General features: G+C 73.4%; 84 protein-coding genes, 1 tRNA gene and 1 pseudogene (1 of these 86 only partly in view). 34 read left to right on the top strand and 52 right to left on the bottom strand.

The features are described from left to right. Positions 1–85: 85 nt before the first annotated feature. A pseudogene (locus ABZ385_RS18840) lies at positions 86–1,390 on the top strand (PQQ-binding-like beta-propeller repeat protein); the annotation flags it as partial. Between the two features lie 31 nt (positions 1,391–1,421). On the opposite strand, the gene ABZ385_RS18835 reads toward ABZ385_RS18840, so the two are convergent. From ABZ385_RS18835 to ABZ385_RS18820, 4 genes are all read right to left on the bottom strand, one after another. Next, positions 1,422–2,039: a hypothetical protein gene (locus tag ABZ385_RS18835; protein ID WP_358912254.1), complete on the bottom strand. Its 618-nt coding sequence runs from the start codon at positions 2,037–2,039 to the stop codon at positions 1,422–1,424. A gap of 104 nt (positions 2,040–2,143) precedes the next feature. Next, positions 2,144–2,932, bottom strand: a complete 789-nt coding sequence (locus tag ABZ385_RS18830) for an enoyl-CoA hydratase/isomerase family protein (protein ID WP_358580334.1) — start codon at positions 2,930–2,932, stop codon at positions 2,144–2,146. Continuing rightward, complete coding sequence (locus ABZ385_RS18825) at positions 2,929–3,390, bottom strand: OB-fold domain-containing protein (protein ID WP_358580332.1); 462 nt, start codon at positions 3,388–3,390, stop codon at positions 2,929–2,931. Before ABZ385_RS18825 ends, ABZ385_RS18830 begins: the two co-directional genes overlap by 4 nt. 60 nt (positions 3,391–3,450) lie before the next feature. Then, positions 3,451–4,602, bottom strand: a complete 1,152-nt coding sequence (locus ABZ385_RS18820; RefSeq protein WP_358580330.1) for a lipid-transfer protein — start codon at positions 4,600–4,602, stop codon at positions 3,451–3,453. Between the two features lie 115 nt (positions 4,603–4,717). On the opposite strand from ABZ385_RS18820, the gene ABZ385_RS18815 reads away from it, so the two are divergent. Next, positions 4,718–6,370 (top strand): FadD3 family acyl-CoA ligase, encoded by a 1,653-nt coding sequence (locus ABZ385_RS18815; RefSeq protein WP_358912252.1) that lies wholly within the window; start codon positions 4,718–4,720, stop codon positions 6,368–6,370. A gap of 98 nt (positions 6,371–6,468) precedes the next feature. On the opposite strand, the gene ABZ385_RS18810 is transcribed toward ABZ385_RS18815, so the two are convergent. Together ABZ385_RS18810 and ABZ385_RS18805 are read right to left on the bottom strand one after the other, a co-directional pair. After that, positions 6,469–6,819 (bottom strand): hypothetical protein, encoded by a 351-nt coding sequence (locus ABZ385_RS18810; protein WP_358580431.1) that lies wholly within the window; start codon positions 6,817–6,819, stop codon positions 6,469–6,471. Positions 6,820–6,957: 138 nt separating this feature from the next. After that, positions 6,958–8,313, bottom strand: coding sequence for a hypothetical protein (locus ABZ385_RS18805; RefSeq protein ID WP_358912250.1), 1,356 nt, complete (start codon positions 8,311–8,313; stop codon positions 6,958–6,960). A gap of 201 nt (positions 8,314–8,514) precedes the next feature. Here ABZ385_RS18805 and ABZ385_RS18800 point away from each other — a divergent pair, with 201 nt between their 5' ends. The 3 genes from ABZ385_RS18800 (at position 8,515) to ABZ385_RS18790 (ending at position 10,503) form a co-directional block, all read left to right on the top strand. Then, positions 8,515–9,033 carry an NUDIX hydrolase gene (locus ABZ385_RS18800; RefSeq protein WP_358698977.1) on the top strand — a complete coding sequence of 173 codons (519 nt, stop codon included), beginning with the start codon at positions 8,515–8,517 and terminating at the stop codon, positions 9,031–9,033. Between the two features lie 210 nt (positions 9,034–9,243). After that, complete coding sequence (locus ABZ385_RS18795) at positions 9,244–10,149, top strand: radical SAM protein (protein ID WP_358698976.1); 906 nt, start codon at positions 9,244–9,246, stop codon at positions 10,147–10,149. A gap of 18 nt (positions 10,150–10,167) precedes the next feature. Then, positions 10,168–10,503, top strand: coding sequence for a hypothetical protein (locus tag ABZ385_RS18790; RefSeq protein WP_358580325.1), 336 nt, complete (start codon positions 10,168–10,170; stop codon positions 10,501–10,503). Between the two features lie 70 nt (positions 10,504–10,573). Here ABZ385_RS18790 and ABZ385_RS18785 read toward each other — a convergent pair whose 3' ends face one another. Continuing rightward, complete coding sequence (locus tag ABZ385_RS18785; RefSeq protein WP_358912248.1) at positions 10,574–11,170, bottom strand: hypothetical protein; 597 nt, start codon at positions 11,168–11,170, stop codon at positions 10,574–10,576. A 75-nt stretch (positions 11,171–11,245) separates the two neighbouring features. Here ABZ385_RS18785 and ABZ385_RS18780 point away from each other — a divergent pair, with 75 nt between their 5' ends. After that, the gene (locus ABZ385_RS18780) at positions 11,246–12,118 is read left to right on the top strand and encodes a hypothetical protein (protein WP_358697987.1); all 873 of its coding nucleotides are present in this window, start codon (positions 11,246–11,248) and stop codon (positions 12,116–12,118) included. Between the two features lie 35 nt (positions 12,119–12,153). On the opposite strand, the gene ABZ385_RS18775 is transcribed toward ABZ385_RS18780, so the two are convergent. The 3 genes from ABZ385_RS18775 to ABZ385_RS18765 form a co-directional block, all read right to left on the bottom strand. Then, positions 12,154–12,327 carry a hypothetical protein gene (locus ABZ385_RS18775; RefSeq protein ID WP_358580318.1) on the bottom strand — a complete coding sequence of 58 codons (174 nt, stop codon included), beginning with the start codon at positions 12,325–12,327 and terminating at the stop codon, positions 12,154–12,156. A 217-nt stretch (positions 12,328–12,544) separates the two neighbouring features. Then, the gene (locus tag ABZ385_RS18770) at positions 12,545–12,721 is read right to left on the bottom strand and encodes a sigma-like protein (RefSeq protein WP_358580316.1); all 177 of its coding nucleotides are present in this window, start codon (positions 12,719–12,721) and stop codon (positions 12,545–12,547) included. Between the two features lie 205 nt (positions 12,722–12,926). After that, positions 12,927–15,902 carry a BTAD domain-containing putative transcriptional regulator gene (locus ABZ385_RS18765; protein WP_358912246.1) on the bottom strand — a complete coding sequence of 992 codons (2,976 nt, stop codon included), beginning with the start codon at positions 15,900–15,902 and terminating at the stop codon, positions 12,927–12,929. A 302-nt stretch (positions 15,903–16,204) separates the two neighbouring features. Between ABZ385_RS18765 and ABZ385_RS18760 the strand changes: the two genes are divergently transcribed. Further along, positions 16,205–17,452 (top strand): amidohydrolase family protein, encoded by a 1,248-nt coding sequence (locus ABZ385_RS18760; protein WP_358912244.1) that lies wholly within the window; start codon positions 16,205–16,207, stop codon positions 17,450–17,452. Positions 17,453–17,541: 89 nt separating this feature from the next. Here ABZ385_RS18760 and ABZ385_RS18755 read toward each other — a convergent pair whose 3' ends face one another. Continuing rightward, a complete protein-coding gene (locus ABZ385_RS18755; RefSeq protein WP_358912243.1) occupies positions 17,542–18,495 on the bottom strand; it encodes a hypothetical protein in 954 nt (317 codons plus the stop codon). Next, entirely contained in the window at positions 18,488–18,829 is a 342-nt protein-coding gene (locus ABZ385_RS18750) for a PadR family transcriptional regulator (RefSeq protein WP_358912241.1), read from the bottom strand. Before ABZ385_RS18750 ends, ABZ385_RS18755 begins: the two co-directional genes overlap by 8 nt. A 187-nt stretch (positions 18,830–19,016) precedes the next feature. On the opposite strand from ABZ385_RS18750, the gene ABZ385_RS18745 reads away from it, so the two are divergent. The 5 genes from ABZ385_RS18745 (at position 19,017) to ABZ385_RS18725 (ending at position 25,503) form a co-directional block, all read left to right on the top strand. Then, positions 19,017–19,925 carry a TIGR03619 family F420-dependent LLM class oxidoreductase gene (locus tag ABZ385_RS18745; protein ID WP_358912259.1) on the top strand — a complete coding sequence of 303 codons (909 nt, stop codon included), beginning with the start codon at positions 19,017–19,019 and terminating at the stop codon, positions 19,923–19,925. Between the two features lie 41 nt (positions 19,926–19,966). Further along, positions 19,967–20,776, top strand: coding sequence for a glucose 1-dehydrogenase (locus ABZ385_RS18740; protein ID WP_358588326.1), 810 nt, complete (start codon positions 19,967–19,969; stop codon positions 20,774–20,776). 148 nt (positions 20,777–20,924) lie between these two features. After that, on the top strand, positions 20,925–22,052 hold the full coding sequence (locus tag ABZ385_RS18735; protein WP_358699529.1) for an LLM class flavin-dependent oxidoreductase: 1,128 nt from the start codon (positions 20,925–20,927) through the stop codon (positions 22,050–22,052). A 230-nt stretch (positions 22,053–22,282) separates the two neighbouring features. Next, on the top strand, positions 22,283–24,022 hold the full coding sequence (locus tag ABZ385_RS18730; RefSeq protein WP_358699530.1) for a D-aminoacylase: 1,740 nt from the start codon (positions 22,283–22,285) through the stop codon (positions 24,020–24,022). Beyond that, on the top strand, positions 24,019–25,503 hold the full coding sequence (locus ABZ385_RS18725) for an aldehyde dehydrogenase family protein (protein WP_358588320.1): 1,485 nt from the start codon (positions 24,019–24,021) through the stop codon (positions 25,501–25,503). Before ABZ385_RS18730 ends, ABZ385_RS18725 begins: the two co-directional genes overlap by 4 nt. Positions 25,504–25,557: 54 nt before the next feature. Here ABZ385_RS18725 and ABZ385_RS18720 read toward each other — a convergent pair whose 3' ends face one another. Further along, positions 25,558–27,105 carry a CehA/McbA family metallohydrolase gene (locus ABZ385_RS18720; protein ID WP_358912239.1) on the bottom strand — a complete coding sequence of 516 codons (1,548 nt, stop codon included), beginning with the start codon at positions 27,103–27,105 and terminating at the stop codon, positions 25,558–25,560. A 183-nt stretch (positions 27,106–27,288) separates the two neighbouring features. Beyond that, a complete protein-coding gene (locus tag ABZ385_RS18715; RefSeq protein WP_358588316.1) occupies positions 27,289–27,705 on the bottom strand; it encodes an ankyrin repeat domain-containing protein in 417 nt (138 codons plus the stop codon). A 90-nt stretch (positions 27,706–27,795) separates the two neighbouring features. Here ABZ385_RS18715 and ABZ385_RS18710 point away from each other — a divergent pair, with 90 nt between their 5' ends. Together ABZ385_RS18710 and ABZ385_RS18705 are read left to right on the top strand one after the other, a co-directional pair. Next, positions 27,796–28,659, top strand: a complete 864-nt coding sequence (locus ABZ385_RS18710; protein WP_358588314.1) for a TIGR03619 family F420-dependent LLM class oxidoreductase — start codon at positions 27,796–27,798, stop codon at positions 28,657–28,659. Between the two features lie 63 nt (positions 28,660–28,722). Further along, a complete protein-coding gene (locus ABZ385_RS18705; protein ID WP_358698517.1) occupies positions 28,723–31,344 on the top strand; it encodes a bifunctional FO biosynthesis protein CofGH in 2,622 nt (873 codons plus the stop codon). Between the two features lie 69 nt (positions 31,345–31,413). On the opposite strand, the gene ABZ385_RS18700 is transcribed toward ABZ385_RS18705, so the two are convergent. Continuing rightward, complete coding sequence (locus ABZ385_RS18700) at positions 31,414–32,826, bottom strand: FG-GAP and VCBS repeat-containing protein (protein WP_358588310.1); 1,413 nt, start codon at positions 32,824–32,826, stop codon at positions 31,414–31,416. A gap of 92 nt (positions 32,827–32,918) precedes the next feature. After that, positions 32,919–34,346, bottom strand: a complete 1,428-nt coding sequence (locus ABZ385_RS18695; RefSeq protein ID WP_358912237.1) for an FG-GAP-like repeat-containing protein — start codon at positions 34,344–34,346, stop codon at positions 32,919–32,921. A 193-nt stretch (positions 34,347–34,539) separates the two neighbouring features. Here ABZ385_RS18695 and ABZ385_RS18690 point away from each other — a divergent pair, with 193 nt between their 5' ends. After that, the gene (locus tag ABZ385_RS18690; protein ID WP_358912236.1) at positions 34,540–36,957 is read left to right on the top strand and encodes a tetratricopeptide repeat protein; all 2,418 of its coding nucleotides are present in this window, start codon (positions 34,540–34,542) and stop codon (positions 36,955–36,957) included. Positions 36,958–37,123: 166 nt separating this feature from the next. Beyond that, positions 37,124–38,242: an ADP-ribosylglycohydrolase family protein gene (locus ABZ385_RS18685; RefSeq protein ID WP_358912234.1), complete on the top strand. Its 1,119-nt coding sequence runs from the start codon at positions 37,124–37,126 to the stop codon at positions 38,240–38,242. On the opposite strand, the gene ABZ385_RS18680 is transcribed toward ABZ385_RS18685, so the two are convergent. Together ABZ385_RS18680 and ABZ385_RS18675 are read right to left on the bottom strand one after the other, a co-directional pair. Then, positions 38,227–39,786: a sodium:solute symporter family protein gene (locus tag ABZ385_RS18680; protein WP_358699202.1), complete on the bottom strand. Its 1,560-nt coding sequence runs from the start codon at positions 39,784–39,786 to the stop codon at positions 38,227–38,229. The genes ABZ385_RS18685 and ABZ385_RS18680 overlap by 16 nt on opposite strands. Positions 39,787–39,993: 207 nt before the next feature. Further along, positions 39,994–40,791, bottom strand: coding sequence for an SDR family oxidoreductase (locus tag ABZ385_RS18675; RefSeq protein ID WP_358912232.1), 798 nt, complete (start codon positions 40,789–40,791; stop codon positions 39,994–39,996). A gap of 90 nt (positions 40,792–40,881) precedes the next feature. On the opposite strand from ABZ385_RS18675, the gene ABZ385_RS18670 reads away from it, so the two are divergent. Next, positions 40,882–41,721, top strand: a complete 840-nt coding sequence (locus tag ABZ385_RS18670; protein ID WP_358912230.1) for a hypothetical protein — start codon at positions 40,882–40,884, stop codon at positions 41,719–41,721. A gap of 157 nt (positions 41,722–41,878) precedes the next feature. On the opposite strand, the gene ABZ385_RS18665 is transcribed toward ABZ385_RS18670, so the two are convergent. The 3 genes from ABZ385_RS18665 to ABZ385_RS18655 all read right to left on the bottom strand — a co-directional run bounded on the left by ABZ385_RS18665 (position 41,879) and on the right by ABZ385_RS18655 (position 44,318). Next, the gene (locus tag ABZ385_RS18665) at positions 41,879–42,088 is read right to left on the bottom strand and encodes a DUF397 domain-containing protein (protein WP_358588453.1); all 210 of its coding nucleotides are present in this window, start codon (positions 42,086–42,088) and stop codon (positions 41,879–41,881) included. A 224-nt stretch (positions 42,089–42,312) separates the two neighbouring features. Next, positions 42,313–43,170, bottom strand: coding sequence for a helix-turn-helix transcriptional regulator (locus tag ABZ385_RS18660; protein WP_358588455.1), 858 nt, complete (start codon positions 43,168–43,170; stop codon positions 42,313–42,315). A 386-nt stretch (positions 43,171–43,556) separates the two neighbouring features. Next, complete coding sequence (locus tag ABZ385_RS18655; RefSeq protein WP_358588457.1) at positions 43,557–44,318, bottom strand: GPP34 family phosphoprotein; 762 nt, start codon at positions 44,316–44,318, stop codon at positions 43,557–43,559. A 199-nt stretch (positions 44,319–44,517) separates the two neighbouring features. On the opposite strand from ABZ385_RS18655, the gene ABZ385_RS18650 reads away from it, so the two are divergent. Both ABZ385_RS18650 and ABZ385_RS18645 read left to right on the top strand, forming a co-directional pair. Further along, on the top strand, positions 44,518–47,139 hold the full coding sequence (locus ABZ385_RS18650) for a D-alanyl-D-alanine carboxypeptidase (RefSeq protein ID WP_358912229.1): 2,622 nt from the start codon (positions 44,518–44,520) through the stop codon (positions 47,137–47,139). Between the two features lie 204 nt (positions 47,140–47,343). Next, a complete protein-coding gene (locus tag ABZ385_RS18645) occupies positions 47,344–49,203 on the top strand; it encodes an MFS transporter (protein WP_358700736.1) in 1,860 nt (619 codons plus the stop codon). A gap of 14 nt (positions 49,204–49,217) precedes the next feature. On the opposite strand, the gene ABZ385_RS18640 is transcribed toward ABZ385_RS18645, so the two are convergent. The 11 genes from ABZ385_RS18640 to ABZ385_RS18590 all read right to left on the bottom strand — a co-directional run bounded on the left by ABZ385_RS18640 (position 49,218) and on the right by ABZ385_RS18590 (position 62,821). Beyond that, positions 49,218–50,504 carry an extracellular solute-binding protein gene (locus ABZ385_RS18640; RefSeq protein ID WP_358588463.1) on the bottom strand — a complete coding sequence of 429 codons (1,287 nt, stop codon included), beginning with the start codon at positions 50,502–50,504 and terminating at the stop codon, positions 49,218–49,220. Then, positions 50,501–51,667: a hypothetical protein gene (locus tag ABZ385_RS18635; protein WP_358912227.1), complete on the bottom strand. Its 1,167-nt coding sequence runs from the start codon at positions 51,665–51,667 to the stop codon at positions 50,501–50,503. The genes ABZ385_RS18640 and ABZ385_RS18635 overlap by 4 nt, the downstream gene beginning before the upstream one ends. Beyond that, entirely contained in the window at positions 51,664–53,082 is a 1,419-nt protein-coding gene (locus ABZ385_RS18630; protein WP_358912226.1) for a vWA domain-containing protein, read from the bottom strand. The genes ABZ385_RS18635 and ABZ385_RS18630 overlap by 4 nt, the downstream gene beginning before the upstream one ends. Beyond that, positions 53,079–55,223, bottom strand: coding sequence for a tetratricopeptide repeat protein (locus tag ABZ385_RS18625; RefSeq protein WP_358912224.1), 2,145 nt, complete (start codon positions 55,221–55,223; stop codon positions 53,079–53,081). The genes ABZ385_RS18630 and ABZ385_RS18625 overlap by 4 nt, the downstream gene beginning before the upstream one ends. Before the next feature lie 254 nt (positions 55,224–55,477). Further along, positions 55,478–55,642, bottom strand: coding sequence for a hypothetical protein (locus ABZ385_RS18620; protein WP_358912222.1), 165 nt, complete (start codon positions 55,640–55,642; stop codon positions 55,478–55,480). Then, positions 55,639–55,803: a hypothetical protein gene (locus ABZ385_RS18615; RefSeq protein ID WP_358912220.1), complete on the bottom strand. Its 165-nt coding sequence runs from the start codon at positions 55,801–55,803 to the stop codon at positions 55,639–55,641. The genes ABZ385_RS18620 and ABZ385_RS18615 overlap by 4 nt, the downstream gene beginning before the upstream one ends. Then, a complete protein-coding gene (locus tag ABZ385_RS18610; RefSeq protein ID WP_358912218.1) occupies positions 55,800–57,605 on the bottom strand; it encodes a serine protease in 1,806 nt (601 codons plus the stop codon). Before ABZ385_RS18610 ends, ABZ385_RS18615 begins: the two co-directional genes overlap by 4 nt. A 105-nt stretch (positions 57,606–57,710) precedes the next feature. Then, positions 57,711–58,580: a MerR family transcriptional regulator gene (locus ABZ385_RS18605; RefSeq protein WP_358589565.1), complete on the bottom strand. Its 870-nt coding sequence runs from the start codon at positions 58,578–58,580 to the stop codon at positions 57,711–57,713. Positions 58,581–58,672: 92 nt separating this feature from the next. Further along, positions 58,673–60,616: a transglycosylase domain-containing protein gene (locus tag ABZ385_RS18600; protein WP_358589567.1), complete on the bottom strand. Its 1,944-nt coding sequence runs from the start codon at positions 60,614–60,616 to the stop codon at positions 58,673–58,675. Between the two features lie 151 nt (positions 60,617–60,767). Then, the gene (gene snpA, locus ABZ385_RS18595) at positions 60,768–61,448 is read right to left on the bottom strand and encodes a snapalysin (protein WP_358589569.1); all 681 of its coding nucleotides are present in this window, start codon (positions 61,446–61,448) and stop codon (positions 60,768–60,770) included. A 113-nt stretch (positions 61,449–61,561) separates the two neighbouring features. Further along, positions 61,562–62,821: an MFS transporter gene (locus ABZ385_RS18590; protein ID WP_358912216.1), complete on the bottom strand. Its 1,260-nt coding sequence runs from the start codon at positions 62,819–62,821 to the stop codon at positions 61,562–61,564. A 131-nt stretch (positions 62,822–62,952) separates the two neighbouring features. Between ABZ385_RS18590 and ABZ385_RS18585 the strand changes: the two genes are divergently transcribed. After that, positions 62,953–63,333, top strand: coding sequence for an ANTAR domain-containing protein (locus ABZ385_RS18585; protein WP_358700708.1), 381 nt, complete (start codon positions 62,953–62,955; stop codon positions 63,331–63,333). A 298-nt stretch (positions 63,334–63,631) separates the two neighbouring features. Here the strand turns inward: ABZ385_RS18585 and ABZ385_RS18580 are convergent, their stop codons facing one another. The 4 genes from ABZ385_RS18580 to ABZ385_RS18565 form a co-directional block, all read right to left on the bottom strand. Continuing rightward, entirely contained in the window at positions 63,632–63,847 is a 216-nt protein-coding gene (locus ABZ385_RS18580) for a DUF4287 domain-containing protein (protein ID WP_358584856.1), read from the bottom strand. A 332-nt stretch (positions 63,848–64,179) separates the two neighbouring features. Then, positions 64,180–65,523, bottom strand: a complete 1,344-nt coding sequence (locus ABZ385_RS18575; protein ID WP_358584858.1) for a HEAT repeat domain-containing protein — start codon at positions 65,521–65,523, stop codon at positions 64,180–64,182. A 536-nt stretch (positions 65,524–66,059) separates the two neighbouring features. Further along, positions 66,060–66,743: a HEAT repeat domain-containing protein gene (locus ABZ385_RS18570; RefSeq protein WP_358584860.1), complete on the bottom strand. Its 684-nt coding sequence runs from the start codon at positions 66,741–66,743 to the stop codon at positions 66,060–66,062. Positions 66,744–66,844: 101 nt separating this feature from the next. Next, a complete protein-coding gene (locus ABZ385_RS18565; RefSeq protein ID WP_358584862.1) occupies positions 66,845–67,609 on the bottom strand; it encodes an SDR family NAD(P)-dependent oxidoreductase in 765 nt (254 codons plus the stop codon). A gap of 100 nt (positions 67,610–67,709) precedes the next feature. Between ABZ385_RS18565 and ABZ385_RS18560 the strand changes: the two genes are divergently transcribed. Then, the gene (locus ABZ385_RS18560) at positions 67,710–68,558 is read left to right on the top strand and encodes a helix-turn-helix transcriptional regulator (RefSeq protein ID WP_358912214.1); all 849 of its coding nucleotides are present in this window, start codon (positions 67,710–67,712) and stop codon (positions 68,556–68,558) included. A 54-nt stretch (positions 68,559–68,612) separates the two neighbouring features. On the opposite strand, the gene ABZ385_RS18555 is transcribed toward ABZ385_RS18560, so the two are convergent. Then, on the bottom strand, positions 68,613–69,293 hold the full coding sequence (locus tag ABZ385_RS18555) for an HAD family hydrolase (RefSeq protein ID WP_358584866.1): 681 nt from the start codon (positions 69,291–69,293) through the stop codon (positions 68,613–68,615). A gap of 82 nt (positions 69,294–69,375) precedes the next feature. On the opposite strand from ABZ385_RS18555, the gene ABZ385_RS18550 reads away from it, so the two are divergent. Both ABZ385_RS18550 and ABZ385_RS18545 read left to right on the top strand, forming a co-directional pair. After that, positions 69,376–70,578 carry a helix-turn-helix domain-containing protein gene (locus tag ABZ385_RS18550; RefSeq protein WP_358697113.1) on the top strand — a complete coding sequence of 401 codons (1,203 nt, stop codon included), beginning with the start codon at positions 69,376–69,378 and terminating at the stop codon, positions 70,576–70,578. 102 nt (positions 70,579–70,680) lie between these two features. Next, on the top strand, positions 70,681–71,169 hold the full coding sequence (locus tag ABZ385_RS18545) for a hypothetical protein (protein ID WP_358584870.1): 489 nt from the start codon (positions 70,681–70,683) through the stop codon (positions 71,167–71,169). A 614-nt stretch (positions 71,170–71,783) separates the two neighbouring features. Here ABZ385_RS18545 and ABZ385_RS18540 read toward each other — a convergent pair. Both ABZ385_RS18540 and ABZ385_RS18535 read right to left on the bottom strand, forming a co-directional pair. Next, positions 71,784–71,859: transfer RNA gene (locus ABZ385_RS18540), tRNA-Arg, on the bottom strand. A gap of 93 nt (positions 71,860–71,952) precedes the next feature. Further along, positions 71,953–72,366 (bottom strand): organic hydroperoxide resistance protein, encoded by a 414-nt coding sequence (locus ABZ385_RS18535; RefSeq protein WP_358584872.1) that lies wholly within the window; start codon positions 72,364–72,366, stop codon positions 71,953–71,955. A gap of 148 nt (positions 72,367–72,514) precedes the next feature. On the opposite strand from ABZ385_RS18535, the gene ABZ385_RS18530 reads away from it, so the two are divergent. Further along, entirely contained in the window at positions 72,515–73,063 is a 549-nt protein-coding gene (locus tag ABZ385_RS18530; RefSeq protein WP_358697116.1) for a MarR family transcriptional regulator, read from the top strand. Then, positions 73,047–73,850: a maleylpyruvate isomerase family mycothiol-dependent enzyme gene (locus tag ABZ385_RS18525; RefSeq protein ID WP_358912212.1), complete on the top strand. Its 804-nt coding sequence runs from the start codon at positions 73,047–73,049 to the stop codon at positions 73,848–73,850. Before ABZ385_RS18530 ends, ABZ385_RS18525 begins: the two co-directional genes overlap by 17 nt. A gap of 34 nt (positions 73,851–73,884) precedes the next feature. Here ABZ385_RS18525 and ABZ385_RS18520 read toward each other — a convergent pair whose 3' ends face one another. From ABZ385_RS18520 to dhbA, 5 genes are all read right to left on the bottom strand, one after another. Then, complete coding sequence (locus ABZ385_RS18520; RefSeq protein WP_358697118.1) at positions 73,885–74,124, bottom strand: phosphopantetheine-binding protein; 240 nt, start codon at positions 74,122–74,124, stop codon at positions 73,885–73,887. A gap of 140 nt (positions 74,125–74,264) precedes the next feature. Then, entirely contained in the window at positions 74,265–74,912 is a 648-nt protein-coding gene (locus ABZ385_RS18515) for an isochorismatase family protein (protein ID WP_358584880.1), read from the bottom strand. Positions 74,913–74,995: 83 nt separating this feature from the next. After that, on the bottom strand, positions 74,996–76,747 hold the full coding sequence (locus ABZ385_RS18510; RefSeq protein WP_358584882.1) for a (2,3-dihydroxybenzoyl)adenylate synthase: 1,752 nt from the start codon (positions 76,745–76,747) through the stop codon (positions 74,996–74,998). Beyond that, positions 76,744–77,955, bottom strand: coding sequence for an isochorismate synthase DhbC (gene dhbC, locus ABZ385_RS18505; protein WP_358912210.1), 1,212 nt, complete (start codon positions 77,953–77,955; stop codon positions 76,744–76,746). Before dhbC ends, ABZ385_RS18510 begins: the two co-directional genes overlap by 4 nt. A gap of 157 nt (positions 77,956–78,112) precedes the next feature. Continuing rightward, positions 78,113–79,075: a 2,3-dihydro-2,3-dihydroxybenzoate dehydrogenase gene (gene dhbA, locus ABZ385_RS18500; RefSeq protein WP_358912209.1), complete on the bottom strand. Its 963-nt coding sequence runs from the start codon at positions 79,073–79,075 to the stop codon at positions 78,113–78,115. Between the two features lie 102 nt (positions 79,076–79,177). Here dhbA and fhuB point away from each other — a divergent pair, with 102 nt between their 5' ends. Together fhuB and fes are read left to right on the top strand one after the other, a co-directional pair. Then, positions 79,178–81,781 (top strand): Fe(3+)-hydroxamate ABC transporter permease FhuB, encoded by a 2,604-nt coding sequence (gene fhuB, locus ABZ385_RS18495; protein ID WP_358912207.1) that lies wholly within the window; start codon positions 79,178–79,180, stop codon positions 81,779–81,781. 140 nt (positions 81,782–81,921) lie between these two features. Beyond that, complete coding sequence (gene fes / locus ABZ385_RS18490; RefSeq protein ID WP_358912205.1) at positions 81,922–83,121, top strand: enterochelin esterase; 1,200 nt, start codon at positions 81,922–81,924, stop codon at positions 83,119–83,121. A gap of 23 nt (positions 83,122–83,144) precedes the next feature. Here the strand turns inward: fes and ABZ385_RS18485 are convergent, their stop codons facing one another. Together ABZ385_RS18485 and ABZ385_RS18480 are read right to left on the bottom strand one after the other, a co-directional pair. After that, positions 83,145–83,636, bottom strand: a complete 492-nt coding sequence (locus ABZ385_RS18485) for a hypothetical protein (protein WP_358912203.1) — start codon at positions 83,634–83,636, stop codon at positions 83,145–83,147. Next, positions 83,633–84,106 carry a hypothetical protein gene (locus tag ABZ385_RS18480; protein WP_358912201.1) on the bottom strand — a complete coding sequence of 158 codons (474 nt, stop codon included), beginning with the start codon at positions 84,104–84,106 and terminating at the stop codon, positions 83,633–83,635. Before ABZ385_RS18480 ends, ABZ385_RS18485 begins: the two co-directional genes overlap by 4 nt. A gap of 172 nt (positions 84,107–84,278) precedes the next feature. Between ABZ385_RS18480 and ABZ385_RS18475 the strand changes: the two genes are divergently transcribed. Continuing rightward, a complete protein-coding gene (locus ABZ385_RS18475) occupies positions 84,279–85,028 on the top strand; it encodes a DUF6879 family protein (protein WP_358912199.1) in 750 nt (249 codons plus the stop codon). A 13-nt stretch (positions 85,029–85,041) separates the two neighbouring features. Further along, on the top strand, positions 85,042–85,893 hold the full coding sequence (locus ABZ385_RS18470) for a helix-turn-helix transcriptional regulator (protein ID WP_358584897.1): 852 nt from the start codon (positions 85,042–85,044) through the stop codon (positions 85,891–85,893). Between the two features lie 298 nt (positions 85,894–86,191). Here the strand turns inward: ABZ385_RS18470 and ABZ385_RS18465 are convergent, their stop codons facing one another. From ABZ385_RS18465 to ABZ385_RS18455, 3 genes are read right to left on the bottom strand one after another with little or no spacing between them, the layout of a single operon-like run. Then, entirely contained in the window at positions 86,192–87,586 is a 1,395-nt protein-coding gene (locus tag ABZ385_RS18465) for a DHA2 family efflux MFS transporter permease subunit (RefSeq protein WP_358912197.1), read from the bottom strand. After that, positions 87,583–87,756: an MbtH family protein gene (locus ABZ385_RS18460; RefSeq protein ID WP_358584900.1), complete on the bottom strand. Its 174-nt coding sequence runs from the start codon at positions 87,754–87,756 to the stop codon at positions 87,583–87,585. Before ABZ385_RS18460 ends, ABZ385_RS18465 begins: the two co-directional genes overlap by 4 nt. Beyond that, a complete protein-coding gene (locus ABZ385_RS18455; RefSeq protein ID WP_358912195.1) occupies positions 87,749–95,410 on the bottom strand; it encodes an amino acid adenylation domain-containing protein in 7,662 nt (2,553 codons plus the stop codon). Before ABZ385_RS18455 ends, ABZ385_RS18460 begins: the two co-directional genes overlap by 8 nt. A 174-nt stretch (positions 95,411–95,584) precedes the next feature. On the opposite strand from ABZ385_RS18455, the gene ABZ385_RS18450 reads away from it, so the two are divergent. Next, positions 95,585–96,841 carry a M20 family metallopeptidase gene (locus ABZ385_RS18450; protein WP_358912193.1) on the top strand — a complete coding sequence of 419 codons (1,257 nt, stop codon included), beginning with the start codon at positions 95,585–95,587 and terminating at the stop codon, positions 96,839–96,841. Positions 96,842–96,865: 24 nt separating this feature from the next. Here ABZ385_RS18450 and ABZ385_RS18445 read toward each other — a convergent pair whose 3' ends face one another. After that, complete coding sequence (locus ABZ385_RS18445) at positions 96,866–97,864, bottom strand: ABC transporter substrate-binding protein (protein ID WP_358912192.1); 999 nt, start codon at positions 97,862–97,864, stop codon at positions 96,866–96,868. A 127-nt stretch (positions 97,865–97,991) separates the two neighbouring features. On the opposite strand from ABZ385_RS18445, the gene ABZ385_RS18440 reads away from it, so the two are divergent. Both ABZ385_RS18440 and rho read left to right on the top strand, forming a co-directional pair. Further along, on the top strand, positions 97,992–98,786 hold the full coding sequence (locus ABZ385_RS18440; protein WP_358699011.1) for an ABC transporter ATP-binding protein: 795 nt from the start codon (positions 97,992–97,994) through the stop codon (positions 98,784–98,786). Between the two features lie 309 nt (positions 98,787–99,095). After that, complete coding sequence (rho, locus tag ABZ385_RS18435) at positions 99,096–100,301, top strand: transcription termination factor Rho (RefSeq protein ID WP_358912190.1); 1,206 nt, start codon at positions 99,096–99,098, stop codon at positions 100,299–100,301. Here rho and ABZ385_RS18430 read toward each other — a convergent pair. Next, positions 100,288–101,571 (bottom strand): M6 family metalloprotease domain-containing protein, encoded by a 1,284-nt coding sequence (locus ABZ385_RS18430; protein WP_358583758.1) that lies wholly within the window; start codon positions 101,569–101,571, stop codon positions 100,288–100,290. The two genes, rho and ABZ385_RS18430, sit on opposite strands and share 14 nt — an antisense overlap. A 360-nt stretch (positions 101,572–101,931) precedes the next feature. Between ABZ385_RS18430 and ABZ385_RS18425 the strand changes: the two genes are divergently transcribed. Together ABZ385_RS18425 and ABZ385_RS18420 are read left to right on the top strand one after the other, a co-directional pair. Beyond that, positions 101,932–102,588, top strand: a complete 657-nt coding sequence (locus tag ABZ385_RS18425) for a TetR/AcrR family transcriptional regulator (protein ID WP_358698651.1) — start codon at positions 101,932–101,934, stop codon at positions 102,586–102,588. A gap of 91 nt (positions 102,589–102,679) precedes the next feature. Beyond that, positions 102,680–104,179, top strand: coding sequence for an MFS transporter (locus ABZ385_RS18420; protein WP_358583756.1), 1,500 nt, complete (start codon positions 102,680–102,682; stop codon positions 104,177–104,179). Between the two features lie 52 nt (positions 104,180–104,231). Here ABZ385_RS18420 and ABZ385_RS18415 read toward each other — a convergent pair whose 3' ends face one another. Next, positions 104,232–104,359, bottom strand: the 3' portion of a protein-coding gene (locus tag ABZ385_RS18415) for a MarR family transcriptional regulator (protein WP_358583754.1). 388 nt of this gene lie beyond the right edge of the window; only the last 128 of its 516 coding nucleotides appear in the window; its start codon lies beyond the right edge, outside the window; the stop codon is at positions 104,232–104,234.

Raw genomic sequence — 104,359 nt, 5'->3', positions numbered from 1 at the left:
ACCCCGTTTTTTATTGATACGTCGACCACCTAGTTCTACACAGCGCCTTGTACAATCTTTCCCTCCCCGACGCTCTTCCTATCAGGTGCCGATCGGCCCCGGGCCCCGGGTGGCCGACGCGCGCGCGGCCGCCGTGCCCGGTGACTTCGGGCTCGCCGCCTCCTGGTCGCGCTCCTCCTCGCCCCAGGGCGGGCCGGGCACCGGCGCACCCGCGGCACCGGCCGTGCCGCCGCCCGCGGTCGCGCCCGACACGGGTCCCAAGACGTGGCGGCCGTGGCGGTTCCGGATGTCCAACGACGTGTGGGGCACGCCCGCCGTGGCCGGCAACCTCGTCTACGTCACCTCCTTCGAGGTGCACGCCCTGGACGTCGGCACGGGCCGCCGCAGCTTCAAGACCCGGGACGTCGCCTGGTCCATGGCGGTCGCCGACGGCCGCGTCCACGCCTCCGACGGCCCCACCCTGTACGCCCTCGACGGCGCCGACGGCTCCGACCTGTGGCGGCTGCCGACCGACGCGTGGGTGTACTCCCTCCAGGCCGCCCGGGGCACGGTCGTCACCGGCACGCGGGGCGGCGGCGTCCAGGCCTGGGAGGCCGCCAACGGCGAGAAGCTATGGGAGATCACCGGCGCCCAGACCGACTTCGAGACGCCGGAGGCCGGGCCCGCCGTCTTCGACGGGACGGTGTACGTCTGGAAGGACGCGCGGCTGCGGGCCCTGGAGGCCCGTACCGGCGAGGAGCGCTGGTCCTACCCCGTGGGCGACGCGGCCTCCTGCGGCGGCGTGCCGGTCCGCGTCACCCAGGCCCCGGACGGCTATGTGTACGTCGCCGCCGGCACCCGCGTCCTGGCCGTCGACGTGGCCGCCGGGCACGTCCGCTGGCACTTCGAGGCGCCCGCCGCCTTCCTCAGCCCGCCCGCCTTCGCGCCCGGCCCCGCCGTCACGGGCGGCGGCGTGTACCTCGCCGACTACCTCGGCACGGTGTACGCCCTGGACGCCACGGACGGCCGCGACCGCTGGCGCATCGCCACGGAGTCCCGCTCCTCCATCGAACCCGTCCTCGTCGCCGACGGCCACGTCCACGTGGGCAGCGGCAAGGGGCTCTACACCCTGGACGCCGTCACCGGCACCCCGAAGTGGCGCTTCCAGGCGGGCGGCGAGGTCGTCGGGGCGCCCGTGGTCGCCGACCGGCGCATCCACTTCGGCTCCACGGACCACCTGCTCTACACCCTGAAGGCCGACGACGGCCGGCTCCGCTGGAAGCTGGCCACCGGCGGCGAGATCACGGGGACACCCGTGGTGCGGGACGGCGTGGTGTACGCGTGCAGCAAGGACCGCTGCGTGTACGCGCTGGACGCGGAGCGGGGGACGGGCACCTCACCCCGGACCTAGGGGCCGTCACCGGTCCCAGGGGCCCCGGCCGTCACCGGTCCGGGGGTTCCTCCGGTGGATGGCCCGGGGCGTCCTCCGGGGTGTCCTGCGGGCGCTTCTCCCAGAACGGGCGGTTGCGGTCGGGGTCGTCCCGGTGCCCGTGCGCGTGGCGGCCGGCGGGGCGCGCACGGCGGCCCGGGCGGCGGCGCGGCTCCGGTGCGCCGGTGTCGTCGTACGCCGGCCCCGCCACGCGCAAGCGCCCGGCCATGAGCGCCGCCGCGAGCAGGAGCAGGACCCCGCCGCCGAGCGCCGCGAGGACGCCGAGGCCGAGGCCCGAGCCGTCGCCGGAGACGGACAGGCTCCCCTCCTTCTGGCCTTGGCGGACCATCCACAGCACCGCGAAACCGAGCACGACGACGCCCGCGAGCGCCACGAGCAGCCGGGACCGCAGCAGCAGCCCGACCAGCGTCACCAGCGCCGCGCAGGCCATGGGCAGGAAGAGCGAGCCGAAGAGCTGCGCCCCGGAGTCGGTGACACCGCCCCCGGAGAACAGCTCGCCCAGGCGGTAGTCCCGCCCGTGACGGCCGTCGTACCAGGCTCGGAAGGGGCTCCATACGGCGGCCGTCGCTCCGATGAGAGCGAGGACCGTGCCGAGGACGTTGCGGACCATGCCGGCCTCCTCGTACGTCGTCCACGCACGGTGGCTCCGTACGCGGCTCTCAAGATCGACGCTACGCCGGGTAAGGCACCCCCGCCACGCGGCCGCCGCGCTTCCTAGCGGACCCGGAAGCCGCCGCCCCGGCGGCCCCCGAACAGCTCCGCCTGCCGGTCGGGCGGCAGGTTCCCGAGGGCGATCAGGTGCGGCGCGTGGGCCAGCGCCTGGGAGCGGGCGGCCTCCTTCGCCGTCCACAGGGCCCGGACCGTGCCCTGCACCGCCTCGGTGGGGTAGGAGGCGATGATCTCGGCCGCCCGCACGGCCGCCTCCCGCGCGCCGCCCGGCGCCGTCAGCTCCGAGACCAGGCCCGTCTCGTACGCCCTGCGCGCCGAGATCCGCTCGGCCGTGCCGAGCAGCGCCATCCGCGCCACCTCGCCGAACGGCATGCGCTGCGCCATGTGGATCGTCTCGTACGCGCTGACCATCCCGTAGGCGGTGTGCGGGTCGAAGAACGTGGCGCGCTCGTCGGCGACCAGGAACTCCGCCTCGCCCAGCAGGTAGAACGCGCCCCCGCACGCCATGCCGTTGACGGCGGCGATCACCGGTTTCCAGAGGTCGTTCGCCTTCGGGCCGATCGCGACGAGCGGGTCGTCGATCATGTACGGAGAGCCGGGCTGCGGCACCTCGGCGGCCCGGTCGATGCCGGTGCAGAAGGCCAGGTCGCCCGCGCCGGTCACCACGATGGCGCGCACCGAGTCGTCGTGGCGGAACCGCCGCCAGGCGGCGGTCAGCCCGGCGGCCGTCGCCAGGTCGATCGCGTTGTGCCGCTCCGGGCGGTCCAGGGTGAGGACCGCCACGCCGGTGTCCTCGTCGAGGGCGGTGCGCAGGGCGCCGCCGGGCCCGCTCACGGGCGCTCCAGGATCCAGCGCGGGAGCGTGACCCCGTCCACGTCCGCGAAGACCGCCTGCACGCGTGCGCCGATCCGCAGCCGCGCCGGGTCGACGGAGTTCGGCGGGTCCTCGGGGGAGGAGACGAGGTTGCCGACGAGGCGGATGCGGGGGGCGTCGGCCAGCTCGACCAGGACCACGTTGTACGGGGCCAGCGCGGCGTAGGCGGGCAGGAGCGGGGGATGCGGGACGACGTAGGACCAGACGCGGCCGTGGCCGCTCATCCTGTGCCACTCGCTGTCGAAGGAGTGGCAGTGGGGGCAGCAGGGGCGGGGCGGGAAGCGGAGTTCGCCGCACGCGGGGGCGGCGCACCGCTGTACGCGCAGTTCGCCCCGGGCGGCGTAGCCCCAGAAGGGGGCGCCGTCGTCGTCCATGACGGGGCGGAGCAGCCCGCTGGTCGTCGTGGTCGCGTCTGCCATGTGATCGTCCTTTGCGGGGAGGGGGGATCGTCGTGGCCGCTCGCGCTCTTCGTCGGCCCCTCAGGGGGCCCGCAGGAGCAGGGCCGAGGTGGGGACTCCCTCGCCGGCCGTCACCAGGCAGGTGGCCGCGTCCGGGACCTGGGCGGTGGAGGTGCCCCGCAGTTGCTTGACGCCCTCGGTGATGAGGTTGAAGCCGTGGACGTAGGCCTCGCTGAGGCCGCCGCCGCCCGTGTTCAGGGGCAGCCGGCCGCCGCTCTCCAGGGCGCCGCCCTCGGTGAACGCGCCGCCCTCGCCGCGCCCGCAGAAGCCGTAGCCCTCCAGGGAGAGCGGGATGAGCGGGGTGAACGCGTCGTAGATCTGCGCGACGTCCACGTCCTGCGGGCCGAAGTCGGCCTGCTTCCACAGGTGCCGGGCGGCCGTCCAGGCGGGCCCCGAGAGCGGGTCGTCGGTCCAGTAGTTGACCATGCCGTGGTGCTGCGCGGGCAGGCCCTGCGCGACGGAGTGGACGTACACGGGCCGGGCGCGGCAGTCGCGGGCCCGCTCGGCGGAGACCACCACGCACGCCAACGCCCCGTCCGTCTCCAGGCAGTTGTCGAAGAGGCAGAGCGGTTCGCTGATCCAGCGCGAGGTCATATACATGTCGCGGGTCAGCGGACGGTCGTACATCATCGCGGCGGGGTTCTGGTTGGCGCGGTTGCGGCAGGCGAGGGCGACGTTGAAGAGGTGGTCGCGGGTGGTGCCGTACTCGTGCATGTGGCGGCGCGCCAGCATCGCGATCTCGTCGGCCGGGCGGAGCAGGCCGAAGGGGCGCGTCCACTGGGCGGGCGTGGGCAGTTGGACGGCCGTGTTCTTCCAGGGGCGGGGGCCGCTGCCGCGCTTGCGGGACCGCCAGGCGACGCCGACGCCCGCCTGACCGGTCGCGATCGCGGCGGCGAGGTGGGCGACGGTGGCGCAGGAGCCGCCGCCGCCGTAGCCGACCTTGCTGAAGAAGGTGACGTCGCCCGCCCCGACGGCCTTGGCGACCTCGACCTCGTCGGTCTCCTCCATCGTGTACGAGGCGAAGGCGTCCACCTCGGACGGGGCGATGCCCGCGTCGTCGAGCGCGGCGAGGATCGCCCGGCACGCCAACGTCCGCTCGCTCTCCGGCAGTTGCCGGGCGAACGCGGTCTGGCCGATCCCGACGATCGCCGTGGCGTCCTTGAGGGAAGGCATGGGTGGCGGCACCTCCGCGAGAGGGGCGTCCCGGCGGGTGTCCGGGCCGCTGACAGGGCGTCAGGCTACCGCTAATCTGACGGTCAGTCAGCTGGTGCGGTGGGAGGGGCTTGCGATGCGCGGCGACCTGGGGCCTGCGATCCGTGGCGACCTGCGGTGGGGCACCGTCCCCGGCCTCGTCCGGTCGGCCGCCGAGCGGTACGGCGACCGGGAGGCGGTCGTGGAGGGCCGCACCCGTATCTCGTACGGGGAACTGGGCCGGCGCGTGGAGCGGGCGGCGGCGGCCTGCGCGGCGAGCGGTGTCGAGCCCGGCGACCGCGTCGCCGTCTGGGCCCCCAACACCCTCGACTGGATCGTCTGCGCGCTCGGCGCGGTCTCGGCGGGGGCCGTCCTCGTCCCGGTGAACACCCGCTTCAAGGGCGCGGAGGCCGCCTACGTCCTGGCCCGCAGCCGCGCGCGGCTCCTCTTCGTCACCGGCACCTTCCTCGGCACCTCCTACGTCGCCGCCCTGCGCCGCGCGGCGGCCGAGGGCCCGGGGAGCGGGCCACTGCCGGGCCTTCCGCACCTGGAACAGGTGGTCGTCCTCTCCGACGACGCCCCGCGGGACTTCCGGACCTGGGACGACTTCCTCGCGGGCGGTGACGGCGTGGACGCGGCGGCGGTCCGCGCGCGGGCGCGGGCGATCGACGGAGCGGCGCCCTCGGACATCGTCTTCACCTCGGGCACGACCGGGCGCCCCAAGGGCGTCGTGATCACCCACGCGCAGACGCTGCGCTGCTACGACGTGTGGAGCGAACTGGCGGGCCTGCGCGAGGGCGACCGCTACCTGATCGTGAACCCCTTCTTCCACACCTTCGGCTACAAGGCCGGGGTCATCGCCTGCCTGACGCGGGGCGCCACGATGATCCCCCAGCCGGTCTTCGACGTCGACGCCGTCCTCGCCAGCATCGCCGCCGAGCGCGTCTCCGTCCTGCCCGGCCCGCCCACCCTGCACCAGGCGATCCTCGACCACCCCTCCCGCGGCCGGCACGACCTGTCGGCGCTGCGGCTCGTGGTGACGGGCGCGGCACTCGTGCCGCTCCGGCTGGTCGAGCGACTGCGCGACGAGCTGCGGGTGGGCACGGTCCTCACCGCGTACGGGCTCTCGGAGGCGAGCGGCATCGTCACGATGTGCCGTGGGGACGACGCGCCGGAGGTCATCGCCTCGACGTCGGGCCGGGCGATACCGGACACGGAGGTACGGGTGGTGTCACCGGCGGGCCGGCCGCTCTCCCCCGGGCACCCCGGCGAGATCCAGGTGCGCGGCCACCACGTCATGCGGGGCTACTTCGAGGACCCGGAGCAGACGGCCCGCGCGGTGACCCCGGACGGCTGGCTGCGCACCGGGGACATCGGCGTCCTGGACGTGCGGGGCAACCTGCGCGTCACGGACCGCATGAAGGACATGTTCGTCGTCGGCGGCTTCAACGCCTACCCCGCCGAGATCGAGCGGCTGCTCACCGCCCACCCGGACGTGGCGGACGTCGCGGTGATCGGCGTACCGGACCCGAGACTCGGCGAGGTGGGCCGGGCGTACGTGGTGCGACGCCCGGGCTCGACGGTGACGGCGGACGACCTGATCGCCTTCTCCCGCCGGGAGATGGCGAACTACAAGGTGCCGCGGACGGTGGAGTTCGTCCACCACCTGCCGAGGAACGCGAGCGGGAAGGTGGTGAAGGGACAACTGCGGCAGAGCCCCCCCACCGGACCGCCCGAAGGCCGCCCCTGAACCCTGAGGCCCACCGCGACACTCCGGACGGCCCCGAACTCCCCTCGTCCGCGCGATCCGACCCACTCGCTGCCCGAGGGGCCTTTGCGGGCTGGGGCTCACAGCCACCGCATGGCGGCCTCGACGCTGTCGTCGATGCCCGCGTTGAACGCGATGGCTGCCCCCGGCGCGTGCTGCCGGACCAGGTTCACGACCTGCTCGAAGAACGTCAGCAGAGGTTCGGGCTTGCGTATCCCGCCCCCGATGACGACGACGTCCCAGTCGCGTTCGGCCAGCGCCGCGACCACCGTGGCCTCGGCTGACCCGTCCGGCGCGATCAGCGCCATCGACACCTCGACACCATGTTCGCCGAAACGGGCCAGTTCCTTGTCCAGGACCGCGCGCATGGCGTCCCCGTCCATACCGGGCACTGCGTGCGGGTCGAAACCGAGAATGAGAGCAGAAGGCATGCTCTGCATGACGATCAACTCCCTGTGCCGGTTCCCGTCACTGGGAGCAGCGACCCGGGTGGCGACGGCACCGGAGACGCCGGGCCTTGCCCCCGTCGGCGACGCCCGCACAAGGACCCCGGATGCCGGAGCGGCCTCCTACCCCTTCAACTGCGCTACGGCAGCGATTCGTGGGGAGATGGCCCGCACGGCACGTGTACGCGCGTAGGGCTTCAGACGGAGCCGCATGGTCTCGAAGTGCTCGTCCCCTCGGGCAGAGGAAATGTGTTCGTAGTCGTCCAGGAACCTTCTCCACGACTCGCACGCAGCATCGACATGTCCGTACTGCAGTTGGCGTTGGGCAAGCACAGCGTTGAAATGCACCCGGCCCTGCCGTTCGCTTCTCGGCTGCACCTTCAGTGCCTGTTGCAACGCGCTGATCGAGCCCGGGAGGTCCTTCCCTTCGTAGAGCACATGGGAGACGTGGAACGCATAGGCGGATTGGTCGTAACCTCCGACGGCTTCACGACGGTTGTCGGCTTTCATCAGCGATACCTCTGTCTCCGCCAGCAAGCGCCTTGCCCGTCTGTGGTCGCCGACCATGGACGTGGCATGTGCTTGCTGTCCCGTCAGAAAGGCGCTAAGCCGAGGACCGCCCTTCGGGGCGGCCTCTGCCGCCGAGTCCGCAAGCTGCAAGGCCCGTGCACCGTATCCAAGGTTGGATGCCTGGAGGCTCATGCCCCGCAATGTTCGGCAGTACGTCACGTGATCATCCGCGTAGCCGGCGAGTTCCAGCGCCCTTGTGTAGTACTCCTGGGCGGTACGGTGGTCCCGCTCGTACATGGCCATCCAGCCGGTCAGGTAGGTCAGGTCAGAGGCCGCCGCGTACATATCTTTTCTGACAGCCGCAGAAGCCTCGGCGCGGAGCCACGGGGCCACCGTGTGGACCAGAAAGGCGGCGGCCATGGGGCGGGCGTGGGCCCCTCCCAGCTCGTCCAGGATATCCGCGATCTTCTCCGTCATCCTGCGTACTGACTCGACTTGCCCTGACCCGATCCGAACCGTGGCCTTGCCGGGAGCCACTGGGACAGCTTCAGCGGCCCGCGCCGCGTCGGCGAACAAGGGCACGGTCAGTGCTGCTGAGAACAGACCGCCCGCGGCGATGACACCACGACGAGTGGGGTCCATGTCGGCCCTCCCTAGGTCGACTAGTTCTTCCACCGTGTCGATGCCCGGCGGGGCCTGGTCAGACGGTGCGACCGGTAGCCCTGCCTCGGCATGCGTCACGGTGCGATGCAGCTTTCGAGAGAACGCCTCAAGGATCACGCGCCTGACCGGAACCTTTGGGACCGTGCCGCTGATCCAGTGGGAGACCGCGGACTGGTCGTAGTGGAGCGCCAATCCGGCCTCGGCCCCCAACCGGTTGACGATGATCGCGAACTGGGACCGGCTCCATTTGGCCTGTTCAAGCAGTCGCGCCAGATCAGTGTTCGGCGTGCGTGTGCGTGGCGCCATGCCCTCAACTCCTGCCAGGCAGTCCGGCGTTCATGGCTTTCATACTTCGGCACTGCTTCCAAGGTACCCCTCAGCGTGTTCACACGGTTGCGTAGAGGCAGGAGCGATCACCAGTGAACGGAACCGGGCCGTGGACGTGGACGGTGCTCTCCGCGGTTGCCGTGCTCGGTACCGGGGCCCCCACCAAGAGAGGCAATCCAGATGGCACATGCCGGCATTGATCCCGCTTCCCCGCCCCGCAGGCGCATCGAGGCCGTGGTCCTGGTCCGCAACGGATACGGGGACGTACTGATGGTCAAGCCCCGGTACAAGCAGGCAGACGACGAGCGGGGGTGGCAGCTCCCCGGTGGCGGTGTGCTTTCTGGGGAGACCGTTGCCGCTGCCGCCGTGCGGGCGCTGCATGAGGGGACCGGTATCAAACGGCACGTCACGCACGCGCTGATGATCGACCAGGTGCCTGCGGGTGAGGACGGCACGAGTGCTGAGGAATACAACGTCGTCGTGGACGGCGGAACACTCACCGCGGAAGAAGCTGCCGCAGTAGCGCTGCCGGAATCGGCGCGTTCCGAGTTGTCGGACGTGCGATGGGTGGCCGCCGCCGACTTGGACAGCGTGGCGTGTCCCTACCAGGTGAAGCGGGTTCGGGCCGCGGCGCGCGCCTTCTCCTTCGGGATGCGGTTGCCGCTGTATCAGCTGGGCGAGCCGACGGTCGCGTCCTGACCGGTTGGGCGCGCAGCACTCCCGCCCTGGCCGGACGAGCCGCAGGCAGACCATCGCCCGGCGGGTCGGCTCATCCGCCTCGCCGCTCGGGGCATCCGGGCCGCTCGGCACATTGTGCAACCGGCCGACCCGTGAAACCGGCGGGGAAGTGGCCGCTTCCCCGCCGGACCGCGCACCAGAGGACCCACCGATACAGACAGGGGATCGCTCATGACAGCCACGACGCTGCTCAAGTTCGCATGGCTGGAGGTGACAGGGGTTTGCAACGAAGTCTGCACCCACTGTTACGCCGACTCGTCACCGCAGGGCAGCCACGGCACGATGACCGTGAAGGACTGGGTGAACGTGCTGGACCAGCTCGCCGACATGGAGGCGTTGGACGTTCAGTTCATCGGGGGCGAGCCGACGTTGTACCCCCACCTGCCCGAGTTGATCGAGCACGCACATGGACTCGGACTCGGCATCGAGGTGTTCTCGAACCTGACGCACGTCCGCGAGCCCTTGTGGGACACCTTCAAGCGCTGCGGGGTCACGCTCGCCACGTCGTACTACTCGGACAGCGCGCAGGAACACGATCAGGTGACGCAGCTCAAGGGATCGCACAAGAAGACACGCGCCAACGTCGTGAGAGCGCTGGAACTCGGCATCCCCCTGCGCGGCGGAGTCGTCGCCGTGCGTGCGGGGCAGCGCGCACAGGAAGCGGCTCGGGACCTCACGGTGCTCGGTGTCGAAACGGTGGGTGGAGACAGGGCCCGCGCGTTCGGACGGGCCAGTCTTGGCGCTGCCCCCACCGTCGGGGACCTGTGCGGGCACTGTGCGCATGAAAAGTGCGCCATCGGCCCTACGGGTGACGTCTGGCCCTGTGTGCTCGGACGCTTCCTCAGCCTTGGCAACGTCAAGGCGGCGCCGCTCGCCGAAGTGTGGGGCGGCTCGCAGATGGCCGCGGTGGCCGCCGATATCGCGGCGGTGCACGGTCCCGGAGCACGGGCGTGCACACCGCCGCAGTTCCTCCCGATGTGCGGTCCCTGCCAACCCTGCGTTCCCTCGGTGGGTTTCTGTGACCCGAGGGAGGCGGGAAGTGCGCCGGGCGTCGCTACCATCGGCGCATCTGCTTGACCCGCATCAAGGAGAACCATGGACGACCACGGCGACGAGTACGGCGCATGGGTCGGGGACACCGTTCCGGACCCGGCGGCAGACCGCACCGACGAAGAATGGGCCGCCATCGCGCGCTACCTGCGGCACGCGGCGAATCAGCTCGGTCCGTCGTTGCCGCTGTGTCTGCCCGGGGAGCCGCAGCAGTGTGGGCGCACCGCCCGACAGCACGTCCTCGCGTGGGGAGCGGCGGTCAAGGCAGCCGCTCAGCACGTGATCGAAGAGGCGGCGCCCTCATCCGCGCACGCGGCTTTCGCGGCGGGTCCGCTCTATCACCGGAGGCGGGCCGTACTGCGCGAGCACGACAAGCACTGAGAGGGCGCTGACGGGCTCCGGGACACCGCCGCTCGGCGGGGCTTCGCGTGCCATGACCGCGGGCTACGGGTCAGTGGCCGATGGGTGGTTCCAGGCAGCCTGTTTCCTTGAAGCGGCCGTTTGCTCTGGCGCCGTAGTTGGTTTTCTGGACGTAGGCGGTGACGCAGGCGTCGTCACCGATGTAGAGGCCGATCATCGCGCCCTCGGGGGTCACGTAGTCGTCGCCCTCGTAGCGCTGGTACATCTCCCTCACCTCCAGCTCGCCGCCGAGCAGCTTGCCCGCGTGGGTCGTCTCGCGCGGCTTGTACCCGAGGCTGTCGGTGAGCGTGGCGCGCACGCTGTCCAGGTCCCACTTCCGTTGCCGCCAGAGCCGCTTCAGGACGGGTGCCATGCGGGCGGCCTCGGCCCGCGCGGTCCGCTCGTCGGCGGCGGACATGTCGCCGGGGCGCCGTGGGGCGCTGTTCTCGCCGTAGTGCGGGGCGCCGTCCGCCGCTCCGGGTTCCACGTAGGGGGAGGCGCCCGGCGCCGAGGGGGCGGCGGTGTCGCGGGGCGCGGCCGGGGCGGCGTCCGTCCGCTTCTCGTCGCGGCAGGCGGTCAGAGGCAGCGCGGCCGCCAACAGAGCTGCGGCCAGGGCGAGATGGCGTCGGTGCGTCGATGTGGTCAGCATGTGCATGACTCTGCCATGACGCACATACGCCCCGACGCCCCCGCCGTGACACGAACCCTCTGCGACGATCATCGGATGCACTCAGAGCGCCCCGCCCGGTCCACCCGCCCCCGCCCCCGGCTCCTGTTCGTCACGGACCTCGCCTACCAGGCCAAGGGCCGCCGCTACTGCGACGAGGACATCCATCTCACCGCCCGGCTCCGCGAGGCCTTCGACGTGGCCCTGTGCCACCCCCTGGACGCGGCCGCCCTGATGGAGACGTCCGCCTTCGACGCGGTCATGGTCCGCAACAGCGGGCCCGTCCTGCACTACCAGGACCGGTGGGACGACTTCACCGCCCGCGCGGCGCGCGCCGGGGCACGCGTGTACAACCAGCTCACCGGCAAGGCCGACATGGTCGGCAAGCAGTACCTCCTCGACCTCACCGCCGCCGGCCTCCCCGTCATCCCCACCGTCGACGACCCCCGGGACCTCGACCGGCTCCCGGACGCGGACACCTACGCGGTCAAGCCGAAACAGGGCGCGGACTCGATAGGCCTGGAGTTCCTGCCGAAGCGGGCGCTCGCGGCGCTGCCCCCCGGCCGCCGCGACCTGCTGATCCAGCCCCGCGTCGACTTCACGTACGAGGTGTCGTTCTACTTCGTCGACCGCGCCTTCCAGTACGCGCTCCACGCCCCCGCCCCCGGCAAGCGCTGGCACCTGGAGCGCTACGCCCCCACCCCCGCCGACCTCGCCTTCGCGCAGCGCTTCGTCGACTGGAACGCGATCGACCACGGCATCCAGCGCGTGGATGCCTGCCGCACCCCGACCGGCGAGCTGCTCCTGGTCGAACTGGAGGACCTCAACCCGTACCTGTCCCTGGACCTGCTGGACGAGGCGACGCGGGAGTCCTTCGTGGCGGCCGTCAAGGACTCGCTGCGGCGCCTGGTGAACGGGGCCGAGCGGTGAGCCCGGCCCCGTCGGCCCCCTCGGGGGCGGGCGGATCAGGTCCGCGGGCCCGACGGCGTGTGGCCGTCACCGAGCGGCACGGACGGCGTGTGGCTGTCGCCGAGGGTGACGGACGGCGTATGGCTGTCGGCGAGCGCCGGCGAGGCCGCCACGCCGGTGGCGGCGGCCGCCAGGGCGAGAGCGACGAGGAACTTCTTGCTACGGGTCATTCCAACTCCTCGGGTGGGGCGGGGACTTCCAACAGCAGGGGACCCTACTGACGAGGCGGCCGAACGTTCGCTTCCGGCGGCGGGGCGGCGTGGCACGCCCGAAAGCGCGACGCGGGCCCGGAGGGGCCCGGCACCCCGGGCATGCGTCGGCCGCGGCGGCTTCCCCTCCGCGCCGCCGCGGCCGATCGTTCCCCCGTCGGGATGTGCAGCTGTGGGGTCAGCCCTGGGGCGGGACCGGCGTGTGGCCCTCGCCCTGGGTGGTGAAGACGCCGTCCTTGGGCGGCAGGGGCGTGTGGCCCTCGCCCTGGGTGGTGACGGCCCCGTCCTTGGGCGGGGCGGGTGTGTGGCCCTCCGCCATCGTGGTGACACCGATGTTCTTGTCGATCTCGCTCATGTACGACAACTCCTTCGTCCGAGCGGGGCTTTCGGGACAGCCACGCCCGCTCGGCAACTCCCCCGAGGATCGCCGAACGGGCGTAGTGGGCCGCTCACCTTAACCGCAGGGCCCGTGCGACCCGTCTGCCCCCCGACGCGACGGATCGACTCCTTGAGAGTGGCAGCTCCTCATAAACGTTCGATGAACGCCGCCGCGAGCGGGGTCAGGCGCAGGCGGACGGCTCCAGCAGGAACCGCACCCGGTCGGCCTCCGGGGCACCCGCCTCCTCGTGGATGGCCAGGGCCTCGCGCCAGCAGGCCTGGGCCCGGTCCGACTGCCCGAGGCTGACGAGGGACTCGCCCAGCAGGGTCAGCACGTTGGCCCGCATCCACTCACCGCCGACGCAGCCGATGGCGAGCGCCTGCTCGGCGTGCTGGGCCGCCTGTGTCGCGCGCCGGTCCGCCAGGTGCACCTGGGCGACGCGGTAGTGCGTCGTGCCCTGCCACAAGCGCTGGCGGTTGGTGGCGAAGATCTGCAGGGCGTCGGTCAGCTGGTCCAGGGCGTCCGCGCGGTGGCCGGCGTCGCTGAGGGCGAGGCCGAGGGCGTACTTGGCGTTGGCCAGCCGGTAGGTGACCCCGAGGTCGCTGTAGACGGCGATGCCCTGCCGGGCCAGCTCGATCGACCTGGTGGTGCGGCCCATCGCCAGGAGCGCCCGCGACAGGTTGCACAGGGCGCTCGCCTCGCTGTGGCGGTTGCCGTCCGCGCGGAAGACCTCGATGGCGCTCCGCAGATGGACCTCGCTCACGTCGGGCCGGTTGACGCAGTTGTTGACGATGCCCTGTTCGTTCAGGGCGTTGCCGGTGGTCCAGGGGTCCTTGGACCGCGCGGCGAGCGCGGCCGCCCGCTCCAGCTGGCCGGAGGCGTCGTCGAAGCGCCCGTACTTGTTGAGCACCTGGGCGAGCGTCACCCGGGCCCGGCCCTCGGCGAGCGCGTCCCCCGCCTCGGCGGCCGCCTCGCAGGCGGCGCGCGTCGCCATCTCGTACCGGTAGGAGATGGCCCCCGACTCCGCGAGGTCCTTCGAGGCGAGCAGCAGGTCCACCGCGCGCCGCAGGCTGCCCTGGCCCAGCGAGTGCTGGACGCACGCCAGGATGCAGGACGCCTCCGTGTGCAGCCAGTCGAAGGCGCGGCCGCTGTCGGTGAAGTCGAGGCCGGCCCGGGCGGTGACCTCCAGGTGGTCCACCGTGCGGTCGCCGGGGCGCTCGATGGCGTAGACCCGGGCCGCCGACCCCAGGTAGAAGTCCAGCAGCCGCGACATCGCCGCGTCCCGCTCGCTCGGCGGCTGTTCGTCGCGTTCGGCGCACGCGCGTGCGTAAAGACGTACGAGGTCGTGGTAGCGGTAGCGGCCGGGGGCGGCCGATTCGACCAGGGAGGTGTCGACCAGGGATTCGAGGAGGTCCTCCGTCTCCTCCGGGGGCAGGTCGAGGACGGCCGCGGCGGCGGCGAGGGAGAGGTCGGGGCCGTCGGCGAGGCCGAGCAGGCGGAAGGCGCGGGCCTGGGAGGGCTCCAGCTGGCCGTAGCCGAGCTCGAAGGTGGCCTTGACGGCGAGGTCGCCCGCCTGGAGCTCGTCCAGGCGGCGCCGCTCGTCCGCGAGCTTCGCCGCGAGGGTGGAGACGGTCCAGGTGCGGCGCGCCGCGAGGCGCGAGGCGGCGATGCGGATGGCGAGCGGCAAAAAGCCGCAGGCCGCGACGACGTCGAGGGCCGCTTCCCGCTCCGAGGTGACCCGCTCCTCGCCGACGATGCGGGTGAACAGGAGCAGCGCCTCCTCGGGGGACATCACGTCGAGGTCCACCAGGTGCGCGCCGGCCAGGTCGACCATGCGGACCCGGCTGGTGACCAGGGCCGCGCAGCCCTCCATGCCGGGCAGCAGGGGACGTACCTGCGCGGCGTCGCGCGCGTTGTCCAGGAGGACCAGGACGCGGCGGCCGTCGAGGACGGAGCGGTAGAGGGCGGCGCGCTCCTCCAGGGTGTCCGGGATCGCGGAGTCGGGGGTGCCGAGGGCCCGCAGGAACGCGCCGAGGACGGTCTCCGGCTCCGCCGCCCGCGCGCCGGCGCCCTGGAGGTCGATGTAGAGCTGGCCGTCGGGGAAGTGGGCGCGGGCCACGTGCGCGACGTGGACGGCGAGGGTCGTCTTGCCGACGCCGCCGATGCCCGCGAGCGCGGAGACCGCCATCACGCGGCCCTCGGCGGCGGAGAGGATGTCGCTCAGCTCGCTCACGAAGGAGGCGCGGCCCGTGAAGTCGGGGACGGTCGCGGGCAGCTGGGCCGGGCGGACCACGGCGGCCGCCGGTTCCGGGGCGGCGGCCGAGGGCTCGGTGAGGGCCGGGTCGGCCCGGAGGATGCGCTGCTGGAGGTCCTTGAGGCCGGGGCGCGGGTCCACGCCCAGCTCGTCGGCGAGCAGCCGCCGCGTGTCCGCGTAGACCGCGAGGGCCTCGGCCTGGCGGCCGCTGCGGTAGAGGGCCAGCATCAGCAGTTCGCGCAGCCGCTCGCGCAGCGGGTGGGCGGCCGTCAGGGCCGTCAGCTCGGAGACGGCCTCCGCGTGGCAGCCGACCTCCAGGTCCATGTCGAGGCGCGATTCGATCAGTTGCAGTCGCCACTCGTCGAGGCGGGTGCGCTGGGTGTCGGCGTACGGTCCGGGCACGCCGGCGAGCGGTTCGCCGTCCCACAGGGCGAGTGCCTTGTTCACCAGGGTGCGCGCCGTGCCCAGGTCACCGACGCCGCGCGCCTTCTCGGCCGCCGCCCAGAGGTCCTCCGCCACGGCCAGGTCCAGGGCGCCGTCGGCGACCTGGAGGGCGTACCCGCCGGATTCGCTGACGAGAACTCCGGGGGGCAGCACCTTGCGCAGCCGCGACGCGTACGTACGGACCGCCGCCAGTGCCTGGGAGGGTGACTCCTCGCCCCACAGGGCGTCGATCAGCTCCGAGGCCGTGGCCGTGCGGCCGTCCCGCAGCAGGAGGGCCGCGAGGAGGGCCCGCTGCTGTGGTGAGCCGGTCGGGAGCTGCTCCGTGCCGTGCCAGGCCCGCACCGGTCCGAGCACGGTGAAGTGTGGTGCCCGGACCTCGGGGTGCCCCTCGGTCCGCCCCTCGGGGATGTTCCCCGAGGCCGGACGCCACTGCTCCGGTACTCGCGGTACATCGACCATCGCTCCCCCTGCCGCCCTGCCGTTCCCAGATCCTGCCGGTCGCGGGCCTGCCCTGCCCGCGTCGTGCCTCGTTCGGTCATGCCCTCGGCCGTGCCCGTGCGGCGCCTGTGGCGGGTCCGGGCCGTGCCTCGGTCGTGCACCCCGCCAGTTTGCCTTGTCCACGGCGGATGCGTCAGCCGTGGGAGACGGCTCTCACAGGGTCCTCGCACGGCGTCCCGCGTGACGCGGGTACCCCAAGGAGGCGTGGGCGACCCGGAACCGGGCAGCTGACGGACCGTCAGTTCGGCGCTACCGTAAGCCGCATGGAGACGATGGAGAGCGCGGACAGCGCGGCGAGCTTCCCGAGGATCATCTCGGTGGACGACCACACCGTCGAACCCCCGCACGTCTGGCGGGACCGGCTGCCGGCCAGGTACCGGGACACCGGCCCACGGGTCGTCCGCGCCCCGCTGAGGGAGATGACCTTCCTGGGCGGCAGATTCGCCCCGGTCATGGGGGAGAAGGGGGACGAGGGGCCCGTCGGGGACTGGTGGGTGTACGAGGACCTGCACCGGCCGCTCACCCGCCTCGACACGGCCGTCGGGTACGACCGGGACGAGATCAAACTGGAGGTCATCACCTACGAGCAGATGCGCCCGGGGTCCTTCAGCGTGCCCGACCGCCTCGCCGACATGGACGTCAACCACGTCCAGTCCGCCCTGTGCTTCCCCACCTTCCCGCGCTTTTGCGGGCAGACGTTCACCGAGGCCGCCGACCGCGAACTGGGGCTCCTCGGGGTGCGCGCGTACAACGACTGGATGGTCGAGGAGTGGTGCGGCCCCGAGGCCCACGGCCGCCTCATACCGCTCACCCTGATCCCCCTGTGGGACGCCGGGCTGGCCGCCGCCGAGGTGCGGCGCAACGCCGCGCGCGGGGTGCGGGCGGTCGCCTTCTCCGAGATCCCGCCGCACCTGGGGCTGCCGTCGATCCACACCGACGCGTGGGACCCCTTCCTCGCGGCGTGCGACGAGACCGGGACCGTCGTCGCCATGCACATCGGCTCCTCCAGCAGGATGCCGTCGACCTCGGCGGACGCGCCGCCGGCGGTCGGCTCCACGATCACCTTCGCCAACTGCTGCTTCTCGATGGTCGACTGGCTGCTGAGCGGCAAGTTCGAGCGCTTCCCGAACCTGCGGGTGATGTACGCGGAAGGCCAGATCGGCTGGATCCCCTACGTCCTGGAGCGCGCGGACGTGGTGTGGGAGGAGAACCGGGGGTGGGGCGGGATCGCCGACAAGGTCCACCGGCCGCCGTCCGAACTGTTCGCCGAGCACGTGTACGGATGCTTCTTCGACGACGCCTTCGGCCTGCGGAACCTGGATTCGATCGGTGTCGGGAACGTGCTCTACGAGACGGACTACCCGCACTCCGACTCCACGTGGCCGAAGTCCCGGGAGGTGGGCCAGGCCCAGATGGGCCACCTGGCTCCGGACGTGGTGGACCGCATCGTCCGGGGCAACGCGATCGAGCTGCTCGGTCTGACGCCGGCGGGGTTGTGGGCGGGGGCGTGACGCCGCCCGCCCCGGTGCGGTGTTCTGTGAACTCCTCTCGCGTATCTCAACGTCCCGTGCGGAGGGGGATACCGGAAGCTGCCGCTCACTCAGTCCCGCGCCTCACGGAAACGTTTCACCACCTCACCCGCGCCCACCGCGAGGACTCCCACCGCCGCCGCGGTGGGGACGAACTGCGGGGTGTGCCACCCGCCGTTGACGTCCGACAGGAAGACCGGGTCGAAGAGTTCCTGCCGATGCAGGATCCACGCCAGCGGCAGCGTGAAGGCCGCCTGGGCGACGGTGCTCCAGGTCGCCAGTGAACGCGTCCACACCCGCACCGCCCGGATCGCGTCGAGCACGACGAGGCCGGCGAGCCCGGCGAGGATCGGCCAGATCCAGCCGGACCACAGGCCCGCGTCGAACACGTCGAGGCGGGTGCCGTCGTCGGTCCGGTAGGGCTGCGCGGTGTGCTGCCAGACGATCAGGGCGATCAGCAGCGCGTGCCACGCCACTCCGGCGTAGGCCGCCGCCCCGCGTTTCTTCGGCAGGCGCTGCTTGGGCAGGTCGTCGGGTGTCCAGGTTCCGTCGAGCGCACCGGCCCGCTTGTCGGACCGTTCGATCAGGGCGAACACCACGGTGAGCCAGGCGACCATCTGGGTGCCGACAGAGAGCACCGTCCCGACGGCCCCGCCGATCACCTCGCCGACTCCCCGGCCGTCCAGCACGTCAAGCACCGCGTTCATGGCGGTGACCGCAGGCAGCACGGTGGACAGCAGGACCGTGAGGAGTCGTATGTACGTCGGGTATAGGCCGGGCCCGATCAGTGCGAACGGCCGGTCCGCGTACCGGGCGGCCAGCCGGATCGGGTCGCCCATCTCCGTGAGCACCTCGCGCTCGGCGGTTTCCTGGTCGGCGGGGCCACGGGCCTCGACGGTGTCGAGGATGGTGGCGCGCAGCTCGTCGGCCACGTCACCGCGCCGGCCGGCCGGGATGCGCCGGACGACCTCCTCCACGTAACGGTCGGTCAACGTGCTGGTCCCGAGCGCGTGCGACTTACTCAACGATCCCCCTTGTCAGTCGTGATATCGAGGCGCCGAGGTCCTGCCACTCGCGGAGCAGTCCGGTACGGACCCGGACGCCCTCGGGGCTGATCCGGTAGAACTTGCGCGGTCTGGACTCATTGGTGTTCCACTCGCTCATGAGCAGTCCTTGCTTCTCCAGGCGGCGCAGCAGCGGATAGAGGGTGTTGCCATCGACGGCGATCCCGGCTCCGCCGAGCGTTTCCAGGAGTGCGTAGCCGTACCGCGGCTCCTCCAGGAGGGCCAGGCAGGCCAGGACGACCGTGCCGCGACGCAGCTCCTGGGCCTGGCTGAGAATCAGTTCATCGGTGCCCACGAGGACACAATACTGTGCGGCGCACACTAATGTCTCCCCCGGTGTGTGGGCCCGTGTGCCGAAAGGCGGGCAGGGGCTCCCCGGGGCCCTTGTCTGACGAGGCGTCAGCTACGACCATGGGTCCTCCCCGGCGCGTGCCGTGCCGCCGGGGCGAGGTGGGGGTGTGGGGCCAGTGGTCGCGTACGGAATGCAGCTGCCCGTCCAGTCGCAGAGTTCCCTCTACGCCGAGGCGTGGGAGGCCGGCGCCACCCCGGGTGACCTGATCGAGATCGCCCGGACGGCGGACCGCGCCGGCTTCGCCTATGTCGCCTGCTGCGATCACGTCGCCGTGCCCCGCCGGCTCGCCGACGGCATGGGCCTGATCTGGTACGACCCCGTCGCGACCCTCGCCCACCTCGCCGCCGTCACCGAGCACGTCCGCCTGCTGAGCCACGTGGCCGTCGTGGGCCTGCGCCACCCCCTCGTCACCGCCAAGCAGTACGCGACCCTGGACCACCTCGGCGGCGGCCGCCTGATCCTCGGGGTCGGGGCGGGGCACGTGCCGGAGGAGTTCGCCGCCCTCGGCGTCGACTTCGCGCGGCGCGGGCCGCTGCTGGACGAGACGATCGACGCCCTGAGGGCCGCGCTCGGCCCGGAGCCGTATCCGGAACACCACGGCCCCCGCTACGACTTCGGCGACCTCGGCCAGCTGCCCCGCCCCGCGCAGCGCCGCGTCCCCGTGTGGGTCGGCGGCTCCTCGCCCGCCGCCGTCCGCCGCGCGGCGATCCGGGGCGACGGCTGGCTGCCGCAGGGCGACCCGCGCCCCGAGCTGCCCGCGCGGATCGCCCGGCTCCGGCGGCTGCGGGAGGAGGCGGGCATCGAGGAGCCGATCGTCGTCGGCGCGATCACCGAGCCCCTGTACGTCGGGGCACCGAGCTGGTCCGTCGGCCGCCGGACGCTCCACGGCGGGCCGGACGCCCTCGCGGAGTCGCTGCGCGCGTACGCGGCGATGGGCGTCGACCAGATCCAGGTCCGCTTCCGCAGCCGCAGTCGCGCCGAACTCACCGACCAGATGCGGGCGTTCGCCGCCGACGTGGCCCCGCACCTCGACGCGTGAGCGCACCGCCCCACCCACTCCACCGACCGAGGAGCGTTCCCATGGGCAAGCTGGACGACCGCGTGATCATCGTGACCGGCGCGGCACGCGGGCAGGGCGAGCAGGAGGCGCGGCTGTTCGCCGCCGAGGGCGCCAAGGTCGTCGTCGCCGACGTGCTCGACTCGCAGGGCGAGGCCCTCGTCAAGGAGATCGGCGCGGACGCCGGGGTGCGGGACGGGAAGGGCGGCGCGCTCTACGTCCATCTCGACGTGGGCCGCGAAGAGGACTGGCAGGCCGCCGTGGCCACCGCCAAGAACGCCTTCGGCAAGGTCGACGGGCTCGTCAACAACGCGGGCATCCTCCGCTTCAACGAACTCCTCGCCACGCCCCTGGCGGAGTTCCAGCAGATCATCCAGGTCAACCAGATCGGCTGCTTCCTCGGCATCCGCACCGTCGCCCCCGAGATCGCGGACGCCGGCGGCGGCACCATCGTGAACACCGCGTCCTACGCGGCGCTCACCGGCATGGCGTACGTCGGCGCGTACGCCGCCACCAAGCACGCCGTCCTCGGGCTGACCCGGGTCGCCGCGCTGGAGCTGGCCTCGCGCAGGATCCGCGTCAACGCCGTCTGCCCGGGGGCGGTCGACACGGCCATGACCAACCCCGCCCAGCTCGATCCGGGCGCCGACCCCGAGGCAGCGAGGGGCGCGGTCGCCGAGCTGTACCGGAAGCTGGTGCCGATGGGGCGGATCGGCACGCCCCAGGAGATCGCGGCCCTCGCGCTCTTCCTCACCGGCGAGGACTCCTCGTACATCACCGGCCAGCCCTTCGTCGTCGACGGCGGCTGGCTGGCGGGCGTCAGCGTCCTCTGAGCCGCGAGGGTCCCGCCCAGTAGGTGACGGCCCGTCAGGTCTTGACGGTCCGAGGGGTGGGTGGAACAGTCGACGCATCCTGAACTGACGGGGCGTCAGAAAGCGTTGCCGCCGCGACCGCCAGACCTCACGAGGACGGTGAACCTCCTTGGAATTCGGTCTCTTTGTACAGGGATACGTGCCCGCCGCGCGGGCCAGGGTCGACCCCGAAGCGGAGCACAAGGCGCTCATCGAGGAGACCGAGTACGTCATCGAGGCCGACAAGGCCGGCTTCAAGTACGCCTGGGCCTCCGAACACCACTTCCTGGAGGAGTACTCCCACCTCTCCGCCAACGACGTCTACCTCGGCTACCTCGCCCACGCCACCGACCGCATCCACCTCGGATCGGGCATCTTCAACCCGCTCGCGCCCGTCAACCACCCCGTGAAGGTCGCCGAGAAGGTCGCCATGCTCGACCACCTCTCCGAGGGGCGCTTCGAGTTCGGCACCGGACGCGGCGCCGGCTCGCACGAGATCCTCGGGTTCATGCCGGGCATCACCGACATGAACCACACCAAGGAGATCTGGGAAGAGACCATCGCCGAGTTCCCCAAGATGTGGCTCCAGGACGAGTACGCCGGCTTCCGGGGCAAGCACTGGTCGCTGCCGCCCCGCAAGATCCTGCCCAAGCCGTACGGGAAGTCGCACCCCGCCATGTGGTACGCCGCCGGGTCCCCCTCCTCGTACGCGATGGCGGGGAGGAAGGGCCTCGGCGTGCTCGGCTTCAGTGTGCAGAAGGTCTCCGACATGGAGTGGGTCGTGGAGTCCTACAAGAACGCCGTCAAGGACGCCGAGGCGGTCGGGGACTTCGTCAACGACAACGTCATGGTGACCTCCACGGCCATCTGCGCCGAGACGCACGCCAAGGCCGTCGAGATCGCCGTCGGCGGCGGGCTCAACTACCTCCAGTCGCTGCTCTTCCGCTACCACGACACGTTCCCCCGGCCCGAGGGCATCCCCCGGTGGCCCGAGCTGCTGCCCGCCTACAGCGAGGAGATCATCGAGCTGCTCATCGCCGAGGAGCTGATGATCTGCGGCGACCCGGACGAGGTCTTCCGGCAGTGCAAGCGGTGGGAGCAGGCCGGGGCCGATCAGCTCAGCTTCGGGCTTCCCATCGGGGTCTCGCCCGAGGACACGAAGAGCACGATCCGGCTGATCGGGGAGCATGTCATTCCCAAGATCGACACGGATCCCGTGCATCGGACCTCCCGGTTCCGGGCGGCGGCTTCTTCCTGAGGACGCCCTTCAGCCGCCCCGGCCTCCTCTCCCGGACGGAGGCCGGGGCCCTGCCGGGCCTGGGCGGGGGCTCTTGTCGCCGACGCGGGGCTGCGCCCCGGACCCCCCCATCGCCCTTCGGGCTCGTCCTCAAACGCCGGACGGGCTGGAATTCCGCCGGTCCGGGCTCTCGACCCGCTCGCGCCGGGTGTGCGTTGACCATTCCGCTCTCCGGAAGGGGACGTTCCGTCATGCTCGACCACCTCATCAAGGGGGCCACCGTCGTGGACGGGACCGGCGCCCCCGCCTTCGCCGGCGACGTCGGTATCCGGGACGGCCGCATCGCCGTCATCACCGCACCCGGCACCGGCACCGAGCCGGCCGTGACGAGCGAGGACGCCCGGGGGCGGGTGCTCGCGCCGGGGTTCGTCGATCCGCACACGCACTATGACGCCCAGCTGTTCTGGGACCCGTACGCGACGCCGTCCCTCAACCACGGCGTGACGACCGTCGCCGGCGGCAACTGCGGGTTCACGCTCGCGCCGCTGCATCCCGCGCGGCCCGAGGACGCCGACTACACGCGGCGGATGATGGCGAAGGTCGAGGGCATGTCGCTGGTCGCGCTGGAGGAGGGCGCGCCCTGGACGTGGAGTTCCTTCGGGGAGTACCTGGACGCCCTGGAGGGGCGGATCGCCGTCAACGCCGGATTCATGGTGGGGCACTGCGCCCTGCGGCGGTACGTGATGGGCGCGGACGCCGTCGGCGGGCAGCCGACCCCCGACCAGCTGCGGCAGATGCTCGACCTCCTCCACGACGCGATGGACGCCGGCGCCTGGGGCCTTTCCACCACGCAGTCCGCCACCCACTCCGACGGCGACGGGCGGCCCGTGGCGTCCCGGTACGCGCGGCCCGCCGAGCTGCTCGCCCTGTCCCGGGCCGTCGCCGAGCACGAGGGCACGCAGCTGGAGGCGATCGTCGCCGGGTGCCTGGACCAGTTCGGGGACGACGAGATCGACCTGCTGGTGGAGATGAGCGTCGCCGCCGGGCGGCCCCTGAACTGGAACGTCCTCACCATCGACGCCGCCGTCCCCGAACGCGTGCCCCGCCAGCTCGTGCCGAGCGAGCGCGCCCGCCGGGCCGGCGGCCGCGTCGTCGCCCTCACCATGCCGATCCTCACCCCGATGAACATGTCGCTCGGCACGTTCTGCGCCCTCAACCTCATCCCCGGCTGGGGCGACGTCCTCGCTCTGCCCGTGCCCGAGCGGATCGCGCGGCTCCGCGACCCCGGGGTGCGCGCCGGGATGCTGCGGCGCGCGGACAGCAAGGAGGCCGGCGTCTTCCGGCGCCTGGCCCGCTTCGACCGGTACGTCATCGGCGACACGTACTCCCCGGCGAACGACGGCCTCACCGGGCGGGTCGTCGCCGACATCGCCGCCGAACGCGGCCAGGAACCCTTCGAGTGCATCGTGGAGATCTGCGCCCACGACGACCTGCGTACGGTGCTGTGGCCGATGCCCGCCGACAACGACCCCGACTCCTGGGCCCTGCGCGCCCGGACCTGGGAGCACGAGGACGTCCTGCTGGGCGGCTCGGACGCCGGGGCGCACCTGGACCGCATGTGCGGGGCGCCGTACACGACCCGGTTCCTCGGGGACTGCCTGCGCGGGCGCGAGCTGGTCGGGCTCGAACAGGCCGTGAAGATGCTCACCGACGATCCCGCGCGGCTCCTCGGACTGCGCGAGCGCGGCCGGATCGCCGAGGGCCACCACGCCGACCTGGTCCTCTTCGACCCCGAGCGGATCGACGCGGGGAAGGCCACCCTCGTCCACGACCTGCCCGGCGAAAGCCCCCGCCTGGACTCCCGGGCGATCGGCGTCGACGCGGTGTGGGTCAACGGCGTCGAGGTCATCCGCGAGGACGCCGTCACCGGCGCCGTGCCCGGCAGGGTGCTGCGCTCCGGGCGGGACACCAGGACGGTGAGCACCAAGTGAGCGACGCGCAGCGTTTGTTCGTCGGCGGTGAGTGGGTGGAGCCCGACGGCGGGCACTACGAGGTGATCGACCCGGCGACCGGGGAGGTCGTCGGCCTCGCGCCCGAGGCGAGCCGCGCGCAGGCCGAGGACGCCGCCTCGGCGGCCCGTGCCACCTTCGCGGGCTGGTCCCGCACGCCGCCGCGGGAGCGGGCCGCCGTCCTGTCCCGCGCGGCCGCCATCATCCGGCGCGACCTCGTCCCGTACGCGGATCTCGCCCGGGCCGAGACCGGCGCGACGACCGCCACCGCCCGGGGCATGCAGGTCGCGGTGGCGGCGGCCCGCTTCGAGCGGTACGCGAAAGGCGCCCTGGAGCCGGTGGAGAGCGGACTTCCGCCACAGCTCAGCGAGGCGGGGCCGATGGGGAGGGCCGGGGTGACGGGCGCGGTCGCGGTGCGGCGGCCCGTCGGGGTCGTCACCTGCGTCACGTCGTACAACAACCCCTGGGCGAACCCGGCGGGCAAGGTCGCGCCCGCGCTCGCCATGGGCAACACCGTCGTGGTCAAGCCGGCCCCGCAGGACCCCCTGTCCGTCTTCCGGATGGCGGCCGCGCTGGCGGAGGCAGGGGTCCCGCCGGGGGTCGTCAACGTCGTCTGCGGCACGGACGCGGCCGTCGGCGAGGCCGCCGTCGGCTCCCCCCACGTCGACATGGTCAGCTTCACCGGGTCGACGGCCGTCGGGCAGCGCATCGGGGAGGTGTGCGGGCGGCACATGAAACGGCAGCTGATGGAGCTGGGCGGCAAGGGCGCGGCGATCGTCTTCGCCGACGCCGACCTGACGGCGGCGGTCGCCGGGATCGGCACCACCTTCTCCTTCTACAGCGGCCAGATCTGCACCGCGCCCACCCGCGTCCTGGCCGAGCGCGGGGTGTACGAGCGGCTGGTGGAGATGCTGGCCGGATACGCCGGCCGCCTGAAGGTCGGGGACCCGCGCGCGCCGGACACGGTCGTCGGGCCCGTCATCTCCGCCGCGCACCGCGACCGGATCGAGTCGTACGTGCGGATCGGCCGCGAGGAGGGCGCCCGGGTCGTCACGGGCGGCGAACGCCCCGCCGGGCCCGGCCTCGGCAAGGGCTTCTACGTGGCGCCCACGCTGCTCGCCGACTGCACGCCGGACATGCGGGTCGTCCGGGAGGAGATCTTCGGCCCGGTCGTCGTGGTCGTCCCCTTCGAGGGGGCCACCCCGCAGGCCGCCGAGGAGGCGGCCCTCGCCCTCGCCGACGACAGCGACTACGGGCTCATCGACTACGTCTGGTCCGGCGACGTGGCCCGCGCCTTCCGTGTCGCGGGCCGCCTGCGGGCGGGCGGCGTCGGGGTCAACACGGTCGCCCGCAACATGGAGGCACCGTTCGGCGGCTTCAAGAAGAGCGGCGTGGGCCGCGACGTCGGCTCGTACGCGCTGCACGCCTACAGCGAGCTCCAGTCGATCGTCTGGCCCGGCTGAGCACCGCCCCGACAGAGCCCCCGGCCGGCGGCCCTGTCAGGGTCCCGGGGCCGGTCAGGAGCGGCCCAGGAAGATCGGGTTCGTGAAGGCCGTCAGCGGGCCCGGCAGGTTCGGGGCCGTCGCCGGATGGCGGACCTCCGCCCGGACGTACGCCGCGTACGACGGGGTCGTGCGCCACTCCACCGTGCCCGTACCGGACTCCGGCAGCGGGGCGCTGGTGTGCAGGACGCCCTGGTCGGTGACGATGCGGACCGTGCCGCCCGGGGCGCCCTTGACGTCCAGGCGGACCGTGACGGGGGTGTCGCGGTCGACGGCGAGGCGGCCGCCGATGCCCGCGTGCGCGCCCCGGCCGCCCGCCGCCGAGAACGCCAGCTCCACCGCCTTCGACTCGGCCACGTAGGAACGGCCCCTGCGCAGGCCCTCCTGGATGGCCGCGCGGGTCAGGTCGTCGGCCAGGACGACCGTCTGCGGGCCGCCGATCCGGTCCGGGTCGCGGTGCGCGTCGCTGTTGCCCATCGCCGGGATCCACGGCCGGCCACCGCGCACGGAGGCGACGAGCATGCTGTCCCAGTCGGCCAGGGACACCTCGTCGTCCGGGGTGTACGCGCCGTTCCACACCTCCACGGCGTCCGCCTCGCCGAAGCCGAACTTCCAGTTGCAGCCGACGCAGGTGGCGTGCGGGTGGGCGGGCACGACGAGGCCGCCCGCGTCCCGTACCTTCCGCGCGTACCTGCCGAAGCGGTTGTCGCGGGCGCGGTAGCGCCAGTCGATGAACGTGCCCGGGTCCGTGCCGAGGGCGACCACGTGGCCGTTGCGGGTGGTGACCTCCTCGCCGAGCATGATCAGCAGGTCGTCCCCGGCGTGCTCGGCCCAGTGGGCGTGCGCGGAGTGGGTGTTGTGCTCCGAGCTGTTGATGAAGTCGAGACCGGCGGCGCGGGCGAGCGCGGCGATCTCGGCGGGGGTGCGGCGGCCGTCGGAGTGCACGGAGTGCAGATGGCAGTCGCCCCGGTACCAGGCGCGGCCACGCCCCTTGGCGCGCTCGGGCGGATAGCCGGGCCTCGGGGTCCTGCCGGGCGCCCCGTAGGTGAGGGTGATCGTCACCTCGTAGGGGAGGCCCTCGGGGGCGACCGTGTACGGGCCGAGGGCGATGTGCCAGGTGCCGGGGCGGATGCGGCCCGGGATGTAGCCGGGCGTCGCGTCGTCGGCGCGCAGGAAGAACTCGGTGCGGGCGCCGCCGGACCAGCCCCGGAAGCCCTCGCCGCCGAGGCCGGTGCCGCGCTCGTCGAAGACGCCGATGTCCAGGGCGTTGCCCTGCGTCCCGGCGGGGACGGGCGGCTTCTGGTAGCTGTAGGCGACGCGCAGCTCGGCGACCCCGGCGGGGATCTCGACCGGCAGGTACACGAAGTCCGGCGCCCCGACGGGCAGTGTGCCGCGCACCGTGCGCGTCTCCGTGCTCCCCGGCGCCCGGCCCGCCACCCCGCCGGCGGCCCCGCGCTCGGCGCCGCTCGCGAAACCCACGCCGTTCAGCGTGAGAGCGGCGGCGGCTCCCGTCACGAACAGTGCGCGCCTGTTCGGTCCCTCGTGCACGACGTCCTCGCACATGCGGCGGCTCCCCGGGGTGTCGATGGTGACGTGAGTGGTGCGGGCAACCCTGGTATTGAGCCGTGAACTGCGCGGCAAGGGAAGGAGATTGACGTATTTCCACCCGGTGGCCACGAAAGGTTCCGCCCACCGGCACCCTCTCCGGGACAGCGGCCCCGTCCCTCCCTGGGCCCCCGGCGGCCTTCACCCGGTGGCGCCCGCTGCCAACAGCAGTGCCTCCGTCTCCGGGTGCGGGCCGAGCCGGGCCCAGTGCAGCGGGGTGTGGCCCGTGCCGTGGTCCTCGCGGAGGGCGGGGTCGGCGCCGTGGGCGAGGAGTTCGCGTACGGCGTCGGCGTGGCCCCAGCAGGCGGCGCCGCACAGCGGGGTGCCCTCGCCGCCGTGGCCGCTCTCGGCGTCGGGTTCCGCGCCCGCCCGCAGCAGCAGCCGCACGGCTTCCGCCTCGCCGTGCACCGAGGCCGCGTACAGGGGCAGCGTGCCCTCGGCGTTCGGCAGGCGCGGGTCGACCCCGGTGCGCAGGAGGGCGGCCACGGCTCCGGTGTCGCCGAGCAGCGCGGCGTACACCAGGCGGTGGGTCAGCTTCTTCTGGCGGCGTCGGTTCACCGGCGCCACGGTAATGAGGGCGCGGCCATGGACCAACCGACTTTCCGGGGATAGGAAGTGCCGAGGAAGCACCGACCCCCGGAGGCACCCGTGCGCATCTCCGCGACGCTGTACATGACCGACGCCACCATCGGCCCGGTGCGCCTGGCCCGGGAACTGGAGGGCCGCGGATTCCACGGCCTGTACCTCCCCGAGCACACCCACCTCCCCGTCCCCCGCGAAACCCCCTGTCCGGGCGGCGAGCTGCCGCCCGAGTGCGCCCGCATGCTCAGCCCCTTCCTCGCCCTCGCCCAGGCCGCCGCCGTCACCCGGCGGCTCACGCTCGGCACGAACATCGCCCTGGTCGCCCAGCACGACCCCATCGACCTCGCCAAGCAGGTGGCGACCCTCGACCACCTCTGCGCGGGCCGCCTCACCCTCGGCATCGGCTACGGCTGGAACCGCGAGGAGGCCGAGGACCACGGGGTCCAGTGGCCGAGGCGGCGGGCCGTCGTACGCGACCGCATGGCGCTCATGCGGGCGCTCTGGGCGGACCAGCCGACCCCGTACGAGGGGGAGTTCGGCTCCGTGCGGCCCAGCGAGGCCCACCCCAAGCCCCGCCGGGCGCCCCGCAAACGGCCGGGGAAGGGGCCGCTGTACGGGCCGCGCACCCTCATCGGCGGCGCCGCGGGCCCCGGGCTCTTCGCGCACATCGCGGAGTACGCCGACGGCTGGATGCCCGTCGGCGGCTCCGGGCTGGGCCGGGCGCTGCCCGTCCTGCGCGCGGTGTGGGCGGACGCGGGACGCGAGCCGGACGACCTGTACGTGGCGCTGACCGGCGTCGCCCCCGACGCGGGCAAGCTCGCGCACTGGGCCGAGCTGGGGGTGGACGAGGTGATCGTGCAGCTGCCCGCGGCCGGCGAGGCGGAGGTGTGCGCGGCGCTCGACGCGGCGCGGCGCCACGTGCGTCCGTGACGGCGCTGGGGTGATCGGAAGTATCTGCACAGGTCAGGTGTTCTCGCTCGTATGCTCGGAGACATGACCAACAGCGCGCAGCCCGACGAGGCCGACCGACCCACCGCGAACGCCATGCGCCGCGCGCTCAGGCGGGCCAGGGACGGCGTCGCCCTGGACGTGGGGGAGGCCGCCGTCCTGCTCCAGGCGCGCGGCGCGGATCTGGACGACCTGACGGCGTCCGCGGCGCGGGTACGGGACGCGGGCCTCGCGGCGGCCGGCCGGCCCGGCGTCATCACGTACTCGAAGAGCGTGTTCATCCCGCTCACCCGGCTGTGCCGCGACAAGTGCCATTACTGCACCTTCGTGACGGTGCCCGGCAAGCTGCGGCGCGAGGGCCACGGCATGTTCATGTCCCCCGACGAGGTCCTCGACATCGCGCGGCGTGGCGCCGAACTGGGCTGCAAGGAGGCCCTGATCACCCTCGGCGACAAGCCGGAGGACCGCTGGCCCGAGGCCCGCGAGTGGCTGGAGGCCGAGGGGTACGACGACACCCTCGCCTACGTCCGCGCCATCTCCATCCGCATCCTGGAGGAGACGGGCCTGCTCCCGCACCTCAACCCGGGCGTCCTGACCTGGACGGACTTCCAGCGGCTCAAGCCGGTCGCGCCCAGCATGGGCATGATGCTGGAGACCACCTCCGAGCGGTTGTGGAGCGAGCCGGGGCAGCCGCACTTCGGCTCGCCCGACAAGGAGCCGGCCGTCCGGCTGCGCGTCCTGGAGGACGCCGGGCGCTCGTCGGTGCCGTTCACGAGCGGACTGCTCATCGGGATCGGCGAGACGTACGAGGAGCGTGCCGAGTCGCTGTTCGCGCTGCGCCGCGTGGCCCGCTCGTACCACGGCGTCCAGGAGCTGATCATCCAGAACTTCCGCGCCAAGCCGGACACGGCGATGCGCGGCATGCCCGACGCCGAGATCGACGACCTGGTCGCCACCATCGCCGTCGCCCGGCACATCATGGGCCCGGCCGGCAACATCCAGGCCCCGCCGAACCTCATCGCGGGCGAGTACGAGCGGCTGATCGCCGCCGGCATCGACGACTGGGGCGGTGTCTCGCCGGTCACCATCGACCACGTCAACCCCGAGAAGCCCTGGCCCCGCATCGAGGAGCTGACCGAGCGGTCCGCGGCGGCGGGCTTCACCCTCGCCGAACGGCTCTGCGTGTACCCGGAGTTCGTGCTGCGCGGCGAGCCCTGGCTGGACCCGCGCCTGCTGCCGCACCTGCGGGCCCTCGCCGACCCCGACACGGGCCTGGCCCGCCCGGACGCCACCGTCGAGGGCCGGCCCTGGCAGGAGCCCGACGAGGGGTACGTCGCCGCCTCCGGCCGCACCGACCTGCACCGCACCATCGACACCACCGGCCGCACCACCGACCGGCGCGACGACTTCGACGAGGTGTACGGCGACTGGGAGGCGCTGCGCGAGCAAGTAGCTGACGCCAGGCAGCGGGAAGGCGTCCCGTCCCGCATCGACGGCGACGTGCGCGCCGCCCTCGCCACGGCCGCCGACGACCCGACCCGGCTCACCGACGACGAGGCGCTGGCGCTGCTGCACGCCGACGGGCCCGCGCTGGACGCCCTGTGCGCCGTCGCGGACGACATCCGCAAGACGGTCAACGGCGACGACGTCACGTACATCGTCACCCGCAACATCAACTTCACCAACGTCTGCTACACCGGCTGCCGCTTCTGCGCCTTCGCCCAGCGCAGGACGGACGCCGACGCCTACACCCTCTCCCTGGACCAGGTCGCCGACCGGGCCGCCCAGGCCTGGGACGTCGGGGCCGTCGAGGTGTGCATGCAGGGCGGCATCCACCCCGACCTGCCGGGCACCGCCTACTTCGACATCGCGCGCGCCGTGAAGGAGCGCGTGCCGGGCATGCACGTGCACGCCTTCTCGCCGATGGAGGTCGTCAACGGCGCGACCCGCACCGGCCTGTCGATACGGGAGTGGCTCACCGCCGCCAAGGAGGCGGGCCTGGACTCCATCCCGGGCACGGCCGCCGAGATCCTGGACGACGAGGTGCGCTGGATCCTCACCAAGGGCAAGCTGCCGACGGCCACCTGGATCGAGGTCATCGAGACCGCGCACGAGCTGGGCATCCGCTCCTCGTCCACCATGATGTACGGCCACGTGGACCAGCCGCGCCACTGGCTCGGCCACTTCCGCACGCTGGCCGCCGTCCAGCAGCGGGCGCTGGCCAAGAACGTCGCCGGCTTCACGGAGTTCGTGACGCTGCCCTTCATCCACACGAACGCGCCCGTCTACCTGGCCGGCATCGCCCGGCCGGGCCCGACCACCCGCGACAACCGCGCCGTCACGGCCATGGCGCGGATCCTGCTGCACCCGCACATCCCCAACATCCAGACCAGCTGGGTGAAGCTCGGCCAGGAGGGCGCCGCCGAGATGCTCAGGTCCGGCGCGAACGACCTCGGCGGCACGCTGATGGAGGAGACCATTTCGCGGATGGCGGGCTCCAGCTACGGCTCGTACCGCTCCGTCGAGGACCTGACGGCCATCGCGGAGGCGGCCGGTCGGCCCGCGAAGCCGCGTACGACGCTCTACGGCGAGGTCCCCGAGGAGCGCCGGCGTGCCGCGCGGGCCTCCGACGGGCACCTGCCGGAGCTGCTGCCCCTGGTGGACTGACGTCCCGCCGGACGGCACGCGGAGGGCTTCCGCGCGCCGCCCGGCGGACGGGATCTCCCGCCCGGCCGACTAGCGGGTCAGGAAGCCGCCGAACTCCACGCGGTTCTCCGGCAGGCCCACCGTCTTCGGGCCGAACGACGTGATGCCGGTGACCGTCAGGCCGCTCGCCGCGCCGCGCAGGTGCCACACGGCGCCCGAGTCGGCGTAGGTGCCGTCCTCCAGCTGGGCGCTCACCGTCAGGTCGGCCTTGCCGTCCTTGTTGGTGTCGGACAGCAGGACCTGGCCGCCGAACCTGTCGTTCTTCTCCGAGGCGCCGGGGACCCCGGTGGTGGACTGCTGGAAGGCCTGGGCGCCCGTGCCGGTCAGACCGGTGCGGGAGCCCTTGAGCAGCACGGTGCTGCCGGCGTCCTTGACGGACTCGATGTCCTCGCCGGGGACGCCGACGGCCACGTCCGCGTAGCCGTCGCCGTTGACGTCGCCCGCGCTGATGGCGGCGCCGAACTCGTCGCCGTCCTCACCGACGCCGGGCACGCCCGCCGTGTCCTGCGTGATCTTCGCCGTGCGGGTCGACGAAGGGCCGTCCGCCGTGCCGTACTTGATGAGGATCGTGCCCTTCTGGTACGGCATGTCCTCGAAGTTACCGCCGATGTCGCGGACGATCAGGTCGCCGTAGCCGTCCTTGTCGACGTCCGCGATGGCGCCGCCGACGGAGGCCGCGAGCGGCTTCGGGGTGGTGTTCACGCCGTCCTTGCCGCCGGCCCAGAACTTGCTGCCGTACGCCATCTCCTCGAACCCGTGGTTGGTGACGATGTCGTCGGCGCCGTCGCCCGTGACGTCGCCCGTGACGAAGCCGCCGGGGCCGAAGGTCCGGCTCGTGGCGACCGCCTGGGTGCTCGCCGCCTTGCCGTCGCGCGTGAAGGGGCCGTAGGAGATGAGCATGCCCTGGTCGTCGTTGTCCGGGTCGTCGCTGCTCGGGAAGTCGACCGTGACCAGGTCGCGCTTGCCGTCGCCGTTGAAGTCGCCCGCGGTGACGTGCCCGCCGTTCCAGGGCAGCTCGGCGCTGCCCTGGCCGGACAGGCCCGAGGCCGAGCCCCACAGGACGACGGCCTTGCCGTCGTAGCCGTTGACGACGAGGTCGGTGTACTGGTCGCCGTCGAGGTCGGCTGCGGCCGTCTCCTGCCCGAACCGCCCGCCGTTCTGCGGCTCGCCGGGCACGCCGGGAGTGGCGCGGCCGAACGTCTTGGCGTGCGCGGTGTCGGGGCCGGACGCCGAGCCGAGGACGACCGTCACCTTGCCGGGCGTCGTGCCCTCGTAGCCGCCGACGGAGGAGATCGCGAGGTCGGCGTACCCGTCGTGGTTGAAGTCGACGAGCGGCGTGCGGGGCGCCGCCGGGGCGGCCGAGGCGGCGCCCGCGGAGGCGACGAGCACGAGGGGCGTGACGAGCGTGGTCACCGCGAGAGCGGCCGTGAGGGAGCGTCGCATGGGTTCTCCAAAAGGAAAGACAAGAGGACAGACAAAAAGACGTAAATGACGGGAGGGGTACGGGGAGAGGGAGGCGGGAGAGGGGCGGCGGGTCAGCCGGCGAGGGTGTGGCCCCACTTGGCGTCCTTCTCGGGCGCGCCGAGCTTGACCGGGCTGAGCGTGCCCGCGCCGGTCGTGGTCAGGCCGCTCGCGGAGCCGTAGAGGTTCCACAGGGCGCCCGAGTCGGTGTACGTGCCGTCCTCGCCGGGAGCCGTGGCGGTCAGATCGGCCTTGCCGTCCTTGTTCAGGTCGGTGAGGGACACCCGGCGGCCGAAGTCGTCGCCCGTCTCGGAGACCCCGGGGACCCCGGCGGTGCTCTGGTTGTAGGCGACCGCGCCCTTGCCCGTCATGCCGCCAGCGGCCTTGGACGCGCCCTTGAGCAGGACGACCGCGCCGGTGCCGGTGGCCGCGTCGAGGCTCTCGCCGGGGACGCCGACGGCGACCTCCGCCCTGCCGTCGCCGTTCACGTCACCGGCGCTGAGGGAGGCGCCGAAGGCGTCGTTCTCCTCGCTCGCCCCCGGGACGCCCGCCGTGTCCTGGGTGATGACCTTCTTGCGGGCGTCGGTGGGGCCGGTGGAGCCGCCGTACTGGATGGTGATGCTGCCCGGGTGGCTGTCGATGACCTCGGTGACGGAGCCGATGTCGCGGGTGATCAGGTCGCCGTAGCCGTCGCCGTCGACATCGCCGACGGTGCCGCTGTAGGCCGTGCCGAGCGCCTTGGAGGTGTGGCTGACGCCGCTCCTGGACCCCTTCCAGAAGCGGGCCTCGTGCTGCATCTCCTCAAAACCGTGCGTGGTGACGATGTCGTCCACGCCGTCGCCCGTCAGGTCGCCGGTGATGAAGGAGCGGATGCCCGTCGGGCCGTCGCTCGTGGTGAAGCTGTCCTGCGTGCGCGTCTTGCCGTCCCGGGTGAAGGGGCCGTACTGGATCGTCATCCCGGAGACGTCCGGGTCGTCGCTCGGTTCGGCGTTCACGACCAGGTCGCGCTTGCCGTCGCCGTTGAAGTCGCCCAGGGCGAACTCGGAGTACTGGTAGGGCAGGAGCGTGTTCTGGCCGGTCAGGCCGTCCTTGGAGCCCCACAGCACGGTGGCCTTGTTGCCGTTGTCGTCACCGCCGGCCACGAGCAGGTCGGTGTAGGAGTCGCCGTCCAGGTCGCCGGGGATCGACTGGTAGCCGAAGGCGTACGTGCCCGCGGGCTCGCCGGGCACGCCCGGCGTGGAGCGGTCGATGATCTGGTGGCGCGCCGGGCCGGGCCCCGAGGCGGTGCCGTACACGACGGAGACGTAGCCCGCCTTCTCGACGCCGTCGACCGTGCCGGAGGGCGCCGTGACCGCGAGGTCGGGGTACCCGTCGTGGTTGAAGTCGGTGACCGGCGTGCGGGGCGGCACGGGCGCGGCCGACGCCGGGCCGGCGGCGGCGACGGCGAGGGGGGTCGCGAGCGCGGCGACGGCGATCGCGGTGATGAGGGTGCGGCGGGGCACTGAGCCTCCTGTGGAAAACGTCTGTGACACAACGGGAGACGGGCCGTCCGGAGCGAAGGTTGTACACCACAGGAACTCCGTTACGAGATGCGGACGTTCCATCGAGTACGGCGGCCGTTCACCTCGCGGCCCGCCCATATGCGGGACACTGGCCGCCGGTCGGGGCGGCCGAAGCGGCCGGGGGAGGGGCACGATGGCGCGGGCGAGAGTGTCGATGCAGGAGCTGATCCGGCGCAGGCGCCGGGCCGCCTTCGTGGGCAGGGGCGAGGAACTGCGCCTGTTCCGGGAGAACTTCGACGTGCCGGTGGACGACGACCGCCACCGGTTCCTGTTCCACGTGCACGGCCCGGCGGGCGTCGGCAAGACCTCGCTCGTGCGGGAGCTGGCCCAGCTGGCGAGGGACCGGGGCGCCCTCGTCGCCCACGTCGACGAGGGCGCGGCCGGCATCCCCGAGGCCATCACCGGCATGGCGGACCAATTCGCCCAGCAGGGCCGGACGTTGAAGGCGCTGGAGCGGGCGCTGGCCGCCCATCGGCAGCGCAGCCACGAGGCCGTCGCGGCCGCCCTGCGCGAGCCCGGTCCCGACGGGCCCTCCACGGGCAGCGCGGTGGCGGCCCGCGCCGGCGTGGTGGGCCTCGGCATGGTGCCGGTGGTGGGCGGCTTCGCCGGGGTCCTCGACGCGGACCGCCTCGCGCGCGGCGCGGACCGGCTGCGCTCGCGCCTGCGCGGCCAGGAGGAGGCGCCGCCCGCCCTCGAACCGGAGCGCCTCCTGACCCCCGTGCTCATGGCCGAGCTGGCCGAGGCCGCCGGCGCCGTGCCCTGGGTGGTCCTCTTCTTCGACACGTACGAGCGCACGGCGCCGTTCCTCGACCGCTGGCTGCACGCCGTGATGACCAGCGAGCGCTACGGCGAACTGGCCGCCAACGTCGTCGTGGTGACCGCCGGTCAGCGCCCCCTCGACCCCGCCCGCTGGGAGGGCGCCGCCCACTTCGCGACCGAACTGCCGCTGCGGCCCTTCACCGAGGCGGAGGCGCGCGCCCTGCTCGCCGCCAAGGGCCTCACCGACGAACCGGTGGTCGCGGAGGTGCTGCGGCTGTCCGGCCGCCTGCCCGTGCTCGTCTCCACCCTCGCCGAGAGCGGCCCCGCCGGCCCCTCCGACGTGGGCGACCCCAGCGCCACCGCGGTGGAACGATTCCTCGAGGGCGAGCCGGACCCCGCCCGCCGCACGGCGGCCCTGGCCTGCGCGCTGCCCCGGCGCCTGGACGAGGAGGTCGTGGGCGCGGCCACCGGCGAGGGCGGCGAGGACCCGGCGGAGCTGTACGCCTGGCTGCGCGCCATGCCGTTCGTACGGACCGACCGCGGGGGCGAGAGCCGCTACCACGGTGTCGTGCGCGCCCCGATGCTGCGCCTGCGCCGGAGCCTGACCCCCGAGCAGTGGGCCGCGGGGCACACCCGCCTCGCCCAGCTGTACGGGCGGCGGCGCACCGCCCTGGAGGAGGCGGAGGGGAGCCCGCCGCGGCCGGACGACGCCTGGTCGCGGCCCGCCTGGCGGGCGGCGCGCGTCGAGGAGCAGTACCACCGGCTGTGCGCCCGCCCGCGCGAGGCGCTGCCCGCCGTCCTGCGCGACGGCGTCGGCGCGTGCCGCGTGGACACGGCCGTGGCCCGCGAGTGGGCGCGGGCCGTGCAGGACGCGGCCGAGGACACCGACGCGCGGCAGCTGCGGGCCTGGGCCGACGACTGCGGGGCGGCGCTCGCCGACGAGGCGCAGGGCGCGCTGCGGGTGCTGGAACTGCTCCTGGGCCGCGCCGGGCTCGACGACGCGGGCAGGGCGGCCGCGCACAACGCGCGCGGCCTGCGGCTCTTCCTCCTCGGCCGGCCGCGCGAGGCACTCGGCGACCACGAGCGCGCCATCGCCCTGGACCCCGCCGACCCCTGGGGCCACCACGACCTGGCGATCACCCGCCGGGCCCTCGGGGAGTACGAGCGGGCGCTGGAACACCTCGCGCACGCCGCGGAGCTGGCGCCCGACGCGGCGTGGGTGGCCCAGCAGCGCGGCGAGACCTACCGGCGCATGGGCCGCCCGGCCGAGGCCCTGCCCTGGCTGGAGCGCGCGCACGAGCTGGACCCGGCGGAGCCGGTGACGCTGGGCAGCCTCGGCCAGGCCAAGTGCGCGCTCGGCCGCTTCCGCGAGGCACTGGACGACCTGGACCGGGCGATCGCCCTGCGGCCGGAGTACGCCTGGGCGCTGGGCCGCCGGGCCCGGGTCCGCCACCACCTGGGCGATGTGCCGGGCGCCCTCGCCGACCTGGACCGGGCCGAGCGGCTCGCCCCGGACGTCGCGGGCACCCTGGGCGAGCGGGGCAATGTGCTGCGCTCGGCGGGCCGCCACGAGGAGGCCGTCGTCGAGTTCGACCGCGCCCTGTCCCTGGACCCCGGCTACGCGTGGGCGTGCGGCTCCAGGGCCCTGTCCCTGGAGGCCCTCGGCCGCGTCACCGAGGCCCTGGCCTCCCTGGACGAGGCGCTGCGGATCGACCCGGGGTACGCGTGGGCGCGGGAGCAGCGGGAGCGGATGCGCGCCGGTGACGCGGGCGCCTCCGTGTCCGGCGGATGAAGGCCCGGCACACGGTGTCCGCAGGCCCTGCGAAGCTCCCGTGAACGTCGTCCAAATGCGACCTCAGGGGCGTCTTGCCGCATACCCCTTGCGTGCTGAACCGATCGTTCCCGTTCGATTACAGTGCTGCGCAGACGCAACCGGTCGAGGCGTGTGGGGAGGTCCGGTGGGCACAGCGGCAGCCACCGGTGTCTGGGGCCGCGCCGAGCAGCAGGACTTCCGCAGCCGGGTGCGGGGCGCGCTCCTCGGGGCCGCCGTGGGCGACGCCTTCGGGGCGCCCGTCGACGCCCTCCCCCTGGCGGCGATACGGGCGGCGCACGGCGCCGACGGTCTGACCGAGCCCGTCCCGGCGTACGGCAGGCGCGGCGCGGTCACCGCCGCCACCCAGCTCACCCTCTTCACCGTGGACGGGCTCATCCGCGCCCAGGTCCGGCGCGACACCGGCGCCTGGCATCCGCCGACCGACCTGCACCGCGCCTACCGCCGCTGGCTCGCCACCCAGAGCGACTGGGGGCCCGACGAGCGGCGCGAGGAGGACGGCTGGCTGGCCCGCGAGGAGTGGCTGTACCAGCGGCGCGACCCTCCCCGGGCCTGCCTCCTCGGCCTCGGCAACGTGATCATGGGCACGCTGGAGACCCCCAAGAACCCCGACGCCCGGGGCCCCGAGGCCGCCGTCAGATCCGCGCCCCTCGGCCTCCTCGTCGGCTGGGAGCCGCAGCTCGTGCTGCAACTCGCCGTCGAGGGCGCCGTGCAGACCCACGGCCACCCCACCGCCTATCTGGCGGCCGGCGCGCACGCCCTCGTCGTGCACGGCCTCGCCCGCGGCGAGTCCCTGGACGGCGCGCTCCAGCGGGCCCTCGCCCTGCTCGCCGCCCGCCCCGGCCACCAGCCCGTCACGGACGCCCTGCGACATGCGCTGGGCGCCGTGCGCCAGGGCATGCCGACGGCCGCCCGGGTGGGCGAGCTGCTCGCGGACGGCACCGCCGAAGGGGTCCTCGCCGCCGCCGTGTACTGCGCGCTGGTCGGCGAGGACGTCCGGCACGGGGTGCGGCTCGCCGTCAACCACGACGGGGCGTCGGCCGCTGCGGGCGCGCTGTGCGGGGCGCTGCTGGGCGCGCTGCACGGGGAGACGGCGCTGCCGCCGGGCTGGCTCACCGAGCTGGAGGGCCGGCCCACCATCCTGGAGCTGGCCGACGACTTCGCGATGGAGATGACCCAGGGCCCGGCCCTGCACGGCCCCGCCGCCTCCGCCCCGGGCTGGCTCGCCCGCTATCCCCGCGCCTGAGGCGACTTCGCCGGGAGCGCCTCGGCCCCGGCGGCGCCCGTGGGGCCGTCGTCGTCGGTGTTGACGCGTTCGATGAGCGCGTCCCGCTCCGGGGTGTCCTCGGGCTTCAGCCGGCCGACGAGGACGTAGAGGACGAGGGAGACGGCCAGCGGGATCGACACCTGGAACTGGAGGGCGACACCGCCCTCGACGGCGTCGTTCACGGGGTAGTTGACCAGGTAGAAGGCGAACAGTCCGGCGCCCCAGCTGGTCAGCGCGGCCGTCGGCCCGCAGGTGCGGAAGGCGCGCAGCAGGCCCAGCATCATCGGGATCGCGATGGGCCCCATCAGACCGGCGACCCACTTGATGACGACGGTGATGATGTCCTTGAACGCCGGGGAGTTGACCTGCGTGGCGACCGCCATGGACAGGCCCAGGAAGGCCACCGTGGTCAGCCGGGCGGCGAGCAGCCCCGCCCGCTCCGACCAGCCCCTCGCCCGCGCGGAGAGGACCGGCGCCACGTCCCGGGTGAAGACGGCGGCGATCGCGTTGGCGTCGGAGGAGCACATGGCCATGGTGTGCGAGAAGAAGCCGACGATGACCAGGCCCAGCAGGCCGTGCGGCAGCAGCTGTTCGGTCATCAGGGCGTACGCGTCCGAACCGTCGGGCTTCTTGGCGTCGACCAGGAGCGGCGACATCCACATGGGGAAGAACAGGACGAGGGGCCAGACGAGCCAGAGAATCGCGGAGAGCCTCGCGGAGCGCGCGGCCTCCTTGGCGTTGGCGGTCGCCATGTAGCGCTGCGCCTGGTTGAGCATGCCGCCGTTGTACTCGAAGAGCTTGATGAAGAGGAACGCCAGCAGGAAGACCGTGCCGTACGGGCCGACCAGCGGTTTGCCGTGCCCGGCCAGCTCCGGTTCGTCCCAGACCCCGAGGAAGCCGCCGTGCGGGCCGAGTTCGGCGACGACGGCCACGAACATCGCGACCCCGGCGAACAGCTGGATGACGAACTGGCCCAGCTCGGTGAGCGCGTCCGCCCACAGGCCGCCGATGGTGCAGTAGATCGCCGTGATGACGCCGGTGACGAGGATGCCCTGGTTCAGCGACGCCCCGGTGAACACCGAGAGCAGCGTCGCGATGGCGGCCCACTTGGCGCCCACGTCCACGATCTTCAGCAGCATGCCCGACCAGGCGAGCGCCTGCTGGGTCCGCAGGTCGTAGCGGTTCTTCAGGTATTCGAGCGGCGAGGCGACGTGCAGGCGGGAGCGGAGCCGGTTGATGCGGGGGGCGAAGAGCCGGGCGCCGATGGCGATGCCGAGCGCGATGGGGAAGGACCAGGTGACGAAGGACGTGACGCCGTAGGTGTACGCGATGCCCGCGTACCCGGTGAACATCACCGCGCTGTAGCCGGACATGTGGTGCGAGATGCCGGAGAGCCACCAGGGCATCTTCCCGCCGGCCGTGAAGAAGTCGCTGACGTTGTCGACGCGCTTGTGGGACCACACGCCGATCGCGACCATCACGCCGAAGTAGCCGATGAGCACGGCCCAGTCGAGACTGTTCATGTGGCCCTCCAGGGGTCCGCCTGGTGAACTGCGCTGAATGGCTCGCACTTCGCCACACGAGGCCGTGGGGGCCGTGGACGGCCCGGAAGTGCGTGCTCATCGTGGGTTCGGGCACACGTCGGCGACAACGGGGGGTAAGGTCAAGAGCAGGCAAATTCGTTCGGAAAGCTGATCTGGGTTCACGTATCTGACTGGAGGTGAATCCGCCTACCGCATCAACTCCCCGGCGTTGACCAGCAGCGACTGCCCGGTGATGGCACGGGCCCGCTCGGACGCGAGAAAGACGACCGCGTCCGCCACGTCCGCGTCCGTGGCCAGTTCGGGCAGGGCCATCCGCGAGGTGAGCCGCCCGAGCACCTCCGCCTCCGGCACCCCCTCGGACCCCGCCGTGAATCGGACGTACGCCTCCACCGGCGGCCCCCACATCCAGCCCGGCAGCACGGTGTTGACCCGCACGCGGTGCGGCCCCAGCTCCCGCGCGAGGGAGTACATCGCGGAGATCAGCGCCCCCTTCGACGCCGCGTACGCCATCTGCCGCACCTCCGAGGGCGCCGCCACCGCCGACTGCGTGCCGATCAGGACCACCGCACCGCCCCGCCGCTGCTTGAGCGCGGGCAGGCACGCGCGCGTCATGCGCAGGGTGCCGAGCAGATTGACGTCCAGCACCCCGCGCCATGTCTCGAAGTCCGCGTCCTCCAGGCCCCCGAAGTGGCTGTCCCAGGCGGCGACATGGACGACCGCGTCGATCCCCCCGAACCGCTCGCACGCCAGCGCGGCGAGCGCCCGGCACCGGCCCTCGTCGGTGATGTCCGTCGCCAGGTGGGCGGTGCGCGCGCCACCGGGGTCGATCTCGGCGGCCGTCCTGACGAGGTTCGCCTCCGTGCGCGCGCCGAGCACGGCGTTGCCCCCCTCGCGCACGACGGCCGCCGCGACCTGGTGACCGAGTCCCGCGCCGACGCCCGAGACGACGACGGTCTTTCCCGCGAGGAGCGACGACGGCGCCATGGGATGCCTCCCGGCTCTGGCAGTTCGTCTGACGGGGCGTCAGAGTATGGGCGTCCACCGGAGGAAGGAAGAGAGAGGCAGGGCAGAGCCGTGGCGCGAGACACCCGCAGCGACCTATACGCCGAGCTGGCCGCCGTCGGCCCCTACGGCGTGCACCCCGGGCACGCCCTGATCACCATGGTCGAGCCGCATCCGGGGCACGAGCGCGCGTACAACCGCTGGTACGAGGACGACCACTACTACGCGGGCGCGATGGCCATGCCCTGGATGTACGCGGGGCGCCGCTGGGTGGCCACGCGCGACCTCCGGCTCCTGCGCTATCCGGCCCGCTCCGCCGTGGCCGAGCCGGTCACCGCCGGCTGCTACCTCTCCACGTACTGGATCACCGAGGGGCGCTACGCCGACCACATGAAGTGGACGGTCGGCATCAACAAGCGGCTGAACCGCGACGGCCGCGTCCACCAGGAGCGCACCCACGTCTTCACCGCCTTCCAGGACCACGAGGCGACCGTCTACCGCGACGGCGCGGTGGGCCCGCGCGACTTCCACGCGCTCGACCACCCCTACCAGGGCCTGGTCCTCGAGGTCATCGACGCCGAAGCCCCGGACCGCAGGGCCGCGTTGCTGGAGTGGCTGTGCTCCCGGCACCTGCCGGGCGCGCTCGCCGGATCGCCGGCCGCGATGGTGACGCTCTTCCGGCCGACCCCGCTGCCCGGGGACCGGATGACGTACGTGAAGAAGGTCGAGGCGGTGGACACCCGGCTGACGCTCCTGTGGTTCCTCCAGGACGACCCCCGGGCGTGCTGGGAGGCGCACTTCACCGGGCGGGACACCGCCGTCGCCGCGTCGGGCCTCGGCCGGGTGGAACTGGTCGCGCCCTTCATTCCGACGGTGCCGGGCACGGACCTGTACGTCGACCTGCTGCGCTGAGCGGCTGCGCTGAGCCGGGCGGCGGCGCGGGCGCATGGCCGAGCCCCCTCGGCCGGGACGGCGGGCCAGTCGAGAGGGCTCATACGGTGGTGCCTATGCGGTTGTGGTGCTGCGGTTGTTCTTCCGGGGGCCGGTCGGTCCGGCCGGTGCCGCAGTCTCACGCGAGCCCGGCAGCCCCCCGGCTCACCTCGGTGACGAACGCGTTCCACGAGTCGGCGGGGAAGGCGAGGACGGGGCCTTCGGTCACCTTGGAGTCACGCACCGCGATGCCGGTCGCCTGCGGCGACTTGACCTCGACGCACGCGCCGTTGCCGGTGGAGTACGAGGACTTGACCCACATGTGCGAAACGCCCTGCTGAATTGCCATGGTCTCTCCGTTTTGCCCAGTCGTTGAGTTGCTGTCGCCGCGTCGCCGCGGTGGATGCCAACGCTTGTGCTCGATGGCGTGATGGACGCTACTCGCCAACTTCGGCGCATGAAGGGAGCGTTCACTCGACCGGATGGCATATACCAGGGGGGTCTTCCGCCGCGGCGAGGCAAGGGTGTACCGTGCGCCGATTTACCCGGTGAGGCGGTGTCCGGGCTGCGCGGTCAGCGGCCGTAGCCCTGCGCGATCTCCTCGATGAGGCGGCGGGACTGGTCCACGTTCAGCGCCTGGGCGCGCAGGTGCTCGTACATCACGCTGTACTGCTGGACGTCGTTCGCCTTCTCCAGGTAGAGGTCGCTGGTGACGCCCTCGATGTAGACCACGCTGGAATCGGCGGCGTCGGGGAACTCCAGGATGGCGTACTGCCCGTTGAGCCCGGGGTGGGCGCCCAGCTCGAAGGGGATCACCTGGACCGTCACGTGCGGCAGCCGGGACTGCTCCAGGAGGTGCTCCAGCTGGTCGCGCATCAGCTGCGGCGAGCCGACCACGCGGCGCAGCGCCGACTCGTCGAGGACGGTCCACAGGCGCAGCGGGTTCTCCGGCGCCGCGATGCGCTCCTGGCGGCGCATGCGCACCTGGACCCGCTTCTCGATGTCGGTCGTCGTGGTCTCCGGGAGCGCGCCGGTGATGAGCGCCTCGGCGTAGGCGCGGGTCTGGAGCAGGCCGGGGACGACCTGCGGGTCGTACACGCGCAAGGAGGCGGCGTCCGTCTCGAGCCCGATGTACACGCTGTACGGGATGTCGCCGAAGGAGTGCCACCAGCCCTGCTGGCGCGAGTCCTTGGCCATCTGCATCAGGGAGTCGACGATGCGGTGGTCCTCGACCTCGTAGACACCGCAGAGGTCGCGCACGTCGCGCTGGCTGATCGAGCGGCGGCCGTTCTCCAGGCGGCTGATCTTCGACTGCGAGACGAGCAGGCGCTCGGCGACCTCCTCGGCCGTCATGCCCTTCAACTCGCGGAGCCGGCGCAGCTCCTGGCCCAGACGACGTCGTCTGACGGTGGGATTGACATTGGACGCCACGGGACGCGCACCTCCGGCTTGCCTGCCACGACTTTGCGTATCTACTGCTCAGCAGAGTGCCACCAACGTGCGGGGCACCGCTGGGAAACAGCGGATGTGCGAACGTGCGGGCGGACCAAGGCGGGTGCGGGCAGGCCCCTCGGCGCCGCGGGGTGCGGCGCAGGGTGTGCGGCCGCGCGGGGCGGTGGTCCCGGGGTGTCGTCGTCCGGACGGTCCGGTACCCCTCCCCGCGCGGCCCAGCGGCTCCCGAACCGGGCCCGGGGGACTGCGGCGCGGCGCTGGTACTGGTGCGGTGGTGCTGAGCGGTCACGTACTGCTGAGCGGTTGCCCGCCGGTGACGCGGTGCGTCGGCGGTGGTGCGGTGCGGTGCTGTGCGGTGCCGTGCCTCAGTGGGCCACGGCGCGTGCCATGGATCCGCGGCGCGGCTGCATCGGGATCCCGTCCGCGTCCGCCACCGCCCTGGCCGGCTGCCGCCCGCCGGGACCCGTGGGGCCCGCCGGTGCGGCGCTGCGGCGCGGCTGGGCCGCCACGCCGTTCTGGACGTCCATCACGGCGTGCGCCACGAGGCCGCCCATGGGGTCGTGCCTGATCAGGTCCCGGAGGCGGGAGCGCGATGAACGCCCCTCGTTCCCGGGGTACAGATGCTTGCCGAGACCGACCGCGTGGGCCAGCGCGGCGAGCGCCGCGGTCCGCGGGTCCGGCGGTACGCCGGTGCGGATCGCCGAGTCCAGCCGGGCCCTGATGTCCCGGCTGATCGCCGTGTCCGTCGCCTGGTAGCGAGTCGTCGGCAGTACTCCGCACATCTGGCCCGCCACGGCATGCACCATGCCGCACCGCTCCAGATGCGAGAGGTAAATCTGGCGCAGCCCCAGCCGGGGCCCGCCGATCCAGTGGACCGCCCGAACCGGACTGCCGCGTCTGCGCAGCAGCTCCAGTGCGGAGTCCAGAGTCGGATCTCCGGTCGGCCGTGGCATCACCACGGCGATACGATCCCCGTCTGGGGCTATCCGTCCGGCCAGCGCCAGCTCCACTAGCTGTGCTCCGGCCAGACCGAGGTCGAGCGACTGCGGCTGCGCCGTGGTACCCGTGGCCGGGTCCAAAGCGAGCAGCAGAAGCTCCTCCGGAATTGTTCTGCGGCTCCTGCCCATCCATGCCTCCCCGCGTGGATGAGTGACAGGGTGACCCCTCTCACATTGGTCTGTCGAGAGCGCGTGGGCGGGATGTACGGGAACCAGTAGGTATGTCGTTCTCGTCTACCACGGGGGTTTAAGCCCTCACACAGGACACTGGTACACGGTTCGGACAGTGGGTCCGGCCCGGATTTGGCGCAGGTACGAGGAGGCATCGGTGGCGGGCGAGACCCCCGACAGGTCGAAGCAGCGGAAGTCGTCGGGGAACCCGACTGCGGCGGACCCTTCAGCGCCGGCACCGGAGGAACGGGACCCGCGGCTCGCGATCACCCGTGAGATCCCCGCGGCGCGGGCGGATGCCGGGGAGACCTCCGAGGCCTCGGAGACGTCGGACGCTTCGGAGACCTCGCAGGCGGCCGCTTCCGGCGGCGGGGCGAACGGTGACGCGCGGCTGCGGAAGGCGGTGGCGGCGTGGGTCGCCACGTCGGACGAGGACGAGGACGCGGACGCCGCGGGCGCCGGGAGCGGTGACGGTCCCGCCGACCCCGGGGCGGAGTCCCCCTCCGCGCAGGGCGACTCCGACGAGGACACCGCCTCCGCCGAGAGCGACGCGGCGAAGGCCGCAGAGGCCGGCGGTGCCGCCGAGGTCGCCGCGTCGGCCAAGTCGGCCGCCGAGGACACCACTTCGGGCAAGGGCGACGCGGCCAGGTCCGGCACCGGTGAGGCCGCCGCCTCGGCCGAGTCGGGCGGCGAGGAGTCCGGCTCGGGCAAGGGTGACCACGCCCCGGTCAAGTCGGGCGGCGAGGGGACCAGCTCGGGCAAGGGTGACCGCGCCCCGGGCAAGTCCGGCGCTGCTGCTACGGCTGCCGCCTCGGCCGATTCAGGTCGCGAGGAGTCCGGCTCGGGCCAGGGGGACGCCGTCTCGGCCGCTTCCGGTGCCGCCAAGGCCCCCGCGTGGGCCAAGTCCGACCGCGCGGAGGGCGACGACGCCTCGGTCACGTCCGACGCCGACAAGGCCGCGGAAGCCGGCGACGCCGCCAAGGCCGCCGCCTCGGCCAAGGCGGCCGCTGAGGGCAGCACCTCGGGCAAGGGCGACACCGGGGACGAGGCCGGCGAGGCCGAGGGCGCCGGTTCCACCGGTGTGGATCAGGCCACCGCCGTCTTCCGGGCGCCGACCGTCAAGCCCGAGGTGGATCAGCCGACCACCATGCTCAAGCTGGGCGGCGACGCACCCGCCAAGGGCGCCGCGAAGAGCCCCGCGAAGAGCCCCGCGAAGGACAGCGCGAAGGCCAGTGCAAAGGGCGACGCAAAGGACATCGCAAAGGGCAGTGCAAAGGGCGGCGCGCAGGACTCCGCCGAGGTCGGCCCGACCGCCGAGCGGGACGCCGAGCGCACCAGCAAGTTCGTCGCGCTGAAGCCGCTCGACGAGCGGTCGGCCAAGCCCGCCGCCGCCGCGTCGAAGGCCGACGCCCCCGCCGCCGAGGCCGACGCCACCCAGGCGCCCCCGCCCGTGGAGCGTACGACCCAGCAGCCGGTGCCGCCCAAGCCGCCGCTCGACCTGCTCGCCGAGCTGACCAACACCCCGCCGCCGCCGGAGACCCCGACGCGCACCGCGGTGCGCCGGCTCAAGATCTGGACGCCGCTGGTCCTGCTCCTGGTGGTCGTCTTCGCGGTCGTACAGGCCGTGCGACCGCTGCCGGCGCCCACCCTGGACCTCACCGCCCAGCAGAGCGTGACCTTCGAGGGCGGCAAGCCGTCCGTGCCATGGCCGGCCGAGGGGCAGGCCGCGATGGACGTCAACGGCATCGGCACGTTCGGCACGTCCGGCGAGCAGAAGCCGGTGCCGATCGCGAGCATCGCCAAGGTCATGACGGTCTACCTCATCCTGCGCGACCACCCGCTGAAGAAGGGCGAGGACGGCCCGAAGATCCCCGTCGACGCCGCCGCGCAGAAGCACTACGAGACCGGCAAGGCGGAGCAGGAGTCCGTCGTCAAGGTCACCGAGGGCCAGAAGATCTCCGAGTACGAGGCGCTCCAGGCGGTCATGCTGCCGTCGGCGAACAACGTCGCCAAGCTGCTCGCCCGCTGGGACACCAAGAGCCACTCCGAGGACGAGTTCGTCGCGAAGATGAACAAGACCGCCAAGGAGCTGGGGATGAAGAACACCCGGTACACGGACCCCAGCGGCCTGGACAAGACGACCGTCTCCACCGCCGAGGACCTCGTGAAGCTCGGCCGCGCCGCGATGGAGAACCCGGTCTTCAACGAGATCTCCCGCCAGCCCAGCTACAAGGACCTCAACGGCGACAAGCAGAACAACTTCTTCGGCCTGGTCCCGACCGTCGCCATCGGCATCAAGACCGGCACCACCACCGCCGCCGGCGGCAACATCCTCTTCGCCGCGGAGAAGAAGGTCGGCGGCGAGACGCAGACGATCATCGGCGCGGCCCTCGGCCAGTTCGGCAAGGACGGTGTCGCCAACATCGACGCGGTCACCGGTGTGACGCGCAAGCTCATCGAGGCCGGGCAGGAGGCGCTCACCGCCAAGACCATCGTCAAGAAGGGCGACGTCGTCGGCCGGGTGGACGACGGCCTCGGCGGCACGACACCGGTCGTGGCCAGTGAGAACGTCTCCGCGGTGGGCTGGTCGGGCCTGACGGTGAAGCTGCGGCTCGAACAGCTGAAGGGCAAGGCGGTCCCGCACACGGCGAAGGCCGGCACCAAGGTCGGCGTGCTGAGCGTCGGCGACGGCAAGGGCGAGGCCGTCGAGGTGCCTGTCGCCCTCCAGAAGGACCTCGCCGAGCCGGGCCTCGGCGCCAAGCTGAAGCGCGTCGGCTGACGCGGGCGGCCGCGCCCGGCGAGGGCGCGGCCGAAACCCGCCGAGCACGCGCGGGGGAGCGGCCCACGGGGGGCTGCCCCCCGCGCGTGCGTGCTAGCGTCACAAGCTCGGGGGGCAGTACGCCGGGGCTGAGATCGGGGTGTTCCGGGACGGACGCCCGTCGGCCCGCCCCGGGGGGACAGGACGACACGGGGAGAGCCTTCAGTGGCCACAGCGGAGCCGACGCGCGCCGACGAAGACACCGAGCCGGACGGCGGCGAGGGCGTGAGCCCCGGCGCCGCTCCGCGAATACCGCTTTCCTCCTCGCCCGGCCGGCCCCAGGCGCCGACCGCCGCCTCCTCGTGGCACACGCGCCTGGCGCGCCACCCGGTCGCCGTCGTGACGGTACTCGCCGCGGTGCTGCACGTCGTGTGGGTTTTCGCGTTCGCGAACAGCGGCGGTGACCTCGCGGCGCAGGACGCCTGGGCCGAGTTCGTCGGGCGGCACCCCGACTCGGCGTACAACCTCGCCTGGTACGGCGGCATGCACCCGGTGTCGTACAGCGTCATCTCGCCGTACCTGATGTCCGTGCTCGGTGTGCGCACCACGATGATGATCGCGGGCACGCTCTCCGCCACGCTGCTCACGCTGATCCTGGTCCGCAGCCGGGCGGTGAAGCAGCCGCTGTGGCCCGCCCTCGCGGGGCTCTTCGCGCTGTTCTGCAACGCGGTCTCGGGCCGCGTGACCTACGGCCTCGGTCAGATGTTCGCCCTGATGGCGGTGGCCGCCGTGTTCTGCTGGCCGCACCGCTGGCGCTACAAGCGGTGGGCGAAGGCGCTGGTCGCGGCGCCGTTCGCCGCGCTCGCCACGATGGGCAGCCCGGTGGCCGGCCTGTTCGTCGGGCTCGTCGCCGTGGCGCTCTTCCTCAGCAAGCGCTACCCGGGCGCGTACGCCCTCGGGGTCGCGCCCGCCGTGGTCGTCGGGCTCTCCGCCTGGCTCTTCCCCTTCTCCGGCACGCAGCCGATGTCGTTCTGGTCAGCGTCGCTGCCGCTGCTGTTCGCGGGGCTCGTCTACTTCCTCGTACCGAAGCAGTGGAAGACCGTGCGGATCACGACGGCCGTGTACGCGGCCTTCGTGCTCGGGGTGTGGATCATCAGCTCGCAGATCGGCTCCAACATCACCCGGCTCGCGATGTCCTTCGCGGGCGTCGTGCTGATCGCCGCGCTGCCGTACACCGTGCCGAAGTCCCGCAAGTGGTACGCGGTCGTCCTGGCCTTCGTCGGCTTCACCGGCTGGGTCGGGTTCAAGGCCGGCGACGACGTGGTGCACACCCGGCCGGTGCTGTCCTGGACCCGTGACCTGGCGACCCCGCTGATCAAGGAGTTGCAGGAGCACGGCGCCGAGCGGGGCCGCGTCGAGGTCGTGCCCGCGCGCAGCCACCGCGAGGCGTCCGCGTTCGCCCCCTACTTCCAGCTCGCCCGTGGCTGGAACCGGCAGGCGGACATGGAGCGCAACCCCATCTTCTACGACGACACCCTGAACTCCGCGAACTACCACGACTGGCTCAAGCGCTGGGCCGTGCACTACGTCGTGCTCCCCAAGGGCGAGCCCGACGGGGACGGCGGCAAGCGCGAGACGCAGCTCATCTCGGACGGCCTGCCCTACCTGAAGCAGGTGTGGGGCAACTCCGACTGGCGGCTCTACAAGGTCACCGACCCCACGCCGCTCGCCGAGCCGAACGCCGTCGTGCAGCGCGCCGAGCAGGGCGAGATGACGCTGCGCGTGAAGAAGCCGGGGCGCGTGCTGATCCGCGTGCCGTACTCGCCGTGGGTGAGCGTGGTCGACACCCGGGGCAAGGGCCTGGAGCCGCCCCGGGAGACCGCTCAGTCGCAGCGGCGGCGCGCGGACGACGAGTCGGCCCCCAGGGAGTACGACAACGTCAACGGCTGCCTGCTGGAGGCCGAGGAGGACCACAACGGCGACAAGTGGATCGAGCTGTTCGCCCCGAAGGCCGGCACCTACCGGCTCGGCTCGCCCTACCAGCTGCCCCGCGGCACGCCCTGCCCGGAGGAGTTCCGGCGCTGACGCCCCCGCCCGCCTCAGCCGCCGGGCGGGGCGCAGACCCCCGAGACGGGCAGGGCGCCGGGCCCGGTGTCCGGCACGGCGTCCCGGCGGACGGTGTCCAGCTGGCCCAGCAGCTCGTCCAGGCGCCGCTCCGCGGGGTTCCTGAAGTACTGCAGGACGGCCCGGTGGAAGGCGTCGCGCAGGGCGGGCGGCATCACGTCCGAGGCGTCGAAGCAGAGCGTGCGGGCCTTCTCGGTGAGGATCCGCGCGATGCGCCGCCCCGTCGGGTCACTCGGCTGGGGGTCGGCGGCGTCGGGGAAGAGCGGCCGCAGCGCGTCCTGCGCCTCGGACCGCCACAGCGAGCGGGCCGTTCGGCCCGACAGGCGTTGGACGAGGGTGCGGGCCGCCGGATTGTCGCCGAAGACGGCCGCCATGTCGCCCGCCACCTCGTAGGCGCCGTCCTGGGCGGACCGGCCGCGCAGGAAGCCCGCGGACGGGTCGACGCGCACCGGGTCGTGGGCGTAGACGTACCGGATGAAGGCGCTCTGGTGCTCGTGCGTGCAGCGCGGGCTCATGGAGCCGAGCAGCCCGCGCGGGGCCGCCCCGTCCCCGGCCGCCGGGTCGGCGGTGCCCGCGTACGGCATGGTGAGCGACTGGTCGACGGACTCCTTGGAGCGCTCGCCGAGCAGGGCGGCCCAGGTCGTCCAGGCATCGCGGACCCGCCGGTCGCGCCAGCCGAGCCGTCCCGTCGCCCACCGGGCGTAGACCTCGGGGCCCGCCCGGTGGAGCAGGATGTCCTCGATCCAGTCGGTGCCCGGCCAGCCGGAGGTGGCCTGCGAGGCGAGGCCCACGCACCACCTCGGCGCCCTGGCCGACTCGCCCGTCCGGCTCCACACCAGGCTCTTCAGGTCGACCTTGAGCGGCACCCAGTAGGTGCGGCGGGTGCCGTCGACGGAGAGCGGCGGCGCCCACGGCGGATAGGCGCGGGCGGCGGCCGCGGCGGGCAGCGGCCTGAGCCGGCCGGCGCGGGCGTACTCGGTCAGCTCGCCGACGCTGTTGAGGATCGCCACGTCGGGCGGGGCGTCCGCCTCCAGCTGCGCGACGAGGGTCTCGCGCAGGGAGCGGGTGCCCTGGTAGGTGTACGTCTGCCCGGTGCCGTCGTCGAGCCTGTTCAGCATCGCCTCGAACGCCTCGCCCTCGTCGCCCGTCCAGGGGCCGAGGACGACGAGCGTCTCGTCGGGGCGTCCGGCGCAGGCCCCGGCGGTCACGGCGAGCAGGCAGGCCGCGAGGAAGACGCGCAGGGCGGCGTGGGCGCGGGTCATGCGGCGGCTCCGGAGCGGGAGATGAGGACGTACTCGCGGCGGTAGGCGTGCAGGGTGGCGTAAATCAGCCCCGCGTCGAGCAGTCCGGCGGGCCCCACCCAGGGCGCCACCCCGTCGAGCGCGGCCAGCCGGCCCCGGGCCAGCTCGTGGTCGGCCCGGGCGGCCAGGGAGGAGATGAGGCCGGGGTGCGGGGGGCCCAGGGGCCGCTCGTCGACGGTCGACTCGATCGCCGGTGACGTCGCGTCCGCAAGCCGGCCCGCCGTGGTCACCACCCGCTGCTGCGCGCGGTGGGCGAGCACCGCGTCGGCGGCCAGGAACGGCACGGCGAGCAGCGGCAGCCCGGCCGCGAGCAGCGGCACGCTGACCCGCAGGCGGAAGCGGTGGCGGAGGAAGACCTGGGTGCGCCACAGCCCGGCGGCGAGCAGGACGAGCGCGCAGCCCGCGACGGCGGACGCGGCGAGCACACTGCCGCCGAGGGCCGCCCGCTCGGCGAGCCGGCCGCGCAGGCTCGTCTCCAGCGCGGAGATGCGGTCCACCACGGCGGTCGCGTCGGACCCGGTGCCGGGTTCGCACGGCGGATAGCCGCCGGGGCCCGTGCGGCGGGGCGGCACGGGGGGTGTGCAGAGCATGCTGCGGGCGTACGAGAGGCCGGTGTCCCGCAGGACCGGGTCGCCGACGTTGTTCTGCGCGAAGACGATCCAGCTGCCGTAGTCGACGACGAGCCCGGAGACCACGTCCAGCTCCTGGCGCTCGGCGGTGGTCAGGGCGCCGCTGCGGGCCACCTGGTTGAGGCGCTGCGTGGCCCGCGTCGTGCGGGAGAGGTAGCGCCTGCCGATGCCGGACAGCCGTACCGACTCCCCGGCGCGCAGGCTCCTTCCGGCCTCGCGGTCGGCGATGCGCAGGGACATCTCCGCGTCGGCCAGGTCGGCGAGGGCCGGCAGTCGGCTCGCGCGCAGCGCCGCCGCGTCCGCGCGGACGTCCGCGTACGCCCAGCCGAGCGAAAGGGACGCGACGACGGCGAGCAGCGGCAGGGCGATCAGGCGCTCGCGCAGGTAGACGCGGTTGCGGGTGCGCGCGTCGAGCGGGGCGGGCCACAGGTGGCGGTGCAGGCGGCGCAGCGCGGCGGCGGCGACGAGCCGCGCCGCCCGCCAGGACGCGCTCACCGCGGGTCACCGGTGGCGCGGGTCCCGGGCAGGACCGTCATGCTCGACTGGATGCGGGCCGCCTCCACGTCGAAGCGGGCGACGCGGTCCAGGAGACGTACCGTGCCGCGTTCCGCGTCGCTCACGCGCACCAGGCGGCGCAGGTGTTCGCGCATCGCCGTGTCGCCCGTCTCGACCGCGAGCCGCCAGGCCGTGCCGAGCAGCGCCTCGGCCGCCTCCCGCGCGCCCCGCTTCAGCTCGGCGCAGGCCCGCTCGAAGGCGCGGTGCAGCTCCTCCTCGTGCCGGTAGTGGGCGACCTGGGGGTCCAGGCGGCTGTAGAGGTCGGCGTCGTCGGTCCAGCGCACCAGGACGGGCCGCGGGTCGGGCAGTTCGACGTCCTGCGGGGGGCCGGCGGTGTCGATCTCCACTTCCGTCAGGAGGAGTTCCCTGCCGAGCTGCGCCGGGTCGTAGGGCGCGCCGACGCACAGCAGGTAGGCGCGGGTCTCCTCGCCACACGGCCCGAGGGCGTACTCCACGACGGGGCCGCCCGCCCCGCTGCGCACGCCGCTCAGGTCGGTGTGGGCGGGGTCGAGGGCGGCGCGGGTCGGGTGGACCTGTTCGAAGGAGTGCGGGCGCACCCCGGCCCGGTGGCGCAGCCGCAGGCGCAGGCCGGTCACGTCGCGGGCGGCGGCGCGGCCGGTGAGGGCGGCCAGCTCGCCGGGCAGCCGGGTCAGGTCCGCCACGGCCCGGGTCCGCCCACTGAGCGCGCCCGCGATCAGCAGGAGTTCCTCGGTCTGCCAGGCGTCCCCGATGCCCACGACGTCGCAGTCGAAGGCGCCCGCGCACCGCTCGACGCGTTCGCGCAGCTCCGCGGGCGACTCGTAGCCCGGTTCGTTCCTGCCGTCGGTGAGCAGCAGGGCGTGGCGCAGGTGCGTGCCCGGTCCGGCGTCCGGCAGGTGGTCGCGGAAGAGGGTCCTGGCCCGCTCCAGCCAGGTGCCCATCGCGGTGCCGCCGCCCGGGGTGCAGTCGTGCAGGGCGGCCTCGGCGGCGGCCCGCGACTCGGTGTGCGCGACGGCGAACCCGGGCCGCCTCGGATAGATCATCGCGGTTCTGTCGCCCCCGGCGACCAGCGCGAACAGCGAGCCGTCGGGGAGCTTGGCGAGGGCGCTCACGGCGGCCGCGCGGGCGGCGGCCAGCCGGCTCGGCGGCAGCACCATGGACGAGGAGTGGTCGATCAGAAGCACCTGCGCGAGCCGGGGCCCGGCCGGCCGGGCCGCCGCGCGGGGCGCGGGGGCGCCGGGCCTGCGCACCGTCACCGTGAGGACCGCGTACATCCGCGCGGGCTCCTCGGCGGCGGACCCGCGCGGGCGCGCCAGCTCCACGACCTGGCTCACCTCCAGGGTGACGCGTGCGCGCGCCGCCCCGGTCCCTGTCATCCGCCCCGCTGCGCGGAGGTGCTGTTCCTGATCCAGGTCCTGATCTTCTTGCCCGGCCATGGGGTGTCCCTGTGGTGTCGTAAGGCGAAGGGGCGTACCGCGTAGGCGCGGTCCAGGAGGAGTTCGGCGAGCGGGATCTCGGCGTCCCGCGGTGGCGCGTCGCGGGCGGCCTGGAGGGCCAGGCCCCGGTAGAAGCGGGACAGGTCCTTGCACAGCCCGCGCTCGTCGCGGGGGAAGTCGAGCAGCGGGTCGGCCCGCTCGGCGATCGCGCGCAGCTCGGCGCCGGTCATCCGCGGGGCGCCCTCGGCGGGGGCGAGCAGGCGGTGGGCCACGCCCCACACCTCCGCCTTCATCCGCACCCGGGCCTGCTCGTCGGTCAGGCCGTGCGCGGTGAAGAGCGCGGCGAGGCCGCGCACCGCCGTGCCCAGGCCCGCGGCGTCGCGGGCGTGGTCGGCGCGGACGCGCACGGCGGCGGTGCGGGCCGCGGTGCGGTGCCGGGAGTGCTGGGGCACCGCGTCCAGCGCGGCGATGGCGTCGGCGAGGGCGTCGGGGCCGCCGAGGGCGAGCCGGGCGCGGGCGGCGCCGAAGGCCGCGCTGCCCAGCGAGGGGTTGCGCAGCCGGACGGCCTCGTAGAACGTCAGCGCCTCGTGGGGCCGCCGCAGGTGCTCGGCGCAGTGCCCGAGGGCCAGCTTGGGCGCGTACTCGCCGGGGATCGCGCCGTACACCCGGTCGAAGTGGTCGCGGGCCTCGGCGACCCGGCGGCGGGCGAGCGCGAGCAGCCCGCGGTGCCAGTCGAGCCGCCAGTCGTGCGGGGCCCGCGCGGGCCCGATGGCGTCCTCGGCCAGCGCCAGCGCGGTCTCGGCGGCGGACAGGGCCTCGGGGTCGGCCCCCTCCCGGGTGCGCAACCGCAGCCGGCAGCGCAGCAGATGCACCTCCGGGGAGTCCCGCCAGTCGCCGGTGTGCTGGAGCAGCGCCACGGGGTCGTCGTCGCTGAGCCTGCTCAGCTCGCCGTGGTGGTCGTCGTCGGGGTCGGGGCGCGGCACGGGCAGGCGCCGGGCCACCTCGGGCGGGGCGGGCGGCGGATGGCGGGGCGCGGACGGCGGGGCCGCCCAGCGCGACACCTCGGGGGCGGAGCCGAGGCCGGCGTCCAGGGCGTACGCGGACTGCAGGAAGAGCGGCGACGGCTCGAAGGTCTCCTCGCCCGTGCGCAGGGACCGCAACTCCCGGAACACGCCCCGCAGTTGCTCCTCCATCTCCTTGGCGGTGGCGAAACGGTCGGCGCGCCGGGTGCGGGTGGCGCGGCGCAGGGCGCGGGCGAGGGAGACCTGGCCGAGCCCGCGGTGTCCGGCCGCGGCGTCGTCCAGCGGGTCGAGCGCCGCGAGGTCCGCGAGGTCGTGGCGGCTCGCGCCGAGGCCGCACAGGGTGCGCAGCGTCTCGCCGAGGCTGAACAGGTCGTCCTGCGGCTCGGACTCGCCGTGGTCGCCGACGCTGGGCGCGCGGTACAGGGGCGTGGTGAGGCCGGGCGCGCCCGCGCGGCGCACGCTGCCGACGTCGACGAGCTTGGTGGTGGACCCGTCGTGCATCACGTTGGGCGGCTTCAGGTCGCCGTAGACCTTGCCGCGTCCGGGGGCATGCAGATACGCGAGCCCGGCCAGGATCCGCACCCCGTAGGCGAGCGCGAACTCCCTGAACCGCGCGTGGCCGAACTCCTCGGGGTGCTCGCGGGCGCGCGCCCGCACCTCTTCGAGGTTGAGGCCGTCGACGTACTGCAGGACCAGGAAGTCCCCGACCCCGGGATGGTGCCCGTAGTTGAACACCCGGATGAAACCGTCGTGGTTGAGCTCGACCAGCTCCCTGCGCTCGCCCTTGAGGAGGCTGTACGAGTCCGTGGCCAGCTCGGCGTGGAGCATCTTGATGGCGACGGCGCGGCCGTCGACCTTCGTGTCGTGGGCCAGGCACACCTCGCCCATCCCGCCGTAGCCGAGCGCCCGCACCAGGCGGTACTGGCCCGCGAGCAGGGTGCCGGGCGGCAGCGGCAGGTCACCCGGGGCGCCCGGTTCCGCGTCGGCGCTGTCGGCGCGGTCCCGCAGGGCGATCTCGGGCAGGACGGTCGGGTCGGGGTTCTCCGCAGGGAGCGTCACCCGCGCCGGGCGCGCGGAGGGGGCGGCGCCGGCTTTCCGTTGCCGGGACGAGGCGCGCTCGCGGGGGAGGCCCGGGGAGGGGTACGGGGGTGGGGCGGGGCTCGTCTCCGGGCGAGGCGCCGGGGCCGGGGGCCGGGCGGGCTCCGTGGAGTGCCGCCCCGTCGAGGGGTCCACACGCTCCCCGCTGGCCAGACAGAAACCGGTGGGCGTCACCGTGCCCGAACACCCGGGATGCGGACAGGCCTTGCCGGACATCACGCCCCACCGCCCACCGCGCCCAGACGCCGCGCCACGCGGGCGAAGGCCTCGACGGCCCGCTCGGCGTCGGCGAGCGGACACGGACCGGCCATCAGCAGCCGCTGCGCCTCGCGGTAGGGGCCGATCGTGTCGGGGTGCGGGCAGGTCTGGACGGGCGTCACGTGTCACCGCCCGTCTCGGCCAGGCGCCGTGCCACGCGGGCGAAGGCTTCGACGGCCCGCTCGGCGTCGGCGAGCGGGCAGGGGCCGGCCATCAGGAGCCGCTGTGCCTCGCGGTGGGGGCGGGTCGTGTCGGGGTGCGGGCAGGTCTGGACGGGCGTCACGTGTCACCGTCCGTCTCGGCCAGGCGCCGTGCCACGCGGGCGAAGGCTTCGACGGCCCGTTCCGCGTCGGCGAGCGGGCAGGGGCCGGCCATCAGGAGCCGTTGTGCCTCGCGGTAGGGGCCGACCGTGTCGGGGTGTTCGGTCAGGCCGCGCCGGGCCAGCCGTGCCAGGTGGTCGCGGAGCAGCGCGCGCAGCCGCAGATGCTCGTCGAGCATCTCCCGCAGCTCGCTCTCCACGGCCGCCGCCCGCAACAGATAGGTGTCCACGGCCTGTTCGGCCCGGCTCAGCTTCTCCAGGAGGCCCGGCCCGCCCCGCCCGGTCAGCGGCCGCAGCTCGTCGCTGAGCTGCACGGTCCACAGTGCGGCCCGCGCCGCGTACCCGGTGGCGGCCGGCGGGTCCACGACGTGCGGCTCCACCCGGTGGAAGAGGGACCGCGCGCGCCGCTCGGTGTCGGCCAGCTCGTCCACGCGGACGCCGATCCGCCCGAGCCAGCGCGCGGCCCGGTCGGCGGGCAGCAGCCGCTCGGCCATCGCGTAGGGGAACCCGTGGGTGCCGTCGCGCACGACGAGCAGCAGCCGCGCGCCTGCCTCGGCCAGCTCCCGCAGGACGCGGACCGCCGTGGCCGGTTCGGTCGGCGAGCGGTCGGCGTGCAGCACGGCGACGGCGGGCCCGCGGGCCGGGCCGGTGGGCCGCCGCGCCGCGTGCCGCAGCTCGTGCCGCAGCACGGCGAGGGCGTCGCGCACCTCCGGCCGGCCGGGGTCGTCGAGCGCCACGCCCTCCAGGTCCAGGACCAGGGCGATGCTGCCGGCCCGGGGCGCGATCCCGGCGCGGGACAGGAGCGGCGTACCGGTGCCCGGCGGACCGGCGCCCGGGGACTGCGGTCCGCAGCCGGGCGGCGGGCCCGCGGCCAGGTGCGGCGCCTGCTCCCGGTCGGCCATGTTCAGTACGACGTACAGCGCCTGCCGGGCCCGTTCGTCGTCCTCGGCGATGAAGAGGACCTCGGTGTCCCAGGCGTCCGCGGCGGCCTCCAGCCAGCGGGTGACGGTGCGCTGTAGGCCGTGCGGGCGGGCCGCGCGGGCCGCCTCGGGGGAGACGACGCGGTGGCCGGGCACGGCGTGCGGGCCGCTCACGTACCGCTCGGCGAACCGGCGGAAGTACTTGGCGACCGTGGCCGCCGGGATCATGTACCCGTGCTCGCCGCTCTCGTCGGCCTGCACGACGATCCCGAGCAGCCGGTCGCCGCCCTCCTCCAGCACCCCCGAGCCGCTGAACCCGCCGCGCAGCCCGCCCGCCCCGCCCAGGTCGATCTGCACCCGCTCGTCGCCCTCGCCGCCGGGGCCCCGGCAGACGCCCGTCAGCCACTGCCCGCCCGAGCGGTACTCCGGGAAGCCGTCGATGAGGACCGGCGCGCCCCGGTAGTCGAGCGTGCGGTGCAGCGTGACCGGCGAGGGCACGGGCGCGGGCTCGTCCAGGACCAGCACCGCCAGGTCGCCCTGCGCCTTGCCGAACGCGGGCACCCAGTGCCCGGCCGCCACGGTCGCGGTCCGCTGAGGGGTGCGGGTCAGACCTTGGAGCAGCGGGAACTCCACCCGCACCCGGTCGGGCCGCAGCCCGGTCGCCGGATCGCGCACGACATGGGCGCAGGTCAGCACGTGGTCGCCGCCGAACAGCACCCCCGCGCCGAGCACGTCACCGCTCCCCGAGGTGGCCCACCGCCGCAGCCGCACCCGCCAACTGCCGTGCTCGCGCGGGGTTTCGACCCCCGCGCCCACGGCTCCCCGCGTTCCGTCCCCGTCCCCCATGCTTCCTCAGAATAGGCGCGCGGGAGGGCGATGACGCCTGGGTTGCACGGGAGAGACGGTGCGCGGCACCGAAGGCCGCCTCCCCGGCTCCGGGCCGGGCGCCGCCTACCCGGCGGAGACCGGGAACGCCACGTCGCACACCTCGTCCTCGGGACCGCTGGCGTCCCAGTCGGCGAAGTACACCTCGCGGCACGGCCCGCTCAGGGTCAGGCCCTGCTCGGCGGCCCAGGCCTCCACCGCGTCGAAGGCGGCGATGATCTGCGGATAGGCGACCTGCGCCTTGGTGATCCTGGTGCGGGCGAGCCGGTGCGCGGGCTCGACCCGCACGGTGACGCCGGCCGCGCGCCCCTGTGCCGCCGCCCAGGCCCGGGCCGCCTCGGCGTCCCGGACCGGCACGCAGGACTCGGCGGGCCCGTCGCTCTCCTCGCTCACCTCCGCGTGGTAGACGACGTAGTGCGGGGCGGGCATGCCGCCGCACTCCTCCCTGGCCGCCCGCTCCAGCCGCTCCGCGGACGCGGCGATCCAGGCGGGCAGTTCCCCGGCGCTCACATGCCGGGTCTCGCTCAGGACGTGGGTCTCGGGCACGTCCACGGTCCTCACTTCGAATGTCGCGTACAACTCGGCGTTCCTTCCCGAAAGTCGTCCACGGAGGTACCGGGCGAGCGTGCGCTGCACGGCGAAGCGTTCCTCGACCGCGTCCCAGTAGGCGTCGAGCGCGTGCGCCGCCCGCTCCCCGTCCAGCCGCACCGTCTCCGCGATGCCGGCCAGCGGCATGTCGAGCCGGCGCAGCAGCGCGACGGTGCGGGCGTGCTCGATCTGGCCGGCCCGGTAGTAGCGGTAGCCGCTGGCGTCGTCGACGTGTGCCGGTGCCAGCAGTCCGAGCCGGTCGTACAGCCGCAGCGCCTTGGGCGAGAGCCGGGCGCGGGCGGCGAACACGCCGATGGAGAGCAGTTCGTCCTCTGGGTGCGCGGTCACGGTGCCATCCTCCGTCACCGGGCCGGTCGGCCCGATGCCGCAGACTCTGGAGTCTTCCCCTGGGGCAAGGTCAACGGCGGGCGCCCGGACGGTCAGCCGCCGCCCGCGTACGCCTGCCAGATCCGGGGCGGCAGCTGGTTGCCGCGCCGCTCCTTGGCCCCGCCCACGCCCGACATCGGCAGCAGCGCCGGCTCCCCGGGGCGGACGCGGAACACGGCCACCGCGGTCGAGAGGTCCTTCGTGTAGCCGGCGAACCACGCCGTCCGCAGCCGGTCCTGGTCGCCCGTACGGCCCGCCGCGACCCCCGGCCCGAGCCCCTCGGCACCCGCGCGCAGGGCGCCGGTGACCTGCGCGGCCACCCCCGCGTCCATCGCGCGGCCCGGCCCCGGCCGCTCCAGACCGGGCAGCGCCGCGCCGTCCTTGACGACCTTGGTCACCGAGTACGGGGCGTGCCGCAGCCCGCCGTTGGCGAAGGTGCCGTACGCGGTGGCCATCCGGATGGCGCTGGGCGTGGACGTGCCGACGGCGAAGGCCGGCTCCAGCGGGGCCATGCTCTGCCGCAGCAGCCCCGCGTCGAGCGCCGTCCGCCGCACCTGCGCCAGGCCGACGTCCTCGCCGAGGCGTACGTAGGTCGCGTTGCCGCCGAAGAGCAGGGCCCTGCCGAGGGTGGGGTGGTCGGGGTCGCGCCGGCCCCGGGAGGGACGCAGGGCGCCGTCGGGGCCGTACCGGCTGTCGGCCAGGTCACCGGCGGACTGCCCGGACCCGCCCACCCCGTGCTGGAGCGCGGCGGCCAGCACGAACGGCTTGAACGCCGAACCGGCCGGGACGCCTGAGGTGTCCGCGTTGTTGCTGAAGTGTTCGGTGGCGTCGGGGCCGCCGTACAGCGCCACCACCGCCCCGTCGGACGGCCGCACGGACGCGGCGCCGACCTGCACGTACCGGTCGGCGGCGCGGGTCTTCGGCGCCAGGTCGCGCTCCACGACCCGGCGCACGGCGCGTTCCAGGCGGCGCACCTTGTCCTTGTCGAAGGTGGTGTGGATGCGGTGGCCGCCGCGGGCCAGCTCCTCGTCGGTGAGTCCGGTGCGCTGCCGGACGTATTTGTTGGCGATGTCGACGAGGTAGCCGTTCTGGCCGCCGAGGCCGGTGGAGCGCGACTGCTTGCGCGGCTCGGGGAAGACGCGGTACTTCGCCCGTTCCTTCTTCGTGAGCAGCCCGGTGTCGACCTGCCGGTCCAGGATCCACGCCCAGCGCTCCTTGGCCCGCCGGTGGTTGGCCGCGCCGCCCGCCGGGTCGTACAGCTCGGCGCCCTTCAGCAGCGCGGCGAGCAGGGCCCCCTGGCTGGGGTTCAGCTGCTTGGCCGGGATGCCGTAGTAGGCGTGGGCGGCGGCCTCGATGCCGTAGGCGCCGCGCCCGAACCAGCTGGTGTTGAGGTACCCCTTGAGGATCTCGGCCTTGCTCTTCTTGCGGTCCACCTTCAGCGCGATCACGAACTCCTTGACCTTGCGCGTGACCGTCTGGTCCTGCGAAAGGTAGGTGTTCTTCACGTACTGCTGGGTGATGGTGGAGCCGCCCTGGGTCTCGCCACCGCCGACCACGCTGACGACGGCCCGGGCCAGGCCACTGGGGGAGACCCCGGAGTCCTCGTAGAACGTCTCGTTCTCGGCGGCGATCACGGCGTGCACGGCCGAGGGGGCGATCTGGTCCAGCTCCACCAGCTGCCGGTTGATCTCGCCGGTGGTCGCCAGCTGGGTGCCGTCGGCCCAGTAGTAGACGTTGGCCTCGCGGCGGGCCGCCGCGTTCTCGTCGGGGATGTCCACGCTGACGTACACGCACGCGAAGAGCACGGCGACGGCGAGCACGAACAGGGCGCTCGTGCCCAGCAGTTGACGCCAGGAGGGCAGCCAGCGGCGGGCGCCCGCGCGGCCGGAGCGCGGATAGTCCACCAGGCGCCGACGGGCCGGACCGGCGTCGGCGCGGGGGCCGGGGGTGTCCCGGCCGCGGCGGCGCGTCTTCTTCCCTTGAGCATGAGACCCCATGTCGAGGGAGAGTGCGCCACGCGCGGCCGGGTTGGCCCGGAATCCGCACTTCTCACGGATCGACGGGCCCGCCGGGGTCGCGAATCAGCCGATTCCCGGCGGGGCGGCGGCTCGGCGGATCAACGGCTCTGTGGGCCGGCGGGCCGGTGGTTCAGCGGATCTTCGTCAGCTCACCCTCGTCCTTCAGGGCGGCGACGCCCAGCGCCCAGATGCTGTCGACCCGCTGGCGTTCCTGGGCGTTGGGCCGCGGGTTGGTGCAGGACGTTCCGGGGCCGCCGCCCGACATCAGCTCGCTGCACGGGCCCGAGTAGTGGTCGGGCAGCCCGAGGACGTGACCCGTCTCGTGCGCGGTCACGCGCACGGAGTTGTACTGCTGGTTCTGCCGGTAGTCCAGGAAGATGTAGCCGTGCCCCCGCCCGTCGGTGGAGGCGTAGGAGCCCCGCGGGTCGTTGCCCTCGCGGTACTCGAAGTCCGTGCCGCTGCCGGCTTCCTGGAGCTTCACGTTGTTCACGGAGGAGTTCCAGATCTGGGTGCTCTGCGCTATCTGGCCGCGGAAGCTGGGCGCCCGGCGCGTGCTGTAGGTGACGGTGACGGCCTGGATGCCGGGCTTCGCCGCCTGCTTCTTCAGCGCCGACTTCATGACGGCTTCGAAGAACTGCCGGTTGGCGGCCTGGCTCTCGCCGCCGTGCGAGGAGGGGGTGTACGAGGAGGTCCGGAGCGCGGAGGGGGGCTGGTCGGCGGCCGGGGCCGGGGCCGCGAACGCCGTGGGGGCGGTCAGGCCGGCGACGAGGGCCGCGGTGCCGAGGGCCGCGAGGACTCTGGTTCTGTTCATGTGGGGTGTGTCCCTTCCGGGATGGAGGCCTGCGGGTGCGGCCTCCGGTCGGGACGAGTATCGGGAGCGCGGGACGCACTGCCCCGATGTCATTCGGGGATAGTGCGGAAGCATCAACTGCCTTCTGTGAGGGGCCCGTTGAGTCGCCGGACGCGGTGGATGTCGCGTACGCACAGGTTGAGGGCGGTGGCCGCCACGATGATCGCCGCGCACACCACGAGCACGGACCGGTCGCTGAACGCGTGCGAGAACAACGCGACGACAAGGTAGCCGACGGGGACGGCGAGCCGCTCGCCGACCTGGTTGAAGGCGCTCATCCGCCCCAACTCGTCATCGGGCACCTGCTGTTGGAAGGCCGTGACCCAGGTGACGCCCGCGACGTCCAGACACACGCCCGCGAGCGCGGCGCACAGCAGCAGCCAGGGCGGCGCCAGGCCGGCCGCCAGGGCCACGAGGGGCAGCGCGAGCCCCGAACTGGCCGTCACCGCCACGACGAGCAGCCGGCGCGGCTTCCACCGCAGGCACACGAGCGCGCCCGCGAGCAGCCCGAAGGAGAACGCGCCCTGGACCAGCCCCCAGGTGCGGGCGCCCGCGTAGTGCTCCTCGGCGACCACCGGGCCCAGCAGCTGGTAGCCCGCGAGGAAGGCGGCGACCAGGACGGTCCCGGCGGCCGTGTACGTCCACAGCCACGTCCGCGACCAGAACCCCGTCCAGCCCGCCCGCAGATCCGCGAGGGCGCCGCCGCGGACGGCGGGGGCGCCGAGCCGCAGCCCGAGCAGCAGCAGGGCGGCGGCGACGAAGGTGAGCGCGTCGAGACCGAGCGCCCATGCCGGGCCGCCGACGGCGACGAGCAGACCGCCGGCGACGGGCCCCACCACCTTGACGGCGTTGGTGGGCAGCCGCAGCAGGGCGTTGGCCCGCTGGAGCTGCCCGGGTGCGACGAGCCGCGTGAGGACGCCCTGCGCGGCGGGCGCGGTCAGGGCCACCGCGACACCGGAGACGAAGCCGCAGGCCGCGATCCGGGCCGTGTCCGCGTGCCCGGTGGCCACCAGCAGGGCCAGTACGCCCTGTGCGGCCGCCGCGAGGAGGTTGCCGCCGCACAGCAGCCGGCTGCGCGAGACCCGGTCGGCGAGGACACCGCCGGCGAGCAGGAAGACCACGGTGGGCACGGTGTTCGCGGCGAGCACGACACCGAGCGCCCCGGCCCCGCCGCCCGCGCCGATCACCGCGTACGCGAGGGCGAGCGGCGCCATCGCTGAACCCGTGGCGGAGACGAGCTGGGCGAGCAGGAAGCGGCGGAACGCGGGCACGCGCAGGGGCGAACGGGGGGCCGTGGGCGGAGTCGGTCCCGCCGTGGTGCCCGTGGCGCTCATGCCGTCCCCCGCTCTCCGTGGTCCCGGTGGTCCCGGTGGTGGGGCGGCCGGGACGCCCGCCCGGCGGGAAGCATAGGCTCCGATGAATACGCCGTGGCATTCTGGCGCTGGCTGCTACCCCCGGAGGCGATGTGACGTCATCAGACAGAGATCCGGAGCGACGACCACCGGTCGAGCCGCAGGACGCGGTGGCGCGGGACGCGGCGGCGCAGGGCGAGAAGGTCATCGCGCTGCAACGCAAGGTCAGCCAGCTGGAGCAGGCGGTGGAGTCCCACGCCACGATCGACCAGGCGATCGGCATCGTCGTCGCGATGGGCCGGCTGACCCCGGACCAGGGGTGGACGGTGCTGCGGGAGACCTCGCAGCACACCAACATCAAACTGAGCCGGGTGGCGGACCTGATCGTGGCCTGGGGCTGCGCCGGTGACCTGCCCGAAGAGGTCCGCAAGGCGCTGGACGAGAGTTTGGCCCGCGCCCGGTCGACGTCGGAGTGCGCGGGGCCTACGGCGTAGACGGGGCGGCGGGGCGTCCGCGCGGCGGCGCTTGTGCTTGGAGCGGCACTTGTGTGTGGGGCGGCGCTTGTGTGCGGGGCGGCGGTTGTGGACTTGTGGGGCCGGCGGCGCTTTGGGGGCCGACGGCATCAGCGCAACCGGCGGTCGCGGTGCGGCCGACGGCAGGAGAGGCAGCTCTCCACGCTGCTTTTCCAACGAGGAGAGCCTGGCGCAGGACACTCCCGGGCGCCCCCTGCGCGTGGCGGTGCGGGTACCCGTACCCGCACCGCCAAACCGCCCGTACCGGCCGATGCCCCCCTCACGCCTCCCGTGCCTCGGCGAGGGTGTGGGCGACGAGGGCGTTGGCGTGGCCGTGGCCGATGCCGTGCTCGGTCTTGAGCCAGGCCACCAGCTCCATGTGCCGGGTCAGCGGCGAGTCCCGCACCAGCTGCTTCCACTCCTCGACGGGCCGCCCGTACTTCTTCTCGATCGAGGGGAAGTAGCTGGCGGGGCCCTTCACTGCGGCGTCGCTCACGGCGGTTCCTTTCCGGCGGTGGGTGCGGTCATGGGTAAGACGCCGGACAGGACCGTTACTCATCGCCTGCGGGCAGCACATTGGCGTGATCTGCGTCACGGAATCGCTTCCGTAAGGGATCCTGGGCGGTTGCCCCGTGGGGTGACCGGCATCCGGATGTGGCCGTAGGCCGAGAGCGCGAAGCGCACCTGCCTTGGTCGGCCGCCCCTCAGGGCTGTGGGGCGCGAGCCCGAAGGGAGCGGAACGCAGGCGAATCCGGCCGCGCGGCGACCTCGCCCGGCTCCGACCGGCCGTACCGCCTCGCGGTCCCCACCCCGGCAGGGGGTGGGTGGTCACCCCGGGTCGCGCCTGCCGAGGAGGTAGGTCGCGGTGAGGGAAACCGCGCGGTCCTCGTCGTGCGCCAGCTGGGCGAGGGTGCGTGACGCGGTGGGTCCGGGGATGTCCGCGAGCGCCTGCGTCAGACGCCGCCGCGCGCCGGGGGAGTCGGCGGCGCGGTCGAGGCGATCGACGAACAGGACGGCGATCCGCTCCGCCCACTCGGCCCCCCGCCCCGCGAGCACGCCCAACACGTCGGCCGCGTCCACGTCGTTCACCTCCGCCACGACCATGTCGAGCAGAGTGCCGACGAGGGGAACGACGAGCGGGTCGGGGAGCGGGTCGGGATGCGGGTCGAGGGGAGGGGCGGTGCGTGGGTCGGGGCGGGGGCGTGAGTCGGCGTACGGGTCAGGGGTGGTGGGCGTGGCGGGGGGCGGGGTGGTGCGTGGGCCGGTGTCGGTGTCGGTGAGTGTGTCTGTACGGGGGTCGGAGTACGGGTCGGGGGCAGTGGGCGGGGTGGTGCGCGGGTCGGTGTCGGTGAGCGTGTGTGTACGGGGGTCGGCGTTCGGGGCAGGGGTGGTGGGCGTAGGGGGTGGCGGGTCGGCGCGAGGGTCCGTAGCCGTTCCGGGGTGGGGCCCGGTGGGCGGCGGGGGCGGGGCGGCCGCTTGCCGTGCGCCGAGGGCCAGGGCCGCGTACCTGCGGACCACGACGTCGGTGTGAGCGAGGGCGTCCCCCAGCAGCCTGGTCGCCCCGGCGTCCGGGATCTCGGCGAGGCTCTGGACGGCCCGCTTGCGCACGTCGGCGTCCGCCGAGCCGAGCCCCTCCGCCAGCAACTCCCACCCGCTGCCGCCCGCACGCGCCAAGGCCCACCGCAGGGTTCCGGCGACCACCGGGTCCGCCTCCCGCAGCGCGGCCTCCACCAGCGCTTCCACGGGGGCCTCCTGGCCCGCGGCCGGCTGCCCCGAGGACAGGGCCGCACGCTGGCGCCTCCCCGCGCTCTTGGACCCCAACGCCTGGAGCAGCGCGACGACGTGGAGCACGTCCTCCCAGTCGTGGGGCCCGGCGGCACCGACCCGGCTGAGCCGGGTGAGCAGCTCCGTCTCCCGCGCGATGCGCTCCCGCGTCTGTTGGACGAGGTCGTCGACGAGCGCCGAGGGCGTGAAGCCGGGGTCGTCGAGGGCCCGCCCGATCTCCCGCAGCGAGAGCCCCAACGACCGCAGGCTCTCGATGTGGAAGATCCGCCGGATGTCCTCCCCGGAGTACTCCCGGTAGCCGCCGACGGTACGCCCCGTGGGCCGCACGAGTCCGAGCGACTCGTAATGCCGGAGCATGCGGGCGCTGACGCCGGACCGCCGAGCCACCTCACCGATCAACACCGCACCCCACGCCCTCTCTCCCCGCACCCCGCACACCCCTCCGGCCCCCTCCGACGGTATCCCCCGTTACCCACAACCGGCCGCCCCCGCCAGCCCCCTCTCCCGACCCGCCTCCCCCTTCCGTCCTGACCGCCACCCCAGGCCACCCAACGGGGCAAGGACCCCGCCTCGTCAGCCACACCCGCCGGACCGATCCCCCCCCGCCAAGTCCGGCACCGCGCCGAGCCAGCCCCCCCCTGCGAGCCAGCCCCCCCCGGCGAGTCGGCCCCCCGTGAGTCGGCCACCACCCCTAGAGCTGGCCACCCCACCGGAGCAGCCGCCCCTACCGGAGCAGCCGCCCCTACCGGGTCAGCCGCCCCCACCAGGTCAGCCGCCCCCACCAGGTCAGCTGTTCTCGCCGAACGGCCGCCCCCCCGGCCGGGCCGAACTCCCGGGCCAAGTCGGGCACCCCCAGCGGGCCACCTCACCCCCGCCGAGCCGGCCCGCGGCCGAATGCCGCCCGCACGGAGTTGCCCGCCGAGTCAGCCACCCCCACCGAGCCGGCCATCGGCGGCGACCCGTTCCTCCCCGCCGAGGGCCACAACGCGCTTGGCCTCCTCCACGGCGTACTCGAATCCCATCTCCGGGTCCCGCAGCAACTGTTCCGTGGCGAGCGCGTGGGCCCGTACGTGCGGGTCGGCGCCCTTTGCCGCGACCCGCAGGGGCGTCGAGACCACCTCGCCGAGCGCCACGAGCGCCCGGCTGAGACTGCGCCGGGTCTCACCTCCGCCGCGCCCCAGCTGTGTCACCAGTACGGCGGCCAGCTCGGCCGCTTCCCCCTCCGGGGCCAGTGCGACGGCCGCCCGCCAGGCGGTCCGCGCCACCTCGTCGTCGGCGTCGCACAGAACCGCCCGCGTGATGGCCGGCCACGCGCGCCCGTCCCCGATCTTGGACAGCGTGTGCAGCGCCTGCGCACGCGCCTGCGCGCACTCCGAGCCGACCTCACCGATCAACGCCGGGACGGTCACGGCCGCCGGATGCCGGGTGAGCGCCCACGTGAGCATCTCGCGGACGGAGAAGTCGGGTTCGACGGCACACCGCTCGACGAGCCGGTCGACGAACCGGGCATCGGGCGTCGTCCCGATCGCCAGCGCGGCCCGCAGCCGCACGGACGAGCGGTCGTCCTCCAGCGCCCGGCCCAGGACAGCCGTGTCATTCGTGATCATGAGGACCACCTCCGCGCCCCAGCCAAGAGGTTGTCACGGTGTCAGGGTCAAGCCGCCCTACCCCTCCGCCCGGCCCTCACATGGCCGCCGGTCCGGACCCGTCACTTCCCGTGCGGGTCGGTGCTGTTCAGCGCGGCGACGACTTCGTCGTAGTCGCCGCGGGCCTCGCCGTAGCGCAGGAACTTCACGCGCTCGACCTGGATCTCCTTCGCGTCGGGCCGGGACTCCAAGAGGGCGACCGTCTCGGCGATGTACTCGTCGAGCGGCATGGCCGACTCGTTGTCCTCGTGGCCCGGCATGAGGGCGGTGCGGACGGCCGGCGGTTCGAGTTCCACGACCTTCACCGAGGTGTCGGCGAGCTGGAGCCGGATCGACTCGCTGAGCATGTGGATCGCGGCCTTGGAGGCGTTGTAGCTGGGCGTCGCCTTCAGCGGCGCGAAGGCGAGGCCCGAGGAGACGGTCATGATCGTGGCGTCCGGCCGCGTACGGAGGTGCTCGATGAACGCGGCGATGAGGCGGATCGGCCCGAGGACGTTCGTCGTGACGGTGGACTCGGCGGAGGCGAGGAAGGACGCGGGCTCGTGCCAGTCCTCGACCCGCATCACGCCGGCCATGGTGATGAGGACGTTGAGGTCGGGGTGGTCGGCGAGGACCTGCCGGGCGGCCGACGCGATGCTCGCGGGGTCCGTGGTGTCGATCCGCACGGTGTCGACGCCGGGGTGCTCGGCGGCGATCCGCTCCAGGGCCTCGGCGCGCCGGCCGCCGACGATCACGGTGTTGCCCCTGGCCTTCAGCTCCAGGGCGAGGGCGAGGCCGATGCCGCTGGTGGAGCCGGGGATGAAGACGGTGTTTCCGGAGATGTTCATGGGTCCACTGTGGCCAGCCGGCCGCGGCGGGGGCAGGGACCACTCATCGGGGGACCGGCGATCCCTGGCTCGCCCCGGGCCGGCGGGCGATACTCGGGCCATGGACCGTGCAGCCCTGGCCGACTTCCTGCGCCGCCGCCGCGAGGAGCTCCAGCCGCAGGACGTCGGGCTCCCCGCCGGTGCGCGCCGGCGGACCCGGGGCCTGCGACGGGAGGAGGTCGCGTCCCTCGCCCTGATGTCGACCGACTACTACACCCGCCTCGAACAGCGGCGCGGCCCGCAGCCGAGCGAGCAGATGCTGGGGTCGCTGGCCCGGGCGCTGCGGCTGACCGGCGACGAGTGCCGGTACCTGTACCGGGTCGCGGGGCACAACGCGCCGACGACGGCGTCGTCCGCGCCGCATGTCGCGCCGGCGCTGCTGCGGGTCCTCGACCGCCTCGACGACACCCCGGCGCTCATCCTGTCCGAGCTGGGCGAGACGCTCGTACAGAACAGGATGGCCGCTGCGCTGCTGGGCGACGCGTCGGGCTACACGGGAGCCGACCGCAGCATGATCCACCGCTGGTTCACCGACCCCGGGGAGCGGTCGCGCTACCCCGAGGCCGACCGGGACCGGCAGAGCCGGGCGCTGGTCGCGAGCCTGCGCGCCGCGTACGGGCTGCGCGGCCCGCGCTCCCGGGCCGGCGACCTCGCGCGGAGCCTGCGGAAGCTGAGCGCGGAGTTCGCGGAGCTGTGGGACCGGCACGAGGTCGCCCAGCGCTTCGAGGACCACAAGACACTGATCCACCCGGAACTGGGCCCCATCGAACTGGACTGCCAGGCCCTGTTCACCGAGGACCAGTCCCAGACCCTCCTGGTCCTCACGGCCCCACCCCGCACAGAGGCCCACGAAAAGCTGCAACTGCTGGCGGTCCTGGGCCTGGACCGGTTCACGGGGGCGGAGCAGTAGGCCTGACGGCCGCCCCGGGTCTTCCCTCCTTTTTGGCGGAAGGGAGCCCTTTCGTCAGGTACGAGCCATGGACCGGATGACCGTGATCACATGATCTGTGTCCGCTAGATCTTCCAGTACTGCATCAGCGCCAGCGCCGCGCAGCTCGGCCGCTGAAGTCTTCCCCGTGGCTACGGCGACCAGCCGCACACCCGCCTCCAGCCCCGCCGCGACGTCCGCAGGGGTATCACCGAGAAACACCGCGGCCTCGGCCCGAATCGAGGATCGTGCCAGCGCCGCACGCAGCAGCTCGGGGCGCTCCTCCCCATCCTCGCCGTAAGCCCCCTCGTCGAGTCGCATGTAGTCATCAAGGCCGAAGACCGCGAGCTTCACCTCGGCGGCCCCGCGCACATTGCCCGTCACCACGGTCTGCCGCATGCCCTGCTTCGCGAGGCGAGCGAGGACAGCGGCGGCCCCGGGCAACGCGTGCCCGCGCTCGCGCAACTCGGCGGCCCGCCGGACATGTACGCCGCCGAGAGCACTGGCGAAGGACTCGAACAGCTCATCGCTGTAGGGGAGGTCGTGCAGGCGCGCGGTCTCCCGCAGGATGACGCGCTCCGTCGACCCGGTGACGGACGCCTGTTCTCTCAGCTCGACCCCGGTCACCTCCTCGAAGGCCTGGGCCCACAGTTCACGCCCCAGGCCGCCCGTGGCCATCAGCGTATGGTCGATGTCCCACAGCACCAGCTCCGTCACGGCGCCCCCTCTCTCGCTGCATTCCTGTGTCCCCGCGTAGCGGGCACCCTACGCTCAGGCAGAGCGAGCAAGGAGCGGGCGCATGGTGGCGTCAGACCTTCCCATCGGGGACCGGATCAGGCATTACCGCGGAGGGAGACGGCAAGACGCGGTAGCCGGGCTAGTGGGCATTTCTCCCGATTACCTGTCCCAGATCGAGCGCGGTCTGAAGGTTCCGTCGGTGCCCATCTTGTACGCGCTGGCTCAGGAGTTGGGGGTTCCCACCGCTGCCCTGTTGTCGGAGCAGCCGCCGGAAGAGGAAGAGCTGACGGACACGGCGGAGGACGCGGTCGGCCGTGCGCTCCTCGGCTACGGTCCAGCCCTCAGCCGTACGCCCGCCACAGCGGCCGAGCTGAGGGGCCGGGTCGAGGCCGCCTGGCATTCCTGGCAAACCGCAGGGGACCGATTCACCCAAGCGGCCGAGACGCTGCCGGAACTGGTCGCCGATGTGGAGCACGCCGCGCGTGCCGCTCGAACCGGACCCGATCCGGTCGAGGGGCGCAGCACTCTTCGGGCAGCCGCAGACCTGTACTGCCTGCTCCGCTCCTACCTGCGCCGTACCGGCCGCGTCGACCTTGCAACCATCGCGGCAGATCGGGCGATGCGAGCTGCCGAGGACGCCGATGACCCACTGCGCATCGCAGCCGCCCAGTGGAACCTCGGACACGTCCTGCTCGCTGCTGGCCAACCGGCAGAGGCTGAGGAACTCGCGCTGCGGGCGGCAGAAGACGTAGTCGACGCGCGGATGCGAGAGGTCGAGCGAACAGCGATGCGAGGCGCTCTCCAGCTCGTGGCTGTCGTCGGCGCCTCTCGTCGGCGTCGCTGGTGGGAAGCGCGCGAGCGACTCGTCCAGCACGCAGGGCCCGCGGCACGCGCGGTGCCCGACGACAGCAACATCGGGTGGACGGTGTTCGGGCCGACGAACATCGCACTGCACGCTCTGTCCATCGAGATGGAAGCGGGCGAGACCGGCGAGGCGCTTCACACGGCGGATGCCATCGACGTCAGCGGACTACCTTCGCTGGAACGGGAGTTCACCTTCGGCCTGGAGGTGGCGGCCTGCCACAGCCAGCGTCGGGACGATGCGGCCGCGCTGCTGGCCCTCCTCGGGCTGGAGGCCATTGCCCCTGAGGATCTCGCTCGGACGCCGCTCGCTCGGCAGCTGGTGCTGACAGTGATCCGACGGGCACGGGCGATGCACGCCCGGCAGGCGGAGCAGCTGGCAGTGCGTATCGGACTCATGTAGCTGACGAGCTTGTGGTCCACCCGAACTATCAGCTCGGGTGAGCCCGGCAGAGGCCCCTACGGTCACCGGTGTGAGGCAAGCCACCAGACTGTGAGGGCTCCGATGATCGCGCGACAAGACGTGGACCAGATCGCGACATGGCTCGCCTGTGCTCAACAGGCACCCGAGCAGGCCCGGCGTGAATGGGCGGACACCGGCGTGGCCCTGCTCCCGCTCGGTCGGCGGTTCGAGGCCGCGCGCCTGCCCGCGCGGCTCGTCCTCGCGGCGGTGGGCACGTACGACCCGCCGGAGATCACCGAGCGGCTCACCCGGTTCCTCAACGGCCCCGCCTTCTTCGACGGCCGGGCGATGGTCGGCACCTTCGACATCCTGATGCGGACCCATCGGACCGGGCATGTCTGGAAGTACCAGGACGTCGCCCCGCGCCTGGGAGTGGGCAACTATCTCGGCGTCCCGAGGATGGGCCGCACGAAGCCGCCGGGCACTCATTGGGTGGTGCCACCGCGGTTCGAAGGTGACCTGTGTGAGCCCGCCACCGTCGAGGCCCTCATCGGCTTCGGACTCAGCATCACCCAGGAGGCCGATCTGTGAGCGCGCCACCGAGTGGTCGGGTCACCTGGATCTACGGTCCGGAAGCGGCCGCGTACCTGCTGGAGGGGCGTATTCGTGCCCACCAGGCCGACTGCCCCGGTTGCGGCCCCGGGAAGTGCGAGGAGCGGGCCCGCTTGTGTCGCGCCCTGCGCGGCGTGCCGTCGTTGTTGAAGCGCTACGAGCCCAGCGAAGAGGACTGCCGATGACCGAGGCCACACGGTTCTGCTGGCGTTGCGACGCGCCGATCACCAAGGAGTGCCCGGGCACGTCCATGCCGAAGGAGTCCCTTTCGGCAGGTGGGGCGGTCGTCTGGTGGCACATGAAATGCCCTCGGCTGCCCACCTTCGTGCGGCGCACGCCCCGGCAGACGCCCGCCGTGACCCGCCCATCGTCGACCCCTGGGCGGGGCCCGCCCGCTGAGGCTTCAGAAGCGCGTTTTCCGGCCGCCACCTGCGGAAACGCGACGACCGCTTGGACGATATTTGGACGGTGACCTTCGGTAGTGAGGTATAGCGAGGTATAGCGAGGCCGTCTGAGGGTGTAGCCAGAGTGCGCACAACAAAGGCCCAGGACCGGAGACTTGCTCCGTGACCTGGGCCTCAGCCCTGCTGACCTGGTGCCCCCGGCAGGATTCGAACCTGCGACACCCGCTTTAGGAGAGCGGTGCTCTATCCCCTGAGCTACGAAGGCGAGGCATGGTGGCGCGGGTCCCTGGGGAGCGCGTCACCGCCGTCAGTGTAGCGGGTGGTCGTTCGGGGGTGCCGAGGTGAAGGGCGGGGGTGGTTACTCGATGACAAGTTCCACGGGGATGTTGCCGCGCGTGGCCTTGGAGTAGGGGCAGAAGGCGTGGGTCTTCTTGAGGAGCTCCTCGCCGGCGGGGCCCTGGAGGTGGTCGGGGAGTTCCGCGCGCATGATCACGGAGAGGCCGAAGCCGCCGTCCGTGTCCTTGCCGATGCTGACCTCCGCCGTCACCGAGACGTCCGAGACGTCTATCTTCTCCTGGCGCGCGATGTTGCCCATGGCGCTGGCGAAGCAGGCCGCGTAGCCCGCCGCGAAGAGCTGCTCGGGGTTGGTGCCCTTGCCGTTGCCGCCGAGGGCGGTGGGGAAGCCGAGCGGGAGGTCGATCTGGCCGTCGGAGCTGACGGCGCGGCCCTCGCGGCCGTTGGCGGTGGCCACAGCGGTGTACAGCGCGTCCATGATTCTCCTTCTTCCTGCTGGTTTTCGCGGTTCCGTTCCCGGTCACCCGTGGGAACCGAGGTGTTTAGTAGAGCACGCTATTTAGTTGTGTGCAACCTAATTGTGCGTGACTTGGTTGTGTGTAGGTGGGTGGCGGTAGGGTGGGGGGATGGACAACGTCAAGGAGTCCCGCGCGCCGCGCGGTGGCGCGGACCGGGACGAGGACTTTCTACGGCTCGACCAGCAGGTCTGCTTCTCGCTGCACGCCGCCGCCCGCGCATTCAACGGCGTCTATCGGACCGCCCTGAAGGACCTCGGGCTCACCTACCCCCAGTACCTCGTCATGCTCGTCCTCTGGGAGCACGGCGAGCTGCCCGTCAAGAAGATCGGGGAGCGGCTGCGGCTGGACTCCGGGACGCTGTCCCCGCTGCTCAAGCGGCTGGAGGCCGCCGGGTACGTGGAGCGGCAGCGCAGCGTCGAGGACGAGCGGTCCGTCTCGGTGCGGCCCACGGGGCAGGGCGTCGCGCTGCGGGAGAAGGCCCTCGCCGTGCCGCGCACCATCGCCTCGTCCACCGGGCTCTCCCTGGACGAGGTACGCGACCTGCGCTCCCGGCTCAACGCGCTCACCCACGCCCTCGACACGGCCGGCACGGAAGTCGGTACGGAAGCCGGTATGGAAGCCGAAGGGGGAGGGGGTGCGCGTGACTGTGTCCGGTGACCTTGGTGGCGGCGGCGTTCCTCGAAGTGGGCTTGGCGCGGACGTGCACGCCGACGCCGTCGCCCGTGAGACCCGGCGGTTCGCCGCCCTCCTCGAACGGGGTGATCTCTCCGCTCCCGTGCCCGGCTGTCCGGGCTGGACGCTCCTCGATCTCGTCCGGCACACCGGGGGCGTGCAGCGGTGGTTCGCCGCCCTGCTGCGCGCCGGGGTCCAGGAAGCGCCCCGCACTCGGGAGGTCCAACTCGATCTGCCCGAGCGCGAGGACGCGTACGGTGCCTGGCTCGTCGCCGGCGCCGAGCTGGCCGCCCGCGCCTTCGCCGAGGTCGACACCGACGGGCCCATGTGGACCTGGGGCGCCGACCCGCACGCCCGCTTCTGGGTCCGGCGCATGCTGTACGAGACCCTGGTGCACCGCACCGACGCCGAGGCCGCCCTGGGGCTGCCGACCGTGATCGACCCGGTGCTCGCGGCCGACGGCGTGGACGAGTTCCTCGTCAATCTGCCCTACGCCACGCCCTTCGCCCCCGGCGTCGCCCGACTGCGCGGCCGGGACCAAGTCCTCCGGTTCCGCGCCGACGACACCGGTCAGGAGTGGCTCGTACAGCTGCGGAGCGACGGGTTCGGGCTCATCCGCGCCACCGGGCAGGACGCCGACGCCTCCGTGCGCGGGGCCGCCGCCGATCTGCTCCTGCTGCTCTATGGGCGGCTCGGGCGCGACGCGGAGGCCTTCCGGACCGCCGGCGACCCGGAGCTGCTCGACCGGTGGTTCGACAACTCCGCCTTCTGAACGGACTCCGCCTTCTGCGCGCGCCGGGCGGGACCTACGCCTCCCGCGTCAGCAGCGGCACCCACTTCTCCAGCGCCGGCTGCTCCGCCAGGTCCGCGAACGACGCCGTCACGCCGTGGTCGCGGCGCCAGCGGCCCAGCAGGCTCATCAGCCGTACGGAGTCGAGGCCGTAGTCGACGAGGTTCTCGTCCACGGGGATGTCCGCCGGGTCCTCGCCGAGGACGTCGGCCACGTCCGCGCGCAGCTGGTCGAGGGTCAGAGGGGTCGTGGTCACGGTGTCGCTCCTTGCCGTCAGGGCAGTCAGGGTCAGTCAGGGACAGGTAGGGCCACCAGGCCTGTCAGGCCCTCAGGGCCCTCAGAGCCTCAGGGGCCTCAGGGCCCTCAGAGCCTCAGGGGCCTCAGGGGCCTGAGTCTTCAGATCGCGTCGTGGCCGGCGTCGTCGAAGACCCTCGCCGTCGTCGTGACCACCGCGCACCTGCCCGCCGCCCAGCGCAGCGCCATCGCGTGGTCGTCCGCCGAGAAGTCGGCCACCGCGTCGGCCACCACGAACGCCTGGATGTCCTGCATCCACGCGTCGCACGCCGTCATCAGGACGCCGATGTGGGCGTAGACGCCGGTGATGACCAGCTGGTCGCGGCCCTGTTCGCGCAGCCGCTCCAGCAGGTCGGTGCGGACGAAACCGCTGTACTTCCACTTGGTGAGGACCGTCTCGGCGGGCGCCGGGCCGATCTCCGGGGCGAGCGCCGCCGCCTGCTCGTCGTCCGGCAGGCCCGGACCCCAGAAGTCCTGCTGGAGGCCCCGCTGTTCGGGTGTCTGGCCGCCCGGCTGCGCGGTGTGCAGGACCGGCACGCCGAGCCGGTCCGCCGTCCGCTTCAACTCGGCCACGTGCGCGAGCAGTTCCGGCACGGGGGAGGCGTCGCGGTCGTACGCCGACAGGAAGTAGTTCTGCAGGTCGTGCACGAGGAGCACGGCGCGGGCCGGGTCGACGTTCCAGTCGACCCGGTTGGCGGGCAGCTCGTCGGCGGACGGCATCGGGTACGGGGCGATGGCGGGCAGGGCCATGGTGGTGACGTGTTCCGTTCAGGTGTGCGTTGAGGGTGCGCGTTCAGACGTGCATGCAGGCTCGCGGGCCCAGGCGCGCCGGTTCAGGTTTGCGTGGGCTGGGACGCGTCCCCGGGCTGTGGGACGGGTGTCCGCGTGGCGGACGCCGCCGCCCGCAGGTCCTTCTTCGAGATCTTGCCGACGCCCGTCTGCGGGAACGCCTCCACGAACTCGACGCGGTCCGGCACCTTGTACGCCGCGAGGCCCCGTCCGCGTACGAACTTCTTGACCGCCACCGGCTTCAGCGGCTCCGCGCCGGCGCGCAGGATGACGTACGCGCAGGTGCGTTCGCCGAGGTAGGGGTCCGGTTCGGCGACGACGTTGGCGTCGTGCACGGACGGGTGGGCGAGGAGGTGGTTCTCGACCTCCTCGGCCGCTATCTTCTCGCCGCCGCGGTTGATCTGGTCCTTCGCCCGCCCCTCGACGACCAGGTGGCCCGTCCCGGTGAGGCGGACGATGTCGCCGGTGCGGTAGAAGCCGTCCGGGGTGAAGGAGCGGGCGTTGTGCTCGGGCGCCTTCCAGTAGCCGCGGATCGTGTACGGGCCGCGGGTCAGGAGGTGGCCCCTCGCGCCGACGGGCAGGTCGTTGTCCTCGTCGTCGACGATCCGGATCTCGTCGTCGGGGGAGATCGGCCGGCCCTGCGTGGTCACGATCGTCTCGTCCGGGTCGTCCAGACGCGTGTAGTTGACCAGGCCCTCCGCCATGCCGAAGACCTGCTGGAGCGTGCAGCCCAGCGCGGGCCGCACGCGCCGCGCCGCCTCCTCGCTGAACTTGGCGCCGCCCACCAGCAGCACCTCCAGGCTGGACAGGTCGTACGTCGATGAAGGCGCCGCCTCCGTCCAGACCAGGGCGAGCGGCGGGACCAGGCCCGTGATGGTGACGCCCTCGGACTCGATGAGCGGGAAGGCGACCTCGGGGGCGGGCCGCGGGCAGAGCACGACGCGGGCGCCCGCGTACAGCGCGCCGAGCGAACCGGGCGAGGAGAGCGGGAAGTTGTGCGCCGCGGGGAGGGCGACCAGGTACACGGACGACGCGTCGACGCCGCAGAGTTCGTTCGAGCCGCGCAGCGAGTAGATGTAGTCGTCGTGCGTGCGCGGGATCAGCTTCGGGACGCCCGTGGAACCGCCGGAGAGCTGGAGGAAGGCCAGGTCGGAGGGGCCGGGCGGGTCAGGGACGGTGATCGGGTCGCTCATCGGGTCGCTGACCGGGCCGGTGACCGGATCGGTGATCGGGTCGGTGTTCGGGTCGACGGGTACGTCGGACAGGGCCTCGAAGGCGCCCGGGTCGCCGGCGGCCACGAAGACGTGGCGCAGGGTGGGGACGGCGGCCAGGACCTGCGCCGCCAGGTCGCGGTAGTCGAAGCCGCCGTCCTCGGCGGCGATGACGTACGCGGCGGCCTCGGTGAACTCGCAGAAGTAGCGGATCTCCGTCTCGCGGTGCGCGGGCAGCGCGAAGACCGGCAGGGCGCCGATGCGGAACAGGGCGAAGACGGTCTCGAAGAACTCGGCGATGTTGGGGAGTTGGACGACCACCTTGTCGCCCTTGGTGATGCCGCGGGCGAGCAGGCCGGCCGCGAGGCGGTCGGCCCGGCGGTCCAGTTCGCCGTACGTCCAGCGGCGGGACCCGGCCGGGTCCCCGGCGGGGTCCCCCGCGGGGTCGACGATCGCGATCCGGTCGGGGTGCTCGGCCGCGCGCTCGCGCAGCATCCGGCCGAAGGTCTCGCCGCGCCACCAGCCGGCCTCGCGGTAGCGGGCGGCGAACTCCTCGGGCCACGTCGGCGCCTCGGGGGTGCTCACAGCTCGGCTCCCACCGCGTTCAGGAACGTGCGGAACTTCGCGCCCGTCTCCGCGGTCTCCGCCGCGGGGTCCGACGCGGCGACGACGCCCGCGCCCGCGTACAGCCGCAGGGAGCGCTCCTCGGCCTCGGCGCAGCGGATCGTGACGACCCACTCGCCGTCGCCGTTCGCGTCGCCCCAGCCGATCATGCCGGTGAAGAAGCCGCGGTCGAACGGCTCGGTCTCGCGGATCACCTCGCGGGCGGTGGCGGTCGGGGTGCCGCAGACCGCGGGGGTGGGGTGCAGGGCGCAGGCCAGTTCGAGGGCCGAGGCGTCGGGGGCGGCGAGGGTGCCGGTGACCGTGGTGGACAGGTGCCACATGGTGGCGGTGCGGATCAGGGTGGGGCGGGCCGGGACGGTCAGGTCCGTGCAGAACGAGGCGAGCGCCTGGTGCACGGCGTCGACCACGACCGCGTGCTCGTGCAGGTCCTTGGCGGACTCCAGGAGCGCGGCGGCGCGGCGCACGTCCTCGGCGAGGTCGTCGCTGCGGGGCGTCGAACCGGCGAGGGGGTTGGCGACGACCTGGTGGCCGCGGCGCGAGACGAGCAGTTCGGGGCTGGCGCCGATCAGGGTGCGGCCGGGGGCCGTCGGCAGCGCGAAGGTGTAGCCGGAGGGGTCGCGGCGGGCCAGGCGCTGGAGCATCAGGGGGATGTTCAGCGGGGCGGGCGCGGTCAGTTCGAGGGTGCGGGCGAGGACGACCTTGCTGAAGTCGCCGCGCCACATGCGCTCCACGGCGGCGGCCACGCCGGCGCCGTACTCCTCGGGGGCCGGTACCGGGCGGATGTCCCAGTCGGTGGCGTCCGGCGTCTCGGCGGGCAGCGCGATGAGCGGGTCCGCGGTGAGCGGCGGCGCGGTGCGCACGGCCGCGGGGACGGCGAGCGCGGCGGGCGCGGTGTGGTCGAAGGGGACGGCGCCGACGACGTACGGCCTGGCGAGCCCGGCGCGGCGGGCGCCGGCCAGGGTGGCGGCCACGCGGTGCGGCAGGGGTCTGTCGTCGTGCGGCACGTGGGCGTGGACGCCGCCCTCGGAGAGGAGGGTGCGGGTGGGTGTCGCGAGGAAGCGTTCGCCGGGGGTGTAGGCGTCGAGGAGGGCGGTGGCCGCACCCACGGCGGGGTGGGCCTGTTCGGCCGCCGTCGTGACGTGCGTGGCGACTTCGGGTGCCGTCGACACGGGGGCTCCGTTTCTGGGGGCGGGGTACGCCCCGCGGTGGGTCCGGGGAGGGGTGGTTCGTTCGGTACGGGGGGATGCGGGGCAAACGGGTGGGTGGGAGGGTGACATCCGCCGCGCAGCGGCGGTCAAGTCCCCCGCCCCCGCCCCGCCGGGGGACTCACCGCAACGTCGCGCCCCCGTCCACGTACAACTCCTGCAAGGTCACATGCCGGGCCCGCTCCGAGGCGAGGAACAGCACCGCCTCGGCGACGTCCTGGGGCGCGGCGATCCGGCCGAGGGGAATGCCGGTGCGGTACGTCGCGGGGTCGCCGTCGATGACGCTGCGCGGCACGTCCTGGTGCCCCTCGGGCCACAGCGCCCGCTGCATGGCGGTGTCCGTGGACCCGGGCGCGACGACGTTGCACCGCACCCCGCTGCGGGCGATCTCCAGCCCGAGGCACTTGGTGAACATCGTGGCCGCCGCCTTCGACGCGGCGTACGCGGCCATGCCCGTGCGGGGGATCCCGGCCGCGTTGGAGGCGACGGTGACGATGCAGCCGGAGCCGCGCGCCGTCATGTGGGCGGCGGCGGCACGCGAGGTGTGGAAGACGCCGGTGGTGTTGACGGCGAAGGTCTCGGCCCAGTCGGCGTCGGTCAGTTCGGCGACGGGCGCGGTCCGCAGGATGCCCGCGACGTTCACGAGGAGGTCGAGGGCGCCGTGCTCGCGTACGACGTCGTCGACGAGGGCGGTGACGGCGGCGGAGTCGGTGACGTCCATGACGCGCGGCGTGATGGCACCGGCCGTCCCCCGCGTGCCGCCGGCAGTCCCCCACGTGCCGCCGGCCGTCTCCGGTGCGGACGCGACCGTCCCCGGTGCGGAGGTGGCCGTACCCCGTGCGGAGGTGGCCGCCCCCCGTACAGAGGCGACCGTTCCCCGTGCGGAGACGCTCGTCCCCCGCGCGGCGGCGGCCAGTTCGTCGATGCCGTGCGCCGAGCGGTCGGTGGCGACGACGTGCGCGCCCCGGGCCGCGAGGGCGGTGGCGACGGCGGCGCCGATGCCCTGGCCCGCGCCGGTCACCAGAGCCGTGCGCCCGGCGAACTCGCCCTCGGCGGGCGCCCCGTTCGGTATGTGCTCAGGCATGAGTGAGCGACCTCCCCCTACTTTTTAGGTAAGCCTAACCTAACGTATAACCACTGCCCAGAGGTCGCCACCCTGTCGACATAGTTAGGCTAGCCTCACCTTATGCGCACGCCGACAGCGGGCACCACGCCCCGAGCACCCCAACAGCCCGAAAAGCCGGGCGAGTTGGCCGAAAGGGACCGGGAAGCCAACCCCGAAGCGGACACCGGGAGGAACGCCCACGGGTCGTCACCGGAGCGCCCCGCACCCGCCGCCACCCCCACCACGCCACCCCGATCCCGCACCGTCGCCCTCGCAGTCGCCGGATTCACCCTCGCCCTGCTGCTCCTGGTGGCCCTCTCGCTCTGCGTCGGCGCCGGCGAGATCGGACCGGGCGGAGTCCTCGACTACCTCCTGAACCGCGAGGGTGCGCGCGACGACGCCCGCCTCGCCCTCGTCGTCGGCGACCTGCGCATCCCCCGCACCCTGACCGCGCTGCTCGTCGGCGGGGCGCTCGGCGTCGCGGGGTGCCTGCTCCAAGCGGTCACCCGCAACCCGCTCGCCGAGACCGGCCTGCTCGGCGTCAACGCCGGTGCCTCACTGGGCGTCGTCGCGGGCATCGCACTGCTCGGAGTCGATTCCGGTTTCGCCTATCTCGGCTGCGCGTTCGCCGGTGCCGTGGTCGCCAGCGGCCTCGTGCTGCTCATCGCCGGACGCAAGGGCGGCGGCTCTCCCATGCGGCTCGTGCTCGCCGGATCGGCGCTCGGCGCCACCTTCGGCGGTCTCACCAGCGTGATCGTCGTCAACTCCGCGGAGACGTACGACAAGTTCCGCTTCTGGGTGCTCGGGTCCCTCGCGGGCGTCGAGGGCTACGGCGAACTGGGGCGGCTCGCGCCCGTCCTCGCCGCCGGCTTCCTGGTGGCCCTGCTGGTCGCCCGCCCGCTGTCCGCCCTCGCCCTCGGCGACGACCTCGCCCGCGGTCTCGGCCACCGGCCGCCCGTGATCCGTACCGTCGTCGCCGTCGGCGTCACCCTGCTCACGGCCGCCGCCGTCGCGCTCGCCGGACCCATCTCGTTCCTCGGCCTCCTCGCCGGTTTCCTCGCCCGCGCCCTCGCGGGCACCCGGCTGCCGGCCCGGCTGCTCCTCGCGGGCCTCATCGGCGCCTGCGTCCTGACCGTCTCGGACGTCGCCGCCCGCGTGGTCTCCCGCCCGTACGAGGCGCCGGTGTCCGTCATCGTGGCGCTGATCGGCGCGCCCGTACTGATCCTCATCGTCCGCTCCCGGCAGTTCGCCACGATGGGCATGACGGAACCCGCGACGGAGGAGAGCGCCCCTTCCGGGCGGCGCCACCTGACTGGCGCTTTGCGGTTCCTCGGACGGGGCGGGGTCCCGCGGCGCCCCGGGCGGGCCGGCGACCTCCGCCTCGCCGGACGGACCGGTGACTTCCGCCTCCCCGGGCAGGCCGGCGCCCTACGAACTCCCGAACGGACCGGCGACGTCCGCCTCCCCGATCGGCCCGGTGACCTCCGGCGCCCCGATCGGCCGGGCGACCTCCGCCTCCCCGAACGGCGCGGCACCCTGCGAACCCCTGGACAGCCCGGCGACCTGCGAATCCCCGGACGGACCGGCACCATACGGCCCCCAGAGCAACCCGACACCCGCCCGGTGAAGCAGCGCACCCCCCGCCCCCGCCCCGCCGGCACCTACGTCCTGCGGCGCGGCCCCCTCTCCTTCCTCGTCGCCCGCCGCGCCGCCCTCGCCGCGCTGCTGCTCGCCGCGCTCCTCCTGGTCGCCGTCGTGTTCTCCGCGTACGCCGGGCAGAGCGAGATGGGCGTCGGCCGCACCTTCCGGGCCGTCCTCGGCCAGGGGGACCACTTCGACGTACTGCTCGTACAGAAGTTCCGGCTCGGCCGCATCGTCGCCGGGCTCGCCGCGGGCGCCGCGCTCGGCCTCGCCGGGTGCCTCACGCAGACCCTCGCCCGCAACCGCCTCGCCACCCCCGAACTCCTCGGCGTCAACGACGGCGCCACCGCCGCCGTCCTCGTCTCCGTCACCTTCAGCGCCTCCGGGTCCTTCGGCGCCTGGTGGGCGGGCCCGATCGGCGCGCTCGTCGCCGTGGTCGTCGTCACGCTGGTCTCCGGCGGGCTCGGCCAGCGCGGCTACCGGGTGCTCGTCGTCGGCCTCGCCATGTCCGCGCTGGCCTCCGCCGCCACCCAGGTCGTCCTCTCCCGGCGCTCCCTCAACTCCGCCAGCTCGCTGTACGTGTGGACCTCCGGCAGCCTCAACGGCCGTGGCTACTCCGTCGCCGTGCCCGTCCTCATCGGCCTCGCCGTCCTCGTCCCGCTCGCCCTCGCCGTCGCCCGCCACCTCGGCGTCCTGCGCTTCGACGACGCCACCGCCGCCTCGCTCGGCTCCCGTGCCGGGCGCACCCGCCTGATCTGCCTGCTCCTCGCCGTCCCGCTCGCCGGCCTCGCGGTCGGCGTCTGCGGGCCCGTCGGCTTCGTCGCCCTCGCCTCACCCGTCATCGCCTCCCGCCTCGCGGGCCCGCTGCGGGTGCCGCTGGTCGGCTCGATGCTGACCGGCGCGGTGCTCGTGGTCGTCGCGGACACGCTCGGGCGGATCGCCTTCGACGGATCGGAACTGCCGGTCGGCGTCGTCACGACGGTCCTCGGCGGCCCGTTCCTCCTCTGGGTCCTGCTGGGCCGCTCGGCGGCGACGCGCGTATGACGGACGGCACCGGACGCGCGTACGCAGCCACGGACGCGCGTATGACACCCGCTGACGCGCATACGACAGCAGCACCGAACCCGCGTACGACATCCCCGGCCGCGCCCACGGCCACCCCCGACCCGAGAGAGGCCACCCCAGTGCGAAGCCCGCTGCTGCGGACACTCCTGCACGCCGTACGAGCCGAAGTGCCGGGCGCCGAACGGGACTTCTGGAACCGGATCGAGGCCGGCGGCACGCCCCTGGTCGAGGCCGACCCCGCGGGCGACCCGGCGTACCGCCTCGTCACCTTCCTGTGGCGGGACGATCCCGCGCGCCCCGCCACGGACGTCCTCACGCTGCTGCACACCGTCACGGACAAGGACCGGCACGCGGGCGACCTCACCCCGCACCTGATGGAGCGCCTGCCCGGCACGGCCGTCTGGGCGCTCAGCCACCGGCTGCGGTCCGACCACCGGGCGGCCTACCAGTTCTACGTCGGTCACGGCCCCCGGCGCGAGACCCTGCGCACCGACCGCGAGGCGTGGCTGCGGGTCCTCGCCGAGGCCGTCCCCGACCCGCTCGACGGCGCCCCGCGCCTGCCCGCCCGCGACGGCCGGCACCCCGCCTCCGTGATGTCCCTGCCCGACGCGCCGCCCCAGCCGTACGTGAGCCGTCGGGCGAGGGCGGCCGGGCGGTCCGCCGAGGCCGAGGTGGACGGCAGACGGGTCACCGTGCACCTGCCGCGGGAGCCGGTCCGGGCGGTGGCCGTACTCCTGGACGGCGAGATGTGGGGCCCGGTGCTCGGCATCGGCGACACGTTCGACGCCCTGCACGCCGACGGCGCCCTGCCCCCCACGGCCGCGCTGCTCGTCCACACGATGGGCCGCCGCATGGAGGACCTGAGCTGCAGCGGCGCCTTCGTGGACTGGCTGGCGGACGTCCTGCTGCCCTGGGCGGCGGACACGTACGGGGCCACGGCGCCCCCAGAGGGCACGGTCATCGCAGGTCAGAGCGCGGGCGGCCTCACGGCGGCGTACGCGGCGCACCGGCGCCCGGACCGCTTCGGCGCCGCGCTCTCCCAGTCGGGCTCGTTCTGGTGGCCCGACGAGAACGCTCCCGACGGCGACGGCCCGGAATGGCTCACCCGCGCCTACGCCCGCGCCCCGCACCGCCCGGTCCGCCTCCACCTGGAGGTCGGCGCCCAGGAGTGGATGCTCCTCCCGGAGAACCGCCGCCTGCGCAACGTCCTGCGGGCGCGGGGCTACGAGGTGACGTACGAGGAGTTCAACGGAGGCCACGACTACGCGTGCTGGCGCGGAGGCTTGGCGACGGGGCTGACCGCCCTGCTGTCCGGCTGACGCCCGCCGCGGAGCCGGAGCGATCACTGCGCCTGCTCCCCCTCGCCACCGGCGCTGACCGCGTGGGCGACGAGGGCCGCGACGGCGGCGGGCTCGCACAGGTCACCCTCGAAGCGCGGGGGCGTCACCCAGTAGGTGCCGGGCGGCTTCCTGCGCTCGACGCGCGGTACACCGAGGTAGGTGCCCGCGCCGAGGCACGGCGCGAAGGCCTCGTACTCCCAACGGCGCTCGGCGCGGGGCCGCATGAGGGGGTAGTAGGTGCCGTCCAGGGTCCGGCCGTCGAAGATGACCGGACCGCCGAGGAGCGGGCCGAGGCGCCCGGCGATCTCCCGCGGATGGGCGGTGCGCAATGCCGCGGCGACGAGCCGCCCAGGCAGGCGGACGGCCTCGAACCGCGGACCGAGCGGAAGCAGGGCGACACCGACGACCGCCCATTCGCGCCGGGCCCGAACGGGAGGGCGCTGGGCACGCGCGAGCCAGTCCGCAACCGCGGAGAACTCCTCCTGGACGCTCACCCGAACGCCTCCGCACGGAACCCGGGGCCGGTCGCGGCGGAGAGCGCGCCGGGATCGGTCAGACACCCGCTCCCGTCGGGAGAGACGAGCCAGCGCCGGCCGGCGGCCGGTCGGCTCGCCGGCGGACAGTGCAGCGGCCACCCGTGGGGCCGCAAGCTGACGCCCCGGCCACCCACCGCCCCCACATCGGCGCCGAGCGGGACAAGCCACCAGGCGCAGTCGAGGCCGACGTCCACCAGGAGCGGCCCGCACGCGTGCGCCGGCAGTCGCTCCCTCGCCCGGAGCGCGAGGACGAGCGGGACCTCGGCGGCGAGCCAGCGGGTGCAGTGAACCGGCGCGAGACCACCCATGGCCCACACTTCGTGAGCGAGTGAAGGGCGCCGGGCGCAGTCGGCGAGCCAGTTGTCCGCGCACGCGGCGGCGGACGGATCGACGCCGAGGGCATCGCTCATATCGGAGGTAGGGGCCATGACGAGGAAGGTATGAAGGCGCGGCACTCAGTACACAGGCCATGTTCGTGAATGTTCCCGATGCCCTGCCGAATGTTCTCAAGTGTTCTCGCAGCGAGGGCTGCGCCCCATGGCCCGGCGACCTACCACGTCGTGATGCTGGGACGGACGACCCTGAACTGCGGGAGTCGCTATGGCACGACGGCTGCGTTGTAACGGCACGGACAGCAAGAACGGTGGGTGTCCGGCGATTCACGAGGACATCGACTCCGGAGAGGTGATCGTGCAGGGTCCGCCCGTCAGTGACTGTGCCGACCTCGCCCAGTTGCGGCACCTCGGGCCCGATGAGGTCGCGGTGGTGGTGCCGCGCGAACTGCTCGTCAACCACGGCCCGAAGGAGATGGCCCGCGTGCCGAAGCTGATCGGCCTCGCAGAGTTCGGCCGGCTCTTCGAGACGTTCGAGAACTCGGCGTGGCACCTGGAGACGCGCCGCGGCTACGCCTCCGACCGCGAGGATCCCGGCTTCGCGGAGTTCCGGCGCACCGGTCGAGCCCCCATGGACCTGGGCAGTGACTGGTGCGTGAACATTCGTCGGCAGACGTCCCGTGGCAAGTACGTGGGGCGCGTGCGTGTCCTGGACGACCCGCCGACCGAGGGGCAGTTGTTCCTGCTGGACTACTCGCGATGCAACGCGGCCACAGGCGAGGATGTCCGCAGCATCTGGCGGCAGGACGCACGCCGGGCGCACCTGCCCGCAGAGGACTTCTGGATCTTCGACAGCCGTCTGGTGGCCGTACTGCGCTTCGACGAGCAGGACGCCTTCCATGATGTGGAGGTGATCACGGAGCCGGCTGAGGTCCTGCGATACTGCCAGGCCCGGGACGCGGCTGTGCGCCACGCGTTCCCCTACGACGAGTTCACGGCGCGGCTGCGCGCCGACTGATGGCGGGGAGCCGGTGAGCACAGACTTCCAGCAGGCCAGAGAGGCCCTCGGAGTACGCCTCCGTGAGCTGCGACTCTCGGCTCCTGGCGGTCGGCTCACCGGCCCCCAGCTCGCCCGGCGGCTCGGCTGGCCCCACTCCAAGATCTACAAGCTGGAGAACGGCCGACAGACCGCGACGGTCGACGACCTGCGCGCCTGGGCCGACGGTACCGGCCGGAGTGAGGCCCTCGACGAACTGCGCGCTCGCCTCCAGGGATTCGAGTCGCACATCCGGTCCTGGCGCCGCCAACTCGCGGCCGGGCACCGGCCCGTGCAGGACGGCTGGCACCTTGAGGTGAACCGGTCCAAGGTCATCCGCGCGTGGGAGGAGGCCGTGATCCCGGGCATGCTCCAGACCCCGGATTACGCCCGCGCCATGTTCCTGCACTACGCACGGCTTCACGACACGGCACGGGACACCGACGAAGCGGTCCGCTCGCGCATGCGGCGCCAGGAGTGGCTGTACGAGAGGGGGCACCAGTTCCACGCCCTTGTGTGGGAGGCAGCCCTCCACGCCCTGATCTGTTCACCGGCCGCGCTCATGAGCCAGCTCGACCGGCTCGCGGGAACGATCGGCATGGACACCGTGCGTCTCGGCGTCATCCCGCTCTCCGCCCCGCTCAAGATCCCGGCTGCCAACGGCTTCTGGGTACTGGACGAACGGCTCGTCATCGCCGAGGACTGGCACGCGGAGCTGTGGCTGGACGATGACGACAACGTGTCCACCTACCTCCGCATCTGGCACACGCTCAACGCATCCGCTGTGTACGGGGAAGAAGCACAGGCCGCCATCACCCGCGCCCAGCGGTCCATCCGCCCACGCTGACGCACGTTTCCGCAGGCCCGGGCCGTCACGGCCCTCCACGACCTCGGACAACCGCGCCGTGGTCCCCGGCAGGGGCCGCTTCGCGGCGCTGCGAGCGACACCCGCTCTCCTAAAGCGGTGCTCATTGGTCCGGGGTTTCCGTTGTGGCCTGCCTGGTGATGCCCTCGTGGGCGTGCCTTGAGCAGTGCTTCTGCAGTAGCTGCCGCTTTGCGTGCCGATGACAGTGCATTCGTACTTGGCTGCCCGTCCAGCGGCACCGGGCCCCCGACGCGCGGACGCTGGTTCCCGCTCGGGCGGTTCACCGTGGTGGCTCCGGCGCCCCCCGAGGCAGCCGCAGGGCCAGTCCCGCGCCCGTTGCCACGAAGGCTGCCGTTGCCAGTACTGCCAGACGGTAGGGGGCGGGGTCCGTGAAGGCCATGCCGTGGCCGCCGATCAAGGCCGCACAGGCCGCGATGCCCAGGGCGCCGCCCAGGGTGCGGGTGATCTGGAAGAGGCCCATCGCCTGGCCCATGTCGGCGGGGGCGACGGTCTCGAAGCCGACGATCTGGATCATCAGGACCGCCGTGCCGAGGACCAGGCCCACCGCGAACATCAGCCCCCGCACCGCCCACGCGTTCTCCGCCACCCCCGGCGCCGCGAGCGCCGCGAAGACGCCGGACGCCAGCAGGAGCGCCGGGGCCGCGAGGCGGCGCGGGCCGAGGCGGGGGAGGAGGCGGTCCACGGCCTGGGACGCCAGCATCAGGCCGAGCGCCTCGGGGAACACGCTCAGCCCGGCGTCCAGCGCCGACGCGCCCAGCGCCGCCTGGTAGAGCAGCGGGAAGACGAACAGCACGCCCATCAGGCCCGCCGCGCTGACCAGCGCCAGCGCCGACGCCGAGCCGTAGACGCGGTCACCGAGCAGGCGCAGGCGCAGGAGCGGTTCCCGTACCCGGAGTTGGTGGATGATCGCCGCGGCCAGCAGGAGCGCGCCCAGCACCGCGCTGACCGCCACCGGCGGCCGCGTCCAGCCCTGCGAGGGGCCAAAGCCCAGGGCGTAGGTGAGCAGGCCCAGCGCCGGGGTCGCCAGGAGGAAGCCGACGCGGTCGAAGGGGCCCGGCGTGCCCTCCACGTGTTCGCGCAGGCCCATCACGCCGAGCAGCACGGCCGCCGTCCCGACCGGCACGTTGACGAAGAACAGCCAGTGCCAGGAGAGGTGTTCGGTGAGGAAGCCGCCGAGGGGCGGGCCCAGCGCCGGCATCAGCGCGGTCGGCACGATCAGGACCTTGGACAGCTTCACGCGTTCCTCGGGCGGGAACGCCCGGAAGAGGAGCGTCATGCCGACCGGCGTCAGCAGCCCGCCCGCCAGGCCCTGCGCGGCCCTCGCCACCACGAGCGTGGTGAGGTTCGGCGCGAGGCCGCACACGGCGGAGGCCGCCGTGAAGGCGGCGAGCGCGCCGAGGAAGACGCGTTTCGTGCCGAGGCGGTCACCCAGCCAGCCCGCCACCGGCAGCGTGAGGGCCAGGGCGACGAGGAACGCCGTCTCGACCGTGTTCGCCGCCGACACCGGGCGGCCGAAGTCGCCCGCGATGGTGAACAGGGCCGGGTTGACGATCGTCGAGTCCAGGCCGTTCATGCACATCGCGGCCGTGTAGACGAGGACGACGGCGACCTTCGGGCGGATCCGGGGGGTGACCAGCAGGCCGCCGCCGTTCACCGGCTGTTGATCCAGTCCAGGGCGTCCTGGCGCGGGCCCGGCCCGTGGACCGGCGACCAGCCCTCGGGGACGGCGGCGAACAGCGGCCACAGCGAGTGTTCGCCGCGGGCGTTGGCCAGGACCAGGAACTCCCCCTCCGCGTCGAAGGGGTTGGCGGGTGCGTCACTCATGATCGCGGGTCTCCAGCTCGGTCAGATGGTCGGCGATCACGCGGGCGATGTGCGTGATCGGCTCGGGCAGGGTCATGTCCTTGTGCGAGCAGGCCACGTCCGTGTTCGCGATGCGTCCGCTCACGTACGGCGTCCACGTTTCGGGCGTGAGGGTCTCGTCGATGGTGTCGACGGTCGCCCGGAAGAACAGCACGTCGCCGTCAAAGCGGCGGTGGTCGTAGCCCCGTACGAGGTGATTCGTGTTGAGGTAGATGTCCCGCAGCGCCTCGAAGGTGGCGGGGGCCAGGGCCGCCAGAGGGCTGCCTTCGCGGCGCAGCACGTCGATGACGTTCCCGGTGGTCAGCGCCTTGCCCGCGAGGCTGTCCGGGCCGTGGCCGCCCATCGTGAGCAGCGACTCCAGGGCCTCGGCCTCGTCGGACTCGGGCAGCTCGCGGAAGCCCTCCGCCGGGTAGGCGTCGAGGATCGCGAGCAGCTCCACCTCGTGGCCCAGGTCCTGGAGGTGGGTGGCCATGGCGTGCGCGATGATGCCGCCGGTCGACCAGCCGAGGAGGCGGTAGGGGCCGGCCGGCTGCACCTCGCGCAAGCGGGCGACGTAGTGGGCGGCCAGCTCCTCCAGGGTGCGGGGCAGCGGGTCGGCGGCGGTGGCCGCTCCCACGCCCTGTGCCTGAAGGCCGTAGATCGGCACGTCGGCCGGCAGGTGGCGGATCAGGCCCGCGTAGCACCAGCTCAGGCCGCCCGCCGGGTGGACGCAGTGGACGGGGGCGCGGTCGCCCTCGCGGGCGGGGCGCAGGGGGACCAGGACGTCCAGGGGGTCGGCCTGCTCGCTGCCCGCGTCCAGGAACGTGTCGAGAGCGGCGGGTGTCGGCGACTGGAAGACCGTACTGATGGAGATCTCCGTGCCGAACGCGGCCTGTACGCGGCTCGCGAGCCGCACGGCGAGCAGCGAATGCCCGCCCAGCTCGAAGAAGTTGTCGTCGATCCCGACGGGCCCCGCCAGGGCCAGCACCTCGGCGAAGACCGCGCAGAGCTGCTCCTGGCGAGGGGTGCGCGGGGCGCGGCCCGTGCCGGTGGCGGCGGGGCGCTCCGGGGCCGGGAGGGCCTTGCGGTCCAGCTTGCCGTTGCTGGTGAGCGGCAGCCGGTCCAGCAGGACGACGGCGGACGGCACCATGTGGACGGGGAGCGCGCCGGTCGCGTGTTCGCGCAGTTCGGTGGGGGTGGCGCCGTCCGCGACCGCGTAGCCGACCAGCCGCTTGTCGCCGGGCACGTCCTCGCGCACGACGACGGCCGCGTCCCGGACGGCGGGGTGGGCGGCGAGGACGGCCTCGATCTCGCCGAGTTCGATGCGGAACCCGCGGATCTTCACCTGCTGGTCGGCGCGCCCGAAGTACTCCAGGGTGCCGTCGGCGCGGCGGCGCGCGAGGTCGCCCGAGCGGTACATGCGGGCGCCGCGCTCGCCGAACAGGTGCGCGTACGGGTCGGCGACGAAGCGGGTCGCGGTCAGGTCCGGGCGGCCCAGATAGCCGCGGGCCAGGCCCTCACCGGCGACGTACATCTCGCCGGTGACCCCGGGCGGGCACGGCTGGAGGCGGTCGTCGAGGACGTAGACGCGCAGGTCGGGGATGTTCACGCCGATGGTGCTCGAGGTGGCGGCGGCGGCCGTCTCCCGGTCGAGGGCGAAGTAGGAGACGTGCACGGTCGTCTCGGTGATGCCGTACATGTTGACGAGGGTGGGGCTGTCGTCAGCGTGCCGGTCGTACCACTCGTCCAGCCGCGCCAGTTCGAGCGCCTCGCCGCCGAACACCACGTACCGCAGGGCGAGTTCGCGGCCGTCGCGGGCCTCGCGGTCGGCGGCGGCGAGCTGGTAGAAGGCGGAGGGCGTCTGGTTGAGGACGGTGACCTGCTCCGCGGCGAGCAGCGCGCGGAAGGCGTGCGGGTCGCGGCTGGTCAGGTGCGGTACGACGACGACCTTGCCGCCGTACAGGAGCGCGCCCCACAGCTCCCACACCGAGAAGTCGAAGGCGTAGGAGTGGAAGAGCGTCCACACGTCGTTCTCGTCGAAGCGGAACCAGTGGTCGGTCGCGGTCAGCAGCCGCGTCACGTTGTGGTGCGTGACGACGACGCCCTTGGGGCGGCCCGTGGAGCCCGAGGTGTAGATGACGTACGCGGGGTCGTCGGGGGTGAGCGGGCGGGTGCGGTCGGCCTGGGCGAGTGGGCCCGCGTCGTACGCGTCCGGGGTGGCGCCGTCGACCGCGATCAGGGGCAGCGCGTGGGCCTCGGCGGGCAACCGGGGCGCGGTCGCGGTGTCGGTGAGCAGGGCGGCGGGCCGGGCGTCGCCGAGCATGTACGCGAGGCGGTCGGCGGGGTAGTCCGGGTCGAGGGGGAGGTAGGCGGCGCCCGAGAGCGCGACCGCGAGCAGGCCGGTGACGAGGTCGGCCGAGCGGGGCAGCGCAAGCGCCACGATGGCGCCGGGGCCGATGCCGCGGTCGGCGAGGAGGCGGGCCAGGCGGTGTGCGCGGGCGGACAGTTCGGCGTGGGTGAGGGTGTGGCCGGCGTGGGAGACGGCGGCGCGGTGCGGGTGCCGGGCGGCGGCCCGCTCGTAGACGTCGGCGAGCGTCACGGGCTCCTGGGGGCGCGGCTGTACGGCGGTCGGGTCGACGGTCACCGGGGTGTGGGGGTGCGGCTGTGCGGCGGTCGGGTCGATGGTCGTCGGGGTGTGGGGGTGCGGCTGTGCGGTGGTCGGGTCGATGGTCGCCAGGGTGTGGGGGTGCGGCTGTGCGGTGGTCGGGTCGATGGTCGTCGGGGTGTGGGGGTGCGGCTGTGCGGTGGTCGGGTCGATGGTCACCGGGGTGTGGGGGTGCGGCTGTGCGGTGGTCGGGTCGATGGTCACCGGGGTGTGGGGGTGCGGCTGTGCGGTGGTCGGGTCGATGGTCGTCGGGGTGTGGGGGTGCGGCTGTGGGGTGGGCCGGTCGACGCTCGCCAAGGCGTGGGGGCGCGGCTGTACGACCGGCCGGTTGACGGTCACCAGGGCGTGGTGGTGCTCCTCGGCGCTGAGCAGGGGGAGCAGGCCGAGGGGGGTGTCGGGGGTGCGGGCGGCCGCTGCGAGGAGGCGGGCCAGGCGGTCGGCGAGGGCCTCGGCGGTGGCGCGGTCGAACAGGTCGGTGCGGAATTCGAGGAAGCCGCCGATGCCGCCCTCGTCGGGCAGTTCACCGGCGTTCAGGGTCAGGTCGAACTTGGCGGTGCCGGAGGGGACGGCGGCCAGCCGGGCCGTCGTGCCGGGGCCGAGCGCGAACGGCCCGTCGGGGATCGACTGCCAGGCCAGCATCACCTGGAAGAGGGGGTGGCGGGCCAGGGAGCGGGGCGGGTTCAGCTCCTCGACGAGCTGGTCGAAGGGGAGCGCGTCGTGCTCGTACGCGGCGAGCGTCGTCCCGCGTACGCGCTCCAGGAGCACCCGGAAGGCGGGGTCGCCGGAGGTGTCCGCGCGCAGCACCACGGTGTTGGTGAAGAAGCCGACGAGGTCGGCGGTGGCGTCGTCGTCGCGCCCGGCGACGGGGGTGCCGAGCGGGATGTCGGTGCCGCAGCCGTGCCGGGTGAGCAGCGCGGCGAGCCCCGCCTGGACGGTCATGAAGACGGTGGTGCCGGTGGCCGCCGCGAGCTGCTTGAGCGCGCGGTGCGTCGCGGGGTCCAGCGCGAAGGGGACGGTGTCGCCCTCGGACGACGCGACGGGCGGGCGCGGCCGGTCGGTGGGCAGCTCCAGTTGGTCGGGCAGGCCCGCCAGAGCCCGCTTCCAGTACGCGAGTTGGGTCCGCGCCAGGCCGTCCGCGAGGAGCTTCTGCTGGTGGGCGGCGTGGTCGGCGTACTGGAAGGGGAGCGGGGCGAAGCGGGGGGCGTGGCCCGCCGCGCGTGCCGTGTAGGCGGTCGCGAGGTCGCGGGCGAGCGGGGTGGTGGAGGCGCCGTCGCCCGCTATGTGGTGCAGGAGCAGCAGAAGGGTGTGGCGGGCGGGGTGGTCCGGGTCGGTGAACAAGGTGGCGCGCAGCGGGGGTTCGGCGGCCAGGTCGAAGCAGTGCCGGACGGCCTCGGGCACGGCGCTCGGGGTGAGCGGCGCGCGGTGCAGGACCGGCCGGGCGAGGGGGTGTTCGGGGGCGAGGATCCGCTGGTGGGGACGGTCGCCGGGGGCGGCCTCGCCGCCACGGCCCGAGGCGTTGTCAGGGGTGGGATAGAGGGTCCTGAGTGTCTCGTGGCGGGCGCTCAGGTCGTGCAGGGCGTGCAGCAGCGCGCTGTCGTCGACGGGGCCGTCCAGGGTCAGGACGAGCGGGATGTTGTACGTGGGGCTGGGCCCTTCGAGGCGGTGCAGGAACCACAGGCGCTGCTGGGCCGGGGACAGCGGGAGGGCGTCGGTGCGGGGAACGGGGACGAGCGGGGCCGCCGCCCCGGGGGCGGGAGCGGACGCGGCGCGCACAAGTGCCGCCAGGGCGGCGGGAGTCGGCGCCTTGAAGACGTCGGCGATACCGACCGGGGCGGCGAACCGCTCACGGATACGGGCGGCCAGGCGCCCCGCGAGCAGTGAGTGGCCGCCGAGGTCGAAGAATCCGGCGTCGGGTGCGGGCCACCCGGAGTCCAGGCCGAGGACGTCCGCGAAGAGGTCGCAGAGCGCCCGGGTGAGCGGGTCGCCGGCGTCACCGGTGGGGCCGCCCGGAGTCGGGGCGGGCTCCGGGTCGGGCAGGGCGCGGTGGTCCAGCTTGTCGTTGGCGGTGCGCGGCAGCTCGGCGAGGAGCGTGACGGTGGCCGGGACCATGTGCGCGGGGAGGGTCGCGGCGAGGTGGGCGCGGAGTGCGTCCGGGGTGACGGCCGCTGTCGGGACGGCGTAGGCGAGGAGCCGCTTGCCGTGCGGGGTGTCGCGGGCGATGACGGCGGCCTGGGCGAGCGCCGGATGGGCGGCGAGCCGCGCCCGGATCTCGCCGAGTTCGATGCGGAACCCGCGGATCTTCACCTGGTCGTCGCCGCGCCCGAGGAACTCCAGGGTGCCGTCCGCGCGCCGCCGCACGAGGTCCCCGGTGCGGTACATGCGGCCGCCGGGGTCGCCGTGGGCCGCGCCGAACGGGTCGGCGACGAAGCGTTCGGCGGTCAGGTCGGGGCGCCCGAGATAGCCGCGGGCCAGACACGCCCCGGCGACGTACAGCTCACCGGTGACGCCGGGCGGCGTCGGGCGCAGGCAGGAGTCGAGGACGTACACGCGCGAGCCGCGCACGGGGTGCCCGGTGGTGGTGCCGTCGGGGCCCGGCAGCCAGTAGTAGGCGTCGACGGTCGTCTCGGTCGGCCCGTACAGGTTGATCGGGCGGCAGCCGGGCGTGGCCGCGAGGCGCTCCCACAGCGGGGCGGGGACGGTCTCGCCGCCCACGACCACCACGGCGGGACGGTGCCTGCCCTCGTCCAGGAGGCCCTCGGCGACGAGCGCCTCGGCGTAGGACGGGGTGACGTCGAGGTAGTCGACGCGGTGCGCGTCGACGTACGCGGCGAGCGCCGACGGGTCGCGGTAGGCGGCGTCGTCCAGGAGGTGGAGTTCGTGGCCGTGGACCATCCACAGCACCGGGTCCCACGACGCGTCGAAGGCGAACGAGGCGCTGTGCGCGACCCGCAGCCGCTCCCGGCCCGCGCGCCGCACGGCGGGCGCGATGTGGTCGGTGCCGTGCCCGGCGAGGAGGTTGGTGAGCGAGGCGTGGGTGACGACGACGCCCTTGGGCCGGCCCGTGGAACCGGAGGTGTGAATGATGTACGCGGGATCGTCCGGCCGCGGGGCGGCGGCCGGGGCGTCGGGGGGTAGCGCGGCGAGCGCGGCGGCCGTGTCCGGGGCGTCGAGCGCCAGCACGGGCAGGCCGTGGCCGGGAAGGGCGGCGAGGGTCGCCCGGGTGCCGATGACGTACGCGGGACGGGCGTCGGCCAGCACGTCCAGCGTCCGGGCGGGCGGATGGCCGAGGTCCAGCGGCTGGCAGACGCCGCGCGCCTTCAGGACGGCCAGCAGCGCCACGACCGTGTCGGTGCTGCGGGGCAGGGCGAGGGCGACGGGCGTGCCGGGGGCCAGGTCGGCGGCCAGGCGGTGGGCGAGACGGTTCGCGGCCGCGTCCAGCGCGCCGAAGGTCAGGGCGGCGCCGCCACTGCGGACGGCCACCGCGTCGGGGGTGCGGGCGGCCTGCGCGGCGAACACCTCGGGGAGCGTGTGTTCCGCGGGCGGCTCGGCGCGTCCGGCGGTGGCCGCGCGGACCTCGTCGGGGGTGAGGAGGTCGAGGGTGCCGATGGGGCGGTGCGGGTCGGCGAGGAGCAGACCGGCGAGGGCGTCCAGATACGTGGCCAACGTACGCCCGTGACCGTCCAGTTCGGCGTCGTCGTACCGTGCCGCGGCGGCGTCCAGGGTGAGGCGCAGGGTGCCGTCGGCGCGGGGGGCGGCGCCGATGGCGAGGTCCTCGACGGGGCCGGCGGCGAGGTTGTGGACGGTGCCGGGCAACCCCGCGAAGTCCAGGTCGGACTCGAACGGCTTGATGTTGACCATGGGCCCGGTCAGCGGCTCGCCCGCCGGGCCGCCTGCTGTGCCGCCTGCTGTGCCGTCCGCCGGGCCGCATGCCGTGCCGAGACCGAGGTCGCGGCGCAGGTCGGCCTGCGGGTAGCGCTGGTGGCGGCGGACCGCGCGGAGCTCCAGGACGACGCGGCGCAGCAGTTCGGCGCCCGTGTCGTGGGGGCGCACGGCGACGCGCAGCGGCAGGACGTTGACGGTCATCGCCGGGGTGCGCAGGGCGGCGGGGCCGCGGCGGTTGCTCAGCGGCAGGCCCAGCACGATGTCCTCGGCGCCGGTGACGCGGTGCAGATGCCCGGCGGTGGCGGCGATGACCAGCTCGGCCCAGGTGGCCTTCACGGCCTGCGCGGCACGGCTGATCCGCTCGAAGGACCCCTCGGGCAGGTCCAGGGCGCGGCGGCGCGGCGGGCCGGAGGTGCCGGCGGCGGAGGTGCCGGCGAGGGTGGCGGGGGCGGTGTGCCCGGCGGTCCGCCCGGCCCAGAAGGCGCGGTCGGCGGCGTACTGCTCGCCGTCCAGATAGCACCGCTCCTCCGCGACCAGCTCGGCCAGCGGGGCGAACCGGCGCTCGGGCAGCTCCCGTTGCCCGGCCGCGAGGGCCGTGTACAGCTCGGCCACGCGGTCGCCGATGAGCTGAAGGGCGTAGGCGTCGACGGCGAAGTGGTGGACGCGCTGGTACCACCAGTGGCGGTCGTCGGCGAGGCGGATCAGCGCCTGGGTGACGAGGCCGCCCTCGGCGGAAGCGCCCGTGAGGTCCACCGGTCTCGCGAGGTCGGCCCGCGTCCAGGCCTCGGCGGCGCCCTCCGGGTCGGCCTCGCCGCGCAGGTCCAGATGGTGCAGGCGGGGGGGTGCCGCTCGGGGCGCGACCTCCTGCCAGGGCGTGCCGTCCGCGTCCTCGCCCGCCCGCAGCGACAGCGTCTCGGCCTCGGCCATGGTGCGCGCCAGCGCGTCCTCGAACAGGGCGGTTTGCAGGGGGCCTTGGATCTCGACGCGGTCCGCGGTGTTGTACGCGGTGCTGCGCGGGTCCAGCTGCTGCGCGTAGAAGATGCCGGCCTGCGCGCTGAGCAGGGGAAGGCGGTCGGGGCGCTGATGCATGTGTGTGAGGACTCCCGTGAACCTGGACCTGGACCTGAACCCGAACCTGGCGGTGTCTGACTCGAACCTGGACGTGCGTGACCGAATGTGGACGTGCGTGACCGAACCTGGGCGCGGACCCACGACCGGGCCCACCCATGTCAACTTAGGTAAGCCTAAGCTATCTTGCTCGCCATGGAGAAGACGACCGCCCCCGCGGACCTCACGACCGCCCCACGCGACCGCGCGACGGCCGGCGCCGAAACGACCGCCACCGAGCCGACCGCCGTCCTCAAGGCAACCGACGCCGAACCGGTCGCCCTCAAGGCGGCCCTGCGTGAGGAGGTCGAGACCCACCGCGCCGCCCTCCTCGCCCTCAGCGCCCGCATCCACGCGCATCCCGAGACGGCCTTCGAGGAGCACCGCGCGGCCGCCTGGTGCGCCGAACTCCTCGGCGAACACGGCTTCGTGGTGACCGCGCCCGCCTTCGGCCTGGACACCGCGGTGAGCGCCACCATCGGTTCCGGACCCGTCACGGTCGCCCTGGCCTGCGAGTACGACGCCCTGCCCGGCCTCGGCCACGCCTGCGGCCACAACCTGATCGCCGCCGCGGGGCTCGGCGCGGCCCTCGCCCTGGCCCCGTACGCCGATGAACTCGGCCTGACCGTACGGGTGCTCGGGACGCCGGCCGAGGAGCGCGGCGCGGGCAAGGCGCTGCTCATCGACGCGGGCGCCTTCGACGGCGTGGACGCGGCGATGATGGTCCACCCCTGCCCGTTCGAAATGGCCGATTTCCGCTCGTTCGCGCTCGGCACGCTCTCGGTGACGTACACGGGCAGGTCCGCGCACCCGAGCCTCAACCCGCACGAGGGCCGCAACGCCGCCGACGCCCTGACCGTCGCACAGGTCGCGCTCGGCCTGCTGCGCCAGCAACTGCCGCCCCAGTGGCGGGTGCACGGCATCACGACCGCGGCGGGCACGGCGCCGAACGCGATACCGGACCGCGCCACCGCCTCGTACGAGATCCGCGCCCTGGCCGCCGAGGACCTGCGCGAACTGCGCGAACGCGTCGAGAACTGCTTCCGCGCCGGAGCGCTGGCCACCGGCTGCGAGGTCACCCTGGAGCGCCCCGAGCCCGACTACCTCGACTTCCGGGGGGACCCGGAGCTGATCGCCCTGTGGCAGGCGAACGCCCGGGCCCTCGGCCGCGCCGAACCCGTCGAGCGCGAGCCCTTCGCCTGCACGGACATGGGCAACGTCTCGCACCTCGTGCCGTCCATCCACCCCGTCCTGGACATCAGCGGCGGCGCCTGCGGGCCGCACGAACCGGAGTTCGCGGCGGCCGCCGTCTCCCCGGCCGCCGAGCGCGCCCTGCTGGACGGCGCGCTCGGCATGGCGTGGACGGCGGCCGACTTCGCGTACAGGCGACGTGCGCGGGCCGCTTCCTCGTAAGCGGGCACTCCTTCGTGACGCGGGCTACTTCTTCGTGAGCGCCTCGCTGATGTCGCGCATGACCTCGTCGGCGGCCAGCGGGCCGCCGCGGGTCGACCACACGGAGCCGTCCACGGTCACGACGTGCTTCTTCTCGACCGCGCCGAGGTCCTTGTAGGCGGGCTTCTTCTGGACGTCCTTCAGGGCCTTCTCGCCGTCCGAGGTCAGCGTGGAGAGGAAGAGCCAGTCGCCGTCGATCTCGTTGATCTTCTCCAGGCTCAGCGAGGGGGTGTGCGCGTTGCCGTCCTTGTTCTGGTTCTTGGGCCGCTTCAGGCCCATCTCCAGGGCGACACCGCTGGCGAACTGCTTGTTCTCCATCCAGCTCGGGCCGTCCGGGTTCCAGCGCACGATCGACACCTCGGCGCCCATGTTCGCGCCGAGCTTCTGCCCCGCGGCCTTGGCGGCGCTCTCGTGGGCGGCGATGACCTTGTTGGCCTTCGGGAGTGCGTTCACGGCGTTGCCGATGCCCCGCAGGGTCAGCTTCCAGTCGTCGGTGGGCGCCATGGTCACGACGGTCGCGGGCGTGATCTCGCGCAGCTGCTTCAGGACCTGCTCGTCCTGCATGTCACCGGCGAGGATCAGGTCGGGCTTGGCCGCGACGACCTTGTCCATGACGGGCTGGAGGAGGTTGCCGACCACGTCGATGCCCTCGACCTTGCCGGCGAGGTAGGCCGGCGGCTTGTCCAGGCCCTGGCCGTTGGTGATGCCGACCGGCTTCACGCCGAGCGCGAGCACCGCGTCCAGGTCCTCCTGCGTCAGCGTCACCACGCGCTCGGGGTGGGCGGGGACCTTCACCGTCTTGCCGGTCGCGTCCTTGATGGTGCGGGTGGCGGCGGAGCCGGAGCCGCCCTTGGCGGAGGAGTCCTTGTCGGAGCCGTCGTCCGAGCCGCAGCCCGTCAGGAGCAGCGCCGCCGCGCCGAGCACCGCGACCGACCGGGGCGCGCTTCGAAAGACGAGGGAGAAGGGGCGGCGGGGGACGGTCATCAACAGCTCCGGGATCAAGAGGACATGATGAAGTGGTCGTCAACGACCACCCTTTTGGCTAAGGTTAGCCTTACCTTAGGTCAAGCTGGCAAGGGGTGAGCCCCTCGCACTCGGAAAGGCACGCCCCGTGGAACTCCGCGTCGAGCAGCTCACCGCCGGCTACGGCGGCACGCACACCGCCGTCGACGGCGTGGACCTCACGGTCGAATCCGGCCGGGTGGTGGCGATCGTCGGCCCCAACGGCTGCGGCAAGTCGACACTCCTGCGCTGCATGGCGCGGCTCCACCAGCCCGTGTCCGGGCGGGTCTTCGCGGGCGACGCCGACATCTGGCGGCTCAAGCAGCGCGAGACGGCCCACCGCGTGGCCCTCCTGCCGCAGTCGCCGCAGGCGCCCGAGGCGGTCACGGTCGCGGGCCTCGTACGGTACGGACGCCACCCCCACCAGGGGCTGTTCCGCCAGTGGTCCGCCGAGGACGAGCGCGCCGTGACCCGGGCGCTGGAGGCCACCGGCACGGCGGAACTCGCCGAACGGCGCCTGGACCAGCTCTCCGGCGGGCAGCGCCAGCGGTGCTGGCTCGCCATGGCGCTGGCCCAGGAAACCCCCGTGGTCCTGCTCGACGAGCCGACCAGCGCGCTCGACATCGGCCACGCGGTGGAGGTCCTCGACCTGGTCAGGCAGGTCGCGGCGGAGGGCAGGACCATCGTGATGGTCGTCCACGACCTCGCCGCGGCGGCGCGGTACGCGGATGTCGTCGTCGCCATGCTGGCCGGGCGGGTCGTGGCGACGGGCCCGCCGCGCGAGGTGGTCGACGCGGAACTCGTCAAGACGCTCTACGGCATCGAGGCGGAGATCCTGCGCTCGGCGGCGGACGGCTCCCCGGTCGTGGTCCCGGCGGTGCGCCCCACCGCCACCCGGAGCTGACCCCACCCCGGACTCGCGGCGGCGCGTTTCCCGGTGCGCCGGCAACGGCATGTGCTACGGTGCGAGCAGTACGTGTGTACGCCCCGGTTCGTCTCAGGGCGCCCGTACTCCTCTTCCAGCTCCCCTTCTCGGGGTCTTCCAGGCCGATCGGGCCTTCTCCCACACTGCTCATCCGGCAGTTCCCGGCGTTCGCCGCACGGATCACCCGATGTTTGGATCACCTGTCGTACGGAGCACCCGACGTACGGGGCGTGGTCATCGCCGCCCCGCAGGGCCCCCTCATTGCCCGTCCGCGAAAGGACCACTCACATGACCGCCACCGCGACCGCACCGGTCTCGCGCACCGCGTCCGCCACCACCGCCACCACCGCGCCCATCACCTGCACCGGCGTCCTCGACATCGCCCGGGACGGCCGCGGGTTCCTGCGCGGCAAGGGGTGCCTGCCGGCCTCCGACGACGTCCAGGTCCCCGCCCCCCTCGTCCAGCGCCTCGGGCTGCGCACCGGCGACTTCGTCGAGGGCGAGTGCGCCGGGCGGGCCCGCACCCTCACCGGCGTGCACCGCGTCGGCGGACACCGGCCCGAGGCCCTGCGCGGGCGGCCCCGCTTCGGGGAGCTGACGCCGCTGCACCCCCGCGAGAGGCTCCGCCTGGAGTCCGCGGGCGGCGGCGTCACCGGGCGCCTCGTCGACCTCGTCGCCCCCGTCGGCAAGGGGCAGCGCGGTCTGATCGTGGCGCCCCCGAAGACCGGCAAGACCATTCTGCTCCAGCAGATCGCCGCGGCGGTCGCCGAGAACCACCCCGACTGCCACCTCATGGTCGTCCTGCTGGACGAGCGGCCCGAGGAGGTCACCGACATGCTGCGGTCGGTCCGCGGCGAGGTGTACTCCTCGACGTTCGACCGCCCCGCCAAGCAGCACATCGCGCTCGCCGAGCTGGCCGTGGAGCGCGCCAAGCGCCTGGTCGAGCAGGGCCGGGACGTCGTCATGCTCTTCGACTCGCTGACGCGGCTGTGCCGGGCGTACAACAACGCCGCCTCCAGCGGCGGCAAGACCCTCAGCGGCGGCGTCGACGCCACCGCGATCCAGGGGCCCAAGCGGCTCTTCGGCGCCGCGCGGCTCGCCGAGGAGGGCGGCTCCCTGACGATGCTCGCCACCGTCCTCGTGGACACCGGCTCGCGCGCCGACGACTACTACTTCGAGGAGCTGAAGGGCACCGGCAACATGGAGCTGCGCCTCGACCGCGTCATCGCCGACCGGCGCCTCTTCCCCGCCATCGACATCACCCCCTCCGGCACCCGCAGGGAGGAACTGCTCCTGACGGACGACGAGTTGACCGCCGTACGCGGGCTGCGGCGGGCCCTGGTCGGCAGGGACAGCCACGCCTCTCTGGAGACGGTGATCGAGCGCATGAGGAAGACCCCGGGCAACGCCGCGTTCCTGCGGCAGGTGCAGCAGACCGTGCCGGGGGCGGGCAGCGCCGGCGCCCAGACGGGGAACGGCGCTACGGCCGCGTGACGTGCACGCGGTAATCCCCGCCGTCCGTCACGTCCGCCACCGTCACCCGCACCCCCGCCCGGCGGTCGGTGAAGGTCTCGCCGGGGGCGTAGGGCGCGTCGGAGAGTTCCGCGTGGACGTTGGGCCGACGGGTGCAACCGCCGCTGTCCGCCGCCGAGTCGGCGACCGTGACCGGGCCGTGGCCGGTGTCGACGTCCGCGTCCACCCGGTAGACCAGGACGCCCGGCTTGCAGACCGCCTCGTCGTTGCCGCCCTGGGTACGGGCCTCTATCGCGTACCCCGTCTTCTCGGTCAGCGGGACGAACGCGAGCTTCGTGCCGCCGGAGCGGGCCAGCGGCGTCAGGACGTGCTCGGTGGTGCCGGTCCTGGCCGCGCAGCCGACCTGGTCGTCGTCGAGCCAGCCCAGCTTCCACTTGTGCCAGGCGAGCAGGTCGTTGTTGGCGCCCCAGTCCTCGCTCATGATGTCCCAGTGGCCGGCCGCGCCGCCGCCGTCCTGCGTGTAGAGGTCGGGCAGGCCGAAGACGTGGCCGTTCTCGTGCGGCAGGACCCGGTAGCCCGTCTCCTGGTAGCTGCCCGAGCCGTCGTCCTGCCGGCTGTAGACGAAGGACGCGTTGGAGACCGGCACGCCGTCGGCGACCGGCGCCTCGTGATTGCCCGCGAAGGTCACCGACAGGACCGTGTCCAGCGCGGAGGGACCGGCGTTCGGGGTGATGAGGACGTTCACCAGGTCGTACGTACGGAAGTCCACGTCCGGGTCGGCGGCGGCCACGATGTCCTCCACCAGCTCCCGGTAGCCCGGGTCGAAGGGGGCGCCGCGCTCTATCCCGTACTCCGCGAACGGCTTGGGCATCCGCAGCCAGTCGGGCACGGGGGACTCGGGGCGGTAGTCGAGGCGCCCGTAGGAGCTGGTGCGAAACCACTGCGAGGTCTGCGGGAAGAATTCCGCGAGCCGGTCCATGGCGCTGCCCTGGCCGGGTGCGTCGGAGAAGTCGACCATGAGGTTCAGGGCGCGGACGGTGCCGGTGGAGCGCGAGTAGCCGGGTGAGGTGGGCATGCCCTCCGACATCTGGACGCCCATCGTGCCGCTGATCATGCAGGGGCCGAGCGTGGCCCCGCGGGCCATCGACACCGGGCCCGCCGCGCTGGGGGAGTCCTCCATCAGCCGTCCGGTGCTCGCCGAGGTGGTGACCGCGAGGGCGAGTGCCGTGACCGATGCGAGGGCCACACCGCGACGGGCGGGGCCTATCCGGCGCCAGATCGGCTGCTGCATGCGTGGGCCTTCCACCTAGCGGCAGCCGCCGGTCCTGGCTGCACCCTGTCCGATCACCCTGTGCCGAGGGGTGCGCGGGCGCGCGCTGGGTGCGACCGATCGTGGGTATTCCGCCGATCCCCCGTGGGTATTTCCGGCGCACCAGGTGTGACGCGGGACACAGCGGTTCAGGGCCGGTGCGGGAAATATCCGGGGACCGTCTCCCCGTTTAGACCTGTGTCCGCGCGAAACGGGGACTCACTCCCCGCATCGCACCGGACGCAGGACACCGACCGCCGTCGCCGCCCGGCGACAGCCGCTCGTACAGAACGTCGATCGCCACCCGGATCGTCACCGCAAGAGTCAGCAGAGGAGCACGCCGTGGACACCGCCACCGCCCCGCAGCGCCGAGCGCCCCGCCCGCGGGCCGACGCCCTGCGCAACCGGGAGCGGATCGTCGCCGCCGCACGCGAGATGCTCGTGGAGTACGGATCCGACGTACCCCTCGACGAGATCGCGCGCCGGGCGGGCGTCGGCAACGCCACGCTCTACCGCCACTTCGCCGACCGCGCCGAACTGATCCACCAGGTCGTGCTCTACGTGACCGGCCGCGTCGCCGCCCACGCCGAACAGGGCATCGCCACGGCCGACGCCGACCCGGGCGCCGCCTTCACGGCCCTGCGCACCTTCGTCCACGCCGCGGCCGACGAACGGATCGGCGCCCTGTGCCCGATGCTGTCGGCCGCCTTCGACCACGACCACCCCGACCTGCTGGACGCCCGCGATCACCTGGAGCGGTCGATCGAGGGCCTCGTGGAGCGGGCCCGCGCGGCCGGGCAGCTGCGCACCGACATCGCCGTCGGTGACCTCATGGTCGCCCTCTCCCAGCTCGGCCGGCCGCTGCCCGGCACGGCCTGCCCGAACATGGACCGCTTCGTCCACCGCCATCTCCAGCTGTTCCTCGACGGCCTGATGGCACCCGCCCGCTCCGAACTCCCGGGGGAGGCGGCGACTTTGGAAGACCTCCGCAAGCGCTGACCCCGCCGTGCGGCGGGGCCGGCCCGGGGCCGGGTCCGCCGCCTTTTCCCACATCGTTGTTCACACTTTCGTACCGCTAGGTGGCACACCCATGTCTGCAGCAGATCCGAGACGCTGGAAAGCCCTCGTCTTCATCGCCCTCGCACAGCTGATGGTCGTCCTCGACGCGACCATCGTGAACATCGCGCTGCCCTCCGCCCAGCAGGACCTCGGCATATCCGACGGCAACCGCCAGTGGGTCATCACGGCCTACGCGCTCGCCTTCGGCGGTCTGCTGCTCTTCGGCGGCCGCATCGCCGACCTGTGGGGCCGCAAGCGCACCTTCGTGACCGGCCTCATCGGCTTCGCCGCGGCCTCCGCGCTCGGCGGCGCCGCGACCGGCGAGGCCATGATGCTGGGCGCCCGCGCCCTCCAGGGCGTGTTCGGCGCGCTGCTCGCGCCCGCCGCCCTCTCGCTGCTCGCGGTGATGTTCACCGACGCCAAGGAGCGCGCCAAGGCCTTCGGCATCTACGGCGCGATCGCCGGTGGCGGCGGCGCCGTCGGCCTGATCCTCGGCGGCTTCCTCACCGAGTACCTGAACTGGCGCTGGACGTTCTTCGTCAACATCCCCTTCGCGGTGATCGCCGCCCTCGGCGCGTACTTCGTCATCCGCGAGCCGGCCGGCACCCGCAACCGCTCGCCGCTGGACGTCCCCGGCGTGGTCCTGTCCACCCTCGGCCTGGTCGCGCTCGTCTACGGCTTCACCCGCGCCGAGTCCGACGGCTGGTCGGACTCCGTGACGATCGGCATGTTCGTGGCGTCGGCGGTGCTGCTCGCCGCGTTCGTCCTCACCGAGTCCAAGGTCAAGTCGCCGTTGCTGCCGCTGCGCGTGCTGACCGAGCGCAACCGCGGTGGCGTCTACCTCTCGCTCGGCCTTGCCATCATCGCGATGTTCGGCCTGTTCCTGTTCCTCACGTACTACCTGCAGATCGTCAAGGGCTACTCGCCGGTCAAGACCGGCTTCGCCTTCCTGCCGATGATCGTCGGCATGATCGTGGGCTCCACGCAGCTCGGCGCCCGCCTGATGACCCGCGTCCCGCCGCGCCTGCTGATGGCCCCGGGCTTCCTGCTCGCCGCGCTCGGCATGCTGCTCCTGACCCAGCTGGAGATCGGCACCTCGTACGCCGGTCTGATCCTGCCCGCGCAGCTGATGCTGGGCCTCGGCATGGGTACGGCGTTCATGCCCGCCATGTCGCTGTCCACGCACGGCGTCGAGCCCCGTGACGCCGGTGTCGCCTCCGCGATGGTCAACACCTCGCAGCAGGTCGGCGGCGCCATCGGCACGGCTCTGCTGAACACCATCGCCGCCTCGGCGACCTCCGCGTACCTCGCGGACCACGTGGCCGGCGGCGCCGACCTGAGGCTCGTCAAGGCGCAGGCCATGGTCGAGGGCTACACCAGCGCCATCTGGTGGGCGGTCGGCATCCTCGCGGTCGCCGCCCTGATCGCGGCGACGTTCATCAACACCGGCCACCAGGGCGGCCCCGCGGCCTCCGGCGACGCGCTGGAGGGCACCGAGGACGAGCTGAAGATCCCGGTGATGGCCCACTGACCCCGCCCGCTCACCCGGGCCCGGTCTCCTGGCGGAGCCCGGGCAGGGTCTCCTAGCGGAGCCAGGGGAGGTCGGCCCCCGCCTCCTTCGGCTGAAGTCCCTCGGCGACGATCGTCATGATCTCGCCGAGGGACTTCTGCTGTTCCGGGGTGAGCCGGTCGAACAGTGCCTGGCGTACGG

The sequence above is a fragment of the Streptomyces sp. NPDC005898 genome (genome assembly GCF_040629635.1).
Classification (GTDB): Bacteria; Actinomycetota; Actinomycetes; order Streptomycetales; family Streptomycetaceae; genus Streptomyces.
The sequence above is the reverse complement of the archived record's forward strand: the minus strand, read 5'-3'. Positions and strand labels throughout refer to the sequence as shown.

Coding starts and splice junctions, on each gene's coding strand:
- ABZ385_RS18775 (WP_358580318.1), bottom strand. CDS start 12,327: ATGACCCGTAGCAAGAAGTTCCTCGTCGCTCTCGCCCTGGCGGCCGCC.
- ABZ385_RS18530 (WP_358697116.1), top strand. CDS start 72,515: ATGGACAACGTCAAGGAGTCCCGCGCGCCGCGCGGTGGCGCGGACCGG.
- ABZ385_RS18545 (WP_358584870.1), top strand. CDS start 70,681: ATGATCGCGCGACAAGACGTGGACCAGATCGCGACATGGCTCGCCTGT.
- ABZ385_RS18720 (WP_358912239.1), bottom strand. CDS start 27,105: ATGTGCGAGGACGTCGTGCACGAGGGACCGAACAGGCGCGCACTGTTC.
- ABZ385_RS18780 (WP_358697987.1), top strand. CDS start 11,246: ATGCACTCAGAGCGCCCCGCCCGGTCCACCCGCCCCCGCCCCCGGCTC.
- ABZ385_RS18770 (WP_358580316.1), bottom strand. CDS start 12,721: ATGAGCGAGATCGACAAGAACATCGGTGTCACCACGATGGCGGAGGGC.
- ABZ385_RS18765 (WP_358912246.1), bottom strand. CDS start 15,902: ATGGTCGATGTACCGCGAGTACCGGAGCAGTGGCGTCCGGCCTCGGGG.
- ABZ385_RS18690 (WP_358912236.1), top strand. CDS start 34,540: ATGGCGCGGGCGAGAGTGTCGATGCAGGAGCTGATCCGGCGCAGGCGC.
- ABZ385_RS18450 (WP_358912193.1), top strand. CDS start 95,585: ATGGAGAAGACGACCGCCCCCGCGGACCTCACGACCGCCCCACGCGAC.
- ABZ385_RS18600 (WP_358589567.1), bottom strand. CDS start 60,616: ATGGGGTCTCATGCTCAAGGGAAGAAGACGCGCCGCCGCGGCCGGGAC.
- ABZ385_RS18740 (WP_358588326.1), top strand. CDS start 19,967: ATGGGCAAGCTGGACGACCGCGTGATCATCGTGACCGGCGCGGCACGC.
- ABZ385_RS18705 (WP_358698517.1), top strand. CDS start 28,723: ATGACCAACAGCGCGCAGCCCGACGAGGCCGACCGACCCACCGCGAAC.
- ABZ385_RS18760 (WP_358912244.1), top strand. CDS start 16,205: ATGGAGACGATGGAGAGCGCGGACAGCGCGGCGAGCTTCCCGAGGATC.
- ABZ385_RS18630 (WP_358912226.1), bottom strand. CDS start 53,082: ATGACAGGGACCGGGGCGGCGCGCGCACGCGTCACCCTGGAGGTGAGC.
- ABZ385_RS18430 (WP_358583758.1), bottom strand. CDS start 101,571: ATGCAGCAGCCGATCTGGCGCCGGATAGGCCCCGCCCGTCGCGGTGTG.
- rho (WP_358912190.1), top strand. CDS start 99,096: ATGACCGCCACCGCGACCGCACCGGTCTCGCGCACCGCGTCCGCCACC.
- ABZ385_RS18640 (WP_358588463.1), bottom strand. CDS start 50,504: ATGACCCGCGCCCACGCCGCCCTGCGCGTCTTCCTCGCGGCCTGCCTG.
- ABZ385_RS18730 (WP_358699530.1), top strand. CDS start 22,283: ATGCTCGACCACCTCATCAAGGGGGCCACCGTCGTGGACGGGACCGGC.
- ABZ385_RS18805 (WP_358912250.1), bottom strand. CDS start 8,313: ATGGCGCCACGCACACGCACGCCGAACACTGATCTGGCGCGACTGCTT.
- snpA (WP_358589569.1), bottom strand. CDS start 61,448: ATGAACAGAACCAGAGTCCTCGCGGCCCTCGGCACCGCGGCCCTCGTC.
- ABZ385_RS18665 (WP_358588453.1), bottom strand. CDS start 42,088: ATGGCAATTCAGCAGGGCGTTTCGCACATGTGGGTCAAGTCCTCGTAC.
- ABZ385_RS18825 (WP_358580332.1), bottom strand. CDS start 3,390: ATGGCAGACGCGACCACGACGACCAGCGGGCTGCTCCGCCCCGTCATG.
- ABZ385_RS18480 (WP_358912201.1), bottom strand. CDS start 84,106: ATGGCCCCTACCTCCGATATGAGCGATGCCCTCGGCGTCGATCCGTCC.
- ABZ385_RS18680 (WP_358699202.1), bottom strand. CDS start 39,786: ATGAACAGTCTCGACTGGGCCGTGCTCATCGGCTACTTCGGCGTGATG.
- ABZ385_RS18785 (WP_358912248.1), bottom strand. CDS start 11,170: ATGCTGACCACATCGACGCACCGACGCCATCTCGCCCTGGCCGCAGCT.
- ABZ385_RS18745 (WP_358912259.1), top strand. CDS start 19,017: ATGCAGCTGCCCGTCCAGTCGCAGAGTTCCCTCTACGCCGAGGCGTGG.
- ABZ385_RS18475 (WP_358912199.1), top strand. CDS start 84,279: ATGGCACGACGGCTGCGTTGTAACGGCACGGACAGCAAGAACGGTGGG.
- ABZ385_RS18790 (WP_358580325.1), top strand. CDS start 10,168: ATGGACGACCACGGCGACGAGTACGGCGCATGGGTCGGGGACACCGTT.
- ABZ385_RS18570 (WP_358584860.1), bottom strand. CDS start 66,743: ATGATCACGAATGACACGGCTGTCCTGGGCCGGGCGCTGGAGGACGAC.
- ABZ385_RS18590 (WP_358912216.1), bottom strand. CDS start 62,821: ATGAGCGCCACGGGCACCACGGCGGGACCGACTCCGCCCACGGCCCCC.
- ABZ385_RS18455 (WP_358912195.1), bottom strand. CDS start 95,410: ATGCATCAGCGCCCCGACCGCCTTCCCCTGCTCAGCGCGCAGGCCGGC.
- ABZ385_RS18795 (WP_358698976.1), top strand. CDS start 9,244: ATGACAGCCACGACGCTGCTCAAGTTCGCATGGCTGGAGGTGACAGGG.
- ABZ385_RS18550 (WP_358697113.1), top strand. CDS start 69,376: ATGGTGGCGTCAGACCTTCCCATCGGGGACCGGATCAGGCATTACCGC.
- ABZ385_RS18535 (WP_358584872.1), bottom strand. CDS start 72,366: ATGGACGCGCTGTACACCGCTGTGGCCACCGCCAACGGCCGCGAGGGC.
- ABZ385_RS18810 (WP_358580431.1), bottom strand. CDS start 6,819: ATGCCTTCTGCTCTCATTCTCGGTTTCGACCCGCACGCAGTGCCCGGT.
- ABZ385_RS18800 (WP_358698977.1), top strand. CDS start 8,515: ATGGCACATGCCGGCATTGATCCCGCTTCCCCGCCCCGCAGGCGCATC.
- fhuB (WP_358912207.1), top strand. CDS start 79,178: ATGCGCACGCCGACAGCGGGCACCACGCCCCGAGCACCCCAACAGCCC.
- ABZ385_RS18835 (WP_358912254.1), bottom strand. CDS start 2,039: ATGGTCCGCAACGTCCTCGGCACGGTCCTCGCTCTCATCGGAGCGACG.
- ABZ385_RS18700 (WP_358588310.1), bottom strand. CDS start 32,826: ATGCGACGCTCCCTCACGGCCGCTCTCGCGGTGACCACGCTCGTCACG.
- ABZ385_RS18420 (WP_358583756.1), top strand. CDS start 102,680: ATGTCTGCAGCAGATCCGAGACGCTGGAAAGCCCTCGTCTTCATCGCC.
- ABZ385_RS18460 (WP_358584900.1), bottom strand. CDS start 87,756: ATGAGTGACGCACCCGCCAACCCCTTCGACGCGGAGGGGGAGTTCCTG.
- ABZ385_RS18815 (WP_358912252.1), top strand. CDS start 4,718: ATGCGCGGCGACCTGGGGCCTGCGATCCGTGGCGACCTGCGGTGGGGC.
- ABZ385_RS18565 (WP_358584862.1), bottom strand. CDS start 67,609: ATGAACATCTCCGGAAACACCGTCTTCATCCCCGGCTCCACCAGCGGC.
- ABZ385_RS18610 (WP_358912218.1), bottom strand. CDS start 57,605: ATGGGGGACGGGGACGGAACGCGGGGAGCCGTGGGCGCGGGGGTCGAA.
- ABZ385_RS18675 (WP_358912232.1), bottom strand. CDS start 40,791: ATGGCGCCGTCGTCGCTCCTCGCGGGAAAGACCGTCGTCGTCTCGGGC.
- ABZ385_RS18655 (WP_358588457.1), bottom strand. CDS start 44,318: ATGGGCAGGAGCCGCAGAACAATTCCGGAGGAGCTTCTGCTGCTCGCT.
- ABZ385_RS18560 (WP_358912214.1), top strand. CDS start 67,710: ATGGACCGTGCAGCCCTGGCCGACTTCCTGCGCCGCCGCCGCGAGGAG.
- ABZ385_RS18820 (WP_358580330.1), bottom strand. CDS start 4,602: ATGCCTTCCCTCAAGGACGCCACGGCGATCGTCGGGATCGGCCAGACC.
- dhbA (WP_358912209.1), bottom strand. CDS start 79,075: ATGCCTGAGCACATACCGAACGGGGCGCCCGCCGAGGGCGAGTTCGCC.
- ABZ385_RS18515 (WP_358584880.1), bottom strand. CDS start 74,912: ATGGCCCTGCCCGCCATCGCCCCGTACCCGATGCCGTCCGCCGACGAG.
- ABZ385_RS18445 (WP_358912192.1), bottom strand. CDS start 97,864: ATGACCGTCCCCCGCCGCCCCTTCTCCCTCGTCTTTCGAAGCGCGCCC.